Raw genomic sequence first — 112,039 nt, forward strand, 5'->3', positions numbered from 1 at the left:
CGCGATCCTGCTGCGGTTCATGGACAGCTTCATGATCTACACCGAGCCGTTCGTGGTGACCGGGGGCGGGCCGGGGAACGCGACCTCGTTCCTCAGCATCCTGCTGTCGAAGATCGCCGTCGGCCAGTTCGACCTGGGCCCGGCGGGCGCGTTCTCGCTGCTGTACTTCCTGCTCGTGCAGATCGCCTGTTACGTCTTCTTCACCGTGCTGACCAGGGCGGGGAGGTGAGTTCCACGCGCCACCGGCTGCCGTGGGCGCGCACGGTCTTCTGGCTGTACGCCGCCACGCTGATGTTGCCGCTGCTGTGGATGTTCGGCATGTCCATCCGCCCGAACGAGGACATCCTGGGCAGTTTCTCGCTGATCCCGCAGCGGGTGACCTTCGACAACTACGTCACGTTCTTCACCGATTCGTCGTGGTATTCGAGCTACCTCAACTCCATCGTCTACACCTCGATGAACGCGGTCATGTCGCTCGTCGTGGCGCTGCCGGCGGCGTACGCGTTCTCGCGGTTCCGCTTCGCCGGGGACAAGCACCTGTTCTTCTGGCTGCTGACGAACCGGATGGCGCCGCCCGCGGTGTTCCTGCTGCCGTTCTTCCAGATCTACCAGGCGGTCGGGCTGTTCGACACGCATCTGGGCGTGGCGATCGCGCACATGCTGTTCAACGTGCCGCTGGCGGTCTGGATCCTGGAGGGCTTCATGTCGGGGATCCCCCGGGAGATCGACGAGACCGCGGCGATCGACGGGTACTCGCTGCCGCGCTTCTTCGTCCGGATCTTCCTGCCGATGATCCGGTCCGCGCTCGGCGTCACCGCGTTCTTCTGCTTCATGTTCAGCTGGGTGGAGCTGCTGATCGCCAGGACGATCACGTCGGTGGACGCCAAGCCCATCGCGGCCACCATGACCCGGACGGTGAGCGCGGCGGGCGTGGACTGGGGGCTGCTGGCCGCGGCCGGGGTGCTGACCATCGTCCCGGGGGCCGTCGTCATCTGGTTCGTGCGCAACTACATAGCCAAGGGGTTCGCCCTGGGGAGGGTCTGACCGTGCAGTGGATGGTGTGGACGGCCCCCACGGCCCTGGTGTTCGCCGGGCTGGCGCTGCTGCTGTGCGTGATGGCCGTCTGGGCGCGGATCTCGCCTCCCGTGGCCAGGCGCGGGTTCCTGCGGATCGAGACCGACCGGGGCGACCGGCTGTACATCGGCCTGATCAGCGCGGCCGTCGTGCTGGCCCTGTGGATTGCAGTCACCGACCTGTCCATGTGGGCGGCGCTCGGCGTCGCGCTGCTGGTCATGGTCGTGATCGGGATATGGGGCTGAGAGGAAGAGGAGCCAGGCGATGAGGCATGCGGTGGGTGTCGCGGCGGCGGTCGTGGCGGCGCTGGCCCTGGTGGCGGCCGGTTGCACGGGCGGCGGCGAGGAGAAGCCGAAGAGCGACTTCAAGGAGGCCGACGGCAGGGCCGCGGCACAGCGGTGGGTGTCGGAGGAGTTCACGCCGAGCACCCTGTCCAAGGACCGGCAACTGGCGGAGATGGACTGGTTCATCAAGGCGGCGGCGCCGTACCGGGGCATGCAGATCAACGTGGTGTCCGAGACGATCACCACGCACGAGTACGAGTCGCAGAAGCTGGCCAGGGCGTTCACCGAGATCACCGGGATCAGGGTCAAGCACGACCTGATCCAGGAGGGCGACGTCATCGAGAAGCTCCAGACGCAGATCCAGGGCGACCAGAACATCTACGACGCCTACGTCAACGACTCCGACCTCATCGGCACCCACTCGCGCGGCACGTACGTGTTCCCGCTGTCGGACTACATGGCCGGAGAGGGCAGGAACGTCACCTCCCCCACCCTCGACCTGAACGACTTCATCGGCATCAGCTTCACCACCGGCCCCGACAAGAAGATCTACCAGCTCCCCGACCAGCAGTTCGCGAACCTCTACTGGTTCCGCTACGACTGGTTCACCGACCCGGCCATCAAGAAGCAGTTCAAGGACGCCTACGGCTACGACCTGGGCGTGCCGGTCAACTGGGCGGCCTACGAGGACATCGCCGACTTCTTCAGCAACAAGGTCAACGGCAACGGGACCGTCGACGGCCGCAAGGTCTACGGCCACATGGACTACGGCCGCAAGGACCCCTCGCTGGGCTGGCGCTTCACCGACGCCTGGCTGTCCATGGCGGGCAACGGCGACCCCGGCATCCCCAACGGCCTGCCGGTGGACGACTGGGGCATCCGGGTGGAGAACTGCCGTCCGGTGGGCTCGTCGGTGACCCGCGGCGGCGACACCAACGGCCCGGCCTCGGTGTACGCGCTCACCAAGTACGTCGACTGGCTGAAGAAGTACGCGCCCCGCGAGGCCGCCGGCATGAACTTCAGCGAGGCGGGCCCGGTCCCGGCGCAGGGCAACATCGCCCAGCAGATCTTCTGGTACACCACGTTCACGGCCGACATGACCAAGAAGGGCCTGCCGGTCGTCAACGACGACGGCACCCCCAAGTGGCGCATCGCGCCCAGCCCGCACGGCGTCTACTGGAAGGACGGCAACAAGCTCGGCTACCAGGACGCGGGCTCGTGGACGCTGCTCAACAACACCCCGAAGGACCGCAGGGCCGCCGCCTGGCTCTACGCCCAGTTCGTCACGTCCAAGACGGTGTCGCTGAAGAAGTCGATCACCGGGCTGACCTTCATCCGCGACTCCGACATCAAGAGCGACTACTTCAAGGACAACGCCGCCAAGTACGGCGGCCTGATCGAGTTCTACAACTCCCCCGCCCGCAAGCAGTGGACCCCGACCGGCACGAACGTCCCCGACTACCCCAAGCTGGCCCAGCTCTGGTGGCAGAACGTGGCCACCGCCGTCACCGGCGAGACCACCCCGCAGCAGTCGATGGACAACCTGGCCAGGCAGCAGGACGAGATCCTGGCCCGGCTGGAACGCCTGTCGCGCGAGCGCCAGGGGTACGGCGGCCAGTGCGCGCCCAAGCTGAACCCCGAGCGTCCGGCCCAGTACTGGTTCGACCAGCCGGGCGCGCCCGCGCCGAAGCTGGCCGACGAGCGCGGCGAGCCGGCCACGCTCGACTACGACAAGCTCATCGCCCGGTGGAAGGCGGGCGGCTGACCAGCTCCCGCGCCAGCCAGCCGAAGGCGCGCTCCTGCATGGGCACGTCGAAGCAGTGCGGGGACGGCGCGAACACGGCCTCGTAGCGGCCGGGGGCGTCGCGGTAGCGCTCGCCGACGCGGGCGTGCGCGCGGCGCATCCCGGCCTGCGGGAACAGGTCGTCGCGCAGGGCGTACTGGACCATCAGGGGGGCGGGGGCGCGGGCGGCCACCAGGTCGGGCCAGTCGCCCAGCCGCGCCAGGCCCGGCGGGTAGAACATCCAGGTGTGCCGCTCGACGTGGCCGCCGGCCAGCAGGTCGGGGTAGGTCGAGACCATCGCGGCGACCACGACCGCCCGCACCCGCGGATCGAAGGCGCCGAGCAGCGCGGCCCGCAGGCCGCCGCCCGACACGCCGGCGCAGCCGACCTCGCCGACGTCCGGCCGGGAGCGCAGGTACGCCGCGGCGGCCAGGTCCTCGCCCGCCACCACCCCGGCGAACGAGGTGCCGAGCAGGGCGCAGTGCTTGGCCACGACGTGCTCGTGCCGGGCCGCCGCGCGGTCGTACCGGTCGGCGTGGCCGCCCTCCCCCTCCGGGACGTCGAGCGCGAAGCGGCGGCTGCCCCAGGTGAGCACGTCGTGGGCGAGCACGGCGAACCCGCGGCGGGCCAGCTCGCCGGCCCAGGCCCGGCCGCCGTAGACGTCCCGCCGCAGCCGCCGCACCTCGTCCGACGGCCCTTCCGGGCCGTCGGCGATCTTCTCCTTGCCCGCCCACTTCATGCCCGCGTGGCAGTGCAGCGCCACGACGCCGGGCAGCGGGCCGCCGTGGTCGCGCGGTCTCAGCAGGTACGCCCTGGTACGCGGCCCGAAGCCGACCGTCCACGACAGCTCCTCGCCGTGCAGGTCGCCGTCGGTCCACGTGCGCTCGACGCGCACGTCCGCGGCGGTCAGGGCGGGCACCCCGATCGCCTGCCGGGCCGCCGCCCGCAACCGCGGCCCCGGCAGGGACGGGAACAGCTCCCACTGCCCGCCGACGACCTCGGCCAGCTCCCCGAACACCGCCGGGGCGGAACCGTCAGGCAAGGCGGGTGCCGGTGTCCGCCAGGTGCACGGGGGCGCCCGAGGCGGCCGACAGGTTGGCCGCGACGCCGGTCAGGACGCTGCGGATGCCGTCCAGGTAGCCCGCCTGCCGGGCCAGCGGGTCGTCGGCCGGGCCGCGGAACACGTCGTCCAGCAGCAGCCGGTCGCCGCCGCCGTGGCCGCCCGCGCCCGCCTCGATCGGCACCTCGCGCGGCTCCGCCCAGTGGGGGCGCAAAGTGAGCCGCTCCCAGGCCCCGGCGGCGTGCTCCTTGGACGCGGCGCTCGGGTCGATCGCCGCGTGCGGCGGCGTCCAGGCCCGCTCGACCACCTCCAGCTCCAGCCGTCCCGCCGTCCCGTTGAACGCCACCCGGTAGCCCTCGAAGGGCGCGTGGGCGTTCAGCGAGTACGTCAGCAGCGCCCCGCTGTCGTACCGGACCAGGACCGCCATGTTGTCGTCGATGGTCACGCCGTCGCCGAAGACGTCCTGGTCCCGGATGTAGCCGTCCTCGTGCTCGGCGTCCAGGTAGAGGCGCTTGAGCCGGGGATCCGCGGCGATGTCCAGGATGAACGGGTCGCTGCCGAGGCCGGGCGCGCCCCGGCCGCGTTGGGGACGGCCGGCCAGCCCCCGCGACCGCGCGTTGCCCGAGCCGTAGAAGCGCAGCGAGGTCTGCGCGAAGACGGTCTCCGGCGCCGCCCCGAGCCACCAGTTGACCAGGTCGAAGTGGTGGGTGGACTTGTGCACGAGCAGGCCGCCGGAGCTGGCCCGGTCGCGGTGCCAGCGGCGGAAGTAGTCCGCGCCGTGGATGGTGTCGAGCGTCCACTCGAAGTGCGCGGACGTCACCTCGCCGATCGCGCCGTCCATCAGCAGGCGGCGCACGGCCGAGTTGCGCGGCGAGTACCGGTAGTTGAAGGTGACGATCAGCCTTCCGGTGCTCCGCCGGGCCGACTCGGCGATGGCCGCGCAGCTCCCGGCGTCCACGGTGAGCGGCTTCTCCACGATGACGTCGCGGCCGGCGTCCAGGGCCGCGCACACGTAGCGGGCGTGCGCGGCGTCCACGGTCGCGACCACGACCGCGTCGGCGAGTTCGAGCACCTTGCCGAACTCGGCGGGGGCGAAGCACGGCACCTCGTGGCCGATCCGCTCGGCGTAGTAGTCCATGCGGGTGCGGTTGGTGTCGCACAGGGCGACGACCGTGCCGGTGTCGCGCCACTCGCCGAGCAGCGCGTCGACGTAGAGCTGCGCGCGGTGCCCGAGCCCGACGAACGCGTACCTCATGGTCGTCCTCTCAGCCGCCGAGGGCGGCGTTGGCCTCGGTCAGGAACTTCTGGGCGGCGACGTCGGGGGCCATCCGGCCGAAGATGACCTCCTCGGTGTACCGCTTGAGCATGTCCTCCAGGGCGCTGGCGCCCTTCGGCGGCGCGGCGGGCGGGTCGGCCAGCTCGCCCTTGATGGAGTCGACGAACTGCAGCGTCTTCTGGTCCGCGGGCGGCAGCTTGTCCTTGACCGCGGCCAGGACCTTCGAGCTGGCGGGCAGGCCGCGGTCGCTGAGGATGATGCCGCCCACCTCGGCGTCGTTGATCATGAAGTCGATGAACTTGGCGGCCTCGGCGGCGTGCTCGCTCTTGGCGGAGGCGGTGTAGAACATCGCCGGCTGGAGGAACATGCCGCCGGTGGTGGCGCCCTCCGCCTTGGGCAGGCGCAGCAGGCTCATCTCCTTGCCCGACGCCTTGACGACCGCGCCGAGCTGGTTGCTCCACCACATGCCGGACGCGCCGGTGTTGGTGGCCAGCAGCGACTGGTCCACGCTGGTCGCGCCGACCTCCGCGGTCTTGGCGGCGTCCGGGCTGCCCTTGGCCTTGATCGTGTCCAGCATGACCTGCCACCAGGCCACGATCGTCTGGGGCGTGACGGCGATCTTGTTGCCCTGGTAGAAGGGCTCGCCGCGCTGGGCGGCGAAGATCTGCAGGAAGGCGGGGTTCCAGTTGAGCTGGGTGCCGTAGACCGTGCCGCCGCCCTTGGCGGTGATCTTCGAGCTGAGGTCGACGTAGTCCTTCCACGTCCACTTCGTGTCGTCGGGCACCTTCTGCCCGGCCGACTCCACCAGGGCCGGGTTGAGCACCACCGAGAAGACGTTCGCGCCGGTGGGGACGGCGAACTGCTTGCCGTCGATGCCGCCGGTGCCCAGCAGCTTGGGGTCGATGTCGGCCGTCTGGACCTTGCCGGTCAGGTCGGCCAGCGTGCCGCGGTCGGCGTACTCGCGAAGGCCGCGGATCTCCAGGGTGATGACGTCCGGGGCGTCGCTGGCGGCGACCTTCGTGGACAGCGTCTCGTAGTAGCTGGCGAAGTCGGAGAACTCGCCCTCGACGTCGATGCCCGGGTTCTTGGCCTCGAACTTCTTGATGGCCTCCTCGGTCATCTTCTGCCGCGCGTCGCTGCCCCAGTAGGAGAAGCGCAGCTTGACCTTCCCGCCGGCGCCGTCGTCGCCGCCGCTGCCGCAGGCCGCGGTGACCGCCAGCACGGCGGTGGCGAGCAGGGCCGCCGACCACGTCTTCTTGCCAGAGCTCACGGCTCTACCTCCTGTGGGATTCGTCTGTGTCGGGGGGTGGGGGAACTACTTCAGTCCCGTGGTGGCCACACCACGGATCAGGTACTTCTGGCCGGCCAGGAAGAAGCCGAAGATGGGCCCGAGCGCGACGATCGACATGGCGAACATCGGGCCCCACGACGAGTCGCTGCTGGCGTCGAGGAACGTGCGCAGCGCCACCGGAGCGGTGAAGTTGTCCGGGTTGTTGAGGTAGAGGAGCTGGCTGAGGAAGTCGTTCCACGTCCAGATGAACGTGAAGATCGCCGTCGTGGCCAGCGCCGGGGTGCAGAGCGGGATGATCACCCTGATGAACGTGCGCCAGTAGCCGGCGCCGTCGATCTCGGCGGCCTCGTCCAGCTCCCTGGGGAGCGAGCGGATGAACTGCACCATCAGGAACACGAAGAACGCGTCCGTGGCCAGCACCTTCGGCATGACCAGCGGCCAGATCGTGTTGATCAGTCCGAGCTTGGAGAACATGACGTACTGCGGCACGATCAGCACGTGGTGCGGCAGCATGATCGTGCCCAGCATGAGGGTGAACCACAGCTTCTTGAGCGGGAAGTTCAGCCGGGCGAAGGCGTAGGCGGCCAGCGAGCAGGCCACCAGGTTCGCCACCACCGACAGCGCGGTGATCACCGCGGAATTCCACAGGTAGTAGCCGAAGGGGTGCTTCAGCGCCGTCCAGCCCTCGGTGTAGTTCTCCAGTGTGACCTCGCTCGGCCACAGGCCGGGCTGCCGGAAGATCAGCTCCTCGGGCTTGAGCGAGCTGGAGATCATCCACAGCAGTGGATAGAGCATGACCAGGCCGAACCCGATCAGCAGCACGTGCTTGACCACCCGGCCGCCCCTGAACGGGCGGAACAGCACGGGCAGCGGCCTACTTGGTGTCGCCATAGAAGACCCAATACTTGGACGCGAGGAAGTTCACCCCGGTGAGACCGGCGATGATGAGCAGCAGGACCCACGCCATGGCGGCCGCGTAGCCCATGTCGAAGCTCTTGAAGCCCTTGAGGTAGAGGTAGAGCGTGTTGAACATCGTGGAGTCGGCCGGCCCGCCCGAGCCGCCGCTCACGATGAACGACTGCGTGAACGACTGGAACGACTTGATGATCTCCAGCACCAGGTTGAAGAAGATGATCGGCGTCAGCAGCGGCAGCGTGATCGACCGGAACTGGCGGAACACGCCGGCGCCGTCCACCGCGGCGGCCTCGTAGTAGCTGGCGGGGATCTGCCGCAGCCCGGCCAGGAAGATGATCATCGGGGCGCCGAACGTCCAGACGTGCAGGATGATCAGCGTGCCGAGGGCGGTGTCGGGGTCGCTGACCCAGCCGGGCCCCTGGATCCCGAAGACCGCCAGCACGGCGTTGACCAGGCCCTCGGCCCCGAAGACCTTGCGCCAGAGGATCGCGATCGCCACGCTGCCGCCCAGCAGCGAGGGCAGGTAGAAGATCGACCGGTAGAGCGACAGGCCGCGCAGCCCGCGGTCGAGCACCAGGGCCAGCGCGAGCGCGAAGGCCAGTTGCAGCGGCACGGAGACGACCACGTAGATCGTCGTCACCTTCAGCGAGTTCAGGTAACGGGGATCCTCGGTGAACATCTTGACGTAGTTGTCGAACCCGACCCACTTGGCCTCCTCCAGGAGGTTGTAGTCGGTGAACGACAGGTAGAGCGAGGCGACGATGGGACCGATCGTGATGACGAGCAGACCGGCGAACCAGGGCGCCAGGAACAGGTAGGCGGCCCGCGCCTCGCGGCGGGAACGTCTGGACGCGCGACGGTCGCCCCGCTCGGGCGGGGTCGCGGCGTCCGGGAGTCTCACCGCCACCGAGTCAGCCATGACGGAACTCATTCGTCATCACGGACCTTCCGGCGAGATGTGAATGGATAGCGCTTTCCTATAGCTGCCGGGAAAGTTCCGTCAACCCTTTGCAGGCGTTACATCGCCGTTATCGATATATCGACACGCTGTTTTCCCTGGTGACAAGCGCTTACCACGAAGAGGTAGGACGAATATTGCTGCGCATTAGTACAACCGTTTGCAGGTCATCGGGGCGGCGCCGTCGACTCCCGCACCACCAGCCAGGTCTCCAGCGAGGTCGTGGCGGTCACCTCCTGGATCAGCAGGTCCACCGCCAGCCGCCCGGCCGCCGCCGTGGGCATGGCGACCGTCGTGAGCTTGGGACGGTTGAGCCGCCCCGGGACGATGTCGTCGATGCCCACCACGCTGACGTCCTCCGGCACGCTCAGCCCGAGCTCGCCCAGCCCCTCGACCAGGCCGATCGCCATCAGGTCGTTGTAGGCCAGCACACCGGTCACCCCGGCCTCGCGCACCGCGGCCGCGGCGGCCAGGCCGCCCTGCTCGGTCGGCGCGTTCGGCCCGAGGACGACCAGCTCGACGCCCGGCACCCGCTCGGCGGCGGTCCGGATCTCGCCGCTCGTCCAGGAGCCCGGCGGGCCGGACAGCAGCGCCACGCGGCGGTGCCCTAGCCCGGCCAGGTGCTCGACCGCCAGCCGCGCGCCGTGCCCGACGTCCATCAGCACCGTGGCGGCGCCCCGCAGCCGCCGGTTGACCACCACGAACGGCACCCGCTCGGCCAGCCGCTCCAGCGCCTTGTTCGACGAGCGCGGGCTGCACAGCACCACGCCGTCCACCTGCTTGGAGAAGGCCTGGATCAGCTCCTCCTCGGCGGCCGGCTCCTCGTCGGTGTCGGCCACGAACAGGTGGTAGTCGCGCTGCCGGGCCGCGGCGTGCGCGGCCTTGATCAGCGGCGGGAAGAACGGGTTGGCGATGTCGGCCACGATCAGGCCCAAATTGTGGGTACGCCCGGTCGTGAGCGCCCTGGCCGCCCTGTTGGGCCGGTATCCCAGCTCCTCGGCCACCGTCAGCACCCTGGTCCGGGTGGCGGCGTTCACCATGTGCGGCGCGGAGAACGTCCGCGACACGGTCGATACGTGCACACCGGAAGCGCGGGCCACATCACGAATCGTCACTGTCACAGCCACCCACCCTAACGCAACCGCTTGCAGGCACCACGGCATCGATGAAAGCGCTTGCCGACCGACCCACCCTCGGGCGGTCACACATCTTTCCAGGTAGAAGCCATGGTCGAAAATCGGCTCTTGACGCCTCGCCCTGCCTGGCCCATAGGTTTGGTGCAACTGTTTGCAGTCCTGAAGGAGTCCCCCACGGTGAGCAGAGTGCTCGTCACCGGCAGCGCCGGACGCCTCGGCCGCAGCGTCGTCACCACGCTCGCCGCCGCCGGGCACGAGGTGATCGGCGTGGACCAGGCCCCCGGCACGCCGGTCGAGGCCGCCGCGACGTCACCGGCCGACCTCACCGACACCGGCCAGGCGTACGAGGTCGTCGCCCGGTTCCGGCCGGAGTCGGTGATCCATCTGGCGGCCATCGCGACGCCGTTCAGCCGGCCGGAGTCAGTGATCTTCCAGGTGAACACCCGGCTCGCGTTCAACGTCTGCGCGGCCTCGGTGGAGCTGGGCGTGTCCGGCGTGGTGGTGGCCAGCAGCCCCACGGTGATCGGGTATGGCGCGCCCGGCGGCTGGCGGCCGTCGTACCTGCCGATCGACGAGGAGCACCCGGCGCTGCCCTGGAACGCCTACAACCTGTCCAAACTGGTGGCCGAGCAGACCATGAAGACGTTCGCGCGGGCCGGCCGGACGAGGATGGCGGCCGTCCGGCCGTGCTTCGTCATCCCGCCCGAGGAGTGGGCGGGCGCGCCCACGCAGTCGGGGCACACCGTCAGGGAGCGGCTCGACCAGCCGCGGATCGGCGGCGTCTCGCTGTTCAACTACATCGACGCGCGCGACACCGGCGAGCTGTTCGCCGTGCTGGTCGCGGCGTTGCCCGAGCTGCCGGACGGCGAGGTCTTCTTCGCCGGCGCGGCCGACGCCCTGGCCAGGGAGCCGCTGGCCGAACTGCTGCCGCAGGCCGTGCCGGGCACCGAGGAGCTGGCGGCGGCCCTGACCGGCACCGCGCCCGCCTTCTCCACGGACAAGGCCCGCCGCCTGCTCGGCTGGGAGCCCAAGCGAAGCTGGCGAACCGAACTCAAGGAATCCGAATGAATCTCAGCGGTGTGCTGTTCTTCCCCGTCACCCCCTTCGACGCCAGCGGCGCGCTCGCCGAGCAGGTGCTGGCCGAGCACATCCGGCAAGGCATGGCGCACGGCCCCGGCGGCGTGTTCGTGGCCTGCGGCACCGGCGAGTTCTCCGCGCTGTCGGAGGCCGAGCACGCGCGGGCCGTCCGGGTGGCGGCCGAGGTGGTGGACGGGCGGGTCCCGGTGTTCGCCGGGGCGGGCGGCCCGATCGGCGCGGCGTTGAACCAGGCGCGGGCGGCCCGCGCGGCGGGCGCCGACGGCCTGCTGCTCATGCCTCCCTACCTGACGCAGGGTCCGGCGAGCGGCTTCGCCGCGTACGTGGCCGCCGTCGCCGCCGAGCTGCCGGTGATCGTCTACCAGCGCGGCCCGGTCGTGCTCACCCCGGACGCCGCGGTCGAGCTGGCCGGCGTCCCCGGCGTGATCGGGCTCAAGGACGGGCTCGGCGACATCGACCGGATGCAGCGGACCGTCCTGGCGGTGCGCGAGAAGCACCCGGACTTCCTGTTCTTCAACGGCCTGCCGACCGCCGAGCTGACCATGCCCGCCTACCGCGGCATCGGCGTCGACCTGTACTCCAGCGCGGTCTTCGCCTTCGCCCCCGAGATCGCCGTGGCGTACCTGAACGGCGACGAGCGGCTGCTGACCGAGTTCTACGCACCGCTGGTCCGCCTGCGCGACAAGGTGCCCGGCTACCCGGTGGCCCTGGTCAAGGCCGGCGTACGGCTGCGCGGCCTCGACGTCGGGCCGGTGCGCCCGCCGCTGGTCGACGTGGCCGAGGACCATCTGGCCGAGCTCGACGCGCTGATCAGGTCCGGGCTCGCCCTGGCGGCCTCGTGATCACCGGCCTGCGGACCGAGCTGCGGACGGTCCCCCTGCCCCGCCCGTGGGGCCCGGACGTGCCGGCCAACCACGTGATCGTCTGCCACGTGACGCTGGCGGACGGCCGCACCGGCACCGGGTTCTCCTGGACGCCGCAGATCGGCGCGCACGCCGTCCAGGCCCTGCTGGAGCACGACCTGCGCGAGGCGCTGATCGGCCTGCCCGCCCACCCCGAGCTGGTGTGGGACCGGTTGTGGCGGCACCTGCGCGAGGCCGGCCCCGGCGGGATCACCACGGTCGCGCTGGCCGGGATCGACCTGGCGCTGTGGGACCTGCGCTGCGGCGACGCCGGCCTGGCCGACGTGCTGGGCCGGCGCCGGGAGCACGTCCCGGCCTACGGCAGCGGCGTCAACCTGCACTACTCCCTGGAGGAGCTGACCGATCAGGCGCGGCGCTGGGTGGCCGCCGGGCACCGCGGCGTCAAGATCAAGGTCGGCCGCCCCGACCTGGCCGACGACGTGGCCCGGGTGGCGGCCGTCCGCGAGGTGATCGGGCCCGACCGGCTGCTGATGATCGACGCGAACCAGCGCTGGGACCTGCACCGGGCCCGGCGCGCCCTGTCCGCGCTGCGCGAGTTCGACCTGCACTGGATCGAGGAGCCGCTGCCCGCCGACGACGTGGCCGCGCACGTCGAGCTGCGCCGCTCGACCGACGTGCCGGTCGCGGTGGGCGAGAACGTCTACACCGTCTACGGCTTCCGCGACCTGCTCGCCGCGGGGGCCTGCGACGTCGTCCAGCCGAACGTGGTGCGCGTCGGCGGCGTCACGCCGTTCCTGCGGATCGCCGAGCTGGCCAGGGCGTTCGACGTGCCGGTCCATCCGCACCTGCTCAGCGAGGTGTCCGGGCAGCTCGCCCTGGCGCTGCCGCTGCCGCCGCTGGCCGAGGACGTCGAGGACGCCTCGTTCGCCCGCCTGGGGCTGCTGGCCGAGCCGTACCCGGTGCGGATCGAGGACGGCGTGCTGAGCGTGGGCGGCCACGCCGGACTGGGGTTGCGATGGGCGTGAGGACGGGCCCCGTGAAGGTCGTCCTGGCGGGCGCGACCGGGCACGGGCGGCACCACCTGGACAACCTGCGCCGGCTCGCGGCCACCGGGCTGGTCGAGCCGGCCGGGATCTGCGACGTGCGGCCGGTGGAGCTCGACGGCGGCCCCCTGCCGCAGTCGGCGGACCTGGGCGAGCTCATCGCCGCCACCGGCGCCGAGATCACGATCGTCTGCACGCCGATCCACACGCACGCCGACCTCGCGGTCACGGCGTTGCGCGCCGGGTCGCACGTGCTGCTGGAGAAGCCGCCCGCGGCCAGCCCCGAGGCGCACGCGCGGATCGCCGCGGCGGTGGCCGAGACCGGGCTGGCCTGCCAGGTCGGCTTCCAGAGCCTCGGCTCGCGGGCGGTGCCCGCGCTGCGGGAGCTGATGGCGAGCGGCGCGCTCGGCCGCGTCCGCGGCATCGGCGGCGCGGGCGCGTGGGAGCGGCCCTCGTCGTACTTCACCCGCTCGTCCTGGGCCGGACGGCGCAGGCTGCACGGCGCGGACGTGGTGGACGGCGCGCTCACCAACCCCTTCGCGCACGCCGTCGCGACCGCGCTCGCCCTGGTGGACGGCCCGGTCGAGACGGTCGAGACCGAGCTGTACCACGCCCATCCGATCGAGGCCGACGACACCTCCTGCCTGCGCGTCCGGATCGCCGGCGGGCCGGTGATCACGATCGCGGTGTCGCTGTGCGCGACCGGCCGCAGCGAGCCGTACCTGGTGGTGCACGGGGAGGCGGGGCGGGCGACGCTCACGTACACGCTGGACGAGCTGCGGGTGGAGCGGGCCGACGGCTCGGTGGAGACCACCGTGCACGAGCGCGACGGCCTGCTGGAGAACCTGGTCGCGCACATCCGCACGGGGGCCGAGCTGCTCGTCCCGCTCGCCCGTACCGAGACGTTCACCCAGGTCCTGGACGCGGTGCGGCTGGCCCCCGAGCCGCTGCCCATCGCCGAGCGGCACCAGGCCGTGGAGCGCGACGGCGACGGCGCGGTCACCCACCGGTTCCTGCCCGGCATCGCCGAGCTGACCGCGCGCAGCGCCGCGGAGCTGGCGCTCTACTCCGAGCTCGGCGCGCCCTGGACGAAGGTGGAGCTGCGGGCGGCGGGCGCGCCGGTCGCGGCCTACGAGTGGCGGCCCGACCTGCCCGTCACCGACTCGCCGCGGCCGTACCTGCATCCGGTGCGCACGCTGGGCGGCGTCACCGTCACCGAGGTGCGTCCCGACGACCACGTGCACCACCTCGGCGCCGGCGTGGCGATCGCCGACCTGGGCGGCGCGAACTTCTGGGGCGGCCGCACCCACGTCGAAGGACGGGGACCGGCCTGGCTGGACGACCACGGCAGGCAACGGCACGTCGCCTTCACCCGGCTGGCCGACGACGGCTTCACCGAGGAGCTGGAGTGGATCGGCCCCGGCGACCGGCTGATCGCCCGCGAGCGGCGCACGGTCACCGCCCGGCCGGTCGGCGACGCGTGGGCCCTGGACCTCGCGTTCACGCTGACCAACCTCACCGGCTCGCCGCTGGAGGTCAACAGCTCGGCCACCAAGGGCCGTCCCGGCGCGGGCTACGGCGGGTTCTTCTGGCGCGCGCCCGGCGCCTCGACCGGCCGGGTGACCTTCCCCGGGGACGAGGAGGCCGTGCACGGCAGCCGGGGCCGCTGGGTGGCCATGGCCGGGACCGGCCCGGACGGGCGGGACTGGACGCTGGTGTTCGTCCAGGACGGCGACGACCCCTGGTTCGTGCGGGTGGCGGAGTATCCCGGGGTCGGTCAGGCGCTCGCGTGGGACCGTCCGCTCGTCGTGGAGGACACGCTGAGCAGGCGGGTCGTCACGGTCGTGGCCGACGGGCGGCTCGACGGGCCGTCGGTCTCGGCGCTGGCCGCCGCGATGGAGACGGTGATGGAGGCGACGATGGAGGCGACGGTCGAGGGGCGGGCCTGACACCCGCTCTCCAACGGTCGGGGAGCGGGCCTGACACCCGCTCTTCGGTAAGCCCTCATTCCCGGTTTCCCGGCGGTTCGGCGGGCCGCGGCTAGGGTGCGGAGTCTGTGAACGCACCCGTCATCGCCTGGCCCGCCACCGCCAGGGACCCGTTCTTCGACAACGCGAAGTACCTGGCCATCGTGCTGGTCGTGTGCGGTCACCTGATCGAGGACCAGCGCGACGCGCCGCTCGCCCACGCCTTGTACTTCTACGTGTACGTCTTCCACATGCCGCTTTTCATCGTACTTAGCGGCTATTTGTCCCGAAATTTCACGTTTTCGGGGGGCAAGGCGCGCAAACTTCTCTCCACCCTCGCCGTCCCCTACCTGATCTTCGAGCTGGCCTACTCGCTCCCCCGCCCGATCCTGTACGGCAAGTTCGAGCTGAGCCTGCTCGACCCGTACTACCTCACCTGGTTCCTGCTCTCGCTGTTCCTGTGGCGGCTGTCCACGCCGGTGTGGCAGCAGCTCAAGTGGCCGCTCGCGGTCGCCGTCGCGCTGTCCCTGCTGACCGGGCTCGACCGGCTGCCCGGCGAGCTGGCCATGAACCGCACGTTCGCGCTGCTGCCGTTCTACGTGCTGGGCCTGATGTTGCGGCCCGAGCACTTCGCCCTGCTGCGGCGATCCTCCGTGCGGCTGGCCGGGTTCTGCGTGCTGGGGCTGGGGCTCGCGGTCGCGCTGCTGGTGCACGAGCGGGTGCCGACCGAGTGGATCAGGTGGCGGCACTCCAACGCGGCCATCGGCGTGGACGACCTCACCGGCACCGCGATCAGGCTGGGGCTGCTGGCCGCGGGGGCGGTGCTGGTGGCGGCGTTCCTGGCGGTCACCCCGGCCCGGCGCACCTGGTTCAGCGGGCTGGGCTCGGCCACCATGTACGCGTACCTGCTGCACGGGTTCGTGGTGAAGGGCGCCGAGCGGCTCGGCCTGGGGCTGCCGCTGTCACTCCTGCTGGGCGTCCTGACCGCCACCCTGCTGTGCACGCCCTGGGTGCGCGGGCTGTTCCGCTGGGCCGTCGAGCCGCGCATGACCTGGGCCTTCACCCCGCTCCGCCGTCCCGCCTGAGTCGTGCCTGAGCAGCCGCAGGGCGCCCCTGGACAGCGCGACCAGGATGTCGGCGCACTCGTCCAGGTCGGGGTAGCGGCCTTCCAGGTGGCCCATGGCCAGGGCGTTCGTGGCCGCGTCGACGCCCTCGGCGATCATCTCCAGGCGGCGCCGGTCCCGTTCGTCGCCGGCCGTGTAGCCGAGCTCGGCCAGGTCGGCCGCGTGGTGCTCGCGGTAGGCCGCGGCCGTACGGGCGGCGAAGTCGCGCAGCGAGGAGGACGGGTCGTGCCGCGCGCGCAGCTGGATGCGCAGCAGCTCGGGGTGGCGGCAGATCGCCTCCAGCGGGATGCGGAAGGTGTCGCGGTGGCGTTCGAGGTCGCCGGGCGCCTCGCGGGCCCTGCGCCGGGCCTCCCGCATCGTGCCGCGCAGCCGGTCGCCGCTCTCCTCGGCGAGCACCCGCAGCAGCTCCTGCATGTCCTTGAAGTGCACGTAGAAGCTCGACTGCGCGATGCCGGCGGCCTTGGCGACCTTGCCGGTGGTCAGGCCGGTCTCGCCCTCCTCGTCGAGGATGGTCAGAGCGGCCCTGAGCAGCCTGCGGCGGGTCAGGTCCTTCGCCTCGCTCCTGCTGAGCGGTGTGCTGGTCACGATCGCCTCACGGGACTTGTGCCTGGTTTCACCGATAGTACTATCGGTGAAATCGCCGAAGGAGAGTCATGGCCATCGATTTCACTCTCGCCCCCGAGCACGAGGAGATCCGCAAGCGGATCAGGTCCTTCGTCCAGGAGACCGTGATCCCCGCGATGTCCGGCGTGGAGGAGGGCGACCGGGACGCCTACCTCCGCACGATCTTCGAGCTCCGCCGCCGGGCCAGGGCCGAGGGCCTGTGGCTGCCGCACATGCCGAAGGAGTGGGGCGGCATGGGCCTCGGCCACGTCGAGCTGGCCATGGTGCAGTCGGAGGCGGCCAAGACCCGCATCGGCCCGTGGGTGCTCAACTGCCAGGCCCCCGACGAGGGCAACATGCACACGCTGCTCCACTGGGCCGACGACGAGCAGAAGGAGAAGTACCTGCGCCCGCTGCTCGACGGCGTCCAGATGTCGTGCTTCGCGATGACCGAGCCCGAGGTCGCCGGGTCCGACCCGACCCTGATCCGCACCGAGGCGGTCAAGGACGGCGACGAGTGGGTGATCAACGGCCACAAGTGGTTCATCTCCAACGCCCGCCGGGCGAGCTTCGCCATCCTCATCGCGCGCACCGAGCAGGACGTGCCTGAAGGCTCGCGCGGCGCGAACACGGCCTTCCTGGTGGACCTGCCCAACCCGGGCTGGAAGGACGTGCGCGAGGTCGAGACGATGCACGGCTCGACCGGCCACAGCGAGATCGTGATCGAGGACCTGCGGGTGCCCGACAGCGCGATCCTCGGCGGCCGGGGCAACGGCCACCGGCTGGGCCAGTACCGGCTGGGCCCGGCGCGGCTCGCCCACTGCATGCGGTGGATCTCGCAGGCCGAGACGGCGCTGGACATGATGGTGGACCGGGCGCTCAACCGCTACAGCCACGGCTCGCTGCTGGCCGAGAAGCAGGGCGTGCAGTGGCTGATCGCCGACTCGGCCATGGAGCTGTACCAGTGCAAGCTCATGGTCCTGCACGCCGCCTCCAAGATCGACCGGGGCGAGGACTTCCGTACGGAGGTGTCGATGGCCAAGCATTTCGTGGCGAACAGCCTCAACCGCATCGTCGACCGGGCGATCCAGGTGCACGGCGCCCTCGGCTACTCCACCGACACGCCGCTGGCGAGCATGTTCCAGCACGCCCGCTGGGCCCGTTTCGCCGACGGCGCCGACGAGATCCACCAGATGCGCATCGCCGAGCGCACGATCGCGGCCTACCAGGCGACCGGTTCGACGAGCGCGGCGACCGGCGGCCTGCCGCTATAGCGCAAGATATCCCCGCATGACGGGCTGCCAGCGGTTGGCCGGGACGCCCCGCAGCGCGGCCACCGCCAGGCAGTACTTGCTGACGCTGACCGGCCGCACCCCCAGCCCGCGCAGCACCCGGTCCACCAGCGCCCGCCCGTCGGCCGACTTCGACTCCAGCAGCACCCGGTCGCGGCGGGCGGGCACCCGGCGGCCCCCGTCGTGGCAGAGCAGGCCGGTGTCGCAGGTCAGCCGGGCCTGCCCGGCCCGGTCGACGAGCGTGACCCGCCGGTAGTCGGTGGACAGCACGGGACCGAGCGCGTCGGGCACGACGACGCTCAGCTCGCTGCTCAGCGTGTCGCCGACGAACTCCATGGCCTCGCTGGTCAGCTCGCCGGCCGGTGCGGCGTCGTACGGGATGCGGTGTTTGTCGGTGTTGCCGCGGGTGCCGTTCAGCTTCAGCTCCAGCCACCGGCCGCCGCCGTCCAGGTACGTACGGGTGCGCAGCTTGAAGCGGCGCCGCCGGTCCTGCCGGTGGTGCCGGAAGGTCAGCAGGTCGGGCGTGTCGAAGTAGGTCGAGGTGTAGCGGAACTGGCGCAACGCCCCGATCCGCAGCACCGACAGCCGGTCGCCCAGCTCGGCCACGAGCTCGGCCATGGCCGGGACGCTGACCACGTACTTGCGGTCCACCCGGCTCATCAGCTCCGGCACGTCGTCCAGCCCGACCGGCGGCAGCCCGGCCGCGACGCCCGCCATCAGCGCGCCCGCGTCCCTCATCGGGCCACCTCGGCGATCTGGAAGCGCACGTCCACCACGGTCACGTCGCGCACGTAGTCCACCTGGGTGACGACGCAGTGCAGGACGCGGCCGCGCAACCGGCTCTCCAGGTCGGCCCTGAGCAGCTCGGGGTCGGCGTGCACGACGTCCAGCGTCACGACCTGCTGCCTGGTGCGGCCCAGGAGGCGGGGATGGTCGGCGACGTGCACGACGGCCAGCAGCACGCCGTCCAGGAGCAGCGCGGTCAGCGGGAGCTGGGCGGCGATGCCGTTCACCAGCCCGAGGACGATCGCCACGAAGTAGTAGGCGATCTCCTGCTGGGTGATCTCGCTGGACCGCAGCCGGATGATCGACAACACCCCGAACAGCCCGAACCCGACCGCCAGGTCCACCCGCTGGACCAGCAGCAGGGAGACCACCGCGAAGATGCCCACGTTCAGCGCCACGTAGGCGAACAGCAGGTCGCGCCGGTGGTGTCGCCGGTAGTACAGGCCGTAGGCGAGGACGGTGATCGCCGCCAGGTCCATCGCCAGTCCGGCGGTCACGGTGTCTTGCCCCTCGTTCTCATGTCCACCAGCCTGCGGCTCGCCGGTGAGGGAGCCGTGAGGCGCCCATTAGGCGGCTCTCATCCGGTAGCCGGTGCCGCGCACGGTCTCGATGCGGTCGGGGCCGATCTTCCTGCGCAGGTAGCGGACGTAGACGTCCACGACGTTCGAGCCGGGGTCGAAGTCGAAGCCCCAGACGTGGCTGAGCAGCTGCTCGCGGGTCAGCACCTGGTCGGGATGCCGGCAGAAGATCTCCGCCAGCGCGAACTCCCTGGTGGACAGGTCCACCACGCGGTCGCCGACGTGCGCCCGCCGGGTCCGCAGGTCCAGCGCCAGGTCGCCGACGCGCAGCACGGTCGGCTCGGGCGTGCGGTCGGCCCGCAGCCGCAGCCTGACCCGGGCGAGCAGCTCCTCGAAGGCGAAGGGCTTGGCGATGTAGTCGTCGGCGCCCCCTTCGAGCCCGGCGACCGTGTCGGTCACGCCGCCCCGGGCGGTCAGGATGATCACCGGGATGGCCACCTTCGACTCCCGCAGCCGCCGCAGCACGGTGAACCCGTCGCTGAGCGGCAGCCCGATGTCGAGCAGCAGCAGGTCGAACCCGCCCGAACCGGCCAGGTCGTAGGCCGCGACGCCGTCCGTGACCACGGCCGTGACGAAGCCGTTCCCGCGCAGGCCCTTCTCCAGGAAGGCCGCGATCCTGCTCTCGTCCTCGGCGATCAGGATCCGGTTCATGCCCTGACCAGCGGCAACGTCATCACGAAACAAGCGCCCCCCGCCGGGACGTCCGCCACTCTCACACCGCCTCCGTGCGCCTCCGCGATCGACCTGACGATCGCCAGCCCCAGTCCCGCCCCGTCGTGCCCGCCGGTACGTCCCGCGCCCCTGACGAACCGGCGGAAGATGCGCTCCCGGTCGGCGGGCGCGACGCCCGGCCCGCTGTCGCGCACCCACAGCTCGGCCCGCCCGTCCCGCACGGCCGATCCGACCGCGATGAGATCGTCCTCCATGGTGTGGCGGACGGCGTTCACCACCAGCTGCATGAGCGCCTGCGTGAGCCGCTGCCGGTCGGCCGGGATCCGCGCCTCGGCCACCTGGTCGACCCGCCACCGCCGGTCGCCCAGCGGCCGGGCCTTGGCCACCACGCTCACCGTCAGGTCGGCCAGCTCGACCTCCTCGACCGCGAGGAAGCCGGGCTGCTCGGCCTTGGCCAGGGTGAGCAGGTCGTCCACGATCCGGTTCATGCGGTCCAGCTCGTCGGTGACCAGGGCGAGGGTCTCCGCCCGTTCGGCCGGGTCGTCCCCCATCAGCTCCAGATGGCCGCGGATGACGGTGATGGGGGTGCGCAGCTCGTGCCCCGCGTCGTCCACGAACGTGCGCTGGACGGCGAAGGAACGTTCCAAGCGGTCGAGCATGTGGTTGAACGTGGCGGCCAGCGCGGCCACGTCGTCGTCGCCGGTCACCTTGAGCCTGCGGGTGAGGTCGGCCGAGTCGCTGATCTGCTCGGCCGTCTGGCTCACCAGCCGCACCGGGGCCAGCACCCGTCCCGCCACGAACCATCCCGCCGCCCCCGCCAGAGCCAGCGCGGCCAGCGCCGACAGCCCGAGCACGCCGACCGCGTCCACGATCTCGCCCCGGTGGCGGTCGTAGAAGACGGCGGCGACGAAATGGCCGGGACGGGGGTCGGCCGCCACCCTGACCGGGATGACGGCGTACCTGACCGTGCCCTCGACGCTCTCGGTGTCGCCGTAGGCGGGCCTGGTGGCCGCGGCCAGCGCCTTGACCAGCTTCTCGTCGGTGTCGAGCCGGGCCGGGGGCGTGACGGCGGTGATCCGGTCGGCCCTGCCGCCCACCATGGTGAAGAAGGTCTCCCAGCGGTCGGGCGCGTTGATCGCCAGGTAGCCGGTGAGCAGCTCCCGCACGTCGGAGACCGGCCGTCCGGTACGGGGGTCGTGGGCGGTGGCGGCGTACCTGCGCAGCTTCTCGGCCTCGTTGGTGAACTCCAGGTTCATCCGGTCGTCGAGGCGGGCGAGCAGGACGGTCCAGGTCGCGAAGATCGAGACCGCCAGGGCCAGGCCGACGACGGCGAGCATCCAGCCCACGATCCGGGCGCGGGCACTCACCCGCATCCGGCTCCCCGCTCAGTCGTCGTCATCGTCTTCGTCGTCATCGCCGTCATCGTCTTCGCGGTCGTCATCGTCGTCGTCTCCGCCGGTCCAGGCGCGATGGTGGTCGTCGTCGCCATCATCATCGCCGCCTCCGGGCTTCGGCGCGGGCGGCTTGACGGGTTCGGCCTCGGTTCCCGGCGACGTGAACGGCCGTACGTCGCCGACCGGCGTCCCCGGCGAGGTCGAGACCGTGACGGACTCCCCCAGATCGGGCCCGTCGCCGGCCGCCCGCACCCAGCCGGCCGAGAGGAAGCCAGCCGCCGTCAGCGCCACGAGAATGAGCAGCACGCGTTTCATGAGGTAGAGCGTCCGCCGCTCGGAGGAGACCATCCTGAGGCCAGGATGAGGAACCTCTCATCCCTTCCCATCCGGCTCGCCGTCATTAGAATCATGTTCTGATACCGGCTGGTCGGTCAGGAGGTCTTCATGCGGGTGCGGGACAAGGTGATCGTCGTCACGGGCGCGGCCGGCGGCATCGGACGGGCGATGGCCCTGCGCTTCGCCGCCGAAGGAGCCGCCGGGATCGTGCTGGCCGACCTGGACGAGCCCGGCGCGCGGGCCGTGGCCGACGAGATCGGCGAGCGGGCGGTGGCCGTACGCGCGGACGTCTCCGTCGAGTCCGACGTGGCCGCGCTGGCCGAGCCCACCCCCTTCGGCCCGGTGGACGTGTTCTGCTCCAACGCCGGCGTCATCGGCGGCTCCGGCCTCGACGCCCCCCTCCAGGAATGGACCTCCCTGTACGCGGTCAACGTCCTGGCCCACGTGCACGCCGCCCGCGCCGTCATCCCCGACATGATCGCCCGCGGCGGCGGCTACCTGCTGAACACCTGCTCGGCGGCCGGGCTGGTGAGCTGCCCCGGCGACGCGCCGTACGCCGTCACCAAGGCCGCGGCCATCGCCTTCGCCGAGTGGGTGGCCATCCACTACGCCGCGCAGGGCATCAAGGTCAGCGTGCTGTGCCCGCAGGGCGTGCGTACCGGGATGCTGGAACGCGGCGTCGAGGAGGACCACCTGACGGCGCGCGCCGTGGGGGCGTCGGGCGCGATCCTCGACCCCGCCGACGTGGCGACCGCCGCGATCGAGGGCCTGGCCGCCGAACGGTTCCACATCCTGCCCCACCCCGAGGTGGCCGACTTCTACCGCCGCAAGGCCGAGGCCCCGGACAGATGGCTAGCCGCAATGTCCAGCTTCATCACCACCCTCCAATCCGCCCCGCACGCCTGACCGCGGGCCGACATCTCCGCCCCCCGCACCCGACAGGCGCTCCCGCAAGGCACTCCCCTCGCCGTCGCCGTCCGCGAAAGGCCGATGTGACCATGGACCAGCACCTCACCCGGACCGCCCGCCAGGCCTGGCGTCGCCTGGAACCCGTCCACGGGATGATCTATTTCGTCCCCGAGGCCACCACCCGCTACGCCGCCCTCGGCCTCACCGGCATGTCCGGATATTTCACCTCACGCTCCGCCCCCTTGGGCCCCGCCCCCGCCGACCTCGTCATCGCCACGTTCTACAACTTCAACCCCGACCTCGTACGCCGCTCACTCCCCTGGGACCAGGTCACCCCCGCCCAGGTCCTGCAAGCCCGCCTCGAAGCCGCCGCCGAAGCCCTCCGCCGGGCCGCCGTCCACGAGCTTCCCGACCTCGTCCCCGTGCTCACCCTGGCCAGGCGCGCCGCCGAGGCCGCCTGCGACCACCCCCAGGGCCGCCCCCTGTTCGCCGCCCACGCCGCACTCCCCTGGCCCGACGACCCCGTCCTCCAGCTCTGGCACGCCCAGACCCTCCTGCGCGAGTTCCGCGGCGACGGCCACGTGGCGACACTGCTGGCCGAGGGCATCACCGGCCTCGAAGCCCTCGTCCTGCACGCGGCCAGCGGCGAGGTCGCCAAGCCGTTCCTCACCATGAGCCGCGCCTGGCCTCCGGACCAGTGGGCGCACGCCGAGACCACCCTCCGCACCCGCGGCCTGCTGACCCCCGACAACGACCTGACCCCCGAAGGCAAGTCCCTGCGCCACCACCTCGAAACCCGCACCGACACCCTGGCCATGCCCGCCTACGGCGCCCTGGGCGAACCCGACTGCGAACGCCTCGCCGAACTCGCCCGCCCCTTCGGCCGCCGCGTGGTGGACGCCGGCCTCCTCAAGCTCACCTGATCACCTGCGCCCCGCCTCCTTGCCGATGGCCGTCACCTGGAGGCTGGATGAGGAGATGCCCGCGGACCTGTTCCGGCGTGCCGCCATCGCCGGCTGACCGCCGCGGCTCGCCGGAAAGGGCTGATCTGGGCGAAGCATGACGTTACCGATACCCCGTGACGGGAAGATCGCCGGACATGTCGGAGACACCACCACCCCAGAGCCAGCCGTACCCGGGCCGTACGGACGAGATGTCCCCCGAGCCGCGCGACGAGATGCGCGGCTACGAGGGCAGGGACCTGCTGGCGGGCAAGAAGGCGCTGATCACCGGCGGCGACTCGGGCATCGGCCGGGCGGTGGCGGTGGCGTTCGCCAAGGAGGGCGCGGACGTCGCCATCGCCTACCTCGACGAGCACGACGACGCCAACCACACCCGCGGCCTGGTCGAGCAGGAGGGACGGCGCTGCGTGCTGCTGCCCGGCGACCTGGGCGACCGCGACCACTGCGCGACGGTCGTGGAGCAGGCGGTCGCCGAGCTGGGCGGCCTGGACGTCCTGGTCAACAACGTGGCCTACCAGGCGCCGGTCGACGGCCTGGAGGAACTGACGGACGAGCAGTGGGAGCACACGTTCGCGGTCAACATCCACAGCTACTACCGCGTCACCAAGGCCGCGCTGCCGCACCTGCGGGAGGGCAGCGCGATCGTGAACACCTCCTCGATCAACGGCCTGCGCGGCAACAAGACCCTCATCGACTACGCCGCGACGAAGGGCGCGATCAACGCCTTCACCTACTCCATGGCCCAGAACCTGGTCGAGCGCGGCATCAGGATCAACGCCGTCGCCCCCGGCCCGGTCTGGACGCCGCTGATCCCGGCCACGATGCCGGAGGAGAAGGTGGAGAAGTTCGGCGCGCAGGTACCGATGAAGCGGGCCGCCGACCCCGACGAGATCGCCCCTTCGTACGTGTTCTTCGCCGCCGACCGGCTGTCCTCGTACTACACGGGCGAGGTGCTGGCCCCGATCGGCGGCGAGACGCTCCCGGGCTGACCGCGCGGGCCGGCCCGGGGCCTCCACCAAGATCAGAGGTAGATCGAGCCGCCCTTTCCGAGGAACTCGGCCGCCTTGCCGGCCATGCCCGCCCGCACCTCGTGGCTGAGCTTCATCGAGCAGAACTTCGGGCCGCACATCGAGCAGAAGTGCGCGGTCTTGGCGGGCGCGGCCGGCAGGGTCTCGTCGTGGAAGGCGCGGGCGGTGTCCGGGTCGAGCGACAGGTCGAACTGGTCCTCCCAGCGGAACTCGAACCGGGCGTCGGACAGGGCGTCGTCCCACGCCTGGGCTTGCGGGTGCCCCTTGGCGAGGTCCGCCGCGTGCGCCGCGATCTTGTACGTGATCACGCCGGTCTTGACGTCGTCGCGGTTGGGCAGGCCGAGGTGCTCCTTGGGGGTGACGTAGCAGAGCATGGCGGTGCCGTACCAGGCGATCATGGCGGCGCCGATGCCTGAGGTGATGTGGTCGTAGCCGGGGGCGATGTCGGTGACGAGCGGGCCGAGGGTGTAGAAGGGCACGTCGTCGCAGAGCTCGCGCTGCAGGTCGACGTTCTCCTTGATCTTGTGCATGGGCACGTGGCCGGGGCCCTCGATCATCACCTGGACGTCGTGCGCGTGCGCGATCTTGGTCAGCTCGCCCAGGGTGCGCAGCTCGGCGAACTGGGCCTCGTCGTTGGCGTCCGCGATCGAGCCGGGACGCAGCCCGTCGCCCAGCGAGAACGTCACGTCGTAGCGGGCCAGCAGGGCGCACATCTCGTCGAAGTGCTCGTACAGGAAGCTCTCGCGGTGGTGGGCCAGGCACCAGGCGGCCATGATCGAGCCCCCGCGCGAGACGATTCCGGTCTTGCGCCGGACGGTCAGCGGGACGTGCGCCAGCCGCACGCCCGCATGCACCGTCACGTAGTCGACGCCCTGCTCGCACTGCTCGATCAGGGTGTCGCGGTAGACCTCCCACGACAGCGCCTCGGGACGCCCGCCCACCTTCTCCAGCGCCTGGTAGACGGGCACGGTCCCGACCGGGACGGGCGAGCTGCGGATGATCTGCTCGCGGGTCGCGTGGATGTCCGGGCCGGTGGACAGGTCCATGACGGTGTCGGCGCCCCACCGGGTGGCCCAGGTCATCTTCTCGACCTCCTCCTCGATCGAGGAGGTGACGGCGGAGTTGCCGATGTTGGCGTTGATCTTGACCAGGAAGTTCCGGCCGATCGCCATCGGCTCGGACTCCGGATGGTTGACGTTGGCCGGGATGACCGCCCGTCCGGCCGCGACCTCCTGCCGGACGAACTCGGGCGTCATCCCCTCCCGTACGGCCACGAACTCCATCTCCTTGGTCACCACGCCGCGCCGCGCGGCGCCGAGCTGGGTGACCGGCGACCCCCACGCCGAGCGGTCGGTACGCGACGGCCCCGAGGTGTCGTAGAGCCGCACCGACGTGCCGTTCGACAGCCTGACCTCGCGCATCGGCACCTGCAGGTCCCCGATGTGGATCTTGGAAAAGCGCGCGTCGCTCATCGCGCAAACTCCCTTCGCCGGCATTATCCGGAGCAGGTTCTGGCGGTCGGCGGCTGACAGCCGTCCTCTCAGCCCGGTCCGCACCGGGCTCCCGCGTTGGTCATCGCGATCATAACCCGGCGCGTGGCAGGATCAAGGGGATGTCTGATCCCAGTGCGCACACGACCGCCACCTACGACCGCATCGCGCGCCAGTTCGACGAGCAGGTCGCCAATCCGTCACCCCCGTTCGCGGCCTTCCGCGACCGGTTCGCCGCAGCCCTGCCCGCCGGAGCCACGGTCGCCGACCTGGGGTGCGGCCCGGGGCGCGAGTCGGCCTGGTTCGCCGGACGCGGCCTGACCACCGTGGGCGTGGACCTGTCGATCGAGATGGCCCGGCTCGCCGCCGGGCGCGGCGTGCCCACCGTCCTGGGCGATCTGCGACGCCCGCCGCTGGCGCCGTCGTCCCTGGACGGCGTCTGGTCGGCCGCGGCCCTCGTGCACGTGCCGTCCGAGCAGACCGAGCCGACGCTGCGCGCCTGGCACGCGGCGCTGCGCCCCGGCGGGGTGCTCGCGCTGACCACCGCCCTGGGCGACAGCGAGGGCTGGGAGCCGGTGCCGTACCGGACGGAGTATGAGCGCTGGTTCGTCCACCGCGACGCGGGCGACCTGCTCGCGGTGCTGGACGCGGCCGGGTTCGCGGTCGCCTGGCACGAGACGAACGCCACGCACCGCACGTGGTTCAGCGTGCTGGCGACAGCGCGCAGCTCTCCCCTGCCCTAGTCTTCGGGTCGAGCGCGAACCCGGGGCCGCGCAGCTGAGCGGCCCCGCCGCGCGCCAGGCGGCCGGCAGCAGTTCGATCTATTGTGCCCCCGCCGCCGGGGCCGGGCCGCGGTAGCCGGGGTGGACGGGCGCGTGGTCGGTGGCCGCCGAGAAGACGAGCACCGCGCTGTCGGCACCGGTCGCCACGACGCGGTCGCCCTCGTCCGTACGGGTGCCGCCCTCGGTCAGCACTTGCACCTGGCCCTCGTACACCAGGCCGTTGTCGGCCGGCACGCCCCGGACGCGCAGCCGTCCTGCCTCAGCGGTCACATCCTCCCCGCCATCATGCGCGGTGCCAAAGGCAACGTGAACCCCATGCGTCCCCGAGGTGCCGCTGTCAGCCTCCCGACGATGGCGTGCGCCGGGTACGAGGCGAAATATTTCCTGGTGAGCACCACTCCGCGGGCGTCCTCGTACGTCACGGCGGCCGAAGTTCCGGTACGCCCCGAAGCCCGGAACGCCCCCCCGGCGGGTTCCCCCGGATCGCGGCCACCTCCTCCGGCGCCATCGAACCCCGCTCTCCGATGCCCGGACCGCCGGTCCACAACCACTTCTCGTTGAACTGGACGCGCTCGGCCGAGAGCGTCCCGGACACGCAGGCGCCGAGCGCTCGGTTGCCGATCGGCAGGACGTGTCCTTCCCTACCGGGAGCGGGCTCGTCGTACCGGAGCGTCAGCATGGCGATCACCCTGAGGTTTGGCGATCGCCCCTGGCGGTACGGACTCCCTCAGGGGAACTATGATGAAGATCGCCGCTGTGGCCGCGATCGTGGCTCTCACCACGATCGGACCGGCTGCCGCCTCTGGGGACGGCATCGAGCAGCAGGAAGTGAGCAAGCAGCAATACCGGACGCTGACCGCCCAGTGCCGCTACGCCGACACACCAGCCCTGCGCCAGAAGTGCAGGCAGGCGGTCAAGGAGAACTACCGTATCGGCCGGCGCAACCGTTCACTCGACTGCCGGACGTACTCCGGCGTGACGGTCTGCGGCGAACTGCTCCTCAGCAAGACCGAGCGCGCGTGCATCGACGAGTCCACCAGACAGGGCTTGGCCTATCGCCGCGCCGAAGTGGAATGTTACGTGGCCTGACCATGATCGTCGCAGGTGTCGACGGCTCGCCGACCGGACTGCTGTCCGTCGACTGGGCCGCCAAGGAGGCAGTGCTGCGCGGGGTGTCGCTGACCGTGGCCCACGTGGTGCCCGACTGGGTCTGCCGCCCGATCTCCGGCCGGTACGCGGAGGTGGGCAAGTGGATGCGCGACGGCGCCAACGAGGTGCTCGCGGCCGCCGAACGGCAGGCCCGCGAACTGGGCGCCGAGGTGACCACGGAACTCGTGCCCGGCGATCCCCGCGCCGCGCTGATCAAGACCGCCGAGCAGGCCGACCTGCTCGTCGTCGGCAGTCGTGGCCTGGGCGGCGTACGCGGGCTGCTGCTCGGCTCGGTCGCCCACGGGGTGGCCGCGCACGCCCAGACGGACGTCGTCCTGGTCCGCGACCCGCCCACCGTTCCGCGCGGTGAGCTGGCGGTCGGGGTCGACCGTTCCGAGGGCAGCCTGCGCGCGCTGAAGTTCGCCTTCGCCGAGGCCGAACTGCGCGGCGCCAGGCTGCGCGCGGTGGAGGCCTTCGCCTGGCCACGTCCCTCGGGCTTCGGGCCCGCCGATCCGGAGGCCGAACGCGAGACCCGCGAGGCCCTGCGGACCTTCCTCGCCATACCCCGGCAATGCCATCCCGGCGTGGAGGTGATCGAGGACGTCGTGCACGGCCATCCCGTCGAGGTGCTGCGCGAGGTGGCGGCGGGGGCTGACCTGCTGGTCGTCGGCAGCCGGGGACACGGCACGCTGAAGGGCATGCTCATCGGCTCGGTCAGCCAGGCCATGCTGCACCACGCGCCGGGGACGCTCGCGATCGTGAAAGCCACCTCCGTCTAGGAGTCGCTCCCGCAGCCCGCCACTTTCCCGCGCCTCAGAGCAGAGCCATGCGCGCCCCCTCGCCTGCGCCCGCTCCCCCTCACCCTCGCCGCCCTGACCCGCCACGTGACCCCGACCGCCTCTCACCCCCCGCCGCTCTGACCTGCGCCTGACCCGGGCCGCCTCTCACCCCCCGCTGCCACTGGCCCGCACCCGACTCCCGGTGACCCTGGCCCTGGAGGCCCGCCGGTGGCTAGCCGGCGGCCGGCACCGCCGCCGCCACGATGCCGGCCACGCGCGGCTCGGCCAGCCGTACGTAGTCGTCGGTGGCAAGCGCCAGCGAACGGTCGAGACGTGCGGCGTTGAAGTAGATCTCCGGCAGCTCCAGCAGTGAAGGATCGACCACCAGCTCAAGGCGAGGGTCATAACTGAACGGCAACACCGTCCCGCTGACGCTGCCCGCCAGCTCCTCCGCCCGCTCCTTGTCGGCGAAGGCCACGTACGTCCCCTCCAGCAGCCCCTTGACCGCCTGCAGATCCAGCCGCGCGTCCCCCGGCACGACGGCCAGCACGTGCCGGGTGCGCTTCTTGCCGATCTTGACCATCACGATCAGGCACTTGGCCGCCTGCTCGACACCGTGCCCGCGCAGGGCGCTCACCTGCTCGGTACGCCCCTCCGCCGGATGATCGATCACCCGGTACCGCGCCCCGCCCGCATCGAGATCGGCAATCAGCCGCTCATAGGCGTCCGGCCGCCGGCCACCCTCGGAACCTTCGGCGGCATCGGCCCCTGCGTGTGCTCCGCGACCTTCTCCGGCGTCGGGACCTTCGTAGACTCCGCTACCTTCTCCGGCATCGGCGCCTTCGGAGCCATCGGGACCTTCGTAGGCGTCACCAGTCACTGCTCAACATCTCCTTGGCCTCGGCGATCCGGCCCTCGTCGCGCTGGTAGAACACCCACTGCTTGATCTTGGTACCCCGGATCAGCCCCGCCTGGGCCAGCACCTTGAGATGCTCGCCGCAGGTGGGCCGGCTCACGCCCAGCTTCTCGGCGATGAACAACGAACAGACGCCGTCGCGTACCAGATCGCCGTCACGCTGCGGGCCGAAGTGCCGCTCGGGGTCGCGCAACCACTCAAGGATGAGCAGCCGCTTGTCGCTGGCCAGCGCCTTGACCAGATCCACATCCATCGAGCCAGTATGGCAATAAGCTAATTACCTGTCCACGCCCGGCAAGCCCCCTGAGCCGCACGGCCTCAGGACGTCTGCACCACCGGCGCCCCTTCGCTGGCCTGCACCAGGACGAACCCCTGCCCCCGGAACGCCAGCTGCATGGCCTCGCCGCTCCCCCGCCCGATCAACGCCCCGACCTTCATCGTGCGGTTGACCCCGACCTGCAACCCCGTGCTCCAGCACACCGCCGCCTGCCCGTCCACGAACGTCGGCATCCGCGCCACGTCCAGCAGCACCGGCGTGCCGTGCGTGGTCACCGCCACCCACCCCGTGCCGGTCACCGTGGTGTTGAACAGCCCACCGGCCGCCACCCCGGCCCCCTGAACCCGCTGGATGTCCCACCTGAGCTCCGGCCCGAACGCCAGCAGGTTCCGCCCGTTGACCGTCAGCCCCTCGTTCTCCAGGTAGAAGAGGTGGATGTCGTCGGCGTTGTCGGCCAGGTAGAGCTGCCCCTGGCCGCGTACCCGCATCAGGGAGGCCCCCTCCCCCGTCACGGCCTTCTTCAGCAGCCTGCCGAGCCCGCCGCCCTCGTAGTCGAAGTCCATCTGCCCCTGGAAGGCGACCATGGACCCCTGCTTGGCAAGCACCTCGTGCGGCAACTGGACCCGCAGCATCTTGTGGTTCTCCAGCGCGAACCCGCCGGGAAGCGGCTGGCCGGCCAGGTTGCCGAAGATCGAACTACGCACGTCGCGCCTTTCACGTCGATGGTCGTCGCCGCCGACGTGCATCCGGAGCCGGCCCGAGCGGCGTCACCTCCGCCGCTCCCACCACCTCCGGCACACCATCCGGCGCCGTTCTACACCCCCATCAACTCGGCGCCCCGGAAGCGAGTTCCCGTACCACCTGAATGAGCTCGGCCGGATCGAACGGCTTCGTCAGGTACGCGTCGACCCCGATCCCCAGCCCCCGCCTCCGGTCGTCGTCCTGCGCCCGCGCCGTGATCAGGACGACCTTGATGTGACTGGTCGCCTCCTCCGTACGCAACTTCTCCGCCGTCGCCCACCCGTCGAGGCAGGGCATCATCACGTCCAGCGTGATCACATCCGGCATGACGTCCATCACGCGATCCAGACAGTCCTGCCCATCGGTGGCGGTCGACACCTCGAACCCCTCAAGGTTCAGGTTGACCGCGATGAGCTGCCGGATGACCTCGTCGTCATCCACGACCAGTACTTTGCCAAGAACGTCGCTCACGGGCGCAAAGCTAGCCCGTAGCGGGCCGGTCACGTGGGGTTTTCGCGGGATGCGTTCAAGGAGCGTTATCTGGTGCCGAGTGGTCCCCAGATGCTGATAGCCTTATCACTCGTCGCCCCCTTAGCTCAGGGGATAGAGCACCGGCCTCCGGAGCCGGGTGCGTAGGTTCGAATCCTACAGGGGGCACACACGATCTCCATCGCGAGACGGCCAAGGACCTGCGGAAACGCAGGTCCTTCTGCGTTCCAGGTGTGCCACCCGCTGCCACCGAGGGCGAGCATGAGCGCGTACCGGGCGTGTACCGATCATGAGATGGCACGACGGCCCGCCGCTCACCGACGTTGGATCATGCTCTGCGAACGGCCATGTACGTCGGGTAGAGCGCCCTGCGGCGGCGTCCACGTAGTCGGCTAGCGCGGCCAGCAGGTCCAGGCTTTCGCAAACATGGCGCAAAGCTATGGCGAATCCGTTGGCCGATCAGGCGTGGGTGTCGCCGTTGCGCGGGTGGGCCAGGACGAGCAGCGCCTGCTGGGCTGGGTCCGACCGACGCCGCCGGGAACCGCGTTCGGCACGCTGGGTGCGGATGAGTTCGGCCAAGCGGATGAGGGTGTGGTTGGACAGCGGAATCGCGGCACGACAGGGCAGCAACGAGGTTCTTGGTTGGGACATCGGGTTTTGGTCGACTGCTGTCTTACCAGGAGTCTCCTCTGCCCTGCACATACCCTAGTGGCCGGCTTCATCAATTCGGAAAGAGTTCCGTACTTGGTGGCCTCCGCCGGCATCACACAATGGTTCCTGGGTGAGTTTTGCCGGTTTCGATGAGAACCGCGAGTTCGATGGTCTTCTTCCCGGCCATGCCGTTTCTCGGGGCTACAACGTGAGGCAACGCGTCCTGGTCGTTCACTTCCTTCTGCCGCGGCAGTCGAAGAATTTCAGCCGCTTTCGGTGGACTTCTTCTGAAGGAATTCGCCCCACACTGAGACAGCGGCTCCCTTGCCCCAAAGTCCTGCATCGTCATCGCGCGGATAGAAGTCGTTGGTGACGTATTCGGCAAGGTCTCGGCCGTAGCTGATGATGTCCGTTCCCCATATTGACAGCACCTGACTGCCGTACGTGCCGCGGCCACCAGGCAGGAAGCGGTGTCCATAGAGCGGAATGAGCTTCGGCGCCCTCGCCAGCTCCTGCCCCGCGATCCGTAACGCCTCCGCACTGTTCTCCGGCGGGGCTCCCCATGACCTCAGCCACGCACCGCGCTGCACATCATTCAGCACCTCACGCACAGGCCATTCCAAATGAAGGCGGAGTTCCTCCTCCTCACCGTCGCGCCAGTCGGGCCAGGGGCGCTCCCACGTGGCACCCTCCTCCGGCCGAGCGGAGTTGACGGGAAGTCCGGCGGCAAGAAACGCGCGGTGATCGTCGGCGAACTCGATGCCGTACTCAATCTCGATCCAGGCGAACTCCCTGTCGGTTAAACCCGGCCTGACCTCACATATCCCGGACAACGCCAACCGCCGAGCGGCTTCACGACCGAGACGGACCGCATCAGGGTGCAGCACGCCCTCCACCATACCGAGCCACGGTTATGAACGCCGGGGCCCTGTGGATCGGCGTCGGCAGAGGAATTGTGCGTGGTTCATCGGCGCATAGAAGGTGGCAAACTGCCTTTGACAGTGCGCGCAGGACGGTGGAGAGCACTGACCTCTTGGAACAGCGTTATGTAGGATTCGCTCTCCGCCATTGACGAATATTGCGCAGCCCACCACAGCCTGGGAGCATGTTGACGCTCGCCGGGCTGCGGTCCGCGGAATGGGGTTGATCGGAGCCATGGGCCTGGGCGGCGGCAAGCAGGCGTCCGACGCGGGCTACAGTTGATCACGTTTGCCGCGAAATTCATGCCCGTCGCGGACCCGGAAAAACTCCGCGACGGGCGCGGCGAATTCTTCCCAGCGACCTAAGACACGGCCTGACAATGAGGTACGGAAAAGGGGGCCCATGCGGTACGCCGGCACCGGTGCGACGGAGGCGCGGGCGCATTTTCGCCGGACCCTGGGCTGCGGGGGTGTTCTGGTGGCGGTCGTGCTGCTCGCCGCGGCCGTCGCGTGGGCGGACAGCCGGCTCGTCGACAGCGCGCTCTCGTACTGTTTCGGCGATCTCGACGCGGGCGAGGCGCTGGCCGGCCTGGTTTTTCTCGGCGGCAGGTGGCTGCTTTTCATGGCCGTCTTCCTGTGCGGCGCGCTGCTCCTCGCCGGGTTCCGCGCGCTCGGGAGGCGAGCCGACGGCAGCGCCGCCGTCGCGGCTTTCCGGGTGGGTTTCTGGGTCACCGCCGCGCTTTTGGTGGTCGTCCCGGCTGGCCTGATTCTTTATGACTTCGCGACGACCGGCACCCCTACCGGCGTGGCAGGGCTCAATTGCGGCGTGGACAACGTGCCGCCCTGGTGGCCGGGCTGGCTGCCGTCCTGAGGGCGGCCGGGATCGGCCGAGGATGCGGCGCAGCACCTTGCGAGCCCGTGGACATGCCGGGCGCGTCGATCGGCTGGAGGTCATGCTCTTCGCCGCGAAGTGGGACACAGCGGGAGATCCCTGTCAGTATGACGGTGGGTCCCCTCCGAGGAGTGTCCGATGTGTGACGATGCGTTGCTTCCTGGTCCCGTGTCCGCCGCTCTGGCCGAGTACCGCGCGCTCCGTGACGCGCACGGCCCCTGCTGGGGCGAACCGTCTCTGTCCTACGTCGTCCAGGCATGGGCGACGGTCTTCCTCGACCGCCGTTACAACTTCTACACCACCGGCCTGCGCCAACTGGCCGAGCGCTATCCCGACCTGCCCGCCGCCGAGCTGGAGGATCACCTCGGCGAGGTGGACGCCGACCGGGTGGTACGTGACGCGCTCGCCGGGGACGTCGTGGACAACCTGCCCGTGCTGCGCCTGACGCCCGGCGGCTGCGCGGTGGCGGCCGTCACGCGAATCGTGCTGGACGGCGAGCCGTTCCGTACGGCGTTGCTGCTCGACTCCAGCAGGGACGAACCGGTCACCGTGCTCGTGGACGGCACCCGGTACATGGTGGAGGCGCGCGGGGCCAAGGTGGTCGAGGTCGCCGAGTCCGTCGTCGTCGACGGGCAGCCGGTCGATCTGGCGCCGCTGAGCAGGCGGGTGGCGGCGGCCGGCGTGCGGTTGCGCGCGGGGTTCCCGTGCCGGTGGAGCGTGACGAGCGCGGACGGCCAGGGCTGGTACCCCGACGGCGCGCCACCCAAGCTGGACGCGCACCGCAGGCCGTTCTTCCACGGCGACGACCTCGTGGTCCGCGTCCCCGCCGAGCCCGTCACCGTGACCGTGGCCAGGGGGATGGAGTACGGCACCGCCGAAGTGACCGTCACTCCGCTGGCCGGCGCGGAGACGCTGGTGGAGCTGGCGCCCGAACGGCTGTACGACGCGGCCGCCCGCGGCTGGTACGGCGGCGACCTGCACGTCCACCTCAACTGGATGGGCGAGGAGCCCGCCGCGCCCGAGCTGGCCGCCGCCGCGCAGCACGGCGAGGACCTCCACGTGCTCAACCTGGTGGCGGGCAACGTGGCGGGCGAGCGCGTCTACGACGTGGAGGCGCTGGAGCAGTGGGTGGGCAAGGACCTGCCGTGGTCCGACAGCCGGCACGTGGCCAGGATCGGCGTCGAGTACCGAAACGACGTGCTCGGCCACTGCACGGCGTTCGGGCTGCGCGGGCTGCCGGGCCGCTACCACTCGGGGTTCGGCGGCGCGGCCGACTGGCCGCCCAACGCGGCGGCGTGCGAGGAGCTGAGGGCGCTCGGCGGGATCATCTCCTACGGTCACCCGTTCCACACCGCGTTCGGCGAGGACGACCCGCCGGACATCGTGCTCGATCGCGGACGGTCCTGCGCGGCCAGGGAGATCGTGGCCGACGCCGCGCTGGGTCTGATCGACTCGCTCGACGTGCTCAACCACTCCTCCGTCCTGGCCACGGCGGCCGTGTACCGCCGTCTCGTCGGCGCGGGCAACAGGCTGGCGGTGACGGCGGGGACCGACGCCGTGCTGTCGTTCTGCCGCCGCGGCACCGCCTCGGCCCCGCCCGGCTGGGAGCGCGTGTACGCCAACGTCGCCGGACCCCTCACCGCCGAGTCCTACGCCGAGGCGATCCTGCACGGCCGTACGTTCGCCACCACCGGGCCGTGGCTGGAGCTCACGGTGAACGGGCACGGCCCCGGCGACACGCTGGAGCTGCTGCCGGGGCAGGAGCTGGAGATCGTGGTCTCCACGATCGGGCCGGAGGTGGAGGAACTGGAGATCCGCACCGCTGCGGGCGTGCTCGCGCAGGGGCCTCCCGGACGGCTGACGGCCACGATGACGGCGGGCGAACCGTCGTACGTGGTGGCCGTGGCGAGCGGCGGCCCGCATCCGCGCTCGCAGCACCGGCGCGGCGCCTACGCCCACACCAGCCCCGTGTACCTCGACGTCGCGGGCGGCCACGTGGCCAGGGAGGCGGACGTGCGCTGGTGCCTGGCCTGGCTGGACCGGCTGGAGTCGATCCTGCGCGAGTCCGGCCGCTTCGACGCCCCCACGCAGGTGGACGACCACCTGGCCCTGTACGAGCGAGCCCGGCAGGTCTACCGCGACCGCCTGCCCTGACCGGAGCCCGCGGAGGAACGGGTCCGCGAAGAAGCGGGGTCGGGCGGTGGCGGAGGGGCGGGCGGGGAGATGGGGGGTGCAGATCTCCACATCGACCGGCTCATGACCCACTGCGCCGAACCGGCCTGGGGCTTCCCCTCCGTAGAAGGCGGGTGGCGGCCGTTCCGGTCGGTCTGGTGGGCTGCCTGGTCCGCGTGGTCCGGTGTGCGTGCCGACGTCGGGTGTCTGCCGGGGTGGGCCTGTAGGTGGGGGACGGGGGTCACCTGGGCATCCTGGCTGTGACCGCTTCGAGGGCCTTTCCGGCCTCGATGAGCTCCTTCATGGACGTGATGAAGAGGTCGCCGTTCTCGTCCCCCAGGCTTTTCCGGCAGTTTCGGCCTCCGTTGCCGGCCTGGGTGATGAACGTCTGCCAGAAGGCCTGGGTCTCGCGGTCGGGGGCTTCGAAGTAGCGGCCCGCGTCTCGGGCGATGTCCCCCATGTGGGTGCACAGGGGGCCGAAGATCGCCGGGTCGACGGAGCCGCGCCTGGCCTGGGCGGCGTCGTTCAGGCTCTTGGAGAGGCGTACGACATCGGCCCGGTAGCGTTCGCGCAGGTCCCATCCGCCGTGCGCCCACCATGCCTTCACCTGGAGCTGCCTGATCTCGGTGGACACCGCCGCGTCGTCGAGGCCCACCACCTGCCGCACCTGGGAGAGGGTGGCGGATCCGGGTGATTCCTGCTGCGCGGCCGCCACGAGGGGGACCGTCACCGCCGCCGCGCACAGCACAGCCGTGGCGGCTCGCCGCGCGGCGAGCCCGCCGTTCGGCCGCGGGTTGGTCCGGAGCGCGCGCACCGCGCTCCGGGTCCTGGACCGCAGCTTCCCGGGCACTGACACGATGCCCGCCGCAATGCCCGCCGCAATGCCCGCCGCGATGGCCGCCGTCATGCCCGCCGCGATGCCCGCCGCAGCCGCGGCGAGCACGAGAACGTAGCCCATGATGCTCTGCACGAGCGTCCAGGCGGGATCCGGCAGCCAGTGGCAGCGCGTCGCCAGGGTGTTGAGCGGCTGGAAGCAGCCGTCCGTGGCGGCGAGCACGAAGCGCCCGGCGAGGCCGCCCAACGCCACCACCTCGGCGGTGACCAGCGCGACGAGCAGCCGGTGACGGCTCGCGAGCACGCTCGCGACGGCGGCCGCCGCCCCGGCCGCCGCCACCAGGGCCACGAGCACCCACGCCTGGTAGACCAGGGCGTAGAAGCCGCCGCGATCCGCGGCGGGAGGCTGCCAGGTGTGCATGTATGCCATCACGGCGGCGACGGCGGCCCAGCTCGCCGGTATCCCCAGCAGCACGACCGCCAGGACCCGCCGCGGCGGCGCCCCCATGGCCGGGGCCTCCCATCGGCCGGGCCCGGTCAAGGAGCCGAGCGTCCACAAGGGCGGAGCGGTGATCGGGCGGAAGGTCCAGGCGAGCAGGGGCACCGCCCACAGGGCCATGACCGCGGAGAGCGCGAGCGGCGTGTCGAGGCTGGTCAGGAGCGGCCACACCGCGCCGATCGCGGACTGCACGGCCGGATGGTCCTGCGGCGAGGCGCCGTACAGGTCCTGGAGCATCCGGCTCATCCCGGCGGGGTCGATCGTTCCGGTGCTCGCCAGGAGCGCGCCTTCGCTCTGCCACCACACGAACCACGCGAACAGCGACAGCCACGCGGCCGCGAGCCCCAGCAGCATGGCCGGCCGGATCGTACGCCCCGGCCAGGCCCTGACCCACAGGTCGGCGCACTGCGCGGTCCACCAGGCGAAGGCCACCCCGGCGAACAGCACCAGCGCCGGCACCACCGGGTGGTCCGGCCACCACCGCAGGACCGTCATCCGGTTCAGCACCAGCTCGCCGGCCACTCCGCCGGCCCCCAGCCACAGCCCGGCGCGCACGCCGGACGGCGCACGACGCCCGGTCAGCACCGCATGGATCACGGCCCGCCACAGCGCGATCCCGGCCACACCGGTGACCAGCCCCGCCACCAGCAGGGCCGACAGCCGGCCCATCCAGGTGCCGCTCGCGACGAGGGGCAGGTAGTCCGCCACCTGGACGTCGATCAGCGGGGCGGCGGCCCCGGTCAGGAACATGGGCAGCCCCTGCACGCCGAACAGCGTCGCCGAGTCGGTGACGGCGTCGCGGCGCAGCGTCCAGCGCGGGTGCATGCGCCACAGCTCGGCGAAGGAGCCGAGCGCCCGCCGCAGCCGGCCCGTGGCCGGGACGGGCGCCGTGAACGCCAGAGAGCGCAGGTCGGCGCCCCAGCGCTGCGCGGCGAGGTCGGCGTGGATCTCCCGGCTGCGCAGGACGTCCGAGCGGGCGAGATAGACCAGGAGGATCATGCAGACCGGGAGCAGCAGGCCCCGGGTGGTGAACGCCGTCTCGCCGGGCCAGAACGGCGACCGGGCGGAGGTGGGAATGGCGGTGAGGTACCAGGCGACGTACGGGAGGAGCACGAGGACGACGAACACCCGCCACACGACGATGGTGGCGTAGGTGATGGTGAGGTCGCGGTTGCGGATGTGGGCGAACTCGTGCATCGCCCTCGCGCGGAAGCCGCCGGGATCGGCGGTCCTGCGGGCGATCAGGCCACCGTGCAGGCACACGATCGGACGGCGGTCGCTGCCGAACACCACGGCGTCGGTCGTGACCGCCGTCAGGTCCACGACGATCCTGGGCACGCGGGCCAGGCCGGCCACGGCGGCGAACTCCGCCATCCTGCGCCCGATCTCGCCGTCGTGGTCGATCGCGTCCAGCGGTACGAGGCGACGCCGCCGGATCTTCCAGTGCGGCAGGCACCGGAACAGCGCCACGGCCACCGCCGCCACCAGGACGAGCCCCAGGAGGGGCAGCCACCAGGGCGCCGCGGGCTCGTAGCGCTCCACGCAGGCCCAGTAGGCGTCGTGGTAGGCGATGATCCTGGCGGAGACGGCCCGGTCGGTGCCCTGGGAGGGGTCGCCGCCGGCGGCGAGCAGGCAGCCGTACCCGTAGCCGCCGTGATACCCGCGCGCCACGACCTGCATCATCGAACCGCTGCTCACCAGCAGCAGGGTCAGCAGCAGCACGAACCGCACGGTCGTGCCCGCGCCCATCGCCCGCTCGTCGATCCGCAGCGCGGAGGCCGTGCCCGGCATCACTGGTTCTTCGTCAGGGGGGCGCCGTCGTTCGGGCCGTCCGGTTCCGGCGCGCCGGACGGCGGTGCGGCCAGTGCGAGCCGGCCCACCACGGCGTCGGCGATGAGCCGGGCGCGACCGTCGCCGAGCCCGTGCTCCACGGCGGTCTCCAGCACCCGGCGGTGGACCTCGGCGAGCTCGTCACGGGTCAGGTCGGGGACGAAGACGGCCGCCGCCGGCCTCCGGAACACCTTGCGCAGCACGGCCTTCGTCCTGGCCGCCGCGCCGTCCACCGCCGCCGTGCCCACCCGCCGTGCGGCCTCGTCGACCATGAGCCACACCACCGGGGTCACCAGGGCGGCGATCTCGCCCAGGCCGAATCCCAGCGGCTCACGCCTGTCGTTCCGCCGGCCCAGCCGCTTGATCACGACGTCGTCGTCGAGCCTGGCCAGCCCGTCCACGAGCAGCAGTTCCTCGGGCGCGGTCGCCGCCACCACATCGCGCACGACGTCGCGGACCCTGGTCGTGGCCGCTCTGCTCGCATGACCGCCGCCGCCGGGCGAAGCCGGCCCAGGACTCATGACGCCCCTCTCCGCATCGCGTTCTGTGACGCTCCTGCCACGCTGTGCAGGGCCTCCATCCTCGCCGAAAGGGTCCGGCGGTGTGGGGGAACGCGGAAAACGGCATGAATGGCGTCATGCGCGCAGGAAGGTCAGCAGGGAGGCGGCGAGTTCGTCCGGGGCCTCCTCGGCGACGTGGTGGCCGCTGTCGATCGGGTGGCCGGTCACGTCGTCGGCCCAGGTGCGCCAGATCGCCAGCGGGTCGCCGTACAGGTCCTCCATGTCGTCCTTGGACGTCCAGAGGAACAGGGTGGGGCAGGTGAGGCGGCGGGAGGCGGCGCGGTCGGCGTCGTCGGCGGCGCGGTCCACGGTCAGGCCGGCGCGGTAGTCCTCGCACATCGCGTGGACGGTGTCCGGGTCGTGGATGGCCCGGCGGTAGTCCTCGTACGCCTCCTGGCCCATCTGCTCGGCGCTGCCCTGGTACCAGGCGTCGGGGTCGGCGTTGATGACGCGTTCGGCGGGTTTGGCGGTCTGGCCGAGGAAGAACCAGTGCCACCAGGACGCCGCGAAGCGGGCGTCGGCCCTGGCCAGCGCCTCGCCGATGGGGATGCCGTCCATCACGACCAGGCGGGTGACGGCGTCCGGGTGGTCGGCGGCCACGCGGTGGGCGACGTAGGCGCCGCGGTCGTGGCCGGCGACGGCGAAGCGTTCATGGCCCAGCGAGCGCATGAGGGCGACCATGTCGCGGGCCATGGCCCGCTTGGAGTAGGGGGCGTGGTCGGGGGTGGTGGGCGGCTTGCCCGAGCGGCCGTACCCGCGCAGGTCGGGGCAGACCACCGTGTGGTGGGGGGCCAGGAGGGGCGCGACGCGGTGCCAGGTCGCGTGGGTACGGGGGTGGCCGTGCAGCAGCAGGACGGGAGTGCCGGAGCCGCCGTACCGGACGAACAGCTCGGTCTCGCCGACGTCGATCATGCCGGTTGCGAAGTCATCGAACATCGGCCCTCTCTACCCGGGACCGTCTTGGATCAACACCGGCGTTCCACCACATAAGGGGACGTTCTAGGATCAGGCCATGCCTTTGACCGTGGACGACGTCGACCGGTTCGTGGCCGCCAGACCCCGCCTGGAGGCCATCGCCTACCGCCTGCTCGGCTCCGCCGCGGAGGCCGAGGACGCCGTGCAGGAGACGTTCCTGCGCTGGCAGTCCGCCGACACGGGCCACGTCGAGGTGCCCGAGGCGTGGCTGACGAAGGTGCTCACCAACCTGTGCCTCAACCAGCTCGGCTCCGCGCGGGCCCGCCGCGAGACGTACGTCGGGGAGTGGCTGCCCGAGCCGCTGCTGGCCGGCGACCCGATGCTCGGCCCGGCCGAGACCGCCGAGCAGCGCGAATCGGTCTCCTACGCCGTCCTCACGCTGATGGAACGCCTGTCGCCCAACGAGCGGGCGGTGTACGTGCTGCGGGCCGCCTTCGACCACTCCCACCGGGAGATCGCCGACATCCTCGACATCACCGAGTCGGCCAGCCAGCAGATCTTCCACCGCGCCAAGAGGCACGTCGCCGACGGCCGGGCCCGCACCGAGGTCGACGAGGCCGCCGCCCGGCGGATCGTCGAGGAGTTCCTGGCCGCCGCCACCAGCGGGCAGACCGAGCCGCTCGTCCGCCTGCTCACCCAGGACGCCATCGCGGTCGGCGACGGCGGCGGGAAGGTGCCGGCCCGCGCCAAGGCGTTCGTGGGCGCCGTCGCGGTCGCCAAGTTCCTGTGGGGCCTGGTCAAGCCCGGCAAGGCCAAGCGCGCCATCATGGGCGGCTCGCCCGAGATCTACCCCTGGACGGCCAACGGCGAGCCGGCCGTCGTCGCCGTCCTGGACGGCCGGGTCGTCGGCGTCATGTGCCTGGAGGTGACCCCGGAGGGCATCGCCGCGTTCCGCAACCAGGTCAACCCCGACAAGCTGGGCCGCGCGACCGAGCGCTGGGCGGCCGGCGACCACGGGGAGCCGCTGTTCAGAGCCTTCTGAGACACGGTGGAGACGGTGTGACGCGCTTCACACCGTGATCCTGTCAGGAAAACGCGGGCCGTCCGGTTCAGGTGGCGAACCCGCGTCAGACAGGAGCGAGGAAATGCAGCACCGCATCATCGTCCTCGGAGCCGGCTACACCGGTGCCGTCGCCGCCGGCCGTCTCGCCAGGCGGCTGAGCCACGAGGACGTCGCCATCACCCTCGTCAACGCCGAGCCCGACTTCGTGGAGCGCGTCCGCCTGCACCAGGTGGCGACCGGGCAGGACCTCAAGCCCCGGCCGTTCCGCGAGATGTTCGCCGGCACCGGCGTCGAGCTGCGGCTCGGGACGGTCACCGGCCTCGACGCCGACCGCGGGACCGTCACCGTCACCGGCGCGGACGGCGCCGAGGAGCTGGCCTACGACACGCTGGTCTACGCCCTCGGCAGCGGCTGGAACACCGAGGGCGTTCCCGGGACGGCCGAGCACGCCTACGACGTCGCCAGCCGGCCGGGGGCGCTGCGGCTGCGCGAGCGGCTGGCCCGGCTCGACGCCGGGCGGCGCGTGGTCGTCGTCGGCGGCGGGCTCACCGGGCTGGAGGCCGCGGCCGAGATCGCCGAGGCCCGTCCGGACCTCGACGTCGCCCTCGCCGCCCGCGGCGGTCTCGGTGACTGGCTCTCGCCGAAGGGCCGCGCGCACGTGCGGAAGGTGCTCGCCGGGCTCGGGGTGACCGTGCACGAGCACACGGCCGTCACCGGGGTCGAGGCCGACCGCGTCATCACCGACGGCGAGCCCATCCCGGCCGAGGTGACCGTCTGGACGGCCGGCTTCGCCGTGCACCCGATCGCGCGGGCGACCACGCTGGAGGTCAGCGACACCGGCCAGATCGTAGTCGACGCGACCATGCGCTCGGTCTCGCACCCGAACGTGTACGCCGTCGGCGACGCCGCCATGGCGATGGGCCCCGGCGACAAGCCGCTGCGCATGTCGTGCGCGTCGGGCATCCCGACCGCCTGTCAGGCCGCCGACTCGATCGCGGCCCGGCTGACCGGCGGGAAGCTGCCGGACACCACGCCGCACTACTTCAACCAGTGCATCTCGCTGGGCCGGGGCAACGGCCTGATCCAGTTCGTCACCGCCGACGACCGCGCCCTGCCCAGGGTGCTGACCGGGCGGGTCGCCGCCGTCTACAAGGAGCTGATCTGCAAGAGCGCCGCCTGGGGCGTCGCCAACCCGATGATGGGCAAGCCGGCCCGGCAGCGCCGCGTCGTCCGCCCGAACGCCCCGGCCGGCCCCGCCGCCGCCAGGGCGCGTGCGTGACGACGGACGGCGCGGCGCACCCGGCGGCGGGCCCCCGTCAGGGGGTCGTGAGGACGACGAGCTGCCGGGTCGCCCGGGTCATCGCCACGTAACGGTCGACCGCGCCCTCGACGCCGTCGCCGCCGTCGCCGAACCGGTCGGGGTCGACGAGGATCACCAGGTCGAACTCCAGCCCTTTCGACAGCTCCGGCGTCAGCGACCGGACCCGGGGCCGCTCCGGGAAGCCCGGGTCCCCGATCACGCAGGCGATCCCCTCGGGGTTCGCGGCGAGCCAGGCGTCGAGGATCGCGTCCAGCTCGGCGACCGGCCCGCGCTGGACCGGGATGCCGCTCTCCCGGATGGAGACCGGCACGTTGGCGTCCGGCAGGGCGGCCCTGATGACCGGCTCGGCCTCGGCCATGATCTCCGCCGGGGTCCGGTAGTTGACGCTCAGGCCGGCCAGCTCGACGCGGTCGATGCCGACCCGGCCGAGCCGTTCCGCCCACGACTCGGTGAACCCGTGCCTGGCCTGCGCGCGGTCACCCACGATGGTGAAGCTCCTGGACGGGCAGCGCAGCAGCAACATCTGCCATTCGGCGTCGGTCAGCTCCTGGGCCTCGTCCACGACGACGTGCGCGAACGGCCCGGCGAGCAGGTCCGGCTCCACGGTGGGCAGCTCCGACTCGTCCACCAGGTTGCGCTGGAGGTCCGCCCGGCGTAGCTGCGTCACCAGGCCCTCGCCGTCGTCGTCGGCCTCGATCAGGTTGTCGACGACCTGGGCCATGCGCTCGCGCTGGACGGCCAGGGCGGCCTCCTGCCGGCGCTTGCGGCGGGACGCCTCCGGGTCGCCGAGGCGCTGGCGGGCCGCGTCCAGGAGCGGCAGGTCGGAGACCGTCCAGGACTGGGCGTCCGCGCGCTGGAGCCGCCGGATCTCCTCCGGGCTGAGCCAGGGGGCGCACAGCCGCAGGTAGGCGGGGACCGTCCACAGGTCGCCGACGAGGTCGGCGGGCTCGATCAGCGGCCAGGCGCGGTTGAAGGCGGCCAGCAGCTCCCGGTTCGCGCGCAGCGACCTGCGCAGCAGCTCCGGCGAGATGCCGTCCTCGCCGTCCTCGCCGTGCTGGTCACGGGTGTCGTGCTTGTCGATGAGGATCGTGAGCAGTTCCTCCCAGATCTGGTCGCGGGCCTCGTTGTGCGGGGTGCCGGGGTCGGCGGCCTGGAACGCCTCGGCCCAGTCCTCGGCGCTCAGCCGGACGTCCGACCAGTGCGTGCTGACCGTCATGCCCTTGGCGGGCGGGTTCTCGTAGAACCTGACGGCCGGCTCGATCGCCTTCACCATGTCCGCCGACGCCTTCAGCCGCGCCACCTCCGGGTCCCGCTCGGGGACCGCCGCGGCCCCCTCGGGCACCAGGTCGCGCAGGGTGCAGGTGCGCACGCCCTCCTCCCCCAGGCTGGGCAGCACGTCGGCGACGTAGGCCAGGTAGGGCTGGTGCGGGCCGACGAACAGCACGCCGCCCCGGTGGTGGCCGAGCCGGGGGTCGGAGTAGAGCAGGTAGGCCGAGCGGTGGAGGGCGACGACGGTCTTGCCGGTGCCGGGGCCGCCGTCCACGACGAGGGCGCCGCGGGAGCCGGCCCGGATGATGGCGTCCTGGTCGGCCTGGATGGTGCCGAGCACGTCGCGCATCCTGGGCGAGCGGTTGCCGCCGAGGCTGGCGATGAAGGCGGACTGGTCGTCGAGCGCGGCGTGCCCTTCGAAGCCGTCGGCGGTGAACACCTCGTCCCAGTAGTCGCTGATCCGGCCGCGGGTCCAGCGGTAGCGGCGGCGGCTGGCCAGGCCCATGGGGTTGGCGTGGGTGGCGCCGAAGAACGGCTCGGCCGCGGGCGAACGCCAGTCGAGCAGCAGGCGGCGGCCGTCTTTGTCGGTGAGGCCGAGCCGTCCGACGTACACCGGTTCGGGGTGGTCGGCGGTGACCATGTGGCCGAGGCACAGGTCGAGGCCGAAGCGCCGCAGCGTACGCAGGCGGGCGGACAGGCGGTGGATCTCCAGGTCCCGGTCGAGCGCCTGCCGGCCCTTGCCTCCGGGGGCCATGCGTTCGGCGTCGAGGCGGGCGGACAGGTCGGCGATCGACTGCTCCAGGCTCTCGGCGAGGGCCGCGAAGTGTCTCTCGTCGACGGCGATCAGCGCCGGGTCGGCCTTGGCGGCGAGGTTGCCGGGCAGGTCGAACACGCCGGTGGTCAGGGGATTCATGTATGTGGCTCCGCTACGAGGTCGGTCTTCGCGTGGCAAGGCGTCTGGCCTCGGCGGACGATTCTGCGCCACGACGGGGGTCTTGCCGCAAGCCCCCCGGTGCGCTATACGTTAAGAGTGGAAAGGAGTAGAAGCTCCTTTTTCTGCCACTTTGCTCCGCGACACAGTCCCTGCTTCGCTTCCCGGCGCGGCGGAACCAGGGTGACCCGCCCGTGACGGGCGGATCACCGGTCGAGAATCACCAGTCGCCGTCGCCGCCCTCGTCGTCGCCTTCGAAGATCTCCTCGACGATCTCCCCCGCCACCAGGCCGCCGACCACGCCGGCGGCGCCGGCCGCGGCCACCGCGCCCCAGCCCGGCCCGCCGTGGTGCTGCTCGTGATGGCCGTAGCCATGGTGGCCGTGGTGGTCACCGTACCCGTGGTCGCCGTGGCCGTGGTGGTCGCCGTGCCCGAAGCCCCCGTGGGCGTGCGCGGCCAGGCCGGACAGCCAGCGGTCGAGCTCGGCGGCCCAGTCCGTCTGCAGGGCGTCGGCGTGGCTGACGGTGAAGCGGCCGATCGCGTCGCCGGAGTAGCGGCCGGCGCGCTTGTCGGCCTCCAGGACCACCTCCAGCCCCGCCGGGTCGGCCACGAAGGTCACTTCGAGCTCGCCGAGCACGCCGGCGTACCGGCCGGCCGGGTAGAACTCGATCTCCTGGTAGAACGGCAGCTCCTGGCGCACGCCGTACAGGCGGCCGGCCTCCAGGTCGGCGGACTTGAACGCGAAGCCGAGCTGCAGCAGCGCCTCCAGGATGCGCAGCTGGGAGGGCAGCGGCTCGACCGCGACCTCGTCGAGGTCGCCCTTGTCGACCGCCTTGGCGATGGCGAGCTCGGTGCGCACGCCCAGCGCCATGCCGTGCAGCGGCTGCCCGCCGATCTGGCTGATCGGCGCCTCCCACGGCACGCCGATCTGGAAGGGGATCGTGCGCTCCTCGCCCTGTCGCAGCACGAACGGCCCCGACACCTGGACGCGGGAGAACTCCCCCGCCCCCGCGTGCTCGCCGTCGCCGTGCTCGAACTCCACGCGGGCGACCAGGCCGAGGGTGACGTGCTCGATCTCGGCGTCGAAGTCGCCGCCCTTGAGCCGCACCTCGCCGGACAGCGTGCCGCCCGGCTGGACGCGCGGGGTCGCCAGAACGGTGTCCACCGAGGGCGCGCCGACGCCGAAGGCGCCCAGCATGCGTTTGAAGACCACGGCTTGTTCTCCCTGTCGAAGATCGAATGTGTGCAGCCGCCCCACACAACGATCTCCGTCCGGCCCCGGTTCCGGCCATGCCGGAAACGTCTGCCGCGCAAGGGGGCGGGAACGGCGGGATCCCGGAGCGCGGCGCGTTCGCCGCACTCCGGGATCCCGGCGCGTTCCGCTCTACCGGACGCTGCGTCTGCCGTAGAGGCCCGCCGCCAGGGCCACGCCCAGACCGGCGAGCACCACCTGGATGACCAGTTCTATCCAGTCGATGCCGCGGGTGTCCGCGACGCCGACCGCGGCGGCGATCGCGGTGCCGATGAGGGCCGCGACGATGCCGATCACGATGGTGAGCCAGATGGGGATGCTCTGACGGCCCGGCACGACCAGCCTGCCGAGGATGCCGATGACCAGCCCGATGATGAGGGCGGAGATGATGCCGGTGACTTCCACGCTTCACACTCCCGTTCTGCCGCGCCGGATGTCGCCACCCCTCGTGGGGAAGGAGTGCCTCCGGCCTGACAGCGCCATTGCTTCCCAGCAGCATCACAAAGAAACCGGACCACTCAGCCTGATATCGGTTCATGGCGGACAGGTTCCATGAGGGTGTGCCGCTCGCGGTGGTGGCGGAGGCGGCCCCGCGGTGCCTACACTGCGGGCACACCCCACGAACAGCAGACGCGAACGAACGGCGCACCGAACCCCCTCAGGAGCCCTTTGTGACCGTCAGACGAATCGTGCTGCACGCCCTGCTCGCCGCGACGACCGCGACGACCGCCGCCACCGCCGCGGCGCCGGCGAACGCCACCGCCTTCACCCTCACCAGCACCGCCTTCACCCAGGGCGGGATCATCCCGAAGGCGCACGAGTGCACCAGCGGCGGCCAGACCGACCCCGGCCGGCGCAACGAGTCGCCGCCCCTGACCTGGAGCGGCGGCCCGGCCGGGACCCGCGGCTACGCCCTGGTGATGCGGGACCTCGACAACGACAACCTCATCCACTGGGTGATCTACGACATCCCGGCGGAGGTGACCTCGCTGCCGCAGAACGTCGAGCACGCCTACCGGCCCGCGGCCCCCGCCGGAGCCCGGCAGATCTACTACCGCGGCAGCGCCACCCTGTACGGCTACCAGGGGCCGTGCTCCCCCTGGTCGGTCAACACCTACCAGTTCACCGTGCACGCCCTCGACCGGGCCGCCCTGACCGAACTGGGCTCCGGTTCGTCCACGACGACCGCGGCGAGGGTGATCTCCGGCGCGTCCCTGGGGACGGCCGTGCTGTCCGGCGAGTCCTGAACGCTCAGGAGCGCCGGGTCCAGCCCGGCAGACCCGGCACCGGCCCCGCCGGACGGCGAGGCCCGGCGGTGAGGCCCCGCGCGGGCGGCACCGCCGGGCAGTGCGCGCCCGCGGCGGGAAGGGCCAGGGTGGTCAGGTAGCGGTCCACGGCCCCGGTCAGGCAGGGGCTGCGGCCGTAGGCGCCGTGGCCCCAGCCGTCGTAGGTCAGCAGCCGGGCCTCCCGCCCGATCTGGCGGGCGGTGCTCAGCGCCCACGGGTAGCCGGTCGCCGGGTCGTGCAGGCCGTTGACCAGCAGCAGCGGCGGCGTGCCCGAGACGCGCAGCCGGTGCTGCGGGTCGGGGATCGGCGCAGGCTGTCCCAGGCAGGCGACGGTGAGCGAGACCGAGATCGGGCTCATCCGCATGTCGGGCGCGATGGCCGCCAGCCGCCGCAGGTGCCGCTCGAAGGCCCGCTGGTCGCGTACGGGGAGCAGGTAGTCCTGGCAGATCACCGGCGTGACGTCGTTGAACACCTCCTGGTCCGGGACGGGCGGCGCGAGCGGCGGCACGGCCCCCGAGCCGGCGTCGAGGTCGCGCAGGAACGTGGCCAGGCCGGTCCAGTCGGGGGCGTAGAAGGTGCTGAACGTCAAGTGGAGCAGCGCCAACGGGGTGAGCGGGCCGTCGGGGAGGCGCAGCTCACCGCGTCCGGCCCGGTCGAGCAGGTCTCTCAGCAGCGCCCGCACGTCACGTCCGCGCAGCACGCAGGCGGGGGCCGTCGCGCACCACGAGACGAAGGCGTCGAAGGAGTCCTGGGTGGTCCAGGTGTCGGTGTCGAGCATCTCGGCGGTGCCGAGGCTGTGGTCCATGTTGCTGTCCAGGGCCAGCGCGCGGACCTGCCGGGGGAACCGTTCCGCGTAGAGCTGGCCGATGAGGGTGCCGTAGGAGACGCCGTAGAAGGTGAGGCGTTCCTCGCCGAGCGCCGCCCGCAGCGCCTCCAGGTCGCGGACGACGGACGCGCTGTCCACGTGGTCGTAGAGCGGCCCGGTACGGGCCCGGCAGTCCTGCCGGTAGCGGGCGTTGTACGCCAGCCGCCGGTCGAAGCCGGCCTGGTCGCGCGTCAGCGGGTCGGGGGCCTGCCGGGCCAGCGGCAGCGAGCAGAGCACCGGATGGCTGCGGGCGACGCCGCGCGGGTCGAAGCCGACCACGTCGAAGCGGGCCGCCAGCTCCGGGCTGAGGCGCAGGTCGTCGCGCAGGACGGCGTCCACGCCCGAGTTGCCGGGGCCGCCCGGGTTGATCACCAGTGAGCCGATCCGGCCCGCGGGATCGGTGGCCGGACGCCGCGCCACGGCCAGGTCGAACGTCGGGCCGCCGGGGTCGGCCCAGTCGACCGGCAGGGTGAGCCGGGCGCACTGGGCGGCCGGGTCCTCCGGGCACGGAAACCAGCCGGCGCCCGGGATCGCGGCGGCGGGCGGGAGCGGGACGAGCACGGCCACGAGGAGGGCCAGTGCCGCAAGGATCGGTCGCAGCATGAGATGTCCCATCGGGTCGGGGGGTGACACCGATCATGAGCTTCCGGCGACATCCCCGATACCCCTGGACCGCGCCTTGGGATCCCTGAGGTCAGCCGAGGGCGCGGTCGAGGTTGAAGGCGGCGCTGATCAGGGCCAGGTGGGTGAACGCCTGCGGGAAGTTGCCCTGCTGCTCGCCCGTCCGGCCGATCTCCTCGGCGTACAGGCCGAGGTGGTTGGCGTAGGTCAGCATCTTCTCGAAGGCCAGGCGGGCCTCCTCCACCCGGCCGGCGCGGACCAGCGCCTCGACGTACCAGAAGGAGCAGATGGAGAATGTGCCCTCCTGGCCGCGCAGGCCGTCGGGGCTGGCGTCCGGGTCGTAGCGGTAGACCAGGGAGTCCGACACCAGGTCGGCGGTGAGCGCGTCGAGGGTGGACAGCCACTTCGGGTCGGTGGGCGAGACGAACTTGGCCAGCGGCATCATCAGCAGCGCCGCGTCGAGCACGTCGCCGTCCTCGTGCTGGACGAACGCCTGCCGCAGATCGGACCAGCCATGGGCCATGATCTGCCGGTAGAGGTCGTCGCGCGCCCCGCGCCAGTGGGGGATGTCGGCGGGCAGGCCGCGGCGGGCGGCCATGCGCATGGCGCGTTCGATGGCGACCCAGCACATCAGCCGGGAGTACAGGAACTTCTTGCGCCCGCCCCTGGTCTCCCAGACGCCCTCGTCGGGCTGGTCCCAGTTGTCGCAGACCCAGTCGACCAGGGCGCAGACGGCGTCCCAGTGGTCGCTGGAGATGGGCTTGCCCCATTTGTCGTAGAGGTAGACGGAGTCGAGCAGGGCGCCGTAGATGTCGAGCTGGAGCTGGCCGGCGGCGGCGTTGCCGACGCGTACCGGGGCCGAGCCGCGGTAGCCCTCCAGGTGGTCGAGCTGTCGTTCGGGCAGGTCGGTGCGGCCGTCGATGCCGTACATGATCTGGAGGGGGCCGTTGGGGCCGGCGGCGCGCAGGCTGACGTGCCGGGTCAGGAACGACATGAACGCCTCGGCCTCGCCGGTGAAGCCCAGCCGGAGCAGGGCGTAGACGCAGAAGGCGGCGTCGCGGATCCACAGGTAGCGGTAGTCCCAGTTGCGCTCGCCGCCGATCAGCTCGGGCAGGCTGGTCGTCGGCGCGGCGACGATCGCGCCGGTGGGCGCGTACGTCAGCAGCTTGAGCGTCAGGGCCGAGCGGTGGACCATCTCCCGCCACCTGCCCCGGTAGCGGGAGGCCGACAGCCACTTGCGCCAGAACGCGACCGTGGCGGTCATCGCCTCCTCCGCCTCGACGTGCGGGCAGCCGAGCGGCGGGATCTCGGCCTCGATCCGGTCCAGCGCGAACACCTCCGACTCGCCCTCCACGAGGGTGAAGCACGCCCGCACGTCGCGTCCGTCGCACTCGACCGGCACGGTGGCGCTCAGCCCGAGCGTCAGCCGGGCGGACTCGAAGACGGTCAGGCCGTCGACCTCGCGCACGACGTGCGGGTCGGCCCCGTAGCCGAAGCGGGGGGCCACCCGCGCGTGGAAGGGCAGCGAGCCGCGCACGCAGAGCACCCGGCGGATCAGCCGCTGCCGGCCGCGGCCGCCCGGCTCGCCGATGATCGGCATGAAGTCCTGGATCTCGCCCACCCCGCTCTCGGTGAAGAAGCGGGTGATGAGCACGTTGGTGTCGGGGAAGTAGAACTGCTTGGTGCGCGCCGGCACGTCGGTGGCCAGCTCGAACGCCCCGCCCCGGTCGGCGTCGAGGATCGCGGCGAACACGCTGGGCGAGTCGAAGGCCGGGCAGCAGTACCAGTCGATGGTGCCGTTGGTGCCGACCAGGGCCACGCTGCGCAGATCGCCGATGAGGCCGTGCTCGGCGATCGGCAGGTAGCGGTCACCGTCTGCTCCACCCATCGCAGCAGTTCTCCCTGGTCAGGGCCGTGCTCAAACCTCCTGCCCGGCCTCCTCCAGCGCGGCCAGGCGGCGGCGGAGGTGGGCGCGCTCGGGCTCGCTCCCGGCCGTCCGGAGCGCGGCGCGGTACGCCTGCGCGGCCTCGGGCAGGCGGCCGAGCCGGTGCAGCAGGTCGGCGCGGGCCAGCAGGTACGGGTGGTAGTCGCGCAGCCGCCGCGCCCCGGCCAGCTCGTCCAGCAGCGCCAGCCCGGTCTGGGGCCCGTCGCGCATGGCCACCGCCGCCGCCCGGTTCAGCGCCACCACCGGAGAGGGGTCGAGCGCGAGCAGCACGTCGTACAGGGCCACGACCTGCGGCCAGTCGGTCGTGGCCAGGTCCGGGGCCTCGTCGTGCAGCGCCGCGATCGCGGCCTGGACGGCGTACGGGCCGGGCGGGCCGCCGCTGAGCGCGGTCACCACCAGCGCCGACCCCTCCTCGATCATGGCCCGGTCCCACAGGCCGCGGTCCTGCTCGCCGAGCAGCACCGGCTCCCCCTCGGGCCCGGTACGGGCCTCGCGCCGGGCGTGCACCAGCAGCAGCAGCGCCAGCAGCCCGGCGACCTCCCGCTCGGCGGGCAGCAGCCGGCGCAGGATCCGGGCCAGCCTGATCGCCTCCTCTGCCAGGTCGAGCCGCTGGAGGAAGGGCCCGGAGCTGGCCGCGTAGCCCTCGGTGAAGATCGAGTAGATCACCTGGAGCACGCCGGGCACCCGTTCCGGCAGCTCGTGGGCCTCGGGCACGCGGAACGGGACGCGCGCCTCCCTGATCTTCTTCTTGGCCCGGACGATGCGCTTGGCCATCGTCTGGGCCGGCACCAGGTAGGCCCGCGCCACCTCGGGGGTGGTCAGGCCGGCCAGGCAGCGCAGCGTCAGCGCCCCGCGGTCCTCGGCCGGCAGCGCGGGGTGGGCGCAGGTGAAGAAGAGCCGCAGCCGTTCGTCGGGCAGGCCGCCGTCCTCGCCGGGGGGCGCTTCGGGGGCGGCCCGCTCGGCCTCCGCCGCCAGGACGGCCAGCCGGGTGGCCAGCGCCTGCTCGCGCCTGAGCCGGTCGACCGCCTTGCGCCGCGCGGTGGTCATCAGCCACGCGCCCGGATTGGGCGGCACGCCCTCGGCGGGCCAGTGCCTCAGCGCCGCCTCGACGGCGTCGGAGGTGACCTCCTCGGCGAGGTCGAGGTCGCCGAAGCGGCGGACGAGCGCGGCCAGCAGCCGGCCGCGCTCCTCACGGAAGACGGCCTCGATCTCACGCATCGAAGTCGGCGACCGGGCGCACCACCACCGAGCCGCCGCCGCGCGCACCCGGGCAGCGCACGGCCCAGTCGAGGGCGGCGTCGAGGTCCGGCACGTCGATCACGTAGAAGCCGCCCAGGACCTCGCGCGTCTCGGCGTACGGGCCGTCGGTGACGGTGGGCGTGCCGTCGGCGCTCACCCGTACGGTGGTGGCGGTCACCAGGTCGGCCAGCGACTCGCCGGAGACCAGGATGCCCGCCTCCCGGACGGACTTGTCGTAGGCCATCCACTCCTGGAAGTCGCCCGGCTCCTGCTCGTCGGAGGTGCCGGCGTTGATCAGCAGCATGTACTTCATCGGTGTTCCCCTTCACGGTCGGCGTACGGCGGGACCGCCGTACGCCGTAACCACGAACGGGACCCGCCCGGATGGACACGCCATGACGATGAGTTTTCCGGGTCCGTCCGGTCATTGTCACGACCCGTCACTTCAGGAGGACCGATGAGCGTACTGGAACAGCGGATGCGGGGCGTGCTGGGCGGGTTCGTGGCGCGGGGGGAGGTGCCGGGGCTGGTCGGGCTCGTCCATCATCGGGGCGAGACGCACGTCGTGCCGATGGGCACGCTGGAGAGCGGCGGCGGGGCGGCCGTCGGGGCCGACTCGATCTTCCGGATCGCGTCGCTGACCAAGGCCGTCACCGCGGCGGCGGCGATGATCCTGGCGGAGGAGTGCGTCCTGCGGATCGACGACCCGATCGACGACCTCGTCCCCGAGCTGGCCGGCCGCCGGGTGCTGCGCGCCCTGGACGCGCCGCTGGACGACACGGTGCCCGCCAGGCGGCCGATCACCGTACGCGACCTGCTGACCTTCCGGCTGGGCACCGGACAGCTCCTGATGGAGGGCGACCTGCCCATCCTGCGCGCGATGCGCGACCCGCGGATCGACCGCGGCCCCGACGGCCCCGACGACGGCCCGGACGAGTGGCTCGAACGGCTGGGTGCGCTGCCGCTGATGTTCCAGCCGGGCGAGCGGTGGACCTACCACACGAGCGCCGACGTCCTGGGCGTGCTGGTCGCGCGGGCCGCGGGCAAGCCGCTGCACGACTTCATGACCGAGCGGATCTTCGAGCCTCTGGGCATGCGCGACACCGGCTACCACCTGCCCGCCGACAGGCTCCACCGCCTGGCGGGCTGCTACCTGCCGGACGGCTCGGGCGGCGTGACGCCGAGGCCCGACCCGCGCGCGTGGCACGAGCCGCCCGCCTTCCCGTCCGGCGGCGGCGGCCCCGGCCTGCTGTCGACCGCCCTCGACTACGCCGCGTTCTGCCGGATGCTGCTGGAGAAGGGGCGGTACGACGGCGGCCGGATCCTGTCGCGGGCCTCGGTCGAGCTGATGACGTCCGACCATCTGTCGCCGGCCCAGAAGGCGGGCGCCGAGACGTTCCTCGGGTCGGGCGGCTGGGGGTTCGGGGTTCAGGTGGACACCCGGGCCGATCGCCTCTACACCCGTCCGGGGCGGTTCGGATGGACCGGCGGGCTCGGCACCACGGCCTACACCGATCCGTCGGAGGGGCTGGTGGGCGTGCTGTTCACCCAGGTGGCGATGACGTCGCCGGTGGCGCCCAAGGTCTTCGAGGACTTCTGGACCGTGACGTACACCTCGATCGACCAGCACCTCACCCCGTTTTCCGGCAGATAAGGTTGGTATGCGGCGTTTCGGGGGATTTCGCCGCTCACAATCGCTGAGGGGGACGGGTGGCGGAGTCGTTCGGCACGATGCTGCGGAGCCTGAGACACGCCGCCGGGCTGACCATCGAGGAGCTCTCCCACGCCTCCGGCGTCAGCGTGCGCGCCATCGGCGACATGGAGCGCGGGGCCAGCCGGGGCCCGCAGCGGCGCACCGTCGAGGCCCTGGCCGGGGCGCTGCGGCTGGACGAGCCGCGGCGCACGGCACTCTCCGACGCCGCCCGCGCCGGCCGCCCGCGCCAGGACACCGCGCCGGGCGCCTGCGAGCCGCCCCGCGGCGTGGGCGACTTCACCGGCCGCGAACGGGAGCTGCGCCTGCTGCGCGACCTGGCCGCCCGCACGCCCGCCCGCCCAACCGCCCGCACAGCCGACCGCACCGCCGACCACACGACCGACCGCACGACCGACCGCACGGCCGACCGCACGGCCGAGGACGTGCCCGCCGTCGTCGCCGCCGTCTCCGGGGCCGCCGGCATCGGCAAGACCGCCCTGGCCGTGCGCGCCGCCGCCCACCTGGCCGACCTGTTCCCCGACGGCCGGTTCTACCTGGACCTGCGCGGCATGGACCCGGTCCCGCTGGACCCGGGCGCGGCGCTGTCCCGGCTGCTCAACGCCCTGGGCGTGGCCGAGCGGCGCATCCCCGCCGACGAGGAGGACCGCGCCGGCCAGTACCGCGCCGTGCTGCGCGGCCGGCGCTGCCTGGTCATCCTGGACAACGCCGCGCACGAGGCCCAGGTGCGCCCGCTGCTGCCCGCAGAGGGCCCGGCGATGACGCTGGTCACCAGCCGCCGCCCGCTGGCCGGGCTGGAGGGCGTGCACCAGGTGCCGCTGGCGCACCTGGCGGCCGGTGAGTCGGCCGCGCTGCTGCGCGCGATCGTCGGCGCCGAGCGCGCCGACGCCGACCCGGACGGGGTCGCGCGGGTGGCCGACCTGTGCGGGAACCTGCCGCTGGCGCTGCGCATCGCCGGGAACCGGCTGCAGAGCAGGCCCGGCTGGACCGCCGGGCACCTGGCCGCCCGCCTCGGCGACGAGGGACGCCGGGTGGAGTCGCTGGCCGCCGGCGACCTGTCGGTTGCGGCGGCCTTCGCGCTGTCGTACCGGCAGCTCTCGGCGCCCGCGCGGCGCGGCTTCCGGCGGCTGGCGCTGGCCGCCGCGCCGGACTTCGGGGCGCCGATGACGGCCGTCCTCGCCGAGCTCGGCCCTGACGAGGCCGAGGACGCCCTGGAGGAGCTGGTCGATCTCGGGCTGCTGCAGTCGCCGTACCCCGGCCGCTACCGCTTCCACGACCTGGTACGGCTGTTCGCCCGCGCCCGGCTGTCCGACGAGGAGCCCATGACGGCGCAGCGGCGGGCGCGGCGGCGGATGGACGACTGGCTGCTGGACGTCGCGACCGTCGCCGGGCGCTGGTTCGAGCCGGGCTACGGCGCGCCGCCGTCCGGGTGGAGCTCGCTGGTCGAGCTGGACAGCGCGCGGCAGGCGCAGGACTGGCTCCAGGCCGAGGGCGCTGCGTGGCTGGCCGCGCTGCGGCAGGCGGCCCGCGCCGGGGAGCACGCGCGGGTGGTCGAGGTGGCCGAGGCCATGCACTGGTTCTCCGACCTGTGGATGCACTGGGGGCACTGGCCCGAGGTGTTCGAGCTGTCGTCCGGCGCGGCCCGCGAGTCGGGCGACCGCGTGCAGGAGGCGGTGCACCTGAACTACCTGTCCTGGGCGCGCACGTACTGCCAGGGCCGCTACGACGAGGGCGAGCGGACCGCGCTGCGCGCGCTGGAGCTGGCCCGCGAGGCCGGGGACGTGCGCCAGCAGGGCTGGGCGCTGACCTACGCCACCTGGGCGCTGTGGGGGCGCGACGACCGGCGCGCCACGGAGACCGGCCTGGAGCACGCGCGGCGGGCGGCGGAGTGCTTCCGGCAGGCCGGCGACCCCGAGGGGTACGCCCAGGCCATGCTCAGCGTCGGCAACGGCCTGCGCCGACTGGGCCGGATCGAGGAGGCCGTCCGGCACGGGCTGGAGCTGCTGGAACGGCTGCGCGACCCGGCGTTCGGCGGCACGCCGGTGATCGTCGCGCACGCCGTCGGGGCGGCGCTGGACCTGCTGAGCGACGGCTACTTCGCGCTCGGCCGCTGGCAGGAGGCCGCCGACCACTACCGCGAGGCGCTGGTCGAGCTGCGCAAACGCCCGATCAACCGAGCCACGGCCCAGACGCTGACGAACCTGGGCCGGGCGCTGGTCGAGCTGGGACGGCGGGAGGAGGCGCACGCGGCCTTCCAGGAGGCCCTGGAGCTGTACGAAGCCTCCGCCGACGCCGTCCGGGCGGCCCGCGTGAGCGCCGAACTCGCCCGGCTGGCCCCGGTGACAACGCATGGAGCCACCGGCTGAGCGGGCCGGTCAGGGGTCCACGAACCGTTCGACGAAGGTCAGGGCGGTGCCGCAGACCTCGCGCCAGCCGCTGTCCACGGTCATCGAGTGCCCGCGGCCCGGCAGCTCGACGATCTCGGTCCGATGGTGCCGGTTGCGCGCCTGCCACAGGTAGGAGGCGTGCGCGGCGGCCCACGGGACCGTGCGGTCCATCTCGCCGGCGACCAGCAGCAGCGGCCCCCGGTCCGGCGCGGTGCCGTCGAGGCCCCACGGGTCGCCCGCCGCCTGGACGGCGTACGTCTCGTACAGCCGCCTGGCCTCCTCCTCGCCGACGGCGTTGGCCACGGCGTGCCGGAAACGCCCGTACGTGAGCGCCCCGCGGAACGGCGCCGGGCTGATCGCCACGCAGGCGCAGGCCAGCCCGCGCCCGGCCAGGATCTGCGCGACCAGGCCGCCGGCGGCGTGGCCGACCAGGGCGGGCCGGCGCGCCAGCCCGCCGATCAGCGCCGCGAAGTGCGCGGCGGGCGCCGCCGTCCCGCCGTCCTCGGGCCAGGCCGGGATGAGGGGGACGAACCCCGCCTGCCCGAACACCTCGGCCCAGGGCTCCCAGCTCTCGGCCAGCAACCACGGGTCGTGGACGAAGACCACCGGCACCCGCCCGGTGGCGTTGGCGTGCCGCACCTGGTCGAGGTCGTAGGCGGAGGGCATGGCGCGGGCGGTCAGCTCTCGTGCAGGGCCCGGCGCAGCGTGCCGGCGGCCAGCTCGATGGCCGACTCGGCCGCGTACGTGCCGCGCAGCGCGTTGAGCATGACGAAGTCGTGGATGATGCCCTGGTAGCGCACGGCGGTCACCGGCACCCCGGCCGCGCGCAGCTTGGCGGCGTACGCCTCGCCCTCGTCGCGCAGCACGTCGGCCTCACCGGTGATGACCAGCGCCGGCGGCAGCCCGGCCAGCTCCTCGACGGTGGCCCGCAGCGGGGACGCGGTGATCTCGGCGCGTTCGGCCTCCGAGGTCGTGTACTGGTCCCAGAACCACTGCATGCCGTCCCGGCGCAGGAAGTAGCCCTCGGCGAACTGCCGGTAGGACCCGGTGTCGAAGGAGGCGTCGGTCACCGGGTAGAACAGCACCTGGCCGCGCAGCGACAGCCCGCCGCGCTGCTTGGCCATGATGGTCAGCGCGGCGGTCATGTTGCCGCCCACGGAGTCGCCGGCCACCGCGACGCGGGTGGCGTCCAGGCCCTTGGCGGCGCCGTCGGTGACGATCCAGCGGGCGACCGTCCAGTTCTGCTCGATGGCGACCGGGTAGCGGTGCTCGGGCGACAGGTCGTACTCGGGGAAGACCACGGCGGCGCCGGCGCCGGTCGCCAGCTCGCGGACCAGCCGGTCGTGGGTGTGGGCGTTGCCGAAGACCCAGCCCGCGCCGTGGATGTAGATGATCACGGGCAGGTCGCCGGTGCTGCCGGCGGGCCGCACGATGCGGGCCCTGACCTCGCCGGTGGGCCCGCCGGGGACGGTCACCCACTCCTCGTCCACGGCGGGCAGCCCGGCCGGGCCGGACTGCACCTCGTCCACGGCCTTGCGGCCCTCCTCCGGCGGGAGCTGGAAGAGGTACGGCGGCTCGGCGGTGGCCTCGGCGAACGCCTGAGCGGCGGGTTCCAGGACGGGCTTGATCATGATCGCTCCAGGAGGAAAGGGGTGGGAAGCAGGGGGGCCGTCCCCCATCCAAGCGACCGGCCTGCGGAGAGACGAGGCGGAACCACAGGCAGAAGTACGTTTCCGCCTCGTGCGCGCGAGCGATCCGGCTGTTGGATCGCCACCGGGGCCGACCGGTCCCTTCCGCCCCGAGAAGGAGTTTTTCCCATGACGGAGAGCACCACCCCGACGGTCGTCCTCGTGCACGGCGCGTTCGCCGACGCCGCGAGCTGGACCGGCGTCATCGCCGAGCTCCAGCGGGACGGCATCCCCGTGGTCGCACCGCCGAACCCGCTGCGCGGCCTGGCCTCGGACGCGGCGTACGTCGCCTCCGTCGCGGCCCAGATCGACGGCCCGGTCGTGCTGGCCGGCCACTCGTACGGCGGCGCGGTCATCACCGTGGCCGGCGCGGCGGACAACGTCGCCGGCCTCGTCTACGTCGCCGCGTACGTCCCGGAAGAGGGCGAGAGCCTGGGCGACCTCCAGGGCCGCTTCCCCGAGCCGCCGCTCGGCGCGAGCCTGCGGCAGGCCGCCTACCCGCTGCCGGACGGCGGCGCCGCCGTCGAGTTCACCATCGCCGCCGACGCCTTCCCGCAGGTCTTCGCCGCCGACGTGCCGGCCGAGGTCACCCGGGTGCTCGCGGTGGCGCAGCGGCCCCTGGCGGCCGGGGCGTTCACCGAGGCGGCGGCCACGGCGGCCTGGCGGACCAGGCCGTCGTGGGCCGTCATCGCCGACGCCGACCAGGCCATCAACCCCGACGTGCAGCGCTTCGGGGCCGAGCGGGCCGGCGCGACCGCCGTGGAGGTCGCCGGCGCCTCGCACGCGGTCGCGGTGTCGCGGCCGAAGGAGGTCGCCGACGTGATCCGGGCGGCCGTCCGGGCCACCGCCTCCTGACGGCCTGCCCGGCCGCCAGGAGGACGGGCGGTCAGGACTGCTTGCCGAGCCCCTGGAAGCGGCTGTCGATGAAGTCGCCCCAGGTGGCGTTCAGCGACATCAGCTCGCCGTCCACCATCTTCCACTGGCGGGCCTTGTGCTGCGGGTAGGCGAACAGCACCGACGACAGGCGCTCGTAGCCGGCGGGCATCGGCTTGGTGTGCACCCGGTGCGTGGACGGCCGGAACCGCCCGTCGGAGGCGCTGGTGAGCATCCGGCCGATGTTGCACAGCACGACGTCGGTTCCGGCGATCACCGGCTCGACCCAGGTGCCGTCGTGCAGCACGTACTGCAGGCCCTGGTCGGACGGGGGAAGCTGGAGGCCGAGCATCTGGATGCCGGAGTGCTCGTGGGCCAGCACCTCGCGGTCGCCGACGTCCCGGTAGTGGATCACCCGCAGGTTCGTCGCGTCGTGCGAGAGGTCCAGCTCGGGCGTGCCGGGCGGCATCATGCCCCGGACGACCTCGCCGAACAGCGAGATCAGCCGGAAGGCGAGGTCGAACACCTCGGCGGCGCGGGCGCCGAAGGCCGGGAAGGCCCGCAGCACGTCACCCGCCCCGGGCGGCTGGTCGCCGATCATGGCGCCGCTGACGTGGATGAACTCCTTCGGGTCGGGCACGCCGTTGGCCAGGCGCGGGATCTCCGAGTTGTACGGGAAGAACCCGTGCGTGCCACCGACGGCGAGCTGCGGGACGACGTCGTAGGCGTAGTCGGACAGGCTCGGCCCGGTCGCCCGGCAGGCCGCGGCGAACTCGTTCATCATGGCCTTGACGCGCTCGCCGATGCCGGGCACCTCCGCGGCCATGAAGCCCCATCCGGTCAGCTGCGACCTGATGGCGTCGGTGGCGGCGGCCATGTCGGCCTCGATGTCATGCAGCCTGACGACGGGGGCGCGGCCGCTGAGTTCCATGAGAGGGACGTCCATTGTCACTCCGTTTCTCGATGACCGTTCGGGGATGGTTCGTCATACGTGCTACGTGCCGGTGCTGCTCAGGTGGCGCGGGGTGCGGACGGCGGGATCGAGGCCGAGACGCTGGGCGACCAGGGCGACCTCGGTGCGGTTGGAGCAGTTGAACTTGACGAGCAGGTTCGAGATGTGGCGCTTGACGCCGTGGATGGAGATGCCCATCGAGCGGGCGATCTGGTGGTTGCTCATGCCGCGCAGCAGCAGCGCCAGCACCATGTGCTCGCGCTCGGTCAGGCGGCCGAGCAGGTCGGGGCCGCCCCTGGACGGGACGGGCGCGTCGCCGCGCAGCAGCCGATCGAAGGTGCCCGACAAGCCGGCGACATTGATCTCGTCCCACAGCAGGCAACCGGCCAGCCCGTAGCGCTGGGCGACGCAGGGGGCGAGCTCCTCCCCCTGACGCACCATGGCCAGGATCTGCGGGCGGGCCCGGCGGGGGCGTCCGCCGAGCACGTCCGGCAGGACGGCGAGCGGGATCACCGCCACGTCGAAGTCCTCGCCGGCCAGCAGCAGCCGGGCCTCCGCGCAGCTGCGCACGACCGCGACCCCGGCCACGTTCGACACCTTCATCAGCAGCGGCGGGAGCCCGTAGAAGGAGACCTCGTCCTCGGCGAGCCAGAAGACGGACAGCCTGGAGCACCTCGCCCGGAGGCTGGAAGGGGAGGCCGGGATCGGCTGGCCGGCCTCCAGCGTGATGGCACTCATCGCATGATCCTCTCTGCGTCGGCGAACGGCGGTCGGTCGGTACGCGGCGACGGCTCACTCAGTCGCGGCGTCTCACCAGGTGGAAGGAGAAGTCGGTGCCCCTGTGGTAGTCCTGCGAATACAGCACCGGCCGTCCGGCGCTGTCGTGGTGGGTCTGGAGGAGCAGCAGCCAGGCGCCGCCGTCCTCGTGGGTGCCGATGCGCTCGGCCTGGGCGTGGCTGAGGGTCACCGCGCGGACCTGGGCGACGGCGTAGGCGATGGTGTGGCCGTGCTCGGTGAGGAGCTGGAACAGCGAGCCGGTCCAGTCCACCTCGTCCATGGGGCGGCCGATGAGCGAGCGCGGGAACAGGTCGATGGAGTACAGCAGCGCGTCGTCCCGGTGCCGGCGCAGGCGTTCCAGCCGGACGATGGCCTCGCCGGGCGGCAGTTGCAGCAGCTCGCGCTGGTGGCGGTCCGGCTCGGTCGCCATGACGTCGAGGACGGTGTTGTCGGCGGTGAACCCGCGGCTGGCCAGCATCTCGGTGACGCCTTCGAGGCGGGTCAGCGGCCGGTCCAGGCTGGGCTGCGAGGTCAGGTAGCGGCCGTCGCCGTGCCTGGCCTGGATGAGCCCTTCCTGCTCCAGCAGCTTGAACGCCTCTCTGATGCTGGTGCGCCCGACGTCGAAGCGGGTCATGAGCTCGTTCTCCGACGGCAGCCTGTCACCGGGGCGCAGCCCCTGCTCGACGATCAGGGCGTGCAGCCGGTCACGGATCTGGATGGCCAGGGTGGGATGACGTCGTGTCACGCGGGTCTCTCCTGCACGGACGGACCGCGGAGCGGGGCGATGCCGAGCTCGGCGGCCGATGGGTAGCTGGGGGCACAGAACCGGCGCGTGACCGAGACGGTCGCCACCTGGCAGGCGAGCCGGACGCCGCGCACCAGGCCCGTGCCGGCGCAGAGGGCGGCCGCCAGGGCGCCGGTGAAGGCGTCACCCGCGCCGGTGGTGTCCACAACGCGCACGCTGGGGACGTCGATCAGCATAGTGCCGCCGTCGTCGGCGATCTCGGCGCCGTGCTCGCCGCGGGTGACGACGACGGTGCGTCCCCTGGTCCTGCCGCGCAGGTCGTCCAGGTCGCCGGGGGTCTGGCCGGCCAGCGCGGCCAGCTCGCCCTCGTTGAGCACCAGCACGTCGGCGCGGGCCAGCAGCTCCTTCCCCGTCCCCTCCAGGAACGGTCCCGCCGGGCTCGGGTTGAGCAGGACGCGCACGCCCGGCGGCGCCGCCGTCGCGGCGGCGAGGGAGATCTCCAGCGGGATCTCCCCCTGCAGCACGAGCACGGACCCGGCGGGCAGGCCGGCGGCGACGGCGGCCGCCTGGGCGGGCGGCAGCAGGTCGGCGGCCCCCGGCCAGGTCATGACGAGCTGCCCGCCGCCCGCGTCGACGTAGACGAAGCTGCGCCCGGTCGCGACGCCGACGGCCGTGGTGCACTCGCCGACCTCGATGCCCTCGGCGCGCAGCTCGGCCAGCGCCACCGGCCGGGCGGCGTCGTCGCCGAGGCAGCCGACGAACCGGGCGGCGGCGCCCAGCCGGGCCGCGGCGACCGCCACGTTCGCGGCCTTGCCGCCGTGCGCGGTGGCGTAGTCGGCGGCGTTGACGCTCTCGCCCGGCTCCGGCAGGCGGTCGCCGAACATGTAGAGGTCGACGATGTAGGCCCCGACCGCGACGACGGTCACGAGCCCAGCCCGAGGGCGCAGGGCGCGATGCTGTCGGCGTCGACGGTCACCCGCACGTCGGGGTGGTGGTGGGCGAAGGTCACCGGGAGCAGCACGTCCGGCTCGGTGGTGAGCAGCAGCACCCGGACGATGTAGCGCTTCCAGGCGCCCCCGTCGGTGATCAGGTGCAGCCGGCGGGCGGAGAGGATCTCCGACATGCCGACGGTGATCGCCATCCGCGGGATCGCCTGCGTGTAGCCGCCGGTCACCCGGTGGGAGTGGGCCACGATCGTGTCGTCGAGCAGCGGGACGACGCGCGTGGTCGAGGCGGCGAACTCCGCGGCGGTGTACTGGTGCCAGCGCGTGGACGGCGGCTCGTTGAAGGCCAGGTGTCCCCGGTAGCCGAAGCCCGCGTAGCAGGTGTCGGCGCCGCCCTCGGCGCGCAGGCGCGCGCCGAACGCGTCCGGGTCGAACACGTCGGGGAAGACCACGTTGCCCGGGTGGGGCCGCAGGTCGGGGTCGAGGAGCTGGTAGAGGTTGCGGTCGCAATAGCCGCGGAAGCTGAACGGGTGCGAGGGGTCGACCGGCCGGCCCTGCCAGTCGAGGAACTCGTCCATGTGGAAGGCGAACACGTCGGCCCAGCTGATGCGCTCCTCGTTGCAGATGCGCGCCAGGATCGGGTACTGCGCCTTCGGCCCCACGGGCAGGATCCAGCGGGTGGGCTCGCCGCGCATGTTGCGGGCGCGTAACTCGTCGGCCATCTCCCGGGCCAGCCGGTAGTAGAGCTCGGTGGTGTCGGGGTAGACGGTCAGCGGGTGGCGGGCGATGGCCGCCAGTTCCTCGGCCGACATGGACAACATCTCGTCGGTCAGCTCGGCCGACGTGCGGGGATAGGGGTAGTCGAGGTGCCTCGCGCTCGCGGTGGTCACGTCACTCCTCCTCACAAGCTGCGGGTTGCAGGAATCGGGACAGGACGTTTCGGGTGATTCGCCTGATGTCACCGTCACAGCAGGCGAGGCTGGTCACCCAGTTGACGGATCCGGCGGCGAACACCGCGCCGCCGGAGCCGAGCAGTCGCAGGGTCATGTCGGCGCGTACGGCCTGCGCGCCCGCACCGGCCTCCTCGGTGGGGGGCCGGTAGTGGTGGCCGTGGCCGCCCGCGGAGGTCGCGAGCACCAGGGTGTCCGGCGGGGTGCCGAGCTCGGGCGCGGCCCGGTCGATCTCGTCCCCCGCCGCCCCGCCGAGCGCGAGACCGCAGCAGCCCACCGGGTCGGTCCCGACGCCCTCGAACACCCAGGACGCCTCCTCCCGGTGGCTGTCGGGCAGGCGGGTGTAGCCGGGGGCGGGCCCCCAGCCCTGGGCGGCGAAGCCGACGCCGAGCAGCTCCTGCGGCGCCAGGCCGCGGTGCCGCCAGAGGCCGCCTGGCTCGCCGGTGGAGGTCAGCACGTCCTCGCCGGGCTCGTCGTCCCACCAGTCGCCGACGTGGCCGCGGCGGACCTCGATGGCGTGCGGGTGCCGGGGGTCGACGCCGGTCACCCAGTAGAACCCGTTGCCGCCCAGGTACATGAGCCGGCCGCCGCCGGAGACGTACGCGGCGAAGGCCGCGCGTTCGGGGGCGGTGACGTACTCGGGGTGGCTGCCGGTCAGGACGACGCGGTAGGCGGACAGCAGGTCGGCGCCGCCGTCGTGCACGTCCTCGTCGGCCAGCACGTCGAAGGCGAAGCCCGCCGAGCGCAGCCAGCGCAGCAGCAGCAGGTCGGCGGCGAAGTGGCGCGGCGCGCCGGTCATCCACCAGCGGTAGTCGGGGGTGAGGTTGAGCACCGGGCGGCGTCTGGAGGAGTGGGTGACGTGGCCGCCCTCGCGCCGCTGGTCGTACAGCGACAGGCCGAGCTCGCGGTGCTCGTTGAGGTAGGCGTCCACCGGGGAGAGCGTGATCACGCGGTCGGTGACCTGCCGGTAGTCGCCGAAGTACTCGGCCTCGCTGGACTGCCGGTGGTTGGCGTAGGCGAGGTAGGTGAACGTGGGCAGGACGACCGCGACCGGGCTCCGGCGCGCCGCGTCCGGGCGCACCACCACCGGCAGCACGCACGACTGCCCCGCGGTCCGCAGGCGGACGCCGAGCACGGTGGAGCCGGCCTCCCGCGGCACGGCCGGCTCGCAGGTCACCGGCCAGCGGGCGTCGTCGAGGTCCTCCGGGCTGACCTGGAGCGCGGTGCGGGCCGCGCCGCCCGGCCCGAGCAGCCCGGCCAGCGGCCGGTTGACGGCGCTCGCGTGGTGCCCGTTGCCGCTGACGTCCGGGACGACGGGCGCGCCGGGGCTCGCGGACGGGTCCCACAGGGCCAGCAGCTCGGCGCCGAGGTGTTTGACCAGCTCGGGCCCGGTCGTCAGGTCGGGCAGCGGCACGCGGCCGGGCATGGTGAGCGAGCCCTCGGTCAGCATGGGCAGCGCGATCCGGCCCGCGTACGGATGCTCGTCGCCCGCCCCGACCCGCAGCTCGCCCGACGGGGACGGCAGCGGCAGCCGGGCCCGCCCGGCGCTCACGCCCGCGGTGCGGAAGTCGTTCAGGTGCAGCACGGTCATCAGCGGCGCCGCCTCCCACGCCACGGCCAGCAGCGACCACTCCCCCGCCGGGACGGCCGAGCGCAGCCGGCAGCCCATGCTCCCCGACGGCGTCAGCACGGTCGCCTCGGGCCGGCCCTCCTCGTCGAGGGCGAGCAGCAGCCGCCATCCGGCGCCGCCCAGCCGGGCCACGACCTGGCGCGGCCCGAGCCGCTTCGGCCGGATCCAGATGGCCAGGCCGCCCCTGGCGGGCGTCGGCACCGAGGCCGCCTCCAGCCGGGAGCCGGGCCGCAGGGGCCGCGGCGCGATCGTCACCGGCACGGCCGGGGTCAGGTCGCTCTCCCCGACGAGGTCCACCAGGGTGACGTCGGCGTCCCCGTCCGGGCCGGAGGCGTGCACGGCCAGCCGCTCCCCGGGCGCCGCGGACCAGCGGTCGGCGTACCCCATCAGGCGGGGTTCCCGGTCGACGGCCATCACGCTTCTCCTCGCCGGTAGGGGATGCCGACGTAGGCCGGCATGCGGAGCCGTTGGGCGACCGTGACCAGCACCAGCAGCGTGGTGAGGTACGGCGTGGCGTACACGAGCTGGGTGGGGACCGAGTCGGTGCCCTGGAAGACCGCGAAGGCGGCGGCGCCGAGCAGCGCCAGCGTCGCGGCCAGGCGCAGCCGCGTACGGACGAGCGCGACCGCCGCGACCCAGGCCAGCACGGCCCCGAGCAGCAGCAGCACGTGCACCGCGCTCGCCTGGCGCAGTTGCAGCGCGTCGGCGTAGCCGAACAGCAGCGCCCCCGCCGCCGTGCCGGACGGCCGCCAGTTGCCGAAGATCATGGCGGCCAGCCCGATGAAGCCCCGGCCGCCGGTCTGGCCCTCGCGGTAGACGGTCGAGGAGACGGTGACCAGGTAGGCCCCGCCGAGCCCGGCCAGGCCGCCGGAGACCAGCACGCCGTAGTACCGCATGCGCAGCACCGGGACGCCGAGCGAGTCCGCCGCCGCCGGGTGCTCGCCCGCCGACCGCAGCCGCAGCCCGAACGCGGTACGCCAGAGCAGCACGAAGCTGAGCGGGACCAGCGCGACGGCGACCACGGTGAGCAGCGAGACCTCGTGCAGGAACCCCCGCGCGATCCCGGCCAGGTCGGACACCAGGAAGAACCGGCCGCGCTCCAGCGCGCCGAGCAGGTCGGGCGTGCCCCCGCCGCCCGCCAGGACGGGCACGCTGACTGTGCCGATCGACCCGCTCACCGGCGGCGACTGGGTGGCCCCGGCCCCCGGCAGGCCGCTGAAGGCGATGACCGACATGAACCGGGCAACGCCCACCGCCAGGATGTTGATCGCGATGCCGCACACCACCTGGTCGACCCCGAAGGTGACGGTGACGACCGCGTGCAGCAGCCCGGCCGCGACCCCGCCGAGCGTGCCGGCCAGCACCCCGGCCCAGACGCCGAACCCGTACCCGGCCCAGGCCCCGCAGACCGTGCCGATGATCATCATGCCCTCGATGCCGAGGTTGGCGACGCCCGCCCGCTCGCTCCACAGGCCGCTCAGCCCGGCGAGCCCGATCGGGACCGCCAGCCGCAGCGCGGCCCCCACGACGCCCGACCCGGTGAGCTCGTCGGCGCCGGTGAACACCCTGACCACCGACATCGCCAGCAGCAGGACGAGCGCGGCCCGCCACCACCGGTACCGTCCCGCGCTCATACGGACGGCTCCAGCGCCGGGGACGCCTGCTCCCGTACGAGCCGCTCGGCCCGCCTGCGGTCCATCCGCCGCGCCACCTCGTAGGCCACCACGACGCTGAGCACGATGACGCCCTGCATGATCGTGACGATCTCCTTGGGGACGCCCTCGATGTCGAGGATCAGCGCCGACCGTTCCAGGAACCCGAAGAGCAGGGCGGCCAGCGCGATGCCCACGGGCGTGTTGCGGCCGAGCAGGGCCACGGCGATCCCGGTGAAGCCCGCGCCGGAGGGGAAGTCCATGCCGTACCGGTAGGTCTGGCCCAGCAGGTCGGGCAGCCCGGCCAGGCCCGCCAGGCCGCCGGACAGCAACATCGTGACCAGGATCATCCGGCGCGGGTCGATGCCCTGGACGCGCGCCGCCACCGGGTTCAGGCCGCCGGCCCGCAGCTCGTAGCCGTAGCGGGTGCGGGTGAGCAGCACGTGCACCGCCACCCCCAGCACGACCGCGCCCAGCGCGGCCGAGCCGAGCTGGTCGCCCGACGGCAGCGTGAGCTGCGGCAGCCGGGCCGACGGCGGCAGCTCCTGCGTCGAGCCCGAGGTGCTGCCGGCGGCGAAGACCTCGGCCAGCAGGTAGGCGACGACGGCGGTGGCGACGTAGTTCAGCAGCAGCGTGGACAGCACCTCCGAGACCCCGCGCCACACCTTGAGCACCGCGGCGATCCCCGCCCAGAGGGCTCCGGCCAGCACCGCGACCAGGCAGACGAACGCCAGGTGCAGCGGGCCCGGCAGCCGCACGGCCGCCCCGGCGACCGCCGCGAACAGCGCGGCCACGTGGTACTGGCCCTCGACCCCGATGTTGAACAGCTTCATCCGGAAGGTGACGGCCACGGCGAGGGCGGCGAAGAAGTAGACGGCCGCCCGGTTCACCGCGGAGACGAGCGAGTCCGGCCGGACCCCGAACTCCAGCATCGTCAGGTACGTCCGCCCCGGCGCGGCCCCCACCGCGGCCAGCAGCGCGGTGGCGACCGTGAGCGCGATCAGCAGCGCGAGCCCCGGGACGGCGAGCACGCCCAGCGCTTCCCGGCCCGCCGCCCGCGCCCGGCTCACCGGCTCTCCGCCGGCCTGGCGGGCACCTTGATCTCGCCCGAGACGATCCGCTTGCGCAGCTCCTCCAGCCGCGGCTGGATGTCGGCCAGCTCGCCGCCGCTGGTGGCGTAGCCGACGCCGCCCTCCTTGAGCCCGAACTCGCGCACCCCGGCGATCGGCCGGCCCGCCACCGCGTCCCGGACGATGCTCAGCACCGCGACGTCGAGCTGCTTGGTGGCGCTGGTCAGGATCACCCCGGCGAGCCCGGGATCGACCGTCTTGCGCTGGTCGACGTCGACGCCGATCGCCCACTTTCCGGCCGCCTTGGCCGCCTGGAAGACGCCCAGCCCGGACGCCCCGGCGGCGTGGTAGACGACGTCGGCGCCGCCGTCGTACATGCCGCGGGCCGCCTCCTGGGCCTTGTCGGGGGCTGAGAAGCCGCTGAAGTCGGGCGGCTGGGACATGAACACGCTGGAGAGCTGGATGCCTGGTTTCACCGCGCGGGCGCCGGCCGCGTACCCGGCGAGGAACTTCTCCTGCGGCGGCGTCTGCACCCCGCCGACGAAGCCGATCCTCCCGCTGGCCGACTTGAGCGCGGCCGCCGCGCCGACCAGGTAGCTGGCCTGCTCCTCGCGGAACACCACGTTGGTGACGTTGGGCAGCTTCACGGTGGCGTCGTCGATGATGACGAACTGGGTGCGGGGGAAGGCGGGGGCGACCTTCGCCAGCGGCTGGGCGTAGAAGAAGCCGACGGCCAGCACCGGGTTGTGGCCTGTCTGGGCCAGCAGCCGCAGGATCTCCTCCAGGTCGGACCCGGCGGCGTTGGGGCTGAGCTCCTTGGCGGCGACGCCCAGCTCGGCCTTCGCGCGGTCGACGCCGGCCCCCACCGAGTCGTTGAAGGATCTGTCGCCGCGCCCGCCGCGGCTGAAGGCCACGCCGACCGAGGTGGCGCCCTTCTTCTCGGCGGCGGGGCTGACGGCGGTGCAGGCGGCGAGCGAGCACAGCGCCACGAAGGGCGCGAGGACGCGGACGAGCACAGGGGCAACGGCTAATCGGGGCACTGGGGGCACCTCTCAGACGGGACGCCCGCGCCCGGCGCGGGCCCTGGCGGCCTGCCTCCGCAGACCGATCCTGGCCGGTGCGTTCCCGGCTCCAGCGACCATCATGAATACTCGTCAGACAAGCGTCAATACTTCTCTGAGAAATCGGCCGTGGCGTGCCGTTCGAGCCACGCGGCCACCCCGTCGTCGTCGTTGGAGGCGGTCACCTCGCCCACCGCGCCGAGCACGGCGGGATGGGCGTTGGCCACCGCCACCGCGGTTCCGGCCCAGGTCAGCATGGGGATGTCGTTCGGCATGTCGCCGAAGGCGATCACGTCGGCGCTGCCCAGCCCGAGCCGGGACGCCATCGACTCCAGGGCCGCGGCCTTGGTCACGCCGGATCGCATGACCTCGCAGAACACGTCGGCCGAGATGGTCACCTCGCAGCCGGTCAGCAGCCCGCGCACGGTCTCGTAGTACTGGCGGGCGGCGCCTTCGAGCTGGACCATGAGCTTGCCGACGTCGTGCCGGTCGATCTCGTGCTCCAGGCGGGGCACCCGGCGCGCGTCGCGGGCCAGCGGCTCGGGCAGGTGGAAGGCGTCCTCCAGGAGCAGTTCGAGGCGGCACTCGGCGCCCAGGCGCACGCCGGGGAACCGGTCGCGCAGCAGCGCCAGCGTCGCGGCGAGCGGCTGCCGGTCCAGCGGGCGGTAGTCGACCACCTCCTCGCTGCCGAAGTCGAAGGTGATCGAGCCGTTCCCGCAGACGGCGACGGCCGCGTGGTCCAGGGCCGCGGCCACCGGACGGGTGTCGCGGACCGGCCGCGCGGTCGCGATGACGAACACGTGCCCGGCGGCGCGGGCGCGGCGCACGGCGGTCCTGGTGCGCTCGGAGACCTGGCCGCGGGAGTCCAGGAGCGTCCCGTCGAGGTCGCACACGATCATCCGGCGGCTCACGGCGTGACGTCCTTCCCGACGCGCGACTCGATGACGTCGAGCGCCCCGGCGGCCAGGATGCCGCCGATGGTCTCGGCCAGGCCGCGCCGGGCCGCCAGCCCCTGCACGACCACCAGGCTCCCGGTCAGGCCGGTGCCGGCCCGCCAGGACCGCGCCGGCATCGACCCGGCCACCCGCGGCAGGTCGCGCGTGGTGGTGCGCACGGTCAGCAGCACGTGGGCCGCTCCCCCGTCGACCGAGGTCAGCAGCCGCGCGACCCGCTGGATCGCGGCGCGCCTGCGGGCGTCCCGCCAGGCGGCGGGGCTCGCGACGACCTGCGGGGAGCAGGTGCGCAACGTGGCGACGACCCGCAGGTCGTGCTCGTCGAGGGCGGAGCCGGGGCCGTCGGTCTCGACGACGGCGTCGGCCAGCTCGGGGACCTTGGCCTCCGTGGCCCCGAACGACGGGACGATCCTGACGGGCAGCGGCACGCTCTGGAAGAACTGCCGGGAGATCTTCGGGAACCCGGTCGCGATCCGGGCCCCGGCGGGCAGCCCGGCGGCGTCCACGGCCGGATGCCCGGAGGGGACGGCGAGCACCAGCCGCCAGGGCGGCACGCACCGGCTCTCCTCGACCAGCTCGACCTTCGCGCCGGTCTCCTCGATCCAGTCGGCGCCGGTCACGCCGAAGTCGAAGACGCCTCTCTCCACGGCGAGCGGGATCTCGCGCGGCTTGTGGAAGGCCACCTCGATGCCGCCGTCGTAGGCGATGCCCGCCCGGTAGCTGCGCTCGGACGGCCGGCGCACCTCCAGCCCGGCCGCGGCGAACAGGTCGAGGACGGGACGCTCCAGGAACGTGCCCTTGGGCAGCGCGAGCGAGACCATGCAGTCCTCCTCGGAACAGGGGGACCGGCCCCCGGCGACTCGGCGTGCGGCGCGCACCGGCAAGCGTCCCCGTCCGGCCGGGCGGCGGCAAGTGAACCATGGTGGTGGCCGAAGGTTGACTTCGATTCCTGACCAGTGTTCGCGATGATGGAAAAGGGGGGGTTCACGGGAGAGGAAACGACGAGTGTCCACATGCCTGACCCTCCTGCCCGCCGTCGACGTGCGCGGCGGCCGGGCCGTCCGCCTGCTGCGCGGCGAGTCCGGATCCGAGACCTGGTACGGCGACCCGCTCGACGCGGCGCTGGGCTGGCAGGACGCGGGCGCCGACTGGGTGCACCTGGTGGACCTGGACGCCGCCTTCGGCACCGGCTCGAACCGGGCGCGGATCGCCGAGGTCGTCGGCGCCCTGGACATCCCGGTCGAGCTGTGCGGCGGCGTGCGCGACGACGCGAGCCTGGCGGCGGCGCTGGCCACCGGCTGCGGCCGGGTGGTGCTCGGCACCGGCGCGCTGGAGCGTCCGGCGTGGGTGGCCGAGGTCATCGCCCGGCACGGCGACCGGGTGGCCGTCGAGCTGGACGTCTGGGGCACCACCGTGCGCAGCCACGGCTGGACCCGCGACGCCGGCGAGCTGTACGACACCCTGGCCCGCCTCGACGCGGCCGGCTGCGCCCGGTACGTCGTCACCGACATCGCCAGGGACGGCACCCTGGGCGGCCCCAACCTGAAGCTGCTGCGCGACGTCTGCGCCGCCACCGGCCGGCCCGTCGTGGCCTCCGGCGGCATCGCCAGCCTGGACGACCTGCGCGCCGTCTCCTCCCTGACCCCGCTGGGCGTCGAGGGCGTCGTCGTGGGCAAGGCGCTGTACGCCGGCCGCTTCACCCTGCGCCAGGCCCTGGACGCGGTACGCAAACCGGAGCTCTAGACCGGCCGCATGGCCAGCGCGCGCAGGGCCAGCTCGACCATGCCCGAGCCGGGCGACTCGGCGGCCAGGCGGCGCAGGGCGTCGCCGTCCAGCCAGCGGGCCTCGTCGAACTTGTCCTGCTCGATCGCGGGCCGGGTCAGGTCGCCCTCGACCGTGGCCAGCACGTCGATCTCGCGCCGCAGGCCGCCGTCGCCGCCGGTCCAGTCGAAGACGTCCACCAGGCCGCCCACCCGCAGCAGCCGCCAGCCGGTCTCCTCCTCGATCTCCCTGGCCAGCGCCGCGCACAGCGTCTCGCCCCGCTCGACGTGCCCGCCGACGATGTCCCAGCAGCCGGGGAAGAGCCGCACGTGGGCCGCCCGCCGTTGCAGGAACACCTCGCCGAGCGGGTTGATCAGCACGGCGCCGACCACGCAGCGCACGCCCGTGGCGGACGCCTCCCGCTGGATCGGCTCGAACTCCGCCGGATGGGGGGCGCAGGTCATGCGGTCTCCTGGTGCGCGTAGTAGGTGGCGTAGAGCGCCGCGAACGGGCCGTCGCGGCGCAGCAGCTCGTCGAAGCGGCCCTGCTCGGCGATCTCGCCGCCGTGCAGGACGAGGACGCGGTCGGCGCGCCGGATGGTGGACAGCCGGTGGGCGATCACCACGACCGTGCGTCCCGCGCACAGCCGGGCCAGCGCGTCCTGGATGCCGCGTTCGGTCAGCGGGTCGACGCTGGCGGTCGGCTCGTCCAGCAGCAGGATGTCCGGCTCGCGGACGAACATCCTGGCCAGGGCGATGAGCTGCCGCTGCCCGACCGACACGCCCTGCCCGCCGGCGGCCAGGCGGTCGTCCAGGGACATCGGCATGCTGCGGTCCCACACGCGGCGGCCGATCCGCTCGACGGCCCGTACGACGTCGTCGCGGCCGGCGCCGGGGCGGCCGTAGGCGATGTTCTCGGCGAGCGTGCCGGCGAAGATGAACGGGTGCTGCGGGACGACCCCCACCCGCCGCCGGTAGGCCCGCAGGTCCAGGGTGCGGATGTCGCGGCCGTCCACCAGCAGCTCGCCGCCCTGGAAGTCGTAGGCGCGGGCGATCAGCTTGGCCAGCGTGGACTTGCCGCCGCCGGTGTGCCCGACGACCGCGACCGTCTCGCGGGCCGCGAGGCGCACGTCGAAGTCGCGGAACACGGCGGCGCCCGAGCCGTACCGGAAGTGCAGGCCGCGCGCCTCGATCGCGCCGGTCAGCGCGGTCACCGGCTCGTTGCCGCTCTGGACGACGGCGTGGTCGCTGTCGATCAGCGCGAACACCCGCTCGGCGGCGGCCAGCCCCTGCTGGAACAGGCTCCAGAACGAGGCGGCCTGGGTGACCGGCTGCCAGAGCATGCCGAGCGCCTGGAGGGCGAAGTACCACTCGCCCGCCGACAGCCTGCCGATCGCCGCGAACCGCCCGCCCTGGTACAGCACGACCGCCGTGGCGAGGCCCGCCAGCAGCGTCAGGACCGGCAGGATGACCGCGTAGATGAGGCCCTGCCGGACGTAGACCCGGTACGACAGCCGGTTGACGTCGTCGAAGTCGTCGTGGACGGCCCGCTCGCGGCCGAAGCTCTTGGCGACCGCGATGCCGAGCATGGTCTCGTGCACGTTGGCGTTGACCTTGGCCATCACCCGCCGCGTGGCCGCCGCCGCCGTGCGGGCCACCCGGCGGAAGGCCAGGGCGGTGCCCAGCAGGAACGGCAGCGCCGCCAGGATGACCAGGCCGAGGCCGGGGTCGATCCAGAAGACCACGCCGCCGAGCAGCACCACCAGGAAGAGCTGGCTGATCAGGTTCAGGGTGAGGGTGAGCACCGAGCCGAAGCCCTCGGTGTCGCCGGTGACCCGGCTGAGCACCTTGCCGACCGAGTTCTCGTCGTAGAAGGCGACGTCCTTGGCCAGGGCGGCGTCGGCGGCCTCGCACTGCAGCCGGTAGACCATGCCGCCCACCAGCCGCGCGGTGATCGCCTGGCGGGCCCAGTTCATCGCCCAGGCCAGCACCGCCGCCGCCACCACGAACAGGCACAGCAGCAGGCCGGGGCCGCTGCCGCCGCCGGCCTGGTCGATCAGGCGGGAGACGACGATCGGCACGGAGGCGGTCAGCAGCACCGAGCCCGCGACGAGCAGGGCCGAGCCGATCATGCCGGCGCGGTGGGCGCGCAACTGCCGCAGGATGCGGGCCAGCAGGCGGCGGTTGCCGTACACGCGGTCGTAGGCGTCGGCGTGCAGGCCCGCGAACAGGTCGCTCACGGGCGCCGCCGATCCTGGGCGTCAGCCACTGTAGATCTCCCGGTAGAGCGCGCAGCGCGCCATCAGTTCGTCGTGCGAGCCCTGGTCGACGACCCGGCCGCCGTCCAGCAGCAGGATGAGGTCGGCGCGGCGGATCTGACCGGGGCGGTGCGAGACCAGCACCGTCGTGCGGCCCGCCGTCGCGCGCTCGATCGCCTCGGTGATCGCCGATTCGGTGCGGGCGTCCACGGCGCTGGTCGCGTCGTCGAGGGTGAGGATGCGCGGCTCGGTCAGCAGGGCCCTGGCGATGGCCAGCCGCTGCCGCTGCCCGCCGGACAGCGTCGTGCCGCCCTCGTTGAGCACGGTGGCGTAGCCGTCGGCCATCCCCTGGACGAACTCGTCCGCGCACGCCTGCTTGGCGACGCGCAGGACGTCCTCGTACCCGGCGGCGTGCGGGGCGCCGAAGGCGATGTTGTCCAGCACGCTCTTGGAGAACAGGAAGATCTCCTGGTCCACGTGGCCGATCTGGCGGCGCAGCGCGCCCGGCTCCCACTCGCGCACGTCACGGCCGTCGATCAGCACCCGGCCCTCGGTGGCGTCGTACATGCGGTTGACGAGTTTGATCAGCATGCTCTTGCCGCTGCCGGTGGGGCCGACGACGGCCAGGGTGCGGCCCGCGGGCAGGTGGAAGGAGACCTCGCGCAGGATGTCGCGGCCCTCGTGGCGCAGCGACACCCGGTCGAAGGTGATCGTGCCCTCGACGGCGGCCGTGGTGCCGCGGGTGTCCTCGCGCTCGCCGGGGGCGCCGTCGATGATCTGCCGCATGCGCGCGGCGGCCGCGAAGCCCTCCTGGATGACCGGCACGGCCTGCTCGGACATGGTGACGGGCTGCGCGAACAGCAGCAGCCAGCCGAGGTAGGTCACCACCTGGGACAGCGCCAGCTCGCCCTGCGAGTAGAGGTAGAGGGAGTGCAGGGAGCCGGTCACCATGGCCAGGGCGAAGCTCAGCGCGGGCAGGTAGACCGCCTGCGCCCGGCCGCGCCGGACGAAGGCGTCCCGGTAGGCGGCGGCGGCCGATCTCAGGGCGTGCCGCTCGAAGTCCTCCTGGGTGGCGGCCTTGACGGTGGCGATGCCCGACAGCGTGGTGGAGAAGCGTTCGTTGAGGTCGGCGAAGGTCTCGCGGGTGCGCATGACCAGTGGGTAGAGCCGGCGCAGGTGGTAGCGCAGCGCGTAGGCGAACACCAGCACCAGCACGCCGGGGGCCAGCAGCAGCCGCGGGTCCAGCGAGGCGATGAACAAGATCGGCACCAGCAGGGCCAGCACGCCGTTGGCGGCGGTGGCGGCCCCGGGGCTGAGCATGTAGTCGACGAGCCTGGCGTCGTTGATGGCGCGGGCCAGGATGTCGCCGATGCGCTGCTGGTCGTGGAAGGCCATGCGCTTGGTCAGCAGGCTGCGGTACAGCTCGTCGCGCACGTCCCGCTTGACGCGCTGGGCGACGACCTCCATCGAGCCGTTCGACAGCAGGTCGGCGACGAACCGGCCGGCCGCCAGCAGCGCGGCCGCCAGCGCCGCCACCCCGACCGCGCCGAGGTCGTGGCGGGGGCCGGTGGCCTCGGCGAACGCCGCGCCGATCTGGACGGGGACGAGCGTCGAGCACAGGCTCGCGGCCGCGGCGGCCACGGTGAACAGCAGCAGCGACGGCCGGTGCCGGCGCAGGTGACCGGCGATCCACCGGCCCACCCCCCGCGACCCGGCCGGATCCCGTGCGGCGGCCGGATCAGGCGACCCGGACGGATCCCGCGACGCGACCGGCCGCCCGCCCGCGGCCGGTCGCGCCCGCTCGGTCATTCCTCCCCCTCCTCGTCGGCGGCCCGGCCTAGGCCGAGGCCCGGACGGACCCGGTCAGCAGGCCGAAGCCGTTCGTCGCGGCGGTGTTGAGCTCGGCCATCACCCGGTCGCACAGGGCGGAGGCGGCCAGCGCGTCGGAGACCGACGGCACTCCCTTGACCGGAGGACGGCCGCCCGTCTGGGGCTCGGCCGACCGCTGCGCGCAGGCGTCCACGAACGCCTGCAGCTCGGGCCCGAAGCCGCTGCGCCCCCACCCGTGGTCCAGGTTGCGGGTGGCGTGCAGCTCCTGGCCGTACGGCACGCCGTCGGACAGTTCGAGCGTCACCCGTTCCAGCGACGGCGCGCTGTACCGGCTGCCGTCCATGCCCTGGACGGTGACGCCCACCATGAACCGCTTGACGTGGTTGCCCATGCGCAGCGTGGACAGCGAGCCGTCGTGGTGCCGCAGGAACAGGTTGATCTGGAAGCGGTCGGCGTCGCTGGCGATGGCGTGCGCGTCCACCTGGACGACCGGCGACGGGACGAACCAGCGGGCCAGGTCGAGGGCGTGCACCCCGTTGTGCCGGATCCACGCCTCCAGGGTGGTGTCCACCCCCCACTGCGGGGCGGACGGGTGGCGGCTGTAGAAGTCGATGGTCACCGAGCACGGCGTGGCCCGGATCCCCTCGCTCAGTTCGTGCAGCCGCTGCAGGGTCTCGGCGTAGCGGAAGTTGAAGCCCACCTGGACGTGCCGCCCGCTGCGGCGCACCACGTGCTCCAGGTCCTGGAGGGCGGGCGTGGACGGCCCGGCCGGCTTCTCGACGAAGCAGTCCACCCCGCGCTCGGCGAGCTGCCGGACCAGCAGGTACGACGGCTCCGGCGGGACGGCCAGCACGGCGGCGTCCACCATCTCCAGGTCGAGCTCGTCCACCGAGGAGACGCAGGTCGCGCCGCCGGCCAGCGACTGCACGTCGGCGGCCAGCGACAGGTCGGGGTCGACGCAGGCCACGACCTGGTGGCCGCGGATGCGTTGCAGGAACGGGAACAGGTTCTGCTGCATCTGCCGGCCGCAGCCGACCAGGGCGAGGCGCAGGAGGTCAGCCACGGCCGGCCCCCGCGGGCGCGCTCCACGCCTCGAAAGCCTGCCGCACCCGGTCGCGCAGGTCGCCCCAGTCGATGTCGCGGTGGGCCAGGCACACGAAGGACGGGTGCCCTTCGAGCAGCAGGATGCCGACCCCGGCCAGCTCGGCCAGCAGCGCCTCGCGACGCTCCTTGTCGCCCAGCAGCCCCACGTCGTGGTAGACGAGCTCGAACATGCCGCCGCCGAGCACCGGACGGGCGCCCACCAGGGCCTCGACCCCGGCGTCCGCGGCGGCCGCGGTGAAGGCGGCGGCCACCTGCGTGCCGATCCGGCCGAGCTCGGTCCAGCCGTCCGGCGAGTCGCCGACGGGCTTCTCCAGGATGTCGCGGGTGGCCAGCGCCGCGTAGACGGCGATCATCTCCTTGGAGAACGTGCCGCTCAGCCGGGCCTTCTCGGCCAGCGCGAGCAGGTCGGCGTCGCCGGCCAGGATGCTCAGCGGGGCGCCGTTGGCCAGCGCCTTGCCGATCACGATCAGGTCGGAGCCGAGGGCGTTGTCGTGGTCGTAGCCGAGGGCCGAGATCCGGCCGCCGGTCTTGGTCTCGTCGAAGACGGTGAGCAGGCCGGCCTCGCGGCACATGGCGACGGCCTGGCGCAGCACGTCGGCCGTGGTGAAGGAGGCCAGGTAGGCGTCGAAGACGAAGCAGCCCAGCCGGCCGCGGTGCCGTTCCAGCAGCTCGGCGAGGGATTCCAGGCGCAGGTCCACCCAGTTGGCCACCGGCTCGGACTCGCCGACGCCGCGCATGCCGTCGGTGTAGCGCAGCTTCTCCCGCAGCGGGGAGTGCAGCGGCTCGTGCCACTTGAGCGAGTCGGCGATCTGGGAGTCGTGCCAGCCGACGTAGCCGCTGCGGATGATGCCGAGCCGGCCCGTGCGCATCGCGGCCAGCCGGAAGGCGGCGGTGACCGCCTCGGAGGCGGTCTTGAAGAACGCGCCGCGGTCGCCGGGCCGCTCGCCGAGCAGCCGGTCGAGGTATTCCTGGTGGAACGTGGTGTAGCCCGGCAGCATGACTCCGTTGCCGAGATAACCGCAGAGAATTTCGTTGAACTGGGCGTCCGCGTGACCGATTATCACTGGGCCATAACCCATGACGAAATCGATGTACGGTACGCCGTTCGCGTCGGACACCTCGCCCCGCCGCCCCCGCGAGAACAAGAGCTGCTGCCCCGCGGACCTGAACTTACGCGTGATCTTCGAGTGAGCTATGCGCTCATATTCCGACAACGATCCTCCCCCCATTGGGATTCTAATTAAGATCGGAATTTCAATTTCTGAAGACAGTACCGTCCGGCCGCCGGGACCCGTCAAGTACTCTTTCTTCCAGTGCTCCCGGCGAGGGCGGACGACATATCAAAACCGCGAGAGCCGCGTCAAGTGCTCCTTTTTCCAGGGTCACGCCGCCTTGACAGCGAGGTGCCCGCAATATCAAGTTGTGTGGGCCATTGTCGGCGGATGGAGGCCACGTGGATAACGGATCAGATCCGGGAACTCCGGCCGGCCGGGGAGAGCCGGATATCGTCGGGCGCAGTAAGCGTCTGTGGCTGCTGCCCGACGGGCGGTGCCTGGTGCAGATAATCCCCAGCCTGCGCAGTTTCACGTACCACCGCGATGAAATCGTCGAGCGCACCGGGCCGCTCCGGCTCGATTTCTACGAAAGGGCGGCGGCCCGGCTGGCCGACGCCGGCGTGCCGTGCGCGTTCCGGGAACGGGTCTCGGCCGACTCGTACGTGGCCGACTACTGCCCGGCGCCGCCGTTCGAGGTGATCGTGAAGAACCGGGCCACCGGATCGACCACCCGCAAGTACCCCGGCCTGTTCGAGGACGGCGCCCCGCTGCCGCGCCCGGTCGTGAAGTTCGACTACCGGACCGACCCCGAGGACCAGCCGATCGGCGAGGACTACCTGCGGGCGCTCGGCCTGCCGGTGGAGGAGATGCGCGAGCTGTCCCTCGCGGTCAACGACGTGCTGCGGTCCTGGCTGCGCCCGCTGGAGGTGTGGGACTTCTGCCTCATCTTCGGACAGACCGCCGACGGCGGCCTGACCGTCATCTCCGAGATCTCCCAGGACTGCATGCGCCTGCGCCACCAGGACGGCTCCCCGCTGGACAAGGACCTGTTCCGGGACGGCGTGGCGGGCGAGGAGATCGTGAACCAGTGGAGCCGCGTCCTCGATGTCATCACATGAGACCCGGGCCGCGCTGGTCACCGGCAGCAACCGGGGCAGCGGGCGGGCCATCGCCGAGGAGCTGCGCGAGCGCGGCTACCGCGTCTTCTCCCTGAACCGCTCGCTCGCGGGCGAGGACTGGCTCGGCGAGCACAGGTGCGACCTGGCGGACCCGGCGCAGATCGCGGAGGCGACCGCCCAGGTGCTCGGCGCGGCCGGCCGGCTCGACGTCTGCGTGTCCAACGCGGTGGACCGGGTGCTCGACCCGATCGCCGACCTGCGCGCCCAGGACTGGGAGCGGCTGGTCGCGATCAACCTGAGCGCCTGCTTCCACCTGCTCAAAGCCGTCCTGCCGGCGTTGCGGGCCGCCGGCGGGATGTTCGTCGCCATGGGCAGCCACGCCGGCACGCGGTACTTCGAGGGCGGGGCCGCCTACAGCGCCACCAAGGCCGGGCTGAAGGCGCTGGTCGAGACGCTGCTGCTGGAGGAGCGCCGCAACGGGGTGCGGGCCTGCCTGGTCTCGCCGGGCGCCATCGCCAACCTCGACGGCGACGGCTCGCCGCACAAGATGAGCACCCGGTCGGTGGCCCGCTGCGTGGCCACCATCGTCGACTCCTGGCCGGACGACCTCGTGGTGGGCGAGATCGAGGTGCGGCCGTCGTGCCTGCCCGAGCCGCCCGTCGTCGGCATCGACCGGCTGCTGCACGTGTGACCCCCGCGCCCCCGCCGCGCCCGCCGCTCCCGTCAGGAGGAACCATGATCTCGCTCGCCCTGCCGAAGGGCTCGCTGGAGCGGCGGGCCCTGGAGCTGTTCGCGACCGCGGGGCTGCCCGTACGGCGGCGCTCGGACCGCTCCTACCGCGGCACGGTGGACCACTCCGGCGTGTCGCACGTGGCCTTCTACAAGCCGCGCGAGATCCCCCTGGTCGTCGGGGACGGCACCTTCGACCTCGGGCTCACCGGCGCCGACTGGGTGGAGGAGACCGGGGCCGAGGTCGAGGTGGTGGAGTCGTTCGACTACTCCAGGAACACCGAGCGGCCGTGGCGGCTGGTGCTCGCGGTGCCGTCCGGCCATCCCGCCCGCAGCGCCGCCGACCTCGACGACGGGGTCAGGGTGGCCACCGAGTACCCGAACATCGGCCGCCGCTTCTTCCGCGAGGCGGGACGGCGGGCCGAGGTGGTCGTGTCCTACGGCGCGACCGAGGCCAAGATCCCCGAGCTGGCCGACGCCATGATGGACGTCGTGGAGACCGGCCACTCGCTGCGCCAGAACGACCTGCGCGTCATCGAGACCGTCCGGACCTGCGGCGCGCAGCTCGTCGCCAACCCGGCCGCCTACGCCGACCCGGCCAGGCGCGGCGTGATCAGGAACGTCGCCCTGCTGCTGCGCGCCGCCTGGGTGGGCCCGGCCCACGTGCTGCTGACCGTGCGCGCCCCCGCCGACCGGCTGGCCGAGGTGGCGCCCGCGATGCCGGGCCAGTCGTGGCGCGCGGGCGCCGACCTCGCGGACGGGACCATGGTCGTGCTCCAGGGCGTCCTGCCCAGGCGGGAGGTGCCCGAGACGATCGACGCGCTGCTGTCGGCCGGGGCGGTCAACGTCACGGAGTCGGGCATCGGCATCTTCGCCACGGGGGAAGCGGGTTGATCGGCGCCGCCGGCATGGCGAAGATCGGACGTGGGAACCCTGGCCCGCGAAGCGCAGTGCGAAGGAGACTCATGGACCCCCGGTCGGCGGCAGAGATCACGGAGGCGTCCCCGCGGCGCTCCCCCTGGCTGACGATCCTCCTCGTCTACGTCGGCGGGGTGGTCGGCGCGATGAGCCTCGGCAAGTTCTCCTCGGTCGGGCCGGCGATGGCGGCCCAGCTCGGGCTGTCGCTGTCGGAGCTGGGCTGGGTGATCTCGGCGGTGGTCGGCGTCGGGGCCGCGGTCGGCCTGCCGGCGGGCTATCTCGTCCGCCGCTTCGGCACCGGGCGGTCGCTGGTCACCGGGCTCGTCCTGATCGCGGCGGCGGGCGCGGCGAGCATGGCGGCGAACGACTTCGCCTGGCTGCTGGTCGCCCGCGGCGTCGAGGGCGTCGGCTACGTCCTGGTCACCATCTCCTGCCCGGCGCTGATCCTGCGCCTGGCCCACGAGCGCGACCGGGGCACCGCCCTGTCGGTCTGGGCGACGTTCGTCCCGGTCGGGCTGGGGGCCAGCACGCTGGCCGGCGGCGCGGCCGGCGACGCGCTGGGCTGGCGCGGCTGGACCGGCCTGATCGCCGGGCTGACGCTGCTGGTCGCCGCGGTGACGTGGGCGCGGCTGCCGCGCGGCGGCGCGGCGCAGGCCGCCGGCCCGGTGCCCCGGGCGCGGGCGCTGGCCTGGCCGGGCGTGCTGGCCGCGGCCTTCTGCCTGACCGCGCTGGTGACCATCCCGGTGATCGTGCTGCTGCCCACGCTGCTCATCGAGCAGTACGGCCGCTCGGCCGCCGCCGCGGGCGCGCTCACCTCGGTGATCTCGCTGCTCGGCGTGGCCGGCGGGCTGGCGGTGGGCGTGCTGCTGCGCAGGGGCGTACGGGTCGGCGTGCTGGCCCTGTCCGGCTTCCTCGTCGTGCCGGCCGCCTGGATCCTGTACGCCGGCGGCTCCGCCGGCGGCGCGCTCACCGGCGCGGGCGTCATCTCCATGGAGAACGGCTTCCTCGGCGCCCTCGTCTTCGCCGCGCTCCCCCTCGTCCTTGAGCGCCTCGACCACGCCGACGTCGGCAACGGCGTCATCGCCCAGGCCGGCAGCCTCGGCTCCCTGCTGGGTCCCCCGCTGTTCGGCCTGGTGGCGAGCGAGCTCGACTATCAGGCGCTGATCCCCGTCATCGCCGTCGGCATCGTCGCCGCCGTCGGCGCCCTGCTGCTGATCGGCCGGCGGGCGGCCCGGCCGCTCCCTGCCGCCGACTGAGCCGGCGCGGGGCCGGGAGCCCATCGCGGAGTACGCAGGAAGGTGCGACCATGCGCGGACACGACCCGCTCGACGACACCGAACAGGCCCTGCTGCCCGCCCCGGCCCGGGGCCTGGCGGTCGCGCTGCTGCTGATCGCCGTGGCGGGCGTGTCGATGTCGCTGGTGTTCGGGCCCGGCGCGCAGCAGCCGGGGCATCCGGCGGCGCCGGCCGCGCACGCCGGGGTGCCGCCCGCCCAGGCGATCCTGCGGCTGTTCCTCGCCGTGGCGGTCATCGGCGGGCTGGCCTCGCTGGGCGGCGTCCTGGCGCGCCGGGCCGGCCAGCCGTCCGTGGTGGGGCAGATGGTGGCCGGGCTGCTGCTCGGGCCGTCCGCGCTGGGCTCGCTGGCGCCGGGGGTGTCCGCGCTGATCCTGCCCGGCTGGGTCGCGCCGCAGCTCGAACTGCTGGCCCAGGCCGGGCTGGCGGTCTTCATGTTCACGGTGGGGCGGGAGTTCGACCCGGCCGCACTCGGCCGGCAGCGCGTGGTCGTGGGGGTGGCCGCGCTGGCGATGACGGCCGTGCCGTTCGCCCTGGGAGCGGTCGCGGCGGTGCCGTTCGCCGATGCGCTGGCCGGGCCGTCGGCGTCGGGCACGGCGTTCGTCCTGTTCGCCGGGACGGCGTTGAGCGTCACCGCGTTCCCCGTGCTGGCCAGGATCCTCCAGGAGGCCGGGCTGACCGCCACCCGGCTGGGCTCGCTGGCGATCCTGTGCGCGGGGCTGGCCGACGTGCTCGCCTGGTGCGCGCTGGCCGCGGTGATCGCCCTCGCGCACGCCGGCTCCCCCGCGGGCGTGCTGACCTCGCTGGGGCTGGCCGCCGCCCTGGTGTTCGCCGTGACCCTCGTCGTACGCCCCGCGCTCGCCGCCCTCGCGGCCCGGCACGCCGCCCGCCGGCTGCCCGCTCCGGCCGCGCTCGCCCTGGTCCTGGGCCTGATCTTCGCCCTGGCGGCGGCGACCGACGCCATCGGCGTGCACGCCATCTTCGGCGCCCTGCTGGCCGGGGTCGCCTTCCCGCGCGACGCCCCCGTGCTCGGCGCGGTGCCCGAACGTCTCGGCTCGCTCAACCGCGCGATGCTGCTGCCGGTGTTCTTCGCCTCGATCGGGCTGCGCACCGACGTGCACCTGGCGTTCGGCCATCCGGTGGTGCTGCTGGGCGGGGCGGTGCTGCTGGTGGCCGCCGTCGTCGGCAAGCTGGGCGCGGCCGGGGTGATCGCCTGGGCGGGCGGCATGCCGGGGCGCCTCGCGCTCGGGCTCGGCGTGCTCATGAACGCCCGCGGCGTCACCGAGATCGTCGTGCTCAGCACCGGGCTCGGCATGGGACTGATCGCGCCCGGCACGTTCACGGTGCTCGTGCTGATGGCCCTGATCACCACCATGATGACCGCGCCCGCCCTGCGCCGCCTCGGCCTGTACGCCCCTGCCACGGCCGAGCCGCGGACGCCGCAACCGGCCTGAGCCGGCCGCGGCGTCCTCATGAGGGCCCTCATTGCGGGGTCAGTAGACCTCGCTCCGGTTGTTCACTATCTCGTCGAGCATCGAGGTCGTGTCGGACCAGCGCCCGGCCGCCGCGCCGCCGGGCGGCAGGGCGAGGGTGGCGAAGGCGTACCTGACCGCCTCGCCGACCGTGCGCACCCCGAGCCGCCGCACGAGCGGCGAGTCGAGCCGGGTGCTCGCGTTGACCTGCCGGGCCGCCAGGTCGAGCAGCGTGGCCAGGAGCTGGAACCGGGCCGGCCCCGGCTGCGGGCCGCCGGCCGACAGCGTGGCGAGGGCCTCGGCGTCGCCCAGCTCGCCGTCCCCCTGGCTGTCGAAGCGCTGGTCGGTGGCCTGGACGCGGGCCAGGAACTCGGCCGTGCGCGCCTCCTGGTGGGTCTTCCAGTAGCCGTGCGAGCGCGGGTCGCGGGTCGGGGCGACCTCGGTGACGGTCGTCGTGGCGGACGCCGTGGCCGGCTCGTAGACGCAGCCGTTGGCGTTCCGGTACGCGGCGGCCGCCGTGTCGGGCAGCTCGGCGCCCTTGGTGAACAGCAGGCCGGGCCGGGCCGTGAACCCCACGGACACGTCCGCGCCGGGGGCGAGGGGGCCGAGCGTCCAGGTCAGGGTGGTGGTGCCGTCCGGGTTGCGGGTGACCGTGCCGGGCCGGGGGCCGGTGCCGCGGTCGAGCGCGCTGCTGTAGTAAACCTCCTTGGGCAGCGTGTCGGTGAGGACGACGCCGGTGGCCCCGCCGCTGCCGACGTTGGCCGCCCGCAGCCCCACGGTCATCGCCTCCCCGGCGTTCACCGTGGCCGGGGCGGTCTTGGTCAGGGTGAGCCGCGGCGCGTGCACGGTGGTGGCGGCCTTGGCGGTGTTGTTGCCCGTCTCGGCCTCGGGGCCGCCGGCGGTGTCCGTCGCGGTGGCGGTGGCCGTGTTGGTCAGGACGGCCGCGTCGGCCGTGTCGCACGGCACCGTGTACGTGAACGTCTCGGTCGCGGACCGTCCGGCGCCCAGGTAGGGAACCTGGCGGGCCTGGGCCGGGCCGGTGGGCGGGGTGTCGGTCACGCCGACGTTGGCCGCCGGGCCGGTGCCGACGTTGTCCAGCTTCACCTGGTAGGTGAGGGTGTCGCCGGGTTCGGCGTCGCGCTTGTCCACGCTCTTGGCGGTGACGATGTCGGGGTCGTAGAGGTTGAAGAAGGACATCTCCTGCCGTACGGCGGTGGTGAAGTCGAGCTCCTTCTCCGGCGGCTCGGCGCCCGAGCCGCTGCACGTGGGCGCGGACACGGGGAAGCTGCTGCAGGCCGAGCCCTTGGCGTCGGGCGACTGCGCGGCCCGGTACTTGACGGCCGCCCAGTCGTCGTGGTCGCGCAGGGTCGTGCTGCCGCCGCTGGCGTTGAGGTCCACGTTGACCGTCCCGGTGTCGATGAGCGGGGCGCCGGTGCCGGGGGCGGTGTTGTCGTTCCAGTTGATCGGCGCGTTGCCGGCGGCCGAGCGCAGCGGCCGGAACGTGCTGGTCGGGTTGGCGAGGTTGTCGGTCCACCAGAAGGTGTGGTCGGTCCCGTCGCCGATGCCGGCGGACTCGTTCAGCGTGCCCTCGGCGAGCGGCGGCAGGCGGCCGCTGGAGTAGCCGACCCGGATCGCGCCGATCTTCCAGTCCCTGAGCTGGTTGACCAGCAGCGGCGGCGGGCCCGTGGGGATGCCCGACTGGAAGAAGTAGTTCATGACGCTGAGATAGTTCGGCTTCCACTGGTCGTTGACGTCGCCGCCGTGCCGCAGGCCCAGGGCGTGCCCGAGCTCGTGCATGATGGTCCCGGCCTGGTCCTGGACGGTGCCCACCTCGGCGTCGTCCCGGCCGGTGCCGACGGTGAGCACCTGCCGGTCGGTCGGGTCCGCGCTGGTGGTGTCGCACGTACGGTCCGGGCCCACGTGGATCTGGGTGCCGATCACCACGTCGTCGCCCGCCGGGGTGGTCTGGAGCCGCCCGTCGCCGCCGTAGTCCACGCCGAAGTCGGCCACGCACATCGTCCGCCACGAGCCGAAGGTGACGATGAAGTCCTTGTTGTTGTCCCTGGTGGGCTCGCAGCACTGCCCCGACGTGCCCGGCGACGGCGAGCTGCCGGTCGCGGTGGTGACGACGAGGTCGTGGGCGAAGATCGCGTAGTGCGCGTACCGGGCCAGTTCGGCGGGGAAGTCGGCGGCGCGCGCGTCGCGGAAGTCGCTGTCGTCGGCCAGGCCCATGTCGGCCTGTTCGGGCAGTTGCGTGCCCTGGAGGTAGACGAAGTCGACGCCGTCCCGGTGCGTCCCGGGGTACGGGCACGGGTTCTCCGCCTTGACCGGCGCGGCGTCGAAGGCGTTCTTGACCAGGGTGATCGCGTCCGGCTTGGGGCGGTGGGAGTGCCTGGTGTCGGCCATGTAGTCGGCCTGCAGCACGATCGTCTTGCGGCACGGGTCCGCGCCGAGCGCCGGGAGGTCGGCGATGACCGCGCCGTTCCGGTCGCGGATCCCGGACAGCTCGACGAGGTCGGGGATGCCGTCGTGGTCGGTGTCGGGCATCACGGTGGAGACGGTGAAGCCGATCCTGGTCTTCCTGCCGTCGTTGTCCCTGGGGAAGCCGTGGTCGCCGTCGCCCTCGGCGCACGTCTGGCCCTTCTGCCGCCCTTGCGAGTCGACGCACGGCGTGCCGAACTGGACGCCGTCGCCCGACAGGGTGCCCGAGCGCACGTCGTAGACGAGGTCGAGGTCGAGGTCGTCGTTCTGGGGGCTGATGTCCATGCGGTCGTCGTTGGTGTTGAGGCCGCCGTCGTAGTCCCAGAGGGCGACGGTGATGTTCACGGTCGGCTGGTCGCCGGGCAGGTCGGACTTGGTGAAGACCCAGCCGTTGGGGGCCTCGGGCAGGCCGAGGGGCTCGAACTCGTCGTCCTCGATGCGCGGGCCCGTTTCGAGCGGGCCGTCGGCGATCTTGACCTTCGGGTAGTAGTCGCCGTCGCCGACGCCTCCGCTGTCCGGGTCCTCGATCTGGCGGAGATAGTCGATGGAGAAGGTCAGCGAGAAGCCGGGGGCCGCCGCCGACGCCGGCGTCGCCAGCGCCGGGATCAAGGCGGCGACCAGCACGCCGATCGCGGCGAACGAGAGCCGCCCGCGCCACCGCGCCGACCCTTTCCGCCCGGTTCTCATGCCATGTGTGACGCTCACGGTGGTTCCTCCTGGAGTGTCGCTCTGAGGAGGATCGTCCGCGCGCGTTCCCATGACCGCATGAGTAACGGCTACTCAGCCCGCCGCGCGGCGGTGAGCACCAGGACGTCGTAGTGGACGGTGAAGGCGCCGCCCACCGCGTCGATCGCGGCCCCGATGCCGGCCAGCAGCTCCTCGCGCCGCTCCGGCGGCAACCCGGTGACCGGGCCGTGCGTGGGCACCTGCGCCAGCCACTCGTCACGGGTGTAGCCGCGCTCCCACGCGAAGTCCCACCGCTCGGGCTCGCCGAACGCACCCGCGGCCCGGACGCCGTCGGCGATCTTGTCGAGCAGCGACGTGTACATGCCCACGGCGGGGCCGGCCTGGCCGAGCGCCGGCAGGTCGGGCAGCACCCGGCGGTAGACCTCGGCGAAGGCGCCGGCCAGGGCGTCCGGCGTCTGGAAGACGTTCCAGAACAGCGCCAGCCTGCCTGCGGGCCGCAGCACCCGGGCCGCCTTGGCCGCGCCCGCGACCGGGTCGATCCAGTGCCAGGTCTGGCCGGCGACGACCGCGTCGAACGTGCGCCCGGCCGGGTCCCAGGACTCGAAGGCGGACACGTCCACCTCGATGCCGTCGCGCCGGGCCAGGTCGGCCATGCGCGGGTCCACGTCCACGCCGGACACCCGGCAGCCGATCGCCTGGAACTGGCGGGCCGCGATGCCGGTGCCGATGCCGACGTCGAGCACGTCGGGGCCGGGGCTCGCCGCGGCGATCCGGGCCACCATCTCGTCGGGGTAGCGGGGGCGGGTGCGGTCGTAGCGGTCGGCGTCGGCGCCGAAGGACTCGGCCATCCGCCGGTGCAGGTGCGGCTCGTTCTCTTGAGTGGGCATGCGCCCACTCTAATGGGCGCGCGCCCACTCGTCTACGCTGAACGTGATTCGCCCAGGAAGGAGACCGGCCCGGTGCCCACCGGCATTGCCCTCCGCGACGTGCGCGAACAGCTCTTCGACGCCGCCGAGCGCATCCTGCTCCGCGACGGGCCCAACGCCCTGACCAGCCGCGCGGTCACCACCGAGGCGGGCTGCGCCAAGGGCGTGCTCCACCGCCACTTCGCCGACTTCGACGCCTTCCTCGCCGAGCTGGTGACCGACCGCATCCGCCGCGTCGAGGCCCAGTCCGCCGCCCTGCGGGCGAGCGCGGGCACCGGCACCGTCGCGGGGAACCTCACCCTCGCGCTGCTGGAGCTGTTCGGCTCGGTCGCCGTGGCCGTCGTCGGCCTCGTCATCTCCCGCGACGGCCTGCGCGCCCGCCTGCGCCAGGCCGGGTCGTCCGGCCTCCCGCTCCTCGGCGAGGCCACGACCATGATCGCCGCCTACCTCGCCGCCGAGCGCGAGATGGGCCGCATCGCGGTCGACGCCGACGTCGAGGCCCTGGCGCTCACCCTGATCGGCAGCGCCCACCTGCTGTTCGCCGGCCGCGAGGACGACCCGCCCGACGCCGCCGTCGTCGAGTGGATCGTCACCACGGCCATCGCCGACGCCGTCCAGCGCCGCCTGCTCTGAGCCCCCGCCTCACCGGGCCGCGGCCGCCCCCAGGGCGATGGGCCACACGACCAGCAGGTACGCCTCCGACGGCTGGTTCGACGGCGCCGACCGGTCCCGGCGGCGGCCGTGGACGCGCAGGCCGTACCGCCCGGCGCCCTGGGGCGTCAGGTCGATCGGTTCGTCGGCGACGCCCTGGACGCGCATCACGCCGGTGGTGGTGACGAACTCGACCTCCTCGCTCTCCTCCCAGCCCCGCGCCGCCGCCACGGGCGGGCCGTCCTGCCAGTTCACGTGCAGGCCGACGCGTCCGGCGCGCTTGTCCGTACGGATGAGCAGCGAGTCGGGGGCGGCGGCGACCAGCCCGTCCGGCAGCGGCGGCGGGACCGCGGTGTCCTGGAAGGGGTTGACGATCCGGATCCGGTGGTCGGCGGTCCCCACCGTGTCCCGTACCGGAGGCGGCAGCGCGGGCCGCTCGTCCCGGCCCCGCGACCGGCGGCCGCGCTCGGACTGCGGATCGTTGTGCTCGCGCGCCCACCGCCGGATCTCGGCCGACTTGCCGGGCAGCCCCAGTTCCTCGGCGACCCCGACGCCGAGCCTGGCCGCCGCCTCCGGCCCGGTCTCCACCGGCCAGACGGTCACCAGGTAGAACTCGAACGGCACCTCCGGCACCGCGGCGGGGTCGAGGTCCCGGCCGCGGGCCTGCACGCGCATGCCGTACCGGCCCGGCCCCTGGGGTGTCAGGAGGGGCAGGGCGTCCGGCGGGGAGTGCATCATGCCGGACAGGCGCACCTCGCCGGTGAAGGTGACGAGCTCCACCTCCTCGGTCTCGTCCCAGCCCTCGGCGTCGAGGGGCGGGGCGGTCCCGGCCAGCTGTACGGTCACGTCCACGACGCCGGTGTGGATACCCGTCCGGATCACGGCGGCGCCGGGGGCCGAGGCGGTCAGTCCGTTGGGGACGGTTCCCGGATGGTCGCGGCCCGGCTCGCCGACCACGATCTGGTGACAGGTGACGTGCACGTCGGCCCTGGCTCGGGCGGGAGGTAAGTGGATCATCCCCGGAAGCCTAGGCCCGGGAGGCCGGACGTGGCCCGTGGGAGGGATCTTGGGGCTACGATCTCCCCCGTAGCCCCTTTCGTCCGGAAGGCGTCGCGATGAGCGATCGTTCGCTGAACACCGATGTTCCGAGCCCCGCCCGTATCTACGACCTGTGGCTGGGCGGCAAGGACAACTACGAGATCGACCGGATGGTGAGCGAGCAGATCCTCGCCGCCGTGCCCGACCTGCCGGTGCTGGCCCGTACGAACAGGGAGTTCCTCGGCCGCGCGGTGCGGTACATGGCCGGGGAGGCGGGCATCCGGCAGTTCCTGGACATCGGCACCGGCATCCCCACGGCGGACAACACCCACCAGGTCGCCCAGGCGGTGGCCCCGGACAGTCACGTCGTGTACGTCGACAACGACCCCATGGTCCTGGCCCACGCGCGGGCGCTGCTGCGGGCCGCGCCCGCGGGGACGACCGCCTTCGTCGACGCCGACCTGCGCGAGCCCGGCAAGATCCTGGCCGCCGCCGCCGAGTACCTCGACTTCGACCGGCCGATCGGGCTGACCCTGCTCGGCGTCGTGGACTTCCTCCCCGACACCGGCCAGGCCCGTTCGATCATCGCCGAGCTGCTGGAGCCGATGGCCCCGGGCAGCCACCTGGCCATCTCCCACGGCGTGGTCGGCAGGCAGCTCGAAGAGGGCGTCCGCCACTGGAACGAGAGCGGCGGGGCGCCCATGACGCTGCGCAGCCTTGAGGAGGTCACGAGCTTCTTCGACGGGCTGGAGCTGCTGGAGCCGGGCGTCGTGCCGCTGCCGCGCTGGCGTCCCGTCCCCGAGACGCTGTACGCCGACCGCGAGGCCGTCTACTGCGCGGGCGTCGGCCGCAAGCGCTGACCGTCCCCCGCTTAGCGCCGGACCGGGCGATGCCGCCTTCCCGACCGGCGTACGCCGCCTGGCGGGCCCGCGTACCCTGAGTCCCCGATCGACTTCGCTGAGTGACGGGAGCGGGATGGACGACGGGTTCGGCGCGGGGCTGGGGAGCGAGCGGGACCGGTGCGCGCGGGATCCGTGCCCCTGGCCGCCGGGTCCGTTCACGACCGGGGACGCCAGGTGGTTCTTCGGGCGCGAGCGGGTCGTGTCCGAGCTGGTGGCGCTGCTCGGGGAGCCGCGCGCCGCCCACCCCGTGGTGCTGTCCGGGGCGGCGGGGGCGGGCAAGACGTCGGTGCTGGCCGCCGGGCTGGTGCCGGCCGTCCTGGCGGGCTCGCCCGCGGGGGCGACGGAGCGGGCTCGCGCCGGGGTGTTGTGGCGTACGCCCGGCTCGCCGGTCCGGGGCGGGGGGCGGCCGGTGGAGGAGTGCGCGCTACTGGTGGTCGACCGGTTCGAGGAGCTGTTCACGGCTCGGGCGGGGTCCGGGCGCACGGCGTACGTCGAGGAGCTGTGCGCGCTCGCGGCGGGCGGGCTGCCGGTGGTGATCGGGATGCGGGCCGGCTGTTACGAGCGGTGCCTGGGGTTTCCGCCGCTGGTCGAGGCGCTGCGGGTGCGGTCGCTGCCGCTCGGGCCGATGACCGGCGACGAGCTGCGCCGCGCGATCACCGAACCGGCCCGGGTGGCCGGGCTGTCCCTGGAGCCGGGGCTGGCCGAGACGATCCTGCACGACCTGGGCGTCCGCGACGACGCCCCGGCGGCGGCCGACGCGCTGCCCCGCCTGTCCCAGGCGATGCGCGCCACCTGGCACCGCCGCGACGGCGACACCCTCACCCACGCCGCCTACCGGGACGCCACCGCACCACCCCTCACCCCGGGCCCCGCGCTGCCCTCCTCCGACCGGGAGGAGCCCGCTGGGGCCGTCCTTGACCCCGAGCCGGCGGCTCCCTCCTCTGGCGGAAGGGCCGTGGACCGCTCGTCCGGCTCCGGCGTGGGCGCCAAGGGGTGTCCGGTCGGGCGGAGGGTGCGGGGGCTGGTCGTGGCGCTGGTGGTGCTCGTGGTGGTCGCCGGGGCGGGCGCGGGGCTGGCGTGGCAGAAGAGCGGCCGGGCGAGCGCCGCCCGGGTCACCGCGCTCGCCGAGCGGGCCGCCGTCCAGGCGCGGGCGCTGCGGGCCACGGACCCGGCGCTGGCGATGCAGGTGGCGGTGGCCGCCCAGGGCCTGGCCGACACCCCGGGCACCCGCGGCACGCTGCTCGACACCGCAGAGCCGTACGCCACCCGCCTGCGCTCGGCCGGCGACCGGCTGCGGGCCATCGCATACAGCCAGGACCACGCCCTGCTCGCGACCGGCGCCGACAACGGCGTGGTCGAGCTGTGGGACGCCACCGACTCGCGCCGCCGCACCCCGCTGGCCACCCTGCCGCGCGCCGCCGGGCCGGTCGGCGCGCTCGCCTTCCGGCCGTCCGGCGGGGACCGCGTCCTGCTCGCGGCCACCGGGCAGGGGGTCGAGGTGTGGAACGTCGTGGACCCCGCCCGCCCGCGGCACGTCGCCGCCCTGCCCGGCGCGGCGACGGCGGCGTTCACGCCGGACGGCCGCACGGTGCTCGCCGCCGCCGCGCACGGCGTCCGGCGCTGGCGGCTCGCCGGCCGCCCGGTCGCCCTGCCCCCGGTACGCGCCTCCGCCCAGGTCACCCGCTTCGCCGTCGGCGACGACACGGTGGTCACCGGCCACGACGACGGCAGCGTGCGCCTGTGGGACCCGGCGCGGCCCGCCGCCCCCGCGGACACGATCGCGACCGGCCTCCAGGACGGCCCCGCCGCGCTCGCGATCAGCCCCGACGGCGGCGCGCTGGCCTGGTCGGCGCCCGGCCGCGGCACCTGGCTCTGCCCCCTGCGCGCCCGCCGCTGCGCCCGGCCCGTCCGGTACGGCGACCCGGCCGGCGCCCTGGCCTTCAGCCCGGACGGCACCGTCCTGGCCGCCGCCGGCGACGACCGCGCGGTCCGGCTGTGGAGCGTGGACACCCGCGCGGAGGTCACCTCGTTCCCGCACCCCGACCGCGTGCTCGGCCTCGCCTTCACCGCCGACGGCCAGGCCCTGGCCACCGGTTCGGCGGCCGGCGCGTTCTACCAGTGGCGTCATCCGGTCCGCGTGCCCGACCCGGTGACCGGGCTGGTCCTGAGCCGGGACCGGACGCTCATGGCCACGACCGGCCCGCGCGGCGGCGCGCTGTGGGACGTCCGCGACCCCCGCCACCGCGTGCTGCTGTCGCGCTGGAACGTTCCAGCAGCCGCCGGTCCGGCGCTGAGCGGCGACGGCCGCCGCCTGGCCACCGTCGAGCGCGGCGTGGCCGTGACCGTGTGGGACATCCGCGACCCCTACCGCCCGGCCCGGCACGCCCGGCTGCCGGTGCGCGGCCTCGCGGTCGCCGCGCTCAGCCCCGACGGACGCGTCCTGGCCACCGGCGACCACGGCGGCCGGCTGCTGCTCTGGGACGTCACCGGGCCGCCCCGCCGCCTGGCCGCCCGCGACGGCTTCGGCGACGTCGGCGCGCTCGACTTCAGCCCCGGCGGCGGCCTGCTGGCCAGCGGCGGCGCCGACCGCGGCGTACGGCTGTGGGACGTGCGCCGCCACGCCCTCGACCAGGTCGCCCACCACGAGGAGCACGCCGACGCGGTGGCCGGCGTGCGCTTCGGCCCGAAGGGCGACGTGCTGGTCAGCACCGGCCACGACCGGACCGCGCGCGTCTGGCGGATCGCCGACCCGGGCCGCGCCCCCCGTCCGGCGGTCCTGCGCGGGCACGGCGACACCGTCCTGATCGCCGGGTTCAGCCCCGACGGCGCAGCCCTGGCCACCACGGACGCCTCCCGCACCACCCGCCTGTGGGACCTGCGCTCCCGCCGGCCGATCGCCGAGCTGTCCCACCGCGACCTCGGGACCGTCCTGTACGCCGACGACCACACCCTCGTCTCGGCCGCCGGGCACGACCTGCGGCTGTGGGACCTGCGGCCGGAGTCGGTGGCCGCGCGCGTCTGCGAGGCCGCCGGGATGCCGCTCACCCGGGCCGAGTGGCGGCGCTACTTCGACGACCTGCCCTACCGTCCGCCCTGCTCGTGACCTCCGGCAGGGCGGTGGCAGGACGCTGACAGAGATCCGGCAGCGGCTCCTGGCACGGTCCCCTCATGACGGACAAGACGGACGTGCTCATCGTCGGCGCCGGGCCCACCGGCCTCACCCTCGCCGTGGAGCTGGCCCGGCGCGGGATCGCCCATCGCGTCGTCGAGCGGGCGGCGGCGCCCTCGGCGGGCTCGAAGGGCAAGGGTCTCCAGCCGCGGACGCTGGAGATCTTCGACGACCTCGGGATCGTCGACCGGGTCCTGGCCGGGACGACGCCGTACCCGCCGATCCGGGTCAGGATCGGGCGGCTGCCGGTCTACCGGGGCCGCATGCACCGGCCGGTGGCGGCGAGCGAGCAGGTGCCGTACCCGATGGTGCGGATGCACCCGCAGTGGCGCACCGAGGCGGTGCTGCGGGAACGGCTGGCCGAGCTGGGCGGCGCGGTCGAGCACGGCGCCGAGCTGACGGGCTTCGCGCAGGACGCGCACGGCGTGACGGCCCGGCTCGGCACCGGGACGACGCTGCGGGCCCGCTACCTGGTCGCCGCCGACGGCGGCAGGAGCACGGTGCGCAAGGCGCTCGGCATCGGGTTCACCGGCCAGACCCGCGAGGAGGAGCGCATGGTCCTCGGGGACGTGCGCGTCGAGGGGCTGGACCGCGAGCACATCCACGCCTGGGTGCGTCCTGGCAGGGGGATGGTGGCTCTCCATCCCATGGCCGGCACCGACGCCTTCCAGTTCATGGCCCCGCTCAGGCCGGGCGCGACGCCGGACCTGACCCTGGCCGGCTTCCAGCGGATCTTCGCCGAACGCTCGATGCAGCGCGCGGTCCGCGTCACCGAGCTGCTGTGGTCCTCGCTCTACCGGGTCAACATCCGGCTGGCCGACGCCTACCGCGCCGGGCGGGTGCTGCTGGCCGGGGACGCCGCCCACGTGCACTCCCCGGCGGGCGGCCAGGGGCTCAACACCGGCGTCCAGGACGCCTACAACCTGGGCTGGAAGCTCGCCCGCGCGCTGTCCGGCGGGCCGGCGTCGCTGCTGGACAGCTACGAGGAGGAGCGCCGCCCGGTCGCCGCCCGCGTGCTCGGCCTCAGCACGGACCTGCACGACCGGAAGTCGTACAAACGGGACGAGGAGACCTACCAGCTCCGGGTCGGCTACCGGGGCGGCTCGCTGGCCCGCGCGGGCGGCGAGCGGGTGCCCGACGGGCCGCTGCGGCTGGCCGACGGCTCCCGGGCGCGCCTGTTCGACCTGCTGCGCGGCCCGCACTTCACGCTGCTGTCGCCGGACCCCGCGCCCCGCGTGCCGGGCGGGCCGCAGGTGCGGGCGTACGCGCCGGCCGAGCCGTACGGCGGGGTGCGGTACACGCTCGTGCGCCCGGACGGCCACGTCGGGATCGCCACGGACTCCGCCGCCGAGCTGGTCCACTACCTGACCCTGGTGTGAGGCCCCCTCTGTAGTGAGCCTGTAGTGGATCTCTTGCGCCCCCGCACATCCTGGATCTCAGCGGGCGCCACCCGTGCGCCCCGAGCAACCAGGGAGATCCTCATGGTCAAGACCGCTCGCCGTTACGCCAAGTACGCCGTCAGCGCCCTGTCCACCGCCATCTTCGTGCTGAACGGCTGATCACCCTCGCGTGCACCCCCGGGGGACCGGGTCTCCCGGGGGGCCACCCCCACGAGCGGAAGGACGAGGCGTGTTCGGCACCGCGGTACGCCAGCTCGGTTATGCCTGGTCGATGATGTCGGGCCGCAGGTTCCGCCTGCGGGACGTGAACGCGCTGGCCGACGACATGCGCGTGACCCTGGAGACGTTCGGGTCCCCGGGCGAGGGCGCCGACGACATGCTCGCGGGCAGCGACCCCGAGCTCCAGGAGGACCTGACCCGGCGGCGGCTGCGGCGCACGGTCCGCCACGCGGCCGCCGAGAGCCCCTACTACCGGCGCTGGTTCGGGACGAACGGCGTGGACCCCGGCTCGATCACGCCCGCGACGCTGTCCGCGATCCCGCCCACGTCCAAGGCCGACCTGCGCGGCATGCCCGCCGCCTTCGTCTCCGACCGCGCCCGCCCGGTCGTGCTCGCGCACACGACGGGGACGACCGGGACGCCGACCATGGTGTGGTTCTCGGCGTACGAGATCGAGCTGATGTCCTCGATGTCGGCGCTGGCGCTGATGCTCGCCGGCAACCTGCGCTCCGCCGACCTGTGGGCCAGCGCGATCAGCTCGCGGTCCATCGCCCAGATCCTCACCGAGCGGGCCGTCACGCGGACCGGGGCCGCGTTCGTGCACCTGGGCGCCGTCGATCCGGCCGTCGCGCTCGACCGGCTGGCCACCCCGATGCACGTACCGGGCAAACACCCGCAGATCACCCAGCTCAACGTGACCGCCTCCTACCTGGCGGCGCTGGTCCAGGAGGCCGAGCGGGGCGGCTGGCAGGCCGGCGACTTCGGCCTGCGCACGATCTGGTCCGGCGGCGAGGTGCTGACCGACGCGCTGCGCGTGCGCGCCGAGCACACGTTCGGCGCGCAGGTCCGCGACGGCTACTCCATGACCGAGATCGCCCCCGTGGGCGGCCGGGTCTGCGCGGACGGCCACCTGCACCTGCCGGCCGACCAGGGGCTGGTCGAGATCCTCGACCCCGTCACCCTGCGGCCCGCCGAACCGGGGGCCGTCGGCACGATCGTGGTCACCCCGTACTCCAGCTACCGCGACACCACCCTGCTGCTCCGGTACGTCACCGGCGACCTGGTCAGGGTCCTGCGCGCGGACGAGCAGCCGTCGTGCGCGCTGGCCGCGCTGCCCGCGACCTCGCGCGTGCTCGGGCGGGTCTCCCCCGGCGGGCTCACCACGCGCGACATCCTGGACGTTCTCCAGGCCGAGCACGCGCTGCCGCTGCCCACCCGCTGGTCGCTGGAGGGCTCCCTGCTGTACGTCGTGGCCGGCAAGTCCGACGCGGGGCTGCTCGGCCGCCTGGAGGAGCGGGCGCACGGGCTGCCCCTGGACGGCATCGTCCTGGTCGAGACCGCCGACGACCTGCCCGCCCCCTGCCGGCTCCGCGCCGACCTGCTGGAGCTCAGCTTCGAGCGAGGACTGTGATGACCCCGTACGTGCCGGCGCTGTACGCGCTCGTCGCCCTGACCGTCGCGCTGACCGCCGCCTACCTGGGCCGCTACGTCATGGCCAGGCCGCCGGTCGGCCGGATGGCGGGCTCCGACATCGCGGTCATGGTCGCCGCGCTGGTGGTGATGCCGTTCGCGTACCTGCACCTGCCGACCGGCGTCGTGGTGTCGGTCTTCGGGCTGGTGGTGCTGACGCTGGGGCAGCTCACGCTCGCGCCCGTGCTGGGCGGCCGGTGGGCGACGGCGGCGGTGCTGCTGATGTGCGCCGCCGACGTGGCGGTCTACCTCGCCGGATGGCCGGCGGGGGTGCTGGCGGTCAACGACGTGCTGCTGATGCTGCTCGTCGTCGGCGCGGTGAACCTGTGGGTGCAGGCGGCGGTCACGCCCGGCCAGGTGGCCGCGCTGGCGGTGGCGCTCACCGGCTACGACACGCTGGCCACCGGGCTGTCCTCGCTGACCCTCGACTTCGTGCAGCGCATGCAGGGGCTGCCGTTCGCTCCCGTGCTGGCCACCTCCTACGGCGAGAACCCGTCACTGATCGGCCTCGGGGACTGCCTGATGCTGTCGCTCTGGCCGGCGGTGGCGGTCCGGGCGTACGGGAAGGCGGCGGCGTGGTGGGCCGCGGGGCTGGAGGCGGTGCTGCTGGCGGCCTCCATCGCCGTCGTGCTGGGCGGCGGGCGGCCGATCCCGCTGCTGACCGCGCTCGGCCCGCTGATCCTCGTCCAGTGGCTGTACTGGCGGCGGTGGCTGGCCCGGCGCACGCCCGCGCCGGTCCGGCCCGCGGTGAACCGGGCGCTGGACGTCCCGGCCGGCGCGCCGGAGGGAGTGTGGGCCGCGCTGGACGACGGTGGCGCGCTCGTCGGCGAGGGCGCCACCCCGGGCCAGGCCCGCCGCGAGGCCCGCCTGGCGGGCGCGCCCGGCACCCCGGTCGTGCGCTTGCTCCAGGACTGACCGCCCGGTCGGGAGGCTCGGGGCTGAGCAGAAGGCCCGCGCCCGGTCCGGGGGCGGTCAAGAGGCTCGGGGCCGAGCAGAAGGCCCGCGCCCGGTCCGGGGGCGGGGGTCACGGTTCGTCGTGGGGCTGGTTCTTCAGGCAGGCGGCGACCTGGCGGCCCTCCGGGGTGTCGCCGAACAGGGTCAGGGCGTGCCGCCAGGCGGCGGCCGCCTCCTCGTGCCGTCCGAGGCGGGCGTGGGCGCGGCCCATCTCCGTGAGCGTGCGGGCCCGCCACACCTGCGGGCCGTCGCGGCCGAGCCGGTCCAGCGTGGCGGCCAGGTGCCGCAGCGCCTCGCGCGGGTCGCCCTGGCGCAGCCGGACGACGCCCAGCGCGTGCCCGCTCAGCGCCTCGCCCAGGACGTCGCCGCACTCCACGAACAGCCGCAGGCTCGCCGCCAGCGTCTCGGCCGCCTCCTCGAACCGGCCGAGCGCGCCCAGCGCCTCGCCGAGCCTGCGCAGCACCTTGCTCATCTCGACCCGGTCGCCGACGGCCTGGGCGGTCAGCAGGCTCTCGCGGTAGCACGCGACCGCCTCGGCCGTCTCGCCCGCCTGGTAGCAGGCGGTGCCGAGGGCGCGCAGCAGGTTGCCGCGGGTGCCGTGGTCGTCCTCGCCGGTCTCGGCCAGCCGGGCACGGGCGATCTTGACGGCCTGGTCGTACTCGCCGCGTTCGATGTGGATCCAGATCGGCCACGTCCAGGCGTAGGCCAGGCCGGCGGCGTCGTCGTGCGCGGCCAGCAGCTCGATCGCCGCGTACGCGTCGGCCAGCGCCTCGTCCAGCCGGCCCGACCCGTGGCGGTCGGCGGCCCGGCTGATCAGCGCGTACGCGGCCCCATGGCGGTCGCCGACCCGCTCGAAGGCGGCCAGCAGCTCCCCGCACGCCTCGTCGGCGGCCGGGTAGCGGCCCCGCTCGATGTCCATGTTGACCAGCAGCAGCCTGGACCGCAGGGCCGTGCGCTCGTCGCCCGCCGCGGTCGCCGCCGCGATCACCGCCTGCTGGACGCGTTCGGCGTCGGCCAGGAAGCGTTCCATCGTCAGGTAGCCGGTCAGGTGGTGGGCCAGCTCGGCGGCGGTGGCGACCTGCCCAAGCTCGGCGGCGGCGGTGACGGCGAGCACCAGCGTGCGCCGCTCGGCCGACAACCACACCATGCCGGCCGTCGTGCCGGCCGTCGTGCCCGGGCCGGGCTCGCCGCGCTCGTAGGGCGGGGACAGCGGGATGGGCAGCCCGCGGGTGGCGGCCCTGGTCCTGCGGAGGCTTTCCAGCGCGAGCCGGGTCAGCGCGGCGTGCCGCTGCCCGGCGGGCTCCTCGGCCTCGGCGCGCTCCCTGGCGTAGACGCGCAGCAGGTCGTGCAGCCGGTAGCGGGGCTGACCGGCGGCGTCGATCTCGGTGGAGGTGAGCATGCCGCGCGCGACCAGCGTCTCCAGGACGGCGTCGGCCTCCCGCGCGGACAGGCCGAGCAGGGCGGCGGTGGTCCACTCGGCGACGCTGTCCAGCCCGGACAGCCCGAGCAGGCGGAAGGCGTGCCTGGCCCACTCCGGCAGCGCCGCGTAGCCGGGCTCGAACGTCGCCCGCACGTCGAGGCCGCCGACGACCAGCTCGTCCAGGTCGTGCCCGGCCAGGCGGGTGGCCAGCTCGCGGACCGGCCAGACCGGGCGGATGGCCAGACGGGCCCCGGCGACCCTGAGCGCCAGCGGCAGCCGGCCGCAGGAGCGCAGGATCTCCTCGGCGGCGTCCGGCGCGGCGCCGATCCGGTCGCGCCCGGCCACGCGTTCGAGCAGCAGCCGGGCGTCCCGCTCGCCGGGCAGGTCGAGCGGGAGCCGGACGGCGCCCTCCAGCGCGGGCAGCGGCGAGCGGGAGGTCACCAGGACGGCGCCGCGCGGCGTGCCCGGCAGCAGGTGGCGGAGCTGCGCCTCGTCCACGGCGTCGTCGAGCACGACCAGCACCGCCTGGTCGGCCAGCCGCTGGCGGAGCAGCCCGGCGCGCTGCTCGGCCGAGGCGGGGATCATGGCGCCGTCCAGGCCGAGTGAGCGCAGCAGCACGTCGAGCAGCTCGGCGGGGTCGCGCGGGCCGCGGGCGTCCTGGCCGAGCCGGACGAAGAGCTGGCCGCTCGGGTAGTCGGCGCGCAGCAGGTGGGCGAGGTGCACGGCGAGCGTGGTCTTGCCGATGCCCGGCAGCCCCGACAGGATCGCGATCGGCGGGCTGAGCCGGTCCGGCCGCGCCCGTAACAGCGACAGCAGCTCGGCGATCTCCGGCTCCCGGCCGACGAAGTCGGCGGTGTCGGCGGGAAGCTGGCACAACGCCTGGAGCGGGCCGCCCGCCTCGGTCGCCACCGGCCGCCGGTCGAGGTCGGGGGCGCCGGCGAGCAGCGCGGCGTGCAGGCGGCGCAGCTCCGGGCCGGGTTCCAGGCCAAGCTCGGCGACCAGCAGCTCGCGGGCCTCGCGGAACGCCTCCAGCGCCTCGTCCCGCCGCCCGCCGCGGTGCAGGGCGACCACGAGCTGCTCCCACAGCCGCTCGCGCAGCGGGTGGGCGGCGATGAGGGCGCGCAGCTCGGCGACGACGTCGTCCTGGGCGTCCCGGCCGGCGAGTCGGACGTCGATCCACTCCGACCGGGCGACCGCCAGGCGCTCCTCCAGTTCGAGGAGCCGGGGGGCCATCGCACCGGTGAGCGGCACGTCCTCGGCGGGCGCGCCGCGCCACAGGGCGACGGCCCCGGCGTAGGCGCGCTCGGCCGCGGCCAGGTCGCCCGCCGCCCGCTCGCGCCGGGCCAGCCGCAGGGTGTCCTCGAACACCAGCAGGTCCAGGCTGCCCGGCGGGACCTCGCAGACGTAGCCCGAGCCCTCGGTGCGCACCAGCAGGCCGCTGCCCTCCAGGGACCGCCGGAGCTGGTGGACGTAGGTCTGGACGTTGGCCAGGGCCGAGCGCGGCGGGTCGTCCCAGACGGCGGAGATCAGGCGCTCCCTGGAGACCGTCGCGCCCGGATGGAGCAGCAGGACGCCGAGCACGGCCCGCTGCTTGCGGCTCAGGCGCACCCGCCCGCCGGGGCCGTTGACCCGGAGCGTGCCGAGGATCGCGAAGTCCACCGTGCCTCCCTCGTGGCCGAACGGAAAGATCGGCTTTCCGGTCGGCAGTACATCCCCCGCGACGGCGTTTTGACAATCCCGGGTGAGGGACCCTGACCCGGTCCCGCGCGCGTCAGCCGCAGACGGGCCGGTAGGGCAGCGCGGGCACGTACGTCCGCCACTCGCGCTCGGTCAGCGCCCGCCCGGCGCGCGCGCAGACCGTCCTCGCCACCAGCTCGGCGGCGGCCGGGACGCGCCCGATGGTCCCTCCGGCGTCCACCGTCAGGACGTGCGAGCCGTCGGGCGTGAAGGCGATCGACAGCAGCTCGCCCTCGTCACGGTCGAGGCCGCCGCCCGGGTCGGCGGACAGGCCGAGGTCGCCGCCCGTCCTCGGGTCGATCAGGCGGACGCGGCCCTGCCCCGCGTTGACCGCGACGAGGTCCTCGACCGGCGAGTACGCCGGCGTGCCGATGACGGGGAAGCCCTCGGTCGCCTCGGTCAGCCGCCGGCCGCCCGCGTCCCAGGTGCTCAGCCGGCCGCGCGAGTCGAACACGGCCAGCCCGTCCCCCGCGTGGGTGAATCTCACCCACGAGCCCAGGACGTCCCTGCCGAAGACGCTGAACGGCGAGCCCGCCACCCGGCCGTCGGCCGCCCGCAACACGCGCACGTCCAGGCCGGTCACCGCCAGCCGCCCCCCGTCGGGCGCGAACGCCAGGTCCACGACCTGGCTCAGGGGCGTGCTCCACAGGCGGCGGCGCGCCCGCCAGTCCCACAGCTCGACGGCGTCCTCGCCGGTTCCCGGGCCGTCGAGCACGAGCGCGAGCCGGCCGCCGTCCGGGCTGAAGCGGACGAGCTCGGGCTGCGCCCGCCCCGCGCCGGCGGCGAACCCGCCCGCGGGCTGCCTGGTCGCGGTGTCCAGCACGCTGACGTCATGGCTCGACAGCAGCGCGAGGCTCCGGCCGTCGCGGCTGAAGGCGAGCGCGTGCGCGGCGGGCAGGCGGCCGGACGTCCCGCCCCCGACCTGGCGGAGCGCGCCGTCCACGACGAGGTGCAGGCCGTCCTCGCCGAGGTCGGCCCGCTCGTGCGGCGGGCCCTCGACCGGCTCGTTGACCAGGTCGGCGACGTCCACGGCGAACACCTGGTCGCCGACGAGGTAGCGGAAGGTCGTGCCGTCGAAGGCGGCGGCCGGGCGGGCGCCGGCGTCCACGTCCCCGCGCACCGGGACGGCGCTCAGCAGGTGGCTGTCGGGCAGCCGCCAGAACTGGACGGTGGCGTCGGTGACGGTGGCCAGCAGCCGGCCCGCCTGGTCGAAGACGGGATCGCCCTTGTTCCAGCCGCCTTCCGTGCCCTCGCCGACCTCCTCGGTCCAGCCCTCCTGCCGGTGCCTCAGGGTCAGGGTCCCGTCGCCGGACGTGGCCAGCCACCGGCCGTCGGGGCTCAGCGTGCCGCGCCGGGCGGCGGGGTCGGTGACGTTCCACTGCCGGCTGTCGCCCGGCTTGACGATCACCTTCCGGCCCTCGTGCCGGCGGACGACGTCCTGCCAGCCCTCGATCAGGTCCCTGGTCCGGTTCGCCGGCCAGGCGCCGACCGGGCGGCCGGTGGCGGCGTCCCAGGCGCGGGCGCGACGCGTGGTGGCGGCGACCAGCGTGCGGCCCGACGGGGACAGCCCGATGTCGGACACCGGGTCGCGGCCGAGGCCCAGGCCGGAGATCAGCGTGACGCGCCGGCCCGTGCGCAGGTCCCACAGCCGCGCCTGGTCCTGGCCGACGCTGAGCAGCGCGCGGCCGTCGGCGCCCAGCGCCCGCAGGGTGCTGCGGGCGCTGGCCGGGTCGCGGAACATGCCGCGCTCGCGCTGCGCCAGCGCCGCGGTCAGCGCGGCCCTGGCCTGCGGCGTGGGCCGCAGCCGCCAGGCGGCCACGGCGAGCAGCCCGGCCAGCACCGGATCGCTGCGCCTGGCCGCCTCGGCGCGCGCGGCCAGGCGGGTGGACTCCGACGTCGTCAGGCGGTCCTGCAGCTCGTCGGCGCGGGCGGCGGCGAGCCTGCCCTGCTGGACCGCCAGGCCGCCCGTGACCAGCGCGACGACCAGCAGCCCCGCCAGGCTCAGCGTCAGCAGCCGGGCGCGGCGGACCCGGCGTCTGGCCAGCCGCGCCGACGAGTCCAGGAAGTCGCGCTCGGCCTGGGACAGCCTGATGTCGCGGCGGGCGGTCGCCGCCCAGCTTCGGGCCTCCTCCAGCATCGTGCCGTGGAACAGGCCGCCGTCCCTGCGGCCGCCCTCGTCCCAGCGGCGGACGGCGGCCAGGATCGGGCCGTGGACGGCCAGCCCCTCCCTGTTGGCCTCGATCCAGCGGCGCAGCCGCGGCCAGGCGTGCGGCAGGGCCGGACGGGCGAGCCAGACCTCCCGGCCGTCGCGGCCCAGCAGGTACGCGAACACCTCCAGGATCCTGGTGACCGCCGCCGTCTCGGCCGCGGGCCGGCCGGCCAGCAGCTCGTCCAGGGCGGCCTTCCGGGTGTCCAGCTCGCCCATGCCGTCGACGGTGAACAGGCGCAGGAACACCTCGGGCGCCAGCTCCCGCTCGGCGGGGGTCAGCAGCGTGTAGGAGTCCTCGGCCAGCGTGCCGAGCGCCGGGTCGGCGACGGTCCCGGCGACGGTCCCGGCGACGTGGGCGGCCTGTCGCCCGCGTTCGAGCAGCCGGGCGGTGTCGAGCCCGCTGTCCCCGCTGATCAGCGCGAGCAGCAGCCGGCGGGCCTCGGGACGCCGGCCGGGCTCCTTGCTCAGCGCCGCCGACACCAGCGGGCGCAGCGAGTCCGGCAGCGCGGCCAGGTCGGGCGTGGCCGACAACACGCGGTGCATCACCCCGCCCAGGCTCCCGGCCTCGAACGGGTCGGCGCCCGTGGCCGCGTACAGCACGACGCAGCCCCAGGCGAACACGTCCGCGGGCGCGCCGGCCCGCCGTCCGCCGAACACCTCGGGCGCCATGTACGTCGGCGTGCCGGTCACCAGGCCGGTCGCGGTCAGCGACATCTCGGCGGTCCGCGCGATGCCGAAGTCGATGACCCGCGGGCCGTCCGGGCCGAGCAGCACGTTGTCCGGTTTGAGGTCGCGGTGCACCACGCCGGCCTCGTGGATGGCGGTGAGCGCCGTCGCCACCGCCGTGGCCAGGCGGTGCAGGTCGCCGCCGCGGAAGCGGCGTCCGCCGGCGACCGCCTGGCGCAGGCTCGGCCCGGCGACGTACTCGCTGACGATGTGCGGGCGCGGGCCGTCCAGCTCGGCGGCGAGCACGCGGGCCGTGCAGAACGAGGCGACCCGCCGCGCCACCTCGGCCTCCCTGGCCAGCCGTCCTGCCCCGTCGCCGTGCAGCACCTTGATCGCTACCCGGGCGCCGTCCTCGGCGTAGGCCTCGTAGACGACGCCCTGACCGCCGGCGCCCAGCCGTCCGGCGAGCCAGTAGCCGCCCAGGCGTTGCGGGTCGTCGGGGGTCAACGCGTTCACGGCTGGTTGGATGCGATGATCGCCGGCAAAGTTGCGGGCGATTTTCCCCGGCCCGTCGGTGCTTGACATTCCGGCGGCGTCAGGATCTAGGATCGCCGCCGTGCTCATGACCTTGACGCTCAGCGCGGCGCTCGTCCTGACCGGAACGCCCGCGCAGGTCACCAAACCCGTGTCGTTCCGGGGGTTCACCATCCAGATACCGGTCTCCTGGAAGGTGAAGAAGGACCCGATCGGCGGGCTCGACGTGGTCACCGGGGCCTGCTCCAAGCGGGCGACGGAGTGCCCCGGCTTCTCCCTCGGCGGGCCGCGGGCCGTCTCCTACGCCTCCGAGGGCGGCACGTACCGGCCGGGGCAGCCGTACCACCCCAGCACCGGGGTGGTGGAGTGCGTCCCGGACCGGCGCTACTGGGAGGGCGTCCCGCCCGTCCGGCCGTCCCGCGCCGCGACCGTGCAGGTGGGGGCGGGGCACCGGGCCCGCTTCACCGAGTGGAGGCTGGGCTGCCAGACGAAGACCGGCAAGCCGGCCCCGGTGTCCTTCACCCAGCGCATCTGGTATCTGCGCAAGGAGAAGGTGCTGGTCGTCGACCAGTGGAAGACCCCCGGGCTGGGGAACATCCTGGCCAGGGCCGTCTGGAAGTGACCGGGTTGCCCGCGCGCCCTGCGGGCAGGAGATCGTCATGCGCAGCAAGCGGCTCTCCACCGTCGAGGAGCAGACGTACGCGGTCGTCCTCGACCCCGGTGACGAGGTGGTCGAGAGCCTGACGGCGTGGGCGGCCGACAACGGCGTCCGCGCCGCCCGGCTGACCGGCATCGGCGGGTTCCGGCAGGTCACGCTGGGCTTCTTCGACCCGGAGGCGCTCCGCTACGAGCCGATCCCGGTCGACCGCCAGACCGAGGTGCTCTCCCTGATCGGCGACTTCGCCATGCCCGACGACGACGTACGGCCCCACCTGCACGCCCATGCGGTCGTGGGCCTGCCCGACGGCACGACCCGCGGCGGCCACCTGCTGGCCGGCCAGGTGTGGCCGACGCTGGAAGTGATCGTCACGCAGTCCCCCCGCTACCTGCGGCGCCGCCACGATCCCGCCACCGGCCTGGCCCTCATCGACCTGCGCTGACCTCCGGGCCTGCCGGGGCCCCTCAACCGCGGCGGCGATCACCTCTCGGCCCGCGCCGCCCCCGCCCGGCCGCCGGCCCGGCCCGCTCCCGCCCGGCCACCGGGCGGCGGCGGTCACTCGAAGGCGGTCACTCGAAGTCGTCCGGGTTCAGTTCCTTCATGCGTTCGAAGCGCTCGCGTTCCTCGTCGTAGTCTTCCTCGTCCTCGGGGCCTTCGAGGTCGGCCGCGGGCGTCTCTTCGTCCTCGGGCTCTTTGCGTCGCATCGTCATCCCCTCCCGGCGGACCGGGCACGGGGCTCCCCCGCGCCCATCGCTCCGGCTACCCCTCTGACCTGCGGGCAAACGATCGCGGGCGGCGGATGTTGACCGGCTCTTGTGCGGGCTCGTGGGGGCGCTTGGCGCGCCGGAGGGGAGGTTTCCGGGCGATTGTTCCGACTATCTGAGGAGATGTACGTGCCCACCAAACGTACCGCCAAGCCGACCCGGTCGAAGGCCGACAGCCAGCCGTGGCTGCACGTGAACGGCGTGGAGATCCAGGAGTACGGCACTGTGCGGATGTTCCCGCTCGGCCTCTCCCGCGACGCCCGCGAGTACTCCTGCCAGCGCCTCAACCAGATCCTGGCCGACACCCAGATCCTCTACAGCCTGTACAAGAAGCACCACTGGCTGATGCGCGGCCCGACCTTCTACCAGCTCCACCTGCTGCTGGACAAGCACGCCTCGGAGCAGATCGCGCTGGTGGACGAGATGGCCGAGCGCGTGCAGACGCTCGGCGGCGTCGCGGTGGGCGACCCCCGGCACGTGGCCGAGATCACCGTGATCCCGCGCCCGCCGAACGGCTGCGAGGAGGTGCCCGCCATGCTCTCGCGGCTGATCGAGGCGCACGAGACCATCCTCGTGGCCGCCCACGACGCGGCCGCCCGCGCGCAGGAGATGGGCGACGACGGCACCAACGACCTGCTGGTCTCCGACGTCATCAGGACGAACGAGCTCCAGACCTGGTTCCTGATCGAGCACCTGGTGGACACCCCGCTGGTGGAGAAGCCGGACAGCTGACCGGCCCCCGATGTCCGGTAAGCCGGAAATCGACGCCAGGTGAAGGAAATGTCTGGATTTAGGCGGACATCGCACACCGGGCGTAACGGTTCATACCGGGCGCGGTAAGGCGCCGCATCGAGCCTGCGCCGCCGGGTACGGGAGGGATCGCGGGCCTTCGGGGCCGCCGGCGACCCGCCAGAGCGCGCCGCCACGAAGGCGTGCCTCACCAGCGGGACGCCCTCTGACCAGGGCCGGCCCCGACCGGGCCGCCCTGACGGGGGCTACTTCTGACCGGGAGCGACGGAGAACGACATGACCGAACCGCTGACCTCACCGCCCGCCCCCGCCCACGGCGTCGCGGGACGGGAGCGGCGGCCATGAGCCTGTCGGACCGCGAACGCCGCATCCTGGCCGAGATCGAGCAGGATCTGCGCTGGCAGGACCGCGACTTCGCGTGCCGCATCGACGCGCTCAACGCCAAACCGGCCCGGCGCCGCCGCTGCCCGGTGACCCGCAGGGAGATGGCGTTCATCCTGGTCATCGTGGTCGCGATGACGCTGCTGTCGGCGGTCGTGTTCGTGGCGGCGGGCCGCCCGCGCACCCCGCCCGCGCCGCGCCCCACCCGCGAGGTGGTGACCACCTCGCCCCAGGTCACCCATCCCTGACCGCCGGCCGCCCGCTCAGGACGGCGGCGGCGCGACCGAGGCGCGGGTGACCAGGCGCGAGCGCAGCGTGTGCACGTCGTGCCGCGGCTCGGCCCCGTCGAGGACGTCGAGCAGCACCTCGGCCGCCTTCGCGCCGAGCTGGTGGACCGGCTGCTCGATCATCGTCAGCGGCGGGTCCATGACGGCCGCCCAGGCGCTGTCGTCGAAGCCGATGAGCGAGATGTCGGCCGGGTAGGACAGCCCGGCGGCGCGCACGGCCCGCAGCGCCCCGGTCACGGCGTCGGTCTCGGTGCAGAACAGGGCGGTGGTGCGGTCGGGCAGCGCCAGCATGCGGGCCACCTCCTGGGTGGCCCACTCCTCGGTCTTCGGGCCGGTCATGACCAGCTCGGGATCGAAGGGGATGCGGGCGTCGTCGAGGGCGTCGAGGTAGCCGCGCAGGCGCTCGCCGTCGGTCCACACGTTGCGGGCCTTCTCCAGCAGCGCCCGCCTGGTCACGGGCGGATCGACCGACGACGGCCCCCACACGAACCCGATGCGCCGGTGACCGGCCGCGATCATCACCTCGACCGCCTCGCGGGCCGCGCCCCGGTTGTCGATGACGACCGTGTCGAGGTCGAGCGGCGCGACCGCGCGGTCGACCAGCACGATCGGGATGCCCCGGCCCATGGCCGCCCTGATGTGCTTGACCTCGTCGCGCCCCACGGCCGCCGAGGCGATGATGACGCCGTCGACCCGCTTGTCGATGAGCACGTCGGTGGCCGCCACCTCCTCGTCGAGCCGCTCGTACGTGCTCAGCACGATCGTGTCGAACCCACGGGCGCGCGAGGCGTCGGAGATGCCGCGCATGACGCCCGCGAAGAACGGGTTGCCGATGTCGGCCAGGATCACGCCGAGCGTGTGGCTGACCCCGGTGGACATGCTGCGGGCCAGGGCGTTGGTGCGGTAGCCGAGCTTCTCGGCCGCCGCCAGCACCCGTTCGCGCAGCTCCGGGCTGACATAGCCGTAGCCGCCGAGGGTGCGGGCCGCGGTGGCGCGGCCGACGCCGGCCTCGGCGGCCACCTCCGAGATCGTCGGCCGGCCCGACTGGCTCCGGTCGGCTGCCATCGAACGGGTTCCTCGTTTCTGGGGGGTCGCGGGCACGCCCATGCTAGCCGCGCGGGGCCGGCCTGCCGAAGCCGAAGGCGCCTTCGACGAAGCACTGGTCGTAGGCGGTCTCCGCGCCGGCCAGCAGCGCGCGCAGGAGCGGCCCGCGGCCGGGCGCGGCGCCCTTGCGCCAGCCGTCGCGCAGCAGGGAGACCGCGAACCCGGCCAGGAACGCGTCCCCGCAGCCCATGGTGTCGACGATCTTCCCCGGGTCCTCGACCAGCCGGGCGGGGGCGGCGACCAGGTCGTGGCCGTCGTAGGCCATCGCGCCGTCCACGCCCCTGGTGCCGAGGGCCAGGCGGGCGCCGCTCGCCACGGCGCGGGCCAGCAGGTCTCCGGTGCCCGTCTCGTCCAGGTGGGAGCAGGACAGGAGCACCAGGTCGGCGTGCGGGCAGACGCGGTTCAGGTAGACGGGGGTGCGGTAGTCGTCCTCGCTGGACAGGTCGAAGCTGACCAGGGGACGCAGGCCGGCCAGGCCGGGCAGCTCGTCCTCGCTGCCGGAGTAGACGCTGGAGTGCACCAGGTCGAACGAGCCGGCGTAGGCCAGCAGCTCGCCGGTCAGCGCCAGCGGCTCCCGCACGGTGACGCCGCCGCCGTTCCAGCCCAGGAAGACCCGGTCGCCGTCGTCCACGCGCAGCCGGGACACGCCGCTCTCGCCGGGACGCACCACGCAGCGGTCGACCGCGACGCCCTGCGCGGCGACGGCCTCGCGCAGGAACCCGCCGAGGTCGTCGTCGCCGAAGACCCCGAGGTAGGCGGCCTCGACGCCGAGGCGGCCCGCGTAGACGGCGACGTTCACGCTGTTGCCGCCCGGATAGTCGATGCCCCGATCGACGAACCGGTCGACGATGTTGTCGCCGAAGCCGAGGACTCTCATGTTTCTCCTGTGCCGAGGGGGTTCGGGGTGGGCAGGCCGGGGCCGCTCCCGTCCCGGCGGGCGGGAGCGGGAGCGGGGGTGGCGGCGGCCTAGTAGTCCATGACCCGGTAGTAGCGGCGCAGGTCGAGCGAGTGGTCGCGGACGCGTTCCAGGTGCTTGCTGACCCGGCCCAGCACCGTGTCGAGCACGAGCGGCGCGAGCAGCCCGCGGAACTCGGGGCTGATGCCGTCCAGCGGGTAGTCGCGGGTGTCGAAGACGGTGACGTCCTTGGAGATGCGCCGGGCGAAGGCTTCGGCGCGGTCGGTGAGCGGGCGCGTCTCGTCCTCGCCCTGGAAGATCAGCACGCTCGTGTCCTCCTCCAGCAGCTCCAGCGAGCCGTGGAAGAACTCGGCGCTGTGCACCCTGGTGGTGCGCAGCCACTGCATCTCCTCAAGGATGCACATCGAGTACAGGTAGGTGAATCCCCACAGGTTCCCGCCGCCGATGAGGAAGTGGTAGTCGGTGTCCTTGTGGGCCTCGGCGAACGCGGCGGCCACCGGCTCGGCCTGCCGGGCGACCTCCAGCAGCACGCCGGGCAGCCCGGCCAGCTCGCCGGCCAGCTTCTCGTAGCCCTCGAACTCGCCGCGGCGGGACAGCAGGCGGCCCATGAACAGCAGCATCTGCTGGTCGAACGGCCACGCCTTCGGCTCCGAGACCAGCACGGCGTCCACGGCCTTGGCGATCGGCGAGTCGGGGTAGCCGGTGAAGCCGACCGTGTACGCGCCCCTGTCCTTGACGTACTCGATCGCGCGCAGGCTGTCCTCGGTGGTGCCGGAGACCGAGGTGAAGATCGCGACCGTGCGCTCGCCGAGCCGGGCGTCGCCCGAGACGACCAGCTCGGCCGCGATGGCGGCGCGCACGTCGAGCGTCGAGCTGCGCCTGGCCAGGTGCTCGTAGGGCCACATCTGGGCGTACGTGCCGCCGGCGCCGACGAGCAGGAGGGTGTCGAACCCCTGGTCCACGAGCCGATCGACGAGCTCCTCGATCTGGGGGCGCAGGGCCACGGTGCTGGCCAGCTGCGACAGGAATTCCGGCTCGTTGAATCCGAGCATCTTCGCGTCCTTTCGGGAAAGCTTGCGGGCCGGCGGCGTCCAGCGGCCTGATACCGGTATCACGCGGAGGTCACGCTGACACAGGATCCGGCCGCGCGTCAACACCCCACCTGCGAGAACCGGCTGCGTGCTGCTGTTTCATCGCAGGAAAGTGCCCGCCGGCAGGCGCTCGGAAAGAAAATCTTGCTTCGCGCTCTGGTACCGGTATCAGTTCATCTGTACAGTCAGCCAACACCCCCACCGCGGACCGGCAGGTCCCCCTCTCCCTCCGAGAGAAAGGAAGCCCATGCGCCCTCGCGCAATGACGTCGTTCGCGGCGCTCCTCGGGACGCTCGCCCTGGCCGGCTGTTCCGGCGGCGGCGACGGAGCGGCCAAGGCCCCCGCCGCCGACCTGTCCGCCAAGCCCGACTTCTCCGGCACGCTGAGCATCCTCACCAAGTTCGCCGGCGACCCGCTGCAGCCGTACTTCGAGGACCTGGCCGCGGCGTACCAGAAGCAGCACCCGGGCGTGAAGGTCGAGCTCATCCAGGAGACCGACCAGAGCATCAAGGACAAGACCAAGACGCTGACCGCCTCCGACGCGCTGCCCGACGTCTTCTTCACCTGGAGCGGCAATTGGGCGGAGAACTTCGTGCGCGGCGGCCGGGCCGCCGACCTGAGCAAGGTGATCGGCCCGGACACCGAGTGGGGCAGGACGTTCAGCCCCGGCTCGCTGTCGGCCTTCGCCTACGACGGCAAGTACTACGGCATCCCGCTGTACGGCAACGGCAAGTTCATGGGCTACAACAAGACCGCCTTCGACAAGGCCGGCGTCAAGGTGCCCGGCACGTTCGAGGAGCTGGTCGGGAGCTGCGCGGCGCTGCGCAAGGCGGGCTACGAGCCGATCGCCTTCGGCAACAAGGACGGCTGGCCCGCGCTGCACTACCTCCAGCAGCTCTTCGCCTACGACGTGCCGGCCGACGTCCTGCAGGCCGACTTCAGCCCGAAGACGGCCAAGCTCGACAACCCGGGCTACGTGACCGCGCTCAACCGGTTCAAGACCCTGGTGGACACCTGCACCGACACCGGCAAGGGCACCAACGGCGTGCTCTACAGCTCGGCGCAGCAGGCCTTCCACGACGGCAAGGCGGCCATGTACTACCAGGAGGTCCTGGAGTTCGACAACGCCACCGACAAGAACGGCCTCAAGCCGGACGACTTCGGCATCTTCCAGCTCCCCGTCCCCCGGAACGCGGCCGGCGACCCCAGGACCATCGAGGGCGCGCCCGAGGGCTACCTGATCAACGCCAGGTCGCCGCGGGCCGCGCTGGCCGTCGACTTCATGAAGTTCGTGACCTCCACGCAGAACGCCAAGACCCTGTCGGCGCCCCCGTACGGGCAGCCCAGCACGGTCGTCGGCGCGGTCAGCCCCGAGACCTCCAGCAAGGCCGTCTACGAGGGCATGGAGCAGGTCAACAAGGCGCCGCGGCTGGCCGCGTGGCTCGACACCGTCACCGTCCCCGAGGTCGCAGACGCCTGGCTGGCCGGCGGCGAGGCGCTGATCAGCGGCGGCTCGACCCCCGACAAGGTGCTGGCGAGCGTCCGCGAGGCGTCGGAGTCGGCGAAGTAGGCCGGGCGGCCGGAGGGAGAGCATGCCGGTGCGTGCCATACGTCAACGGGCGCTCGGCCTGGCGTGGGTGGCTCCCGCGCTCGCGCTGGTCGTGGTGTTCGTCTACCTGCCGCTGGTGCAGAACTTCCAGTTCAGCACCCTCAAGTGGGACATCTACAGCGGCACCCAGGAGTACGTCGGGCTCGACAACTACCGCAAGCTGATCGACGACCCGGTCTTCTGGTCCTCGCTGGGCAACAACGTCCTGTACGCGGTGGTCTCGATCGTCTTCCAGGTGTTCGGCGCGCTGCTGCTGGCCGCGCTGATCGAGGGCGTGCGCAGTGAGCGGTGGCAGCGCGGCCTGCGGGCGGTGTACTTCATCCCGTCGGCGATCTCGATGACCGTCGCCGGCCTGCTCTTCTACTTCATCTACGAGCCCAACCTGGGCCCGCTCAACCACCTGCTCAGGGCGATCGGCCTGGACGGACTGGCCCAGGCGTGGCTGGGCCAGGAGAGCACCGCCATGTCGGCGATCATCGCGATGAGCCAGTGGCAGGGCTTCGGCTACTCCACGCTGCTGTTCGCGGTCGCGATCCAGCGCATCCCGCGCGAGATCTACGGCGCCGCCGCCATCGACGGCACCGGCCCGGTCCGGCGCTTCTTCCACGTGACCGTGCCGCTCGTGCGGGAGATGACCGGGCTGATGATGATGGTCACCGTCTCCGGCGCCTTCCAGGTGTTCAACGAGGTCATGGTGATGACCAGCGGCGGCCCCGACAACTCCAGCCAGGTCCTGGGCACCTGGCTCTACCGCAGCGGCTTCGTGCGCAACAACTTCGGCTACGCCGCCGCCATCGCGACGGTGATCTTCGTCATCACGCTCGGCATCGCCGTGGGACAGATGTGGGTCACCCGTAAGAGAAGGGTGGAATGGTGAGTCGCCGCGGCTTCCTCGGCGTGATCGCGCGCGTGTTCCTCTGGGCGTTCCTGCTCTGCCTCGCGGTGGTCGTGCTGTATCCCCTGCTGTGGA

General features: G+C 73.1%; 100 protein-coding genes, 1 tRNA gene, 2 pseudogenes and 1 riboswitch (2 of these 104 cut by a window edge). Of the genes and pseudogenes, 45 read left to right on the forward strand and 58 right to left on the reverse strand.

Annotated features, from left to right (window positions below):
• From ACIBST_RS07345 to ACIBST_RS07360, 4 genes are all read left to right on the forward strand, one after another.
• Positions 1-229, forward strand: partial view of a carbohydrate ABC transporter permease gene (locus ACIBST_RS07345; protein WP_397169873.1) — the final stretch only. Its footprint begins 734 nt before the window's first position; the window shows 229 of its 963 coding nt (coding positions 735-963); the start codon falls outside the window, past its left edge; its stop codon occupies positions 227-229.
• Between the two features lie 62 nt (positions 230-291).
• A complete protein-coding gene (locus ACIBST_RS07350) occupies positions 292-1,044 on the forward strand; it encodes a carbohydrate ABC transporter permease (protein ID WP_397170709.1) in 753 nt (250 codons plus the stop codon).
• A gap of 11 nt (positions 1,045-1,055) precedes the next feature.
• Positions 1,056-1,319 carry a DUF2160 family membrane protein gene (locus ACIBST_RS07355; RefSeq protein WP_357991604.1) on the forward strand — a complete coding sequence of 88 codons (264 nt, stop codon included), beginning with the start codon at positions 1,056-1,058 and terminating at the stop codon, positions 1,317-1,319.
• 19 nt (positions 1,320-1,338) lie between these two features.
• A complete protein-coding gene (locus ACIBST_RS07360) occupies positions 1,339-3,123 on the forward strand; it encodes an ABC transporter substrate-binding protein (RefSeq protein ID WP_397169875.1) in 1,785 nt (594 codons plus the stop codon).
• On the opposite strand, the gene ACIBST_RS07365 is transcribed toward ACIBST_RS07360, so the two are convergent.
• The 6 genes from ACIBST_RS07365 to ACIBST_RS07390 form a co-directional block, all read right to left on the reverse strand.
• Positions 3,095-4,183 carry a dienelactone hydrolase family protein gene (locus tag ACIBST_RS07365; protein ID WP_397169877.1) on the reverse strand — a complete coding sequence of 363 codons (1,089 nt, stop codon included), beginning with the start codon at positions 4,181-4,183 and terminating at the stop codon, positions 3,095-3,097. The two genes, ACIBST_RS07360 and ACIBST_RS07365, sit on opposite strands and share 29 nt — an antisense overlap.
• Complete coding sequence (locus ACIBST_RS07370) at positions 4,176-5,456, reverse strand: Gfo/Idh/MocA family protein (protein WP_397169879.1); 1,281 nt, start codon at positions 5,454-5,456, stop codon at positions 4,176-4,178. Before ACIBST_RS07370 ends, ACIBST_RS07365 begins: the two co-directional genes overlap by 8 nt.
• A gap of 10 nt (positions 5,457-5,466) precedes the next feature.
• The gene (locus ACIBST_RS07375) at positions 5,467-6,747 is read right to left on the reverse strand and encodes an ABC transporter substrate-binding protein (protein ID WP_397169880.1); all 1,281 of its coding nucleotides are present in this window, start codon (positions 6,745-6,747) and stop codon (positions 5,467-5,469) included.
• A gap of 45 nt (positions 6,748-6,792) precedes the next feature.
• The gene (locus ACIBST_RS07380) at positions 6,793-7,659 is read right to left on the reverse strand and encodes a carbohydrate ABC transporter permease (protein ID WP_397169881.1); all 867 of its coding nucleotides are present in this window, start codon (positions 7,657-7,659) and stop codon (positions 6,793-6,795) included.
• Entirely contained in the window at positions 7,643-8,602 is a 960-nt protein-coding gene (locus ACIBST_RS07385; protein WP_397169883.1) for a carbohydrate ABC transporter permease, read from the reverse strand. Before ACIBST_RS07385 ends, ACIBST_RS07380 begins: the two co-directional genes overlap by 17 nt.
• Positions 8,603-8,808: 206 nt before the next feature.
• Positions 8,809-9,762 (reverse strand): LacI family DNA-binding transcriptional regulator, encoded by a 954-nt coding sequence (locus tag ACIBST_RS07390; RefSeq protein ID WP_397169885.1) that lies wholly within the window; start codon positions 9,760-9,762, stop codon positions 8,809-8,811.
• A 192-nt stretch (positions 9,763-9,954) separates the two neighbouring features.
• Between ACIBST_RS07390 and ACIBST_RS07395 the strand changes: the two genes are divergently transcribed.
• The 5 genes from ACIBST_RS07395 to ACIBST_RS07415 all read left to right on the forward strand — a co-directional run bounded on the left by ACIBST_RS07395 (position 9,955) and on the right by ACIBST_RS07415 (position 15,830).
• On the forward strand, positions 9,955-10,845 hold the full coding sequence (locus tag ACIBST_RS07395; RefSeq protein ID WP_397169887.1) for an NAD-dependent epimerase/dehydratase family protein: 891 nt from the start codon (positions 9,955-9,957) through the stop codon (positions 10,843-10,845).
• Positions 10,842-11,714, forward strand: a complete 873-nt coding sequence (locus ACIBST_RS07400) for a 5-dehydro-4-deoxyglucarate dehydratase (RefSeq protein ID WP_397169888.1) — start codon at positions 10,842-10,844, stop codon at positions 11,712-11,714. Before ACIBST_RS07395 ends, ACIBST_RS07400 begins: the two co-directional genes overlap by 4 nt.
• Positions 11,711-12,760: a mandelate racemase/muconate lactonizing enzyme family protein gene (locus ACIBST_RS07405; RefSeq protein ID WP_397169889.1), complete on the forward strand. Its 1,050-nt coding sequence runs from the start codon at positions 11,711-11,713 to the stop codon at positions 12,758-12,760. The genes ACIBST_RS07400 and ACIBST_RS07405 overlap by 4 nt, the downstream gene beginning before the upstream one ends.
• Before the next feature lie 11 nt (positions 12,761-12,771).
• On the forward strand, positions 12,772-14,727 hold the full coding sequence (locus tag ACIBST_RS07410) for a DUF6807 family protein (RefSeq protein WP_397169890.1): 1,956 nt from the start codon (positions 12,772-12,774) through the stop codon (positions 14,725-14,727).
• Positions 14,728-14,834: 107 nt separating this feature from the next.
• Entirely contained in the window at positions 14,835-15,830 is a 996-nt protein-coding gene (locus tag ACIBST_RS07415) for an acyltransferase family protein (protein WP_397169892.1), read from the forward strand.
• Between the two features lie 447 nt (positions 15,831-16,277).
• Here ACIBST_RS07415 and ACIBST_RS07420 read toward each other — a convergent pair.
• Positions 16,278-16,454 (reverse strand): annotated as a pseudogene (locus ACIBST_RS07420) (TetR family transcriptional regulator); the annotation flags it as partial.
• 68 nt (positions 16,455-16,522) lie between these two features.
• On the opposite strand from ACIBST_RS07420, the gene ACIBST_RS07425 reads away from it, so the two are divergent.
• Complete coding sequence (locus tag ACIBST_RS07425) at positions 16,523-17,746, forward strand: acyl-CoA dehydrogenase family protein (RefSeq protein ID WP_397169894.1); 1,224 nt, start codon at positions 16,523-16,525, stop codon at positions 17,744-17,746.
• On the opposite strand, the gene ACIBST_RS07430 is transcribed toward ACIBST_RS07425, so the two are convergent.
• From ACIBST_RS07430 to ACIBST_RS07450, 5 genes are all read right to left on the reverse strand, one after another.
• Positions 17,741-18,502, reverse strand: a complete 762-nt coding sequence (locus tag ACIBST_RS07430) for a polyphosphate polymerase domain-containing protein (protein WP_397169896.1) — start codon at positions 18,500-18,502, stop codon at positions 17,741-17,743. The two genes, ACIBST_RS07425 and ACIBST_RS07430, sit on opposite strands and share 6 nt — an antisense overlap.
• Complete coding sequence (locus ACIBST_RS07435; RefSeq protein WP_397170711.1) at positions 18,499-19,029, reverse strand: DUF4956 domain-containing protein; 531 nt, start codon at positions 19,027-19,029, stop codon at positions 18,499-18,501. The genes ACIBST_RS07430 and ACIBST_RS07435 overlap by 4 nt, the downstream gene beginning before the upstream one ends.
• 87 nt (positions 19,030-19,116) lie before the next feature.
• The gene (locus ACIBST_RS07440) at positions 19,117-19,779 is read right to left on the reverse strand and encodes a response regulator transcription factor (RefSeq protein ID WP_352349732.1); all 663 of its coding nucleotides are present in this window, start codon (positions 19,777-19,779) and stop codon (positions 19,117-19,119) included.
• Entirely contained in the window at positions 19,776-21,173 is a 1,398-nt protein-coding gene (locus tag ACIBST_RS07445) for an ATP-binding protein (RefSeq protein WP_397169898.1), read from the reverse strand. Before ACIBST_RS07445 ends, ACIBST_RS07440 begins: the two co-directional genes overlap by 4 nt.
• 12 nt (positions 21,174-21,185) lie before the next feature.
• The gene (locus ACIBST_RS07450; RefSeq protein ID WP_397169899.1) at positions 21,186-21,509 is read right to left on the reverse strand and encodes a hypothetical protein; all 324 of its coding nucleotides are present in this window, start codon (positions 21,507-21,509) and stop codon (positions 21,186-21,188) included.
• 129 nt (positions 21,510-21,638) lie between these two features.
• Here ACIBST_RS07450 and ACIBST_RS07455 point away from each other — a divergent pair, with 129 nt between their 5' ends.
• The 3 genes from ACIBST_RS07455 (at position 21,639) to ACIBST_RS07465 (ending at position 24,390) form a co-directional block, all read left to right on the forward strand.
• Positions 21,639-22,436 carry an SDR family oxidoreductase gene (locus ACIBST_RS07455; RefSeq protein ID WP_397169901.1) on the forward strand — a complete coding sequence of 266 codons (798 nt, stop codon included), beginning with the start codon at positions 21,639-21,641 and terminating at the stop codon, positions 22,434-22,436.
• Positions 22,437-22,528: 92 nt separating this feature from the next.
• On the forward strand, positions 22,529-23,362 hold the full coding sequence (locus ACIBST_RS07460; protein ID WP_397169902.1) for a hypothetical protein: 834 nt from the start codon (positions 22,529-22,531) through the stop codon (positions 23,360-23,362).
• A gap of 176 nt (positions 23,363-23,538) precedes the next feature.
• Positions 23,539-24,390, forward strand: coding sequence for an SDR family oxidoreductase (locus tag ACIBST_RS07465; RefSeq protein ID WP_397170712.1), 852 nt, complete (start codon positions 23,539-23,541; stop codon positions 24,388-24,390).
• Between the two features lie 32 nt (positions 24,391-24,422).
• On the opposite strand, the gene thiC is transcribed toward ACIBST_RS07465, so the two are convergent.
• Complete coding sequence (gene thiC, locus ACIBST_RS07470; protein ID WP_397169904.1) at positions 24,423-25,901, reverse strand: phosphomethylpyrimidine synthase ThiC; 1,479 nt, start codon at positions 25,899-25,901, stop codon at positions 24,423-24,425.
• Positions 25,894-26,006, reverse strand: a riboswitch (TPP riboswitch). It overlaps the preceding gene by 8 nt.
• Positions 26,007-26,041: 35 nt before the next feature.
• On the opposite strand from thiC, the gene ACIBST_RS07475 reads away from it, so the two are divergent.
• Positions 26,042-26,662 carry a class I SAM-dependent methyltransferase gene (locus tag ACIBST_RS07475; RefSeq protein WP_397169905.1) on the forward strand — a complete coding sequence of 207 codons (621 nt, stop codon included), beginning with the start codon at positions 26,042-26,044 and terminating at the stop codon, positions 26,660-26,662.
• A gap of 78 nt (positions 26,663-26,740) precedes the next feature.
• Here ACIBST_RS07475 and ACIBST_RS07480 read toward each other — a convergent pair whose 3' ends face one another.
• Both ACIBST_RS07480 and ACIBST_RS07485 read right to left on the reverse strand, forming a co-directional pair.
• Positions 26,741-27,082, reverse strand: a complete 342-nt coding sequence (locus ACIBST_RS07480; RefSeq protein ID WP_397170713.1) for a glycoside hydrolase N-terminal domain-containing protein — start codon at positions 27,080-27,082, stop codon at positions 26,741-26,743.
• Between the two features lie 37 nt (positions 27,083-27,119).
• The gene (locus tag ACIBST_RS07485) at positions 27,120-27,380 is read right to left on the reverse strand and encodes a glycoside hydrolase N-terminal domain-containing protein (RefSeq protein WP_397169907.1); all 261 of its coding nucleotides are present in this window, start codon (positions 27,378-27,380) and stop codon (positions 27,120-27,122) included.
• A gap of 59 nt (positions 27,381-27,439) precedes the next feature.
• Here ACIBST_RS07485 and ACIBST_RS07490 point away from each other — a divergent pair, with 59 nt between their 5' ends.
• On the forward strand, positions 27,440-27,790 hold the full coding sequence (locus ACIBST_RS07490) for a hypothetical protein (protein ID WP_397169909.1): 351 nt from the start codon (positions 27,440-27,442) through the stop codon (positions 27,788-27,790).
• Positions 27,791-27,792: 2 nt separating this feature from the next.
• Positions 27,793-28,629, forward strand: a complete 837-nt coding sequence (locus ACIBST_RS07495; protein ID WP_397169910.1) for a universal stress protein — start codon at positions 27,793-27,795, stop codon at positions 28,627-28,629.
• Between the two features lie 232 nt (positions 28,630-28,861).
• On the opposite strand, the gene ACIBST_RS07500 is transcribed toward ACIBST_RS07495, so the two are convergent.
• The 4 genes from ACIBST_RS07500 to ACIBST_RS07515 form a co-directional block, all read right to left on the reverse strand.
• The gene (locus ACIBST_RS07500; RefSeq protein ID WP_397169912.1) at positions 28,862-29,509 is read right to left on the reverse strand and encodes a YbaK/prolyl-tRNA synthetase associated domain-containing protein; all 648 of its coding nucleotides are present in this window, start codon (positions 29,507-29,509) and stop codon (positions 28,862-28,864) included.
• Entirely contained in the window at positions 29,499-29,798 is a 300-nt protein-coding gene (locus ACIBST_RS07505) for an ArsR/SmtB family transcription factor (protein WP_397169914.1), read from the reverse strand. Before ACIBST_RS07505 ends, ACIBST_RS07500 begins: the two co-directional genes overlap by 11 nt.
• A 65-nt stretch (positions 29,799-29,863) precedes the next feature.
• A complete protein-coding gene (locus tag ACIBST_RS07510; protein ID WP_352319638.1) occupies positions 29,864-30,526 on the reverse strand; it encodes an AIM24 family protein in 663 nt (220 codons plus the stop codon).
• Between the two features lie 121 nt (positions 30,527-30,647).
• Complete coding sequence (locus ACIBST_RS07515) at positions 30,648-31,034, reverse strand: response regulator (RefSeq protein WP_352349704.1); 387 nt, start codon at positions 31,032-31,034, stop codon at positions 30,648-30,650.
• Positions 31,035-31,148: 114 nt separating this feature from the next.
• Between ACIBST_RS07515 and ACIBST_RS07520 the strand changes: the two genes are divergently transcribed.
• A tRNA-Arg gene (locus ACIBST_RS07520) sits at positions 31,149-31,220 on the forward strand.
• Between the two features lie 186 nt (positions 31,221-31,406).
• Here ACIBST_RS07520 and ACIBST_RS07525 read toward each other — a convergent pair.
• Positions 31,407-31,682, reverse strand: a pseudogene (locus ACIBST_RS07525) (IS5/IS1182 family transposase); the annotation flags it as partial.
• 284 nt (positions 31,683-31,966) lie between these two features.
• Entirely contained in the window at positions 31,967-32,602 is a 636-nt protein-coding gene (locus ACIBST_RS07530) for a hypothetical protein (RefSeq protein WP_397169916.1), read from the reverse strand.
• 499 nt (positions 32,603-33,101) lie between these two features.
• On the opposite strand from ACIBST_RS07530, the gene ACIBST_RS07535 reads away from it, so the two are divergent.
• Positions 33,102-33,494 (forward strand): hypothetical protein, encoded by a 393-nt coding sequence (locus ACIBST_RS07535; RefSeq protein WP_397169918.1) that lies wholly within the window; start codon positions 33,102-33,104, stop codon positions 33,492-33,494.
• 189 nt (positions 33,495-33,683) lie between these two features.
• Entirely contained in the window at positions 33,684-35,669 is a 1,986-nt protein-coding gene (locus ACIBST_RS07540) for a CehA/McbA family metallohydrolase (protein ID WP_397169920.1), read from the forward strand.
• 259 nt (positions 35,670-35,928) lie between these two features.
• Here ACIBST_RS07540 and ACIBST_RS07545 read toward each other — a convergent pair whose 3' ends face one another.
• The 3 genes from ACIBST_RS07545 to ACIBST_RS07555 form a co-directional block, all read right to left on the reverse strand.
• Positions 35,929-38,811 (reverse strand): M48 family metalloprotease, encoded by a 2,883-nt coding sequence (locus ACIBST_RS07545; protein WP_397169922.1) that lies wholly within the window; start codon positions 38,809-38,811, stop codon positions 35,929-35,931.
• Positions 38,811-39,296: a hypothetical protein gene (locus tag ACIBST_RS07550; protein ID WP_397169924.1), complete on the reverse strand. Its 486-nt coding sequence runs from the start codon at positions 39,294-39,296 to the stop codon at positions 38,811-38,813. Before ACIBST_RS07550 ends, ACIBST_RS07545 begins: the two co-directional genes overlap by 1 nt.
• A gap of 189 nt (positions 39,297-39,485) precedes the next feature.
• Positions 39,486-40,346 (reverse strand): alpha/beta fold hydrolase, encoded by an 861-nt coding sequence (locus ACIBST_RS07555; protein ID WP_397169925.1) that lies wholly within the window; start codon positions 40,344-40,346, stop codon positions 39,486-39,488.
• Positions 40,347-40,422: 76 nt separating this feature from the next.
• Here ACIBST_RS07555 and sigJ point away from each other — a divergent pair, with 76 nt between their 5' ends.
• The gene (gene sigJ, locus ACIBST_RS07560; protein ID WP_397169927.1) at positions 40,423-41,367 is read left to right on the forward strand and encodes an RNA polymerase sigma factor SigJ; all 945 of its coding nucleotides are present in this window, start codon (positions 40,423-40,425) and stop codon (positions 41,365-41,367) included.
• A 103-nt stretch (positions 41,368-41,470) separates the two neighbouring features.
• On the forward strand, positions 41,471-42,667 hold the full coding sequence (locus ACIBST_RS07565; protein ID WP_397169928.1) for an NAD(P)/FAD-dependent oxidoreductase: 1,197 nt from the start codon (positions 41,471-41,473) through the stop codon (positions 42,665-42,667).
• 37 nt (positions 42,668-42,704) lie between these two features.
• Here the strand turns inward: ACIBST_RS07565 and helR are convergent, their stop codons facing one another.
• The 3 genes from helR to ACIBST_RS07580 all read right to left on the reverse strand — a co-directional run bounded on the left by helR (position 42,705) and on the right by ACIBST_RS07580 (position 46,566).
• Positions 42,705-44,891 (reverse strand): RNA polymerase recycling motor ATPase HelR, encoded by a 2,187-nt coding sequence (gene helR, locus ACIBST_RS07570; protein ID WP_397169930.1) that lies wholly within the window; start codon positions 44,889-44,891, stop codon positions 42,705-42,707.
• A gap of 238 nt (positions 44,892-45,129) precedes the next feature.
• Complete coding sequence (locus ACIBST_RS07575) at positions 45,130-46,122, reverse strand: sporulation protein (protein ID WP_397169932.1); 993 nt, start codon at positions 46,120-46,122, stop codon at positions 45,130-45,132.
• A 171-nt stretch (positions 46,123-46,293) separates the two neighbouring features.
• Complete coding sequence (locus ACIBST_RS07580; protein ID WP_397169934.1) at positions 46,294-46,566, reverse strand: GlsB/YeaQ/YmgE family stress response membrane protein; 273 nt, start codon at positions 46,564-46,566, stop codon at positions 46,294-46,296.
• 266 nt (positions 46,567-46,832) lie between these two features.
• Here ACIBST_RS07580 and ACIBST_RS07585 point away from each other — a divergent pair, with 266 nt between their 5' ends.
• On the forward strand, positions 46,833-47,408 hold the full coding sequence (locus ACIBST_RS07585; protein WP_397169936.1) for a YbhB/YbcL family Raf kinase inhibitor-like protein: 576 nt from the start codon (positions 46,833-46,835) through the stop codon (positions 47,406-47,408).
• A 4-nt stretch (positions 47,409-47,412) separates the two neighbouring features.
• On the opposite strand, the gene ACIBST_RS07590 is transcribed toward ACIBST_RS07585, so the two are convergent.
• From ACIBST_RS07590 to ACIBST_RS07605, 4 genes are all read right to left on the reverse strand, one after another.
• Positions 47,413-48,915: an alpha/beta hydrolase gene (locus tag ACIBST_RS07590; RefSeq protein ID WP_397169937.1), complete on the reverse strand. Its 1,503-nt coding sequence runs from the start codon at positions 48,913-48,915 to the stop codon at positions 47,413-47,415.
• 91 nt (positions 48,916-49,006) lie between these two features.
• Positions 49,007-50,821: a glycoside hydrolase family 15 protein gene (locus ACIBST_RS07595; RefSeq protein ID WP_397169939.1), complete on the reverse strand. Its 1,815-nt coding sequence runs from the start codon at positions 50,819-50,821 to the stop codon at positions 49,007-49,009.
• A gap of 30 nt (positions 50,822-50,851) precedes the next feature.
• A complete protein-coding gene (locus ACIBST_RS07600) occupies positions 50,852-52,096 on the reverse strand; it encodes an RNA polymerase sigma factor (RefSeq protein WP_397169941.1) in 1,245 nt (414 codons plus the stop codon).
• Positions 52,089-52,430 (reverse strand): YciI family protein, encoded by a 342-nt coding sequence (locus ACIBST_RS07605; RefSeq protein WP_352319589.1) that lies wholly within the window; start codon positions 52,428-52,430, stop codon positions 52,089-52,091. Before ACIBST_RS07605 ends, ACIBST_RS07600 begins: the two co-directional genes overlap by 8 nt.
• Before the next feature lie 144 nt (positions 52,431-52,574).
• On the opposite strand from ACIBST_RS07605, the gene ACIBST_RS07610 reads away from it, so the two are divergent.
• Together ACIBST_RS07610 and ACIBST_RS07615 are read left to right on the forward strand one after the other, a co-directional pair.
• Positions 52,575-53,771, forward strand: a complete 1,197-nt coding sequence (locus ACIBST_RS07610; protein ID WP_397169943.1) for a serine hydrolase domain-containing protein — start codon at positions 52,575-52,577, stop codon at positions 53,769-53,771.
• 56 nt (positions 53,772-53,827) lie between these two features.
• The gene (locus ACIBST_RS07615; RefSeq protein ID WP_397169945.1) at positions 53,828-56,194 is read left to right on the forward strand and encodes an ATP-binding protein; all 2,367 of its coding nucleotides are present in this window, start codon (positions 53,828-53,830) and stop codon (positions 56,192-56,194) included.
• Between the two features lie 9 nt (positions 56,195-56,203).
• Here the strand turns inward: ACIBST_RS07615 and ACIBST_RS07620 are convergent, their stop codons facing one another.
• Both ACIBST_RS07620 and ACIBST_RS07625 read right to left on the reverse strand, forming a co-directional pair.
• Entirely contained in the window at positions 56,204-56,881 is a 678-nt protein-coding gene (locus tag ACIBST_RS07620; protein WP_397169947.1) for an alpha/beta hydrolase, read from the reverse strand.
• An 11-nt stretch (positions 56,882-56,892) separates the two neighbouring features.
• Complete coding sequence (locus tag ACIBST_RS07625) at positions 56,893-57,846, reverse strand: alpha/beta hydrolase (protein WP_397169948.1); 954 nt, start codon at positions 57,844-57,846, stop codon at positions 56,893-56,895.
• 186 nt (positions 57,847-58,032) lie between these two features.
• Between ACIBST_RS07625 and ACIBST_RS07630 the strand changes: the two genes are divergently transcribed.
• Entirely contained in the window at positions 58,033-58,758 is a 726-nt protein-coding gene (locus tag ACIBST_RS07630; RefSeq protein WP_397169950.1) for an alpha/beta fold hydrolase, read from the forward strand.
• A gap of 31 nt (positions 58,759-58,789) precedes the next feature.
• Here ACIBST_RS07630 and ACIBST_RS07635 read toward each other — a convergent pair whose 3' ends face one another.
• The 11 genes from ACIBST_RS07635 to hisG (ACIBST_RS07685) form a co-directional block, all read right to left on the reverse strand.
• Positions 58,790-59,722 (reverse strand): 2OG-Fe(II) oxygenase family protein, encoded by a 933-nt coding sequence (locus ACIBST_RS07635; RefSeq protein WP_397169951.1) that lies wholly within the window; start codon positions 59,720-59,722, stop codon positions 58,790-58,792.
• A 48-nt stretch (positions 59,723-59,770) separates the two neighbouring features.
• Entirely contained in the window at positions 59,771-60,466 is a 696-nt protein-coding gene (locus tag ACIBST_RS07640; RefSeq protein ID WP_397169953.1) for a response regulator transcription factor, read from the reverse strand.
• A 58-nt stretch (positions 60,467-60,524) separates the two neighbouring features.
• Complete coding sequence (locus tag ACIBST_RS07645) at positions 60,525-61,250, reverse strand: GntR family transcriptional regulator (protein WP_397169954.1); 726 nt, start codon at positions 61,248-61,250, stop codon at positions 60,525-60,527.
• Positions 61,247-62,176, reverse strand: coding sequence for a PfkB family carbohydrate kinase (locus ACIBST_RS07650; RefSeq protein WP_397169956.1), 930 nt, complete (start codon positions 62,174-62,176; stop codon positions 61,247-61,249). Before ACIBST_RS07650 ends, ACIBST_RS07645 begins: the two co-directional genes overlap by 4 nt.
• Positions 62,173-63,084: a 6-phosphogluconolactonase gene (locus ACIBST_RS07655; protein WP_397169958.1), complete on the reverse strand. Its 912-nt coding sequence runs from the start codon at positions 63,082-63,084 to the stop codon at positions 62,173-62,175. The genes ACIBST_RS07650 and ACIBST_RS07655 overlap by 4 nt, the downstream gene beginning before the upstream one ends.
• Before the next feature lies 1 nt (position 63,085).
• Complete coding sequence (locus ACIBST_RS07660; protein WP_397169959.1) at positions 63,086-65,188, reverse strand: N,N-dimethylformamidase beta subunit family domain-containing protein; 2,103 nt, start codon at positions 65,186-65,188, stop codon at positions 63,086-63,088.
• Positions 65,188-66,408 carry an ABC transporter permease gene (locus ACIBST_RS07665; RefSeq protein WP_397169961.1) on the reverse strand — a complete coding sequence of 407 codons (1,221 nt, stop codon included), beginning with the start codon at positions 66,406-66,408 and terminating at the stop codon, positions 65,188-65,190. Before ACIBST_RS07665 ends, ACIBST_RS07660 begins: the two co-directional genes overlap by 1 nt.
• The gene (locus ACIBST_RS07670) at positions 66,405-67,496 is read right to left on the reverse strand and encodes an ABC transporter permease (RefSeq protein WP_397169963.1); all 1,092 of its coding nucleotides are present in this window, start codon (positions 67,494-67,496) and stop codon (positions 66,405-66,407) included. The genes ACIBST_RS07665 and ACIBST_RS07670 overlap by 4 nt, the downstream gene beginning before the upstream one ends.
• Positions 67,493-68,512, reverse strand: a complete 1,020-nt coding sequence (locus tag ACIBST_RS07675) for a BMP family protein (RefSeq protein ID WP_397169964.1) — start codon at positions 68,510-68,512, stop codon at positions 67,493-67,495. The genes ACIBST_RS07670 and ACIBST_RS07675 overlap by 4 nt, the downstream gene beginning before the upstream one ends.
• 149 nt (positions 68,513-68,661) lie before the next feature.
• Positions 68,662-69,468: an HAD family hydrolase gene (locus tag ACIBST_RS07680; protein WP_397169966.1), complete on the reverse strand. Its 807-nt coding sequence runs from the start codon at positions 69,466-69,468 to the stop codon at positions 68,662-68,664.
• A complete protein-coding gene (gene hisG, locus ACIBST_RS07685) occupies positions 69,465-70,331 on the reverse strand; it encodes an ATP phosphoribosyltransferase (protein ID WP_397169968.1) in 867 nt (288 codons plus the stop codon). The genes ACIBST_RS07680 and hisG (ACIBST_RS07685) overlap by 4 nt, the downstream gene beginning before the upstream one ends.
• A gap of 184 nt (positions 70,332-70,515) precedes the next feature.
• Here hisG (ACIBST_RS07685) and priA point away from each other — a divergent pair, with 184 nt between their 5' ends.
• Positions 70,516-71,253 carry a bifunctional 1-(5-phosphoribosyl)-5-((5-phosphoribosylamino)methylideneamino)imidazole-4-carboxamide isomerase/phosphoribosylanthranilate isomerase PriA gene (gene priA / locus ACIBST_RS07690; RefSeq protein ID WP_397169969.1) on the forward strand — a complete coding sequence of 246 codons (738 nt, stop codon included), beginning with the start codon at positions 70,516-70,518 and terminating at the stop codon, positions 71,251-71,253.
• Here the strand turns inward: priA and ACIBST_RS07695 are convergent.
• From ACIBST_RS07695 to ACIBST_RS07715, 5 genes are read right to left on the reverse strand one after another with little or no spacing between them, the layout of a single operon-like run.
• Entirely contained in the window at positions 71,250-71,735 is a 486-nt protein-coding gene (locus tag ACIBST_RS07695) for an NUDIX domain-containing protein (protein ID WP_397169971.1), read from the reverse strand. The two genes, priA and ACIBST_RS07695, sit on opposite strands and share 4 nt — an antisense overlap.
• Positions 71,732-73,510 carry an ABC transporter ATP-binding protein gene (locus tag ACIBST_RS07700; RefSeq protein ID WP_397169973.1) on the reverse strand — a complete coding sequence of 593 codons (1,779 nt, stop codon included), beginning with the start codon at positions 73,508-73,510 and terminating at the stop codon, positions 71,732-71,734. The genes ACIBST_RS07695 and ACIBST_RS07700 overlap by 4 nt, the downstream gene beginning before the upstream one ends.
• Positions 73,511-73,531: 21 nt before the next feature.
• Entirely contained in the window at positions 73,532-75,337 is a 1,806-nt protein-coding gene (locus ACIBST_RS07705; protein WP_397169975.1) for an ABC transporter ATP-binding protein, read from the reverse strand.
• Between the two features lie 28 nt (positions 75,338-75,365).
• Entirely contained in the window at positions 75,366-76,421 is a 1,056-nt protein-coding gene (locus ACIBST_RS07710) for a Gfo/Idh/MocA family protein (protein ID WP_397169976.1), read from the reverse strand.
• The gene (locus ACIBST_RS07715) at positions 76,414-77,691 is read right to left on the reverse strand and encodes an aminotransferase class III-fold pyridoxal phosphate-dependent enzyme (RefSeq protein ID WP_397169978.1); all 1,278 of its coding nucleotides are present in this window, start codon (positions 77,689-77,691) and stop codon (positions 76,414-76,416) included. Before ACIBST_RS07715 ends, ACIBST_RS07710 begins: the two co-directional genes overlap by 8 nt.
• Positions 77,692-77,915: 224 nt before the next feature.
• Here ACIBST_RS07715 and ACIBST_RS07720 point away from each other — a divergent pair, with 224 nt between their 5' ends.
• From ACIBST_RS07720 to ACIBST_RS07740, 5 genes are all read left to right on the forward strand, one after another.
• A complete protein-coding gene (locus tag ACIBST_RS07720) occupies positions 77,916-78,635 on the forward strand; it encodes a phosphoribosylaminoimidazolesuccinocarboxamide synthase (protein WP_397169980.1) in 720 nt (239 codons plus the stop codon).
• On the forward strand, positions 78,622-79,326 hold the full coding sequence (locus tag ACIBST_RS07725; RefSeq protein ID WP_397169982.1) for an SDR family oxidoreductase: 705 nt from the start codon (positions 78,622-78,624) through the stop codon (positions 79,324-79,326). Before ACIBST_RS07720 ends, ACIBST_RS07725 begins: the two co-directional genes overlap by 14 nt.
• Before the next feature lie 44 nt (positions 79,327-79,370).
• Complete coding sequence (gene hisG, locus ACIBST_RS07730; RefSeq protein ID WP_397169984.1) at positions 79,371-80,258, forward strand: ATP phosphoribosyltransferase; 888 nt, start codon at positions 79,371-79,373, stop codon at positions 80,256-80,258.
• Positions 80,259-80,329: 71 nt separating this feature from the next.
• Positions 80,330-81,538: a CynX/NimT family MFS transporter gene (locus tag ACIBST_RS07735; protein ID WP_397169986.1), complete on the forward strand. Its 1,209-nt coding sequence runs from the start codon at positions 80,330-80,332 to the stop codon at positions 81,536-81,538.
• A 50-nt stretch (positions 81,539-81,588) separates the two neighbouring features.
• The gene (locus ACIBST_RS07740; RefSeq protein WP_397169988.1) at positions 81,589-83,028 is read left to right on the forward strand and encodes a cation:proton antiporter; all 1,440 of its coding nucleotides are present in this window, start codon (positions 81,589-81,591) and stop codon (positions 83,026-83,028) included.
• Positions 83,029-83,067: 39 nt separating this feature from the next.
• Here the strand turns inward: ACIBST_RS07740 and ACIBST_RS07745 are convergent, their stop codons facing one another.
• Entirely contained in the window at positions 83,068-86,232 is a 3,165-nt protein-coding gene (locus ACIBST_RS07745; protein WP_397169989.1) for a hypothetical protein, read from the reverse strand.
• A 71-nt stretch (positions 86,233-86,303) separates the two neighbouring features.
• A complete protein-coding gene (locus ACIBST_RS07750) occupies positions 86,304-87,101 on the reverse strand; it encodes a class I SAM-dependent methyltransferase (protein ID WP_397169991.1) in 798 nt (265 codons plus the stop codon).
• A 72-nt stretch (positions 87,102-87,173) separates the two neighbouring features.
• Here ACIBST_RS07750 and ACIBST_RS07755 point away from each other — a divergent pair, with 72 nt between their 5' ends.
• Positions 87,174-87,773 carry a TetR/AcrR family transcriptional regulator gene (locus ACIBST_RS07755; protein ID WP_397169993.1) on the forward strand — a complete coding sequence of 200 codons (600 nt, stop codon included), beginning with the start codon at positions 87,174-87,176 and terminating at the stop codon, positions 87,771-87,773.
• A gap of 9 nt (positions 87,774-87,782) precedes the next feature.
• On the opposite strand, the gene ACIBST_RS07760 is transcribed toward ACIBST_RS07755, so the two are convergent.
• On the reverse strand, positions 87,783-88,808 hold the full coding sequence (locus ACIBST_RS07760) for a hypothetical protein (RefSeq protein ID WP_397169994.1): 1,026 nt from the start codon (positions 88,806-88,808) through the stop codon (positions 87,783-87,785).
• A 98-nt stretch (positions 88,809-88,906) separates the two neighbouring features.
• Between ACIBST_RS07760 and ACIBST_RS07765 the strand changes: the two genes are divergently transcribed.
• The 6 genes from ACIBST_RS07765 (at position 88,907) to ACIBST_RS07790 (ending at position 96,904) form a co-directional block, all read left to right on the forward strand.
• Entirely contained in the window at positions 88,907-89,689 is a 783-nt protein-coding gene (locus ACIBST_RS07765) for an SAM-dependent methyltransferase (RefSeq protein ID WP_397169996.1), read from the forward strand.
• Positions 89,690-89,804: 115 nt separating this feature from the next.
• Positions 89,805-92,834 (forward strand): hypothetical protein, encoded by a 3,030-nt coding sequence (locus tag ACIBST_RS07770; RefSeq protein ID WP_397169998.1) that lies wholly within the window; start codon positions 89,805-89,807, stop codon positions 92,832-92,834.
• Between the two features lie 65 nt (positions 92,835-92,899).
• Positions 92,900-94,279 (forward strand): FAD-dependent monooxygenase, encoded by a 1,380-nt coding sequence (locus ACIBST_RS07775; protein ID WP_397170000.1) that lies wholly within the window; start codon positions 92,900-92,902, stop codon positions 94,277-94,279.
• Positions 94,280-94,312: 33 nt separating this feature from the next.
• Positions 94,313-94,459, forward strand: coding sequence for a hypothetical protein (locus ACIBST_RS07780; protein WP_397170002.1), 147 nt, complete (start codon positions 94,313-94,315; stop codon positions 94,457-94,459).
• 70 nt (positions 94,460-94,529) lie between these two features.
• On the forward strand, positions 94,530-95,930 hold the full coding sequence (locus tag ACIBST_RS07785) for a phenylacetate--CoA ligase family protein (protein ID WP_397170004.1): 1,401 nt from the start codon (positions 94,530-94,532) through the stop codon (positions 95,928-95,930).
• Positions 95,930-96,904: a hypothetical protein gene (locus ACIBST_RS07790; protein WP_397170006.1), complete on the forward strand. Its 975-nt coding sequence runs from the start codon at positions 95,930-95,932 to the stop codon at positions 96,902-96,904. Before ACIBST_RS07785 ends, ACIBST_RS07790 begins: the two co-directional genes overlap by 1 nt.
• 109 nt (positions 96,905-97,013) lie before the next feature.
• Here ACIBST_RS07790 and ACIBST_RS07795 read toward each other — a convergent pair whose 3' ends face one another.
• A complete protein-coding gene (locus tag ACIBST_RS07795) occupies positions 97,014-100,022 on the reverse strand; it encodes an AfsR/SARP family transcriptional regulator (RefSeq protein WP_397170007.1) in 3,009 nt (1,002 codons plus the stop codon).
• 112 nt (positions 100,023-100,134) lie between these two features.
• Complete coding sequence (locus tag ACIBST_RS07800) at positions 100,135-103,491, reverse strand: WD40 repeat domain-containing serine/threonine protein kinase (RefSeq protein WP_397170009.1); 3,357 nt, start codon at positions 103,489-103,491, stop codon at positions 100,135-100,137.
• A 100-nt stretch (positions 103,492-103,591) separates the two neighbouring features.
• On the opposite strand from ACIBST_RS07800, the gene ACIBST_RS07805 reads away from it, so the two are divergent.
• Both ACIBST_RS07805 and ACIBST_RS07810 read left to right on the forward strand, forming a co-directional pair.
• Positions 103,592-104,131: a hypothetical protein gene (locus ACIBST_RS07805; protein ID WP_397170011.1), complete on the forward strand. Its 540-nt coding sequence runs from the start codon at positions 103,592-103,594 to the stop codon at positions 104,129-104,131.
• A gap of 37 nt (positions 104,132-104,168) precedes the next feature.
• Positions 104,169-104,609: a PPC domain-containing DNA-binding protein gene (locus ACIBST_RS07810; RefSeq protein WP_397170012.1), complete on the forward strand. Its 441-nt coding sequence runs from the start codon at positions 104,169-104,171 to the stop codon at positions 104,607-104,609.
• A 127-nt stretch (positions 104,610-104,736) separates the two neighbouring features.
• On the opposite strand, the gene ACIBST_RS07815 is transcribed toward ACIBST_RS07810, so the two are convergent.
• Positions 104,737-104,871: a hypothetical protein gene (locus ACIBST_RS07815; RefSeq protein WP_397170014.1), complete on the reverse strand. Its 135-nt coding sequence runs from the start codon at positions 104,869-104,871 to the stop codon at positions 104,737-104,739.
• Positions 104,872-105,054: 183 nt separating this feature from the next.
• Between ACIBST_RS07815 and ACIBST_RS07820 the strand changes: the two genes are divergently transcribed.
• Together ACIBST_RS07820 and ACIBST_RS07825 are read left to right on the forward strand one after the other, a co-directional pair.
• Positions 105,055-105,663, forward strand: a complete 609-nt coding sequence (locus ACIBST_RS07820; RefSeq protein ID WP_397170016.1) for a Dps family protein — start codon at positions 105,055-105,057, stop codon at positions 105,661-105,663.
• Between the two features lie 359 nt (positions 105,664-106,022).
• Complete coding sequence (locus ACIBST_RS07825) at positions 106,023-106,310, forward strand: DUF3040 domain-containing protein (protein WP_357970689.1); 288 nt, start codon at positions 106,023-106,025, stop codon at positions 106,308-106,310.
• Between the two features lie 15 nt (positions 106,311-106,325).
• On the opposite strand, the gene ACIBST_RS07830 is transcribed toward ACIBST_RS07825, so the two are convergent.
• From ACIBST_RS07830 to ACIBST_RS07840, 3 genes are all read right to left on the reverse strand, one after another.
• A complete protein-coding gene (locus tag ACIBST_RS07830; RefSeq protein WP_352349572.1) occupies positions 106,326-107,414 on the reverse strand; it encodes a LacI family DNA-binding transcriptional regulator in 1,089 nt (362 codons plus the stop codon).
• Positions 107,415-107,457: 43 nt separating this feature from the next.
• Entirely contained in the window at positions 107,458-108,330 is an 873-nt protein-coding gene (locus tag ACIBST_RS07835; RefSeq protein ID WP_397170018.1) for a PfkB family carbohydrate kinase, read from the reverse strand.
• Between the two features lie 89 nt (positions 108,331-108,419).
• Positions 108,420-109,421 (reverse strand): SIS domain-containing protein, encoded by a 1,002-nt coding sequence (locus ACIBST_RS07840; RefSeq protein WP_352349568.1) that lies wholly within the window; start codon positions 109,419-109,421, stop codon positions 108,420-108,422.
• 286 nt (positions 109,422-109,707) lie between these two features.
• On the opposite strand from ACIBST_RS07840, the gene ACIBST_RS07845 reads away from it, so the two are divergent.
• The 3 genes in view from ACIBST_RS07845 to ACIBST_RS07855 are tightly spaced (at most 28 nt apart) and all read left to right on the forward strand, a layout consistent with a single transcriptional unit that may run on beyond the window.
• Positions 109,708-111,030, forward strand: a complete 1,323-nt coding sequence (locus ACIBST_RS07845) for an ABC transporter substrate-binding protein (protein ID WP_397170019.1) — start codon at positions 109,708-109,710, stop codon at positions 111,028-111,030.
• A 28-nt stretch (positions 111,031-111,058) separates the two neighbouring features.
• Positions 111,059-111,946: a sugar ABC transporter permease gene (locus tag ACIBST_RS07850; RefSeq protein WP_357970638.1), complete on the forward strand. Its 888-nt coding sequence runs from the start codon at positions 111,059-111,061 to the stop codon at positions 111,944-111,946.
• Positions 111,940-112,039, forward strand: the beginning of a protein-coding gene (locus ACIBST_RS07855) for a carbohydrate ABC transporter permease (RefSeq protein WP_352349562.1). 737 nt of this gene lie beyond the right edge of the window; the window shows 100 of its 837 coding nt (coding positions 1-100); it begins with the start codon at positions 111,940-111,942; its stop codon lies off the right edge, out of view. Before ACIBST_RS07850 ends, ACIBST_RS07855 begins: the two co-directional genes overlap by 7 nt.

Origin of the sequence: Nonomuraea sp. NPDC049684, assembly GCF_044465345.1 — a bacterium.
Classification (GTDB): Bacteria; Actinomycetota; Actinomycetes; order Streptosporangiales; family Streptosporangiaceae; genus Nonomuraea.

Bases quoted from the DNA above. Each gene is read 5' to 3' on its own strand.
- ACIBST_RS07350 (WP_397170709.1), top strand. From the start codon at position 292: ATGTTGCCGCTGCTGTGGATGTTCGGCATGTCCATCCGCCCGAACGAG.
- ACIBST_RS07355 (WP_357991604.1), top strand. From the start codon at position 1,056: ATGGTGTGGACGGCCCCCACGGCCCTGGTGTTCGCCGGGCTGGCGCTG.
- ACIBST_RS07360 (WP_397169875.1), top strand. From the start codon at position 1,339: ATGAGGCATGCGGTGGGTGTCGCGGCGGCGGTCGTGGCGGCGCTGGCC.
- ACIBST_RS07370 (WP_397169879.1), bottom strand. From the start codon at position 5,456: ATGAGGTACGCGTTCGTCGGGCTCGGGCACCGCGCGCAGCTCTACGTC.
- ACIBST_RS07380 (WP_397169881.1), bottom strand. From the start codon at position 7,659: ATGGCGACACCAAGTAGGCCGCTGCCCGTGCTGTTCCGCCCGTTCAGG.
- ACIBST_RS07385 (WP_397169883.1), bottom strand. From the start codon at position 8,602: ATGGCTGACTCGGTGGCGGTGAGACTCCCGGACGCCGCGACCCCGCCC.
- ACIBST_RS07400 (WP_397169888.1), top strand. From the start codon at position 10,842: ATGAATCTCAGCGGTGTGCTGTTCTTCCCCGTCACCCCCTTCGACGCC.
- ACIBST_RS07425 (WP_397169894.1), top strand. From the start codon at position 16,523: ATGGCCATCGATTTCACTCTCGCCCCCGAGCACGAGGAGATCCGCAAG.
- ACIBST_RS07430 (WP_397169896.1), bottom strand. From the start codon at position 18,502: ATGAGGGACGCGGGCGCGCTGATGGCGGGCGTCGCGGCCGGGCTGCCG.
- ACIBST_RS07435 (WP_397170711.1), bottom strand. From the start codon at position 19,029: ATGGACCTGGCGGCGATCACCGTCCTCGCCTACGGCCTGTACTACCGG.
- ACIBST_RS07440 (WP_352349732.1), bottom strand. From the start codon at position 19,779: ATGAACCGGATCCTGATCGCCGAGGACGAGAGCAGGATCGCGGCCTTC.
- ACIBST_RS07445 (WP_397169898.1), bottom strand. From the start codon at position 21,173: ATGCGGGTGAGTGCCCGCGCCCGGATCGTGGGCTGGATGCTCGCCGTC.
- ACIBST_RS07450 (WP_397169899.1), bottom strand. From the start codon at position 21,509: ATGAAACGCGTGCTGCTCATTCTCGTGGCGCTGACGGCGGCTGGCTTC.
- ACIBST_RS07455 (WP_397169901.1), top strand. From the start codon at position 21,639: ATGCGGGTGCGGGACAAGGTGATCGTCGTCACGGGCGCGGCCGGCGGC.
- ACIBST_RS07460 (WP_397169902.1), top strand. From the start codon at position 22,529: ATGGACCAGCACCTCACCCGGACCGCCCGCCAGGCCTGGCGTCGCCTG.
- ACIBST_RS07465 (WP_397170712.1), top strand. From the start codon at position 23,539: ATGTCGGAGACACCACCACCCCAGAGCCAGCCGTACCCGGGCCGTACG.
- thiC (WP_397169904.1), bottom strand. From the start codon at position 25,901: ATGAGCGACGCGCGCTTTTCCAAGATCCACATCGGGGACCTGCAGGTG.
- ACIBST_RS07475 (WP_397169905.1), top strand. From the start codon at position 26,042: ATGTCTGATCCCAGTGCGCACACGACCGCCACCTACGACCGCATCGCG.
- ACIBST_RS07485 (WP_397169907.1), bottom strand. From the start codon at position 27,380: ATGCTGACGCTCCGGTACGACGAGCCCGCTCCCGGTAGGGAAGGACAC.
- ACIBST_RS07490 (WP_397169909.1), top strand. From the start codon at position 27,440: ATGATGAAGATCGCCGCTGTGGCCGCGATCGTGGCTCTCACCACGATC.
- ACIBST_RS07495 (WP_397169910.1), top strand. From the start codon at position 27,793: ATGATCGTCGCAGGTGTCGACGGCTCGCCGACCGGACTGCTGTCCGTC.
- ACIBST_RS07505 (WP_397169914.1), bottom strand. From the start codon at position 29,798: ATGGATGTGGATCTGGTCAAGGCGCTGGCCAGCGACAAGCGGCTGCTC.
- ACIBST_RS07530 (WP_397169916.1), bottom strand. From the start codon at position 32,602: ATGGTGGAGGGCGTGCTGCACCCTGATGCGGTCCGTCTCGGTCGTGAA.
- ACIBST_RS07545 (WP_397169922.1), bottom strand. From the start codon at position 38,811: ATGCCGGGCACGGCCTCCGCGCTGCGGATCGACGAGCGGGCGATGGGC.
- ACIBST_RS07555 (WP_397169925.1), bottom strand. From the start codon at position 40,346: ATGTTCGATGACTTCGCAACCGGCATGATCGACGTCGGCGAGACCGAG.
- sigJ (WP_397169927.1), top strand. From the start codon at position 40,423: ATGCCTTTGACCGTGGACGACGTCGACCGGTTCGTGGCCGCCAGACCC.
- ACIBST_RS07565 (WP_397169928.1), top strand. From the start codon at position 41,471: ATGCAGCACCGCATCATCGTCCTCGGAGCCGGCTACACCGGTGCCGTC.
- helR (WP_397169930.1), bottom strand. From the start codon at position 44,891: ATGAATCCCCTGACCACCGGCGTGTTCGACCTGCCCGGCAACCTCGCC.
- ACIBST_RS07590 (WP_397169937.1), bottom strand. From the start codon at position 48,915: ATGCTGCGACCGATCCTTGCGGCACTGGCCCTCCTCGTGGCCGTGCTC.
- ACIBST_RS07595 (WP_397169939.1), bottom strand. From the start codon at position 50,821: ATGGGTGGAGCAGACGGTGACCGCTACCTGCCGATCGCCGAGCACGGC.
- ACIBST_RS07600 (WP_397169941.1), bottom strand. From the start codon at position 52,096: ATGCGTGAGATCGAGGCCGTCTTCCGTGAGGAGCGCGGCCGGCTGCTG.
- ACIBST_RS07605 (WP_352319589.1), bottom strand. From the start codon at position 52,430: ATGAAGTACATGCTGCTGATCAACGCCGGCACCTCCGACGAGCAGGAG.
- ACIBST_RS07610 (WP_397169943.1), top strand. From the start codon at position 52,575: ATGAGCGTACTGGAACAGCGGATGCGGGGCGTGCTGGGCGGGTTCGTG.
- ACIBST_RS07620 (WP_397169947.1), bottom strand. From the start codon at position 56,881: ATGCCCTCCGCCTACGACCTCGACCAGGTGCGGCACGCCAACGCCACC.
- ACIBST_RS07625 (WP_397169948.1), bottom strand. From the start codon at position 57,846: ATGATCAAGCCCGTCCTGGAACCCGCCGCTCAGGCGTTCGCCGAGGCC.
- ACIBST_RS07630 (WP_397169950.1), top strand. From the start codon at position 58,033: ATGACGGAGAGCACCACCCCGACGGTCGTCCTCGTGCACGGCGCGTTC.
- ACIBST_RS07635 (WP_397169951.1), bottom strand. From the start codon at position 59,722: ATGGACGTCCCTCTCATGGAACTCAGCGGCCGCGCCCCCGTCGTCAGG.
- ACIBST_RS07640 (WP_397169953.1), bottom strand. From the start codon at position 60,466: ATGAGTGCCATCACGCTGGAGGCCGGCCAGCCGATCCCGGCCTCCCCT.
- ACIBST_RS07660 (WP_397169959.1), bottom strand. From the start codon at position 65,188: ATGGCCGTCGACCGGGAACCCCGCCTGATGGGGTACGCCGACCGCTGG.
- ACIBST_RS07665 (WP_397169961.1), bottom strand. From the start codon at position 66,408: ATGAGCGCGGGACGGTACCGGTGGTGGCGGGCCGCGCTCGTCCTGCTG.
- hisG (WP_397169968.1), bottom strand. From the start codon at position 70,331: ATGGTCTCGCTCGCGCTGCCCAAGGGCACGTTCCTGGAGCGTCCCGTC.
- ACIBST_RS07695 (WP_397169971.1), bottom strand. From the start codon at position 71,735: ATGACCTGCGCCCCCCATCCGGCGGAGTTCGAGCCGATCCAGCGGGAG.
- ACIBST_RS07705 (WP_397169975.1), bottom strand. From the start codon at position 75,337: ATGACCGAGCGGGCGCGACCGGCCGCGGGCGGGCGGCCGGTCGCGTCG.
- ACIBST_RS07715 (WP_397169978.1), bottom strand. From the start codon at position 77,691: ATGGGGGGAGGATCGTTGTCGGAATATGAGCGCATAGCTCACTCGAAG.
- ACIBST_RS07725 (WP_397169982.1), top strand. From the start codon at position 78,622: ATGTCATCACATGAGACCCGGGCCGCGCTGGTCACCGGCAGCAACCGG.
- hisG (WP_397169984.1), top strand. From the start codon at position 79,371: ATGATCTCGCTCGCCCTGCCGAAGGGCTCGCTGGAGCGGCGGGCCCTG.
- ACIBST_RS07735 (WP_397169986.1), top strand. From the start codon at position 80,330: ATGGACCCCCGGTCGGCGGCAGAGATCACGGAGGCGTCCCCGCGGCGC.
- ACIBST_RS07740 (WP_397169988.1), top strand. From the start codon at position 81,589: ATGCGCGGACACGACCCGCTCGACGACACCGAACAGGCCCTGCTGCCC.
- ACIBST_RS07750 (WP_397169991.1), bottom strand. From the start codon at position 87,101: ATGCCCACTCAAGAGAACGAGCCGCACCTGCACCGGCGGATGGCCGAG.
- ACIBST_RS07760 (WP_397169994.1), bottom strand. From the start codon at position 88,808: ATGATCCACTTACCTCCCGCCCGAGCCAGGGCCGACGTGCACGTCACC.
- ACIBST_RS07765 (WP_397169996.1), top strand. From the start codon at position 88,907: ATGAGCGATCGTTCGCTGAACACCGATGTTCCGAGCCCCGCCCGTATC.
- ACIBST_RS07770 (WP_397169998.1), top strand. From the start codon at position 89,805: ATGGACGACGGGTTCGGCGCGGGGCTGGGGAGCGAGCGGGACCGGTGC.
- ACIBST_RS07775 (WP_397170000.1), top strand. From the start codon at position 92,900: ATGACGGACAAGACGGACGTGCTCATCGTCGGCGCCGGGCCCACCGGC.
- ACIBST_RS07790 (WP_397170006.1), top strand. From the start codon at position 95,930: ATGACCCCGTACGTGCCGGCGCTGTACGCGCTCGTCGCCCTGACCGTC.
- ACIBST_RS07810 (WP_397170012.1), top strand. From the start codon at position 104,169: ATGCGCAGCAAGCGGCTCTCCACCGTCGAGGAGCAGACGTACGCGGTC.
- ACIBST_RS07815 (WP_397170014.1), bottom strand. From the start codon at position 104,871: ATGCGACGCAAAGAGCCCGAGGACGAAGAGACGCCCGCGGCCGACCTC.
- ACIBST_RS07820 (WP_397170016.1), top strand. From the start codon at position 105,055: ATGTACGTGCCCACCAAACGTACCGCCAAGCCGACCCGGTCGAAGGCC.
- ACIBST_RS07825 (WP_357970689.1), top strand. From the start codon at position 106,023: ATGAGCCTGTCGGACCGCGAACGCCGCATCCTGGCCGAGATCGAGCAG.
- ACIBST_RS07830 (WP_352349572.1), bottom strand. From the start codon at position 107,414: ATGGCAGCCGACCGGAGCCAGTCGGGCCGGCCGACGATCTCGGAGGTG.
- ACIBST_RS07835 (WP_397170018.1), bottom strand. From the start codon at position 108,330: ATGAGAGTCCTCGGCTTCGGCGACAACATCGTCGACCGGTTCGTCGAT.
- ACIBST_RS07840 (WP_352349568.1), bottom strand. From the start codon at position 109,421: ATGCTCGGATTCAACGAGCCGGAATTCCTGTCGCAGCTGGCCAGCACC.
- ACIBST_RS07845 (WP_397170019.1), top strand. From the start codon at position 109,708: ATGCGCCCTCGCGCAATGACGTCGTTCGCGGCGCTCCTCGGGACGCTC.